Annotated in this window: 106 protein-coding genes (1 of these 106 only partly in view); 36 read left to right on the top strand and 70 right to left on the bottom strand. The window is 71.3% G+C overall.

The window, feature by feature from the left end; genetic code table 11:
* Together J5V16_RS25350 and J5V16_RS03695 are read left to right on the top strand one after the other, a co-directional pair.
* On the top strand, positions 1-403 hold the 3' portion of the coding sequence (locus J5V16_RS25350; RefSeq protein ID WP_208494662.1) for a phosphotransferase family protein. Its footprint begins 275 nt before the window's first position; only the last 403 of its 678 coding nucleotides appear in the window; its start codon lies off the left edge, out of view; its stop codon occupies positions 401-403.
* A 232-nt stretch (positions 404-635) separates the two neighbouring features.
* Positions 636-1,661, top strand: a complete 1,026-nt coding sequence (locus J5V16_RS03695; RefSeq protein ID WP_208494661.1) for a LacI family DNA-binding transcriptional regulator — start codon at positions 636-638, stop codon at positions 1,659-1,661.
* A gap of 7 nt (positions 1,662-1,668) precedes the next feature.
* Here the strand turns inward: J5V16_RS03695 and J5V16_RS03690 are convergent, their stop codons facing one another.
* Complete coding sequence (locus tag J5V16_RS03690) at positions 1,669-2,562, bottom strand: LysR family transcriptional regulator (RefSeq protein ID WP_208494660.1); 894 nt, start codon at positions 2,560-2,562, stop codon at positions 1,669-1,671.
* Between the two features lie 100 nt (positions 2,563-2,662).
* On the opposite strand from J5V16_RS03690, the gene kdgD reads away from it, so the two are divergent.
* The 5 genes from kdgD to J5V16_RS03665 are packed head-to-tail and all read left to right on the top strand — an operon-like array spanning position 2,663 to position 8,101.
* Positions 2,663-3,580 carry a 5-dehydro-4-deoxyglucarate dehydratase gene (gene kdgD, locus J5V16_RS03685; RefSeq protein ID WP_208494659.1) on the top strand — a complete coding sequence of 306 codons (918 nt, stop codon included), beginning with the start codon at positions 2,663-2,665 and terminating at the stop codon, positions 3,578-3,580.
* The gene (locus tag J5V16_RS03680) at positions 3,577-4,938 is read left to right on the top strand and encodes an enolase C-terminal domain-like protein (RefSeq protein WP_208494658.1); all 1,362 of its coding nucleotides are present in this window, start codon (positions 3,577-3,579) and stop codon (positions 4,936-4,938) included. The genes kdgD and J5V16_RS03680 overlap by 4 nt, the downstream gene beginning before the upstream one ends.
* Positions 4,939-4,973: 35 nt before the next feature.
* The gene (locus tag J5V16_RS03675) at positions 4,974-5,975 is read left to right on the top strand and encodes a Bug family tripartite tricarboxylate transporter substrate binding protein (protein WP_208494657.1); all 1,002 of its coding nucleotides are present in this window, start codon (positions 4,974-4,976) and stop codon (positions 5,973-5,975) included.
* Between the two features lie 11 nt (positions 5,976-5,986).
* A complete protein-coding gene (locus J5V16_RS03670; RefSeq protein ID WP_208494656.1) occupies positions 5,987-6,559 on the top strand; it encodes a tripartite tricarboxylate transporter TctB family protein in 573 nt (190 codons plus the stop codon).
* A gap of 24 nt (positions 6,560-6,583) precedes the next feature.
* On the top strand, positions 6,584-8,101 hold the full coding sequence (locus J5V16_RS03665; protein WP_208494655.1) for a tripartite tricarboxylate transporter permease: 1,518 nt from the start codon (positions 6,584-6,586) through the stop codon (positions 8,099-8,101).
* 162 nt (positions 8,102-8,263) lie between these two features.
* Here the strand turns inward: J5V16_RS03665 and J5V16_RS03660 are convergent, their stop codons facing one another.
* The 3 genes from J5V16_RS03660 to J5V16_RS03650 are packed head-to-tail and all read right to left on the bottom strand — an operon-like array spanning position 8,264 to position 11,386.
* Positions 8,264-9,307, bottom strand: a complete 1,044-nt coding sequence (locus J5V16_RS03660) for a type III polyketide synthase (RefSeq protein ID WP_208494654.1) — start codon at positions 9,305-9,307, stop codon at positions 8,264-8,266.
* Entirely contained in the window at positions 9,301-10,500 is a 1,200-nt protein-coding gene (locus J5V16_RS03655) for an acyl-CoA dehydrogenase family protein (protein ID WP_208494653.1), read from the bottom strand. The genes J5V16_RS03660 and J5V16_RS03655 overlap by 7 nt, the downstream gene beginning before the upstream one ends.
* A 46-nt stretch (positions 10,501-10,546) precedes the next feature.
* Complete coding sequence (locus tag J5V16_RS03650; protein WP_208494652.1) at positions 10,547-11,386, bottom strand: UbiA family prenyltransferase; 840 nt, start codon at positions 11,384-11,386, stop codon at positions 10,547-10,549.
* A 25-nt stretch (positions 11,387-11,411) separates the two neighbouring features.
* Here J5V16_RS03650 and J5V16_RS03645 point away from each other — a divergent pair, with 25 nt between their 5' ends.
* From J5V16_RS03645 to J5V16_RS24160, 4 genes are all read left to right on the top strand, one after another.
* Positions 11,412-12,155 carry a methyltransferase domain-containing protein gene (locus tag J5V16_RS03645; protein WP_208494651.1) on the top strand — a complete coding sequence of 248 codons (744 nt, stop codon included), beginning with the start codon at positions 11,412-11,414 and terminating at the stop codon, positions 12,153-12,155.
* Positions 12,156-12,351: 196 nt separating this feature from the next.
* On the top strand, positions 12,352-14,025 hold the full coding sequence (locus J5V16_RS03640) for an extracellular solute-binding protein (RefSeq protein ID WP_208494650.1): 1,674 nt from the start codon (positions 12,352-12,354) through the stop codon (positions 14,023-14,025).
* On the top strand, positions 14,022-15,005 hold the full coding sequence (locus J5V16_RS03635) for an ABC transporter permease (RefSeq protein ID WP_208494649.1): 984 nt from the start codon (positions 14,022-14,024) through the stop codon (positions 15,003-15,005). The genes J5V16_RS03640 and J5V16_RS03635 overlap by 4 nt, the downstream gene beginning before the upstream one ends.
* Entirely contained in the window at positions 15,002-15,889 is an 888-nt protein-coding gene (locus J5V16_RS24160) for a carbohydrate ABC transporter permease (RefSeq protein ID WP_208494648.1), read from the top strand. The genes J5V16_RS03635 and J5V16_RS24160 overlap by 4 nt, the downstream gene beginning before the upstream one ends.
* A 44-nt stretch (positions 15,890-15,933) precedes the next feature.
* On the opposite strand, the gene J5V16_RS03625 is transcribed toward J5V16_RS24160, so the two are convergent.
* On the bottom strand, positions 15,934-16,902 hold the full coding sequence (locus J5V16_RS03625; protein WP_208494647.1) for an RNA polymerase subunit sigma-70: 969 nt from the start codon (positions 16,900-16,902) through the stop codon (positions 15,934-15,936).
* A 158-nt stretch (positions 16,903-17,060) separates the two neighbouring features.
* On the opposite strand from J5V16_RS03625, the gene J5V16_RS03620 reads away from it, so the two are divergent.
* On the top strand, positions 17,061-17,597 hold the full coding sequence (locus J5V16_RS03620; protein ID WP_208494646.1) for a dihydrofolate reductase family protein: 537 nt from the start codon (positions 17,061-17,063) through the stop codon (positions 17,595-17,597).
* Positions 17,598-17,659: 62 nt separating this feature from the next.
* Here the strand turns inward: J5V16_RS03620 and J5V16_RS03615 are convergent, their stop codons facing one another.
* Complete coding sequence (locus J5V16_RS03615; protein WP_208494645.1) at positions 17,660-18,313, bottom strand: GTP cyclohydrolase II; 654 nt, start codon at positions 18,311-18,313, stop codon at positions 17,660-17,662.
* 73 nt (positions 18,314-18,386) lie between these two features.
* Here J5V16_RS03615 and J5V16_RS03610 point away from each other — a divergent pair, with 73 nt between their 5' ends.
* Entirely contained in the window at positions 18,387-18,866 is a 480-nt protein-coding gene (locus J5V16_RS03610) for a MarR family winged helix-turn-helix transcriptional regulator (RefSeq protein ID WP_208494644.1), read from the top strand.
* A gap of 55 nt (positions 18,867-18,921) precedes the next feature.
* Here J5V16_RS03610 and J5V16_RS03605 read toward each other — a convergent pair whose 3' ends face one another.
* Both J5V16_RS03605 and J5V16_RS03600 read right to left on the bottom strand, forming a co-directional pair.
* Positions 18,922-19,977 (bottom strand): glucose 1-dehydrogenase, encoded by a 1,056-nt coding sequence (locus J5V16_RS03605; RefSeq protein WP_208494643.1) that lies wholly within the window; start codon positions 19,975-19,977, stop codon positions 18,922-18,924.
* A gap of 6 nt (positions 19,978-19,983) precedes the next feature.
* A complete protein-coding gene (locus tag J5V16_RS03600) occupies positions 19,984-21,807 on the bottom strand; it encodes a glycoside hydrolase family 15 protein (RefSeq protein ID WP_208494642.1) in 1,824 nt (607 codons plus the stop codon).
* Between the two features lie 182 nt (positions 21,808-21,989).
* Here J5V16_RS03600 and J5V16_RS03595 point away from each other — a divergent pair, with 182 nt between their 5' ends.
* Together J5V16_RS03595 and J5V16_RS03590 are read left to right on the top strand one after the other, a co-directional pair.
* On the top strand, positions 21,990-22,415 hold the full coding sequence (locus J5V16_RS03595; RefSeq protein ID WP_208494641.1) for a winged helix-turn-helix transcriptional regulator: 426 nt from the start codon (positions 21,990-21,992) through the stop codon (positions 22,413-22,415).
* A 41-nt stretch (positions 22,416-22,456) separates the two neighbouring features.
* Positions 22,457-22,786: a thioredoxin family protein gene (locus tag J5V16_RS03590; protein ID WP_208494640.1), complete on the top strand. Its 330-nt coding sequence runs from the start codon at positions 22,457-22,459 to the stop codon at positions 22,784-22,786.
* Positions 22,787-22,789: 3 nt separating this feature from the next.
* On the opposite strand, the gene J5V16_RS03585 is transcribed toward J5V16_RS03590, so the two are convergent.
* Genes J5V16_RS03585 through J5V16_RS03575 form a run of 3 tightly spaced genes read right to left on the bottom strand, consistent with a single transcriptional unit; the run spans position 22,790 to position 25,484 of the window.
* A complete protein-coding gene (locus J5V16_RS03585) occupies positions 22,790-23,716 on the bottom strand; it encodes an alpha/beta hydrolase (RefSeq protein ID WP_208494639.1) in 927 nt (308 codons plus the stop codon).
* Between the two features lie 15 nt (positions 23,717-23,731).
* A complete protein-coding gene (locus tag J5V16_RS03580; protein ID WP_208494638.1) occupies positions 23,732-24,898 on the bottom strand; it encodes a damage-control phosphatase ARMT1 family protein in 1,167 nt (388 codons plus the stop codon).
* The gene (locus J5V16_RS03575; RefSeq protein WP_208494637.1) at positions 24,891-25,484 is read right to left on the bottom strand and encodes a TetR/AcrR family transcriptional regulator; all 594 of its coding nucleotides are present in this window, start codon (positions 25,482-25,484) and stop codon (positions 24,891-24,893) included. Before J5V16_RS03575 ends, J5V16_RS03580 begins: the two co-directional genes overlap by 8 nt.
* 98 nt (positions 25,485-25,582) lie before the next feature.
* Between J5V16_RS03575 and J5V16_RS03570 the strand changes: the two genes are divergently transcribed.
* Positions 25,583-26,737, top strand: a complete 1,155-nt coding sequence (locus tag J5V16_RS03570) for an FAD-dependent oxidoreductase (RefSeq protein WP_243900720.1) — start codon at positions 25,583-25,585, stop codon at positions 26,735-26,737.
* On the opposite strand, the gene J5V16_RS03565 is transcribed toward J5V16_RS03570, so the two are convergent.
* The 6 genes from J5V16_RS03565 to J5V16_RS03540 form a co-directional block, all read right to left on the bottom strand.
* Complete coding sequence (locus J5V16_RS03565) at positions 26,734-27,096, bottom strand: Imm51 family immunity protein (protein WP_208494635.1); 363 nt, start codon at positions 27,094-27,096, stop codon at positions 26,734-26,736. The genes J5V16_RS03570 and J5V16_RS03565 overlap by 4 nt on opposite strands.
* A gap of 215 nt (positions 27,097-27,311) precedes the next feature.
* The gene (locus J5V16_RS03560; protein WP_208494634.1) at positions 27,312-28,382 is read right to left on the bottom strand and encodes a LacI family DNA-binding transcriptional regulator; all 1,071 of its coding nucleotides are present in this window, start codon (positions 28,380-28,382) and stop codon (positions 27,312-27,314) included.
* Between the two features lie 77 nt (positions 28,383-28,459).
* Complete coding sequence (locus J5V16_RS03555; protein ID WP_208494633.1) at positions 28,460-29,248, bottom strand: SDR family NAD(P)-dependent oxidoreductase; 789 nt, start codon at positions 29,246-29,248, stop codon at positions 28,460-28,462.
* A gap of 80 nt (positions 29,249-29,328) precedes the next feature.
* Complete coding sequence (locus J5V16_RS03550; protein WP_208494632.1) at positions 29,329-30,621, bottom strand: ABC transporter substrate-binding protein; 1,293 nt, start codon at positions 30,619-30,621, stop codon at positions 29,329-29,331.
* A gap of 132 nt (positions 30,622-30,753) precedes the next feature.
* On the bottom strand, positions 30,754-32,439 hold the full coding sequence (locus J5V16_RS03545; RefSeq protein WP_208494631.1) for a DUF2264 domain-containing protein: 1,686 nt from the start codon (positions 32,437-32,439) through the stop codon (positions 30,754-30,756).
* 59 nt (positions 32,440-32,498) lie between these two features.
* A complete protein-coding gene (locus J5V16_RS03540) occupies positions 32,499-34,352 on the bottom strand; it encodes a rhamnogalacturonan lyase family protein (protein ID WP_208494630.1) in 1,854 nt (617 codons plus the stop codon).
* 178 nt (positions 34,353-34,530) lie between these two features.
* Here J5V16_RS03540 and J5V16_RS03535 point away from each other — a divergent pair, with 178 nt between their 5' ends.
* Positions 34,531-37,278 carry an exo-rhamnogalacturonan lyase family protein gene (locus J5V16_RS03535; protein ID WP_208494629.1) on the top strand — a complete coding sequence of 916 codons (2,748 nt, stop codon included), beginning with the start codon at positions 34,531-34,533 and terminating at the stop codon, positions 37,276-37,278.
* A gap of 6 nt (positions 37,279-37,284) precedes the next feature.
* On the opposite strand, the gene J5V16_RS03530 is transcribed toward J5V16_RS03535, so the two are convergent.
* The 3 genes from J5V16_RS03530 to J5V16_RS03520 all read right to left on the bottom strand — a co-directional run bounded on the left by J5V16_RS03530 (position 37,285) and on the right by J5V16_RS03520 (position 38,533).
* The gene (locus J5V16_RS03530; RefSeq protein WP_208494628.1) at positions 37,285-37,875 is read right to left on the bottom strand and encodes a DUF2017 domain-containing protein; all 591 of its coding nucleotides are present in this window, start codon (positions 37,873-37,875) and stop codon (positions 37,285-37,287) included.
* Positions 37,875-38,177, bottom strand: a complete 303-nt coding sequence (clpS, locus tag J5V16_RS03525) for an ATP-dependent Clp protease adapter ClpS (protein ID WP_408612373.1) — start codon at positions 38,175-38,177, stop codon at positions 37,875-37,877. Before clpS ends, J5V16_RS03530 begins: the two co-directional genes overlap by 1 nt.
* 134 nt (positions 38,178-38,311) lie before the next feature.
* On the bottom strand, positions 38,312-38,533 hold the full coding sequence (locus J5V16_RS03520; RefSeq protein WP_208494626.1) for a YHS domain-containing protein: 222 nt from the start codon (positions 38,531-38,533) through the stop codon (positions 38,312-38,314).
* A 262-nt stretch (positions 38,534-38,795) separates the two neighbouring features.
* Here J5V16_RS03520 and J5V16_RS03515 point away from each other — a divergent pair, with 262 nt between their 5' ends.
* On the top strand, positions 38,796-40,214 hold the full coding sequence (locus J5V16_RS03515) for an MFS transporter (protein ID WP_208494625.1): 1,419 nt from the start codon (positions 38,796-38,798) through the stop codon (positions 40,212-40,214).
* 50 nt (positions 40,215-40,264) lie between these two features.
* Here J5V16_RS03515 and J5V16_RS03510 read toward each other — a convergent pair whose 3' ends face one another.
* Positions 40,265-41,008, bottom strand: a complete 744-nt coding sequence (locus tag J5V16_RS03510) for an SDR family oxidoreductase (protein WP_208494624.1) — start codon at positions 41,006-41,008, stop codon at positions 40,265-40,267.
* A 136-nt stretch (positions 41,009-41,144) separates the two neighbouring features.
* On the opposite strand from J5V16_RS03510, the gene J5V16_RS03505 reads away from it, so the two are divergent.
* On the top strand, positions 41,145-41,972 hold the full coding sequence (locus J5V16_RS03505; RefSeq protein ID WP_208494623.1) for an MmyB family transcriptional regulator: 828 nt from the start codon (positions 41,145-41,147) through the stop codon (positions 41,970-41,972).
* The gene (gene aac(3) / locus J5V16_RS03500; RefSeq protein ID WP_208494622.1) at positions 41,969-42,769 is read left to right on the top strand and encodes an aminoglycoside 3-N-acetyltransferase; all 801 of its coding nucleotides are present in this window, start codon (positions 41,969-41,971) and stop codon (positions 42,767-42,769) included. The genes J5V16_RS03505 and aac(3) overlap by 4 nt, the downstream gene beginning before the upstream one ends.
* Positions 42,770-43,010: 241 nt before the next feature.
* Here aac(3) and J5V16_RS03495 read toward each other — a convergent pair whose 3' ends face one another.
* The 3 genes from J5V16_RS03495 to J5V16_RS03485 all read right to left on the bottom strand — a co-directional run bounded on the left by J5V16_RS03495 (position 43,011) and on the right by J5V16_RS03485 (position 47,158).
* Positions 43,011-44,150 (bottom strand): GTP-binding protein, encoded by a 1,140-nt coding sequence (locus tag J5V16_RS03495; protein WP_208494621.1) that lies wholly within the window; start codon positions 44,148-44,150, stop codon positions 43,011-43,013.
* A gap of 79 nt (positions 44,151-44,229) precedes the next feature.
* The gene (locus J5V16_RS03490) at positions 44,230-45,264 is read right to left on the bottom strand and encodes a CobW family GTP-binding protein (RefSeq protein WP_208494620.1); all 1,035 of its coding nucleotides are present in this window, start codon (positions 45,262-45,264) and stop codon (positions 44,230-44,232) included.
* A 34-nt stretch (positions 45,265-45,298) separates the two neighbouring features.
* Positions 45,299-47,158, bottom strand: coding sequence for a heavy metal translocating P-type ATPase (locus tag J5V16_RS03485; RefSeq protein WP_208494619.1), 1,860 nt, complete (start codon positions 47,156-47,158; stop codon positions 45,299-45,301).
* A gap of 56 nt (positions 47,159-47,214) precedes the next feature.
* Here J5V16_RS03485 and J5V16_RS03480 point away from each other — a divergent pair, with 56 nt between their 5' ends.
* Complete coding sequence (locus J5V16_RS03480) at positions 47,215-47,556, top strand: ArsR/SmtB family transcription factor (protein WP_208494618.1); 342 nt, start codon at positions 47,215-47,217, stop codon at positions 47,554-47,556.
* A 57-nt stretch (positions 47,557-47,613) separates the two neighbouring features.
* Here the strand turns inward: J5V16_RS03480 and J5V16_RS03475 are convergent, their stop codons facing one another.
* The 8 genes from J5V16_RS03475 to J5V16_RS03440 form a co-directional block, all read right to left on the bottom strand.
* Positions 47,614-48,525 carry an anchored repeat-type ABC transporter permease subunit gene (locus J5V16_RS03475; protein ID WP_307792854.1) on the bottom strand — a complete coding sequence of 304 codons (912 nt, stop codon included), beginning with the start codon at positions 48,523-48,525 and terminating at the stop codon, positions 47,614-47,616.
* A complete protein-coding gene (locus J5V16_RS03470; protein WP_208494617.1) occupies positions 48,522-49,268 on the bottom strand; it encodes an anchored repeat-type ABC transporter ATP-binding subunit in 747 nt (248 codons plus the stop codon). The genes J5V16_RS03475 and J5V16_RS03470 overlap by 4 nt, the downstream gene beginning before the upstream one ends.
* Positions 49,258-50,661, bottom strand: a complete 1,404-nt coding sequence (locus J5V16_RS03465; protein WP_208494616.1) for a TIGR03773 family transporter-associated surface protein — start codon at positions 50,659-50,661, stop codon at positions 49,258-49,260. Before J5V16_RS03465 ends, J5V16_RS03470 begins: the two co-directional genes overlap by 11 nt.
* A complete protein-coding gene (locus tag J5V16_RS03460) occupies positions 50,658-52,160 on the bottom strand; it encodes an anchored repeat ABC transporter, substrate-binding protein (protein ID WP_208494615.1) in 1,503 nt (500 codons plus the stop codon). The genes J5V16_RS03465 and J5V16_RS03460 overlap by 4 nt, the downstream gene beginning before the upstream one ends.
* Positions 52,157-53,218 (bottom strand): WxL protein peptidoglycan domain-containing protein, encoded by a 1,062-nt coding sequence (locus J5V16_RS03455; protein ID WP_208494614.1) that lies wholly within the window; start codon positions 53,216-53,218, stop codon positions 52,157-52,159. The genes J5V16_RS03460 and J5V16_RS03455 overlap by 4 nt, the downstream gene beginning before the upstream one ends.
* Positions 53,219-53,296: 78 nt before the next feature.
* Complete coding sequence (locus J5V16_RS03450) at positions 53,297-53,917, bottom strand: choice-of-anchor M domain-containing protein (RefSeq protein WP_208494613.1); 621 nt, start codon at positions 53,915-53,917, stop codon at positions 53,297-53,299.
* 3 nt (positions 53,918-53,920) lie between these two features.
* Positions 53,921-54,562 carry a choice-of-anchor M domain-containing protein gene (locus tag J5V16_RS03445; RefSeq protein WP_208494612.1) on the bottom strand — a complete coding sequence of 214 codons (642 nt, stop codon included), beginning with the start codon at positions 54,560-54,562 and terminating at the stop codon, positions 53,921-53,923.
* Between the two features lie 20 nt (positions 54,563-54,582).
* Positions 54,583-56,421, bottom strand: a complete 1,839-nt coding sequence (locus tag J5V16_RS03440; protein WP_208494611.1) for a choice-of-anchor M domain-containing protein — start codon at positions 56,419-56,421, stop codon at positions 54,583-54,585.
* A 304-nt stretch (positions 56,422-56,725) separates the two neighbouring features.
* Between J5V16_RS03440 and J5V16_RS03435 the strand changes: the two genes are divergently transcribed.
* Complete coding sequence (locus J5V16_RS03435; RefSeq protein ID WP_208494610.1) at positions 56,726-57,787, top strand: LLM class flavin-dependent oxidoreductase; 1,062 nt, start codon at positions 56,726-56,728, stop codon at positions 57,785-57,787.
* Between the two features lie 701 nt (positions 57,788-58,488).
* Here J5V16_RS03435 and J5V16_RS03430 read toward each other — a convergent pair.
* From J5V16_RS03430 to J5V16_RS03415, 4 genes are all read right to left on the bottom strand, one after another.
* Entirely contained in the window at positions 58,489-59,190 is a 702-nt protein-coding gene (locus J5V16_RS03430) for a hypothetical protein (RefSeq protein WP_208494609.1), read from the bottom strand.
* Positions 59,187-60,047, bottom strand: coding sequence for a carbohydrate ABC transporter permease (locus J5V16_RS03425; RefSeq protein WP_208494608.1), 861 nt, complete (start codon positions 60,045-60,047; stop codon positions 59,187-59,189). Before J5V16_RS03425 ends, J5V16_RS03430 begins: the two co-directional genes overlap by 4 nt.
* The gene (locus J5V16_RS25345) at positions 60,044-61,006 is read right to left on the bottom strand and encodes a carbohydrate ABC transporter permease (RefSeq protein ID WP_208494607.1); all 963 of its coding nucleotides are present in this window, start codon (positions 61,004-61,006) and stop codon (positions 60,044-60,046) included. Before J5V16_RS25345 ends, J5V16_RS03425 begins: the two co-directional genes overlap by 4 nt.
* 65 nt (positions 61,007-61,071) lie before the next feature.
* A complete protein-coding gene (locus J5V16_RS03415) occupies positions 61,072-62,445 on the bottom strand; it encodes an ABC transporter substrate-binding protein (RefSeq protein WP_208494606.1) in 1,374 nt (457 codons plus the stop codon).
* 300 nt (positions 62,446-62,745) lie between these two features.
* Here J5V16_RS03415 and J5V16_RS03410 point away from each other — a divergent pair, with 300 nt between their 5' ends.
* Positions 62,746-63,726: a hydroxyacid dehydrogenase gene (locus J5V16_RS03410; protein ID WP_408612372.1), complete on the top strand. Its 981-nt coding sequence runs from the start codon at positions 62,746-62,748 to the stop codon at positions 63,724-63,726.
* Positions 63,727-63,818: 92 nt separating this feature from the next.
* Positions 63,819-64,841, top strand: coding sequence for a LacI family DNA-binding transcriptional regulator (locus tag J5V16_RS03405; protein ID WP_307792853.1), 1,023 nt, complete (start codon positions 63,819-63,821; stop codon positions 64,839-64,841).
* 35 nt (positions 64,842-64,876) lie between these two features.
* Here J5V16_RS03405 and J5V16_RS03400 read toward each other — a convergent pair whose 3' ends face one another.
* Positions 64,877-65,476: a TetR/AcrR family transcriptional regulator gene (locus J5V16_RS03400; RefSeq protein ID WP_208494603.1), complete on the bottom strand. Its 600-nt coding sequence runs from the start codon at positions 65,474-65,476 to the stop codon at positions 64,877-64,879.
* A 100-nt stretch (positions 65,477-65,576) separates the two neighbouring features.
* Between J5V16_RS03400 and J5V16_RS03395 the strand changes: the two genes are divergently transcribed.
* The gene (locus tag J5V16_RS03395) at positions 65,577-66,557 is read left to right on the top strand and encodes an NADP-dependent oxidoreductase (protein WP_208494602.1); all 981 of its coding nucleotides are present in this window, start codon (positions 65,577-65,579) and stop codon (positions 66,555-66,557) included.
* 93 nt (positions 66,558-66,650) lie between these two features.
* Here the strand turns inward: J5V16_RS03395 and J5V16_RS03390 are convergent, their stop codons facing one another.
* The 6 genes from J5V16_RS03390 to lhgO form a co-directional block, all read right to left on the bottom strand.
* Positions 66,651-67,304 (bottom strand): ADP-ribosyltransferase, encoded by a 654-nt coding sequence (locus tag J5V16_RS03390; protein ID WP_208494601.1) that lies wholly within the window; start codon positions 67,302-67,304, stop codon positions 66,651-66,653.
* Positions 67,297-67,791, bottom strand: coding sequence for a WXG100-like domain-containing protein (locus J5V16_RS03385; protein WP_208494600.1), 495 nt, complete (start codon positions 67,789-67,791; stop codon positions 67,297-67,299). Before J5V16_RS03385 ends, J5V16_RS03390 begins: the two co-directional genes overlap by 8 nt.
* A 60-nt stretch (positions 67,792-67,851) precedes the next feature.
* Positions 67,852-68,190, bottom strand: coding sequence for a WXG100 family type VII secretion target (locus J5V16_RS03380; RefSeq protein WP_208494599.1), 339 nt, complete (start codon positions 68,188-68,190; stop codon positions 67,852-67,854).
* A 2-nt stretch (positions 68,191-68,192) separates the two neighbouring features.
* Complete coding sequence (locus J5V16_RS03375; protein WP_208494598.1) at positions 68,193-68,591, bottom strand: hypothetical protein; 399 nt, start codon at positions 68,589-68,591, stop codon at positions 68,193-68,195.
* Positions 68,592-68,657: 66 nt separating this feature from the next.
* Complete coding sequence (locus J5V16_RS03370) at positions 68,658-69,059, bottom strand: YbaB/EbfC family nucleoid-associated protein (protein ID WP_208494597.1); 402 nt, start codon at positions 69,057-69,059, stop codon at positions 68,658-68,660.
* A gap of 94 nt (positions 69,060-69,153) precedes the next feature.
* Complete coding sequence (lhgO, locus tag J5V16_RS03365; RefSeq protein ID WP_208494596.1) at positions 69,154-70,344, bottom strand: L-2-hydroxyglutarate oxidase; 1,191 nt, start codon at positions 70,342-70,344, stop codon at positions 69,154-69,156.
* 135 nt (positions 70,345-70,479) lie between these two features.
* Here lhgO and J5V16_RS03360 point away from each other — a divergent pair, with 135 nt between their 5' ends.
* Both J5V16_RS03360 and J5V16_RS03355 read left to right on the top strand, forming a co-directional pair.
* Positions 70,480-71,052 (top strand): TetR/AcrR family transcriptional regulator, encoded by a 573-nt coding sequence (locus J5V16_RS03360; RefSeq protein ID WP_208494595.1) that lies wholly within the window; start codon positions 70,480-70,482, stop codon positions 71,050-71,052.
* A gap of 93 nt (positions 71,053-71,145) precedes the next feature.
* Complete coding sequence (locus tag J5V16_RS03355; RefSeq protein WP_208494594.1) at positions 71,146-72,087, top strand: NAD-dependent epimerase/dehydratase family protein; 942 nt, start codon at positions 71,146-71,148, stop codon at positions 72,085-72,087.
* A 37-nt stretch (positions 72,088-72,124) separates the two neighbouring features.
* Here the strand turns inward: J5V16_RS03355 and J5V16_RS03350 are convergent, their stop codons facing one another.
* The 14 genes from J5V16_RS03350 to J5V16_RS03285 form a co-directional block, all read right to left on the bottom strand.
* Positions 72,125-72,898 (bottom strand): sulfite exporter TauE/SafE family protein, encoded by a 774-nt coding sequence (locus J5V16_RS03350; protein WP_307792852.1) that lies wholly within the window; start codon positions 72,896-72,898, stop codon positions 72,125-72,127.
* A complete protein-coding gene (locus tag J5V16_RS03345; protein WP_208494593.1) occupies positions 72,895-74,391 on the bottom strand; it encodes an aldehyde dehydrogenase (NADP(+)) in 1,497 nt (498 codons plus the stop codon). The genes J5V16_RS03350 and J5V16_RS03345 overlap by 4 nt, the downstream gene beginning before the upstream one ends.
* Before the next feature lie 30 nt (positions 74,392-74,421).
* Positions 74,422-75,204, bottom strand: a complete 783-nt coding sequence (locus tag J5V16_RS03340; RefSeq protein ID WP_208494592.1) for an IclR family transcriptional regulator — start codon at positions 75,202-75,204, stop codon at positions 74,422-74,424.
* On the bottom strand, positions 75,201-76,346 hold the full coding sequence (locus tag J5V16_RS03335) for an L-talarate/galactarate dehydratase (protein WP_208495099.1): 1,146 nt from the start codon (positions 76,344-76,346) through the stop codon (positions 75,201-75,203). The genes J5V16_RS03340 and J5V16_RS03335 overlap by 4 nt, the downstream gene beginning before the upstream one ends.
* Positions 76,347-76,657: 311 nt before the next feature.
* Positions 76,658-77,287, bottom strand: a complete 630-nt coding sequence (locus tag J5V16_RS03330; protein WP_208494591.1) for a dihydrofolate reductase family protein — start codon at positions 77,285-77,287, stop codon at positions 76,658-76,660.
* 64 nt (positions 77,288-77,351) lie between these two features.
* Positions 77,352-77,828 carry an SRPBCC family protein gene (locus J5V16_RS03325; RefSeq protein ID WP_208494590.1) on the bottom strand — a complete coding sequence of 159 codons (477 nt, stop codon included), beginning with the start codon at positions 77,826-77,828 and terminating at the stop codon, positions 77,352-77,354.
* A 113-nt stretch (positions 77,829-77,941) separates the two neighbouring features.
* Positions 77,942-79,072, bottom strand: coding sequence for a DUF4185 domain-containing protein (locus tag J5V16_RS03320; RefSeq protein WP_208494589.1), 1,131 nt, complete (start codon positions 79,070-79,072; stop codon positions 77,942-77,944).
* A gap of 37 nt (positions 79,073-79,109) precedes the next feature.
* Positions 79,110-81,236 (bottom strand): glucosidase family protein, encoded by a 2,127-nt coding sequence (locus tag J5V16_RS03315; protein ID WP_208494588.1) that lies wholly within the window; start codon positions 81,234-81,236, stop codon positions 79,110-79,112.
* An 8-nt stretch (positions 81,237-81,244) separates the two neighbouring features.
* Positions 81,245-82,057 carry a carbohydrate ABC transporter permease gene (locus tag J5V16_RS03310; protein WP_208494587.1) on the bottom strand — a complete coding sequence of 271 codons (813 nt, stop codon included), beginning with the start codon at positions 82,055-82,057 and terminating at the stop codon, positions 81,245-81,247.
* Position 82,058: 1 nt separating this feature from the next.
* A complete protein-coding gene (locus J5V16_RS03305) occupies positions 82,059-82,970 on the bottom strand; it encodes a carbohydrate ABC transporter permease (protein ID WP_208494586.1) in 912 nt (303 codons plus the stop codon).
* Between the two features lie 6 nt (positions 82,971-82,976).
* On the bottom strand, positions 82,977-84,242 hold the full coding sequence (locus J5V16_RS03300; protein ID WP_208494585.1) for an ABC transporter substrate-binding protein: 1,266 nt from the start codon (positions 84,240-84,242) through the stop codon (positions 82,977-82,979).
* A gap of 40 nt (positions 84,243-84,282) precedes the next feature.
* On the bottom strand, positions 84,283-86,088 hold the full coding sequence (locus J5V16_RS03295) for a class I mannose-6-phosphate isomerase (protein ID WP_208494584.1): 1,806 nt from the start codon (positions 86,086-86,088) through the stop codon (positions 84,283-84,285).
* A 10-nt stretch (positions 86,089-86,098) separates the two neighbouring features.
* Entirely contained in the window at positions 86,099-86,971 is an 873-nt protein-coding gene (locus tag J5V16_RS03290) for an ROK family protein (protein ID WP_208494583.1), read from the bottom strand.
* Positions 86,972-87,065: 94 nt separating this feature from the next.
* On the bottom strand, positions 87,066-88,082 hold the full coding sequence (locus tag J5V16_RS03285; RefSeq protein WP_208494582.1) for a LacI family DNA-binding transcriptional regulator: 1,017 nt from the start codon (positions 88,080-88,082) through the stop codon (positions 87,066-87,068).
* 97 nt (positions 88,083-88,179) lie between these two features.
* On the opposite strand from J5V16_RS03285, the gene J5V16_RS03280 reads away from it, so the two are divergent.
* Positions 88,180-88,800 (top strand): histidine phosphatase family protein, encoded by a 621-nt coding sequence (locus J5V16_RS03280; RefSeq protein WP_208494581.1) that lies wholly within the window; start codon positions 88,180-88,182, stop codon positions 88,798-88,800.
* A 105-nt stretch (positions 88,801-88,905) separates the two neighbouring features.
* A complete protein-coding gene (locus tag J5V16_RS03275) occupies positions 88,906-89,745 on the top strand; it encodes a S1 family peptidase (protein WP_208494580.1) in 840 nt (279 codons plus the stop codon).
* 173 nt (positions 89,746-89,918) lie between these two features.
* On the opposite strand, the gene J5V16_RS03270 is transcribed toward J5V16_RS03275, so the two are convergent.
* Positions 89,919-90,416, bottom strand: a complete 498-nt coding sequence (locus J5V16_RS03270; protein WP_208494579.1) for a mycothiol transferase — start codon at positions 90,414-90,416, stop codon at positions 89,919-89,921.
* 140 nt (positions 90,417-90,556) lie between these two features.
* Between J5V16_RS03270 and J5V16_RS03265 the strand changes: the two genes are divergently transcribed.
* On the top strand, positions 90,557-91,786 hold the full coding sequence (locus J5V16_RS03265) for an ROK family transcriptional regulator (RefSeq protein ID WP_208494578.1): 1,230 nt from the start codon (positions 90,557-90,559) through the stop codon (positions 91,784-91,786).
* A 7-nt stretch (positions 91,787-91,793) separates the two neighbouring features.
* Here J5V16_RS03265 and J5V16_RS03260 read toward each other — a convergent pair whose 3' ends face one another.
* Positions 91,794-92,402, bottom strand: a complete 609-nt coding sequence (locus J5V16_RS03260) for a dihydrofolate reductase family protein (RefSeq protein WP_208494577.1) — start codon at positions 92,400-92,402, stop codon at positions 91,794-91,796.
* A gap of 45 nt (positions 92,403-92,447) precedes the next feature.
* Positions 92,448-92,942, bottom strand: a complete 495-nt coding sequence (locus tag J5V16_RS03255) for an Lrp/AsnC family transcriptional regulator (RefSeq protein ID WP_208494576.1) — start codon at positions 92,940-92,942, stop codon at positions 92,448-92,450.
* A 98-nt stretch (positions 92,943-93,040) separates the two neighbouring features.
* On the opposite strand from J5V16_RS03255, the gene J5V16_RS03250 reads away from it, so the two are divergent.
* The gene (locus J5V16_RS03250) at positions 93,041-94,276 is read left to right on the top strand and encodes a trans-sulfuration enzyme family protein (protein WP_208494575.1); all 1,236 of its coding nucleotides are present in this window, start codon (positions 93,041-93,043) and stop codon (positions 94,274-94,276) included.
* Here the strand turns inward: J5V16_RS03250 and J5V16_RS03245 are convergent.
* From J5V16_RS03245 to J5V16_RS03220, 6 genes are all read right to left on the bottom strand, one after another.
* Complete coding sequence (locus tag J5V16_RS03245) at positions 94,208-96,715, bottom strand: glycoside hydrolase family 2 protein (RefSeq protein WP_208494574.1); 2,508 nt, start codon at positions 96,713-96,715, stop codon at positions 94,208-94,210. The genes J5V16_RS03250 and J5V16_RS03245 overlap by 69 nt on opposite strands.
* A gap of 72 nt (positions 96,716-96,787) precedes the next feature.
* Positions 96,788-97,702: an ABC transporter ATP-binding protein gene (locus tag J5V16_RS03240; protein WP_208494573.1), complete on the bottom strand. Its 915-nt coding sequence runs from the start codon at positions 97,700-97,702 to the stop codon at positions 96,788-96,790.
* Positions 97,699-98,586, bottom strand: a complete 888-nt coding sequence (locus J5V16_RS03235; RefSeq protein ID WP_208494572.1) for an ABC transporter ATP-binding protein — start codon at positions 98,584-98,586, stop codon at positions 97,699-97,701. The genes J5V16_RS03240 and J5V16_RS03235 overlap by 4 nt, the downstream gene beginning before the upstream one ends.
* Positions 98,583-99,620 carry an ABC transporter permease gene (locus tag J5V16_RS03230; protein ID WP_208494571.1) on the bottom strand — a complete coding sequence of 346 codons (1,038 nt, stop codon included), beginning with the start codon at positions 99,618-99,620 and terminating at the stop codon, positions 98,583-98,585. Before J5V16_RS03230 ends, J5V16_RS03235 begins: the two co-directional genes overlap by 4 nt.
* 13 nt (positions 99,621-99,633) lie before the next feature.
* The gene (locus J5V16_RS03225; protein ID WP_208494570.1) at positions 99,634-100,623 is read right to left on the bottom strand and encodes an ABC transporter permease; all 990 of its coding nucleotides are present in this window, start codon (positions 100,621-100,623) and stop codon (positions 99,634-99,636) included.
* 30 nt (positions 100,624-100,653) lie between these two features.
* Complete coding sequence (locus tag J5V16_RS03220; protein ID WP_208494569.1) at positions 100,654-102,327, bottom strand: ABC transporter substrate-binding protein; 1,674 nt, start codon at positions 102,325-102,327, stop codon at positions 100,654-100,656.
* Positions 102,328-102,479: 152 nt separating this feature from the next.
* Between J5V16_RS03220 and J5V16_RS03215 the strand changes: the two genes are divergently transcribed.
* Together J5V16_RS03215 and J5V16_RS03210 are read left to right on the top strand one after the other, a co-directional pair.
* The gene (locus J5V16_RS03215; protein ID WP_208494568.1) at positions 102,480-103,688 is read left to right on the top strand and encodes an ROK family transcriptional regulator; all 1,209 of its coding nucleotides are present in this window, start codon (positions 102,480-102,482) and stop codon (positions 103,686-103,688) included.
* Positions 103,689-103,794: 106 nt separating this feature from the next.
* Complete coding sequence (locus J5V16_RS03210) at positions 103,795-104,973, top strand: ROK family transcriptional regulator (protein WP_208494567.1); 1,179 nt, start codon at positions 103,795-103,797, stop codon at positions 104,971-104,973.
* A gap of 60 nt (positions 104,974-105,033) precedes the next feature.
* Here J5V16_RS03210 and J5V16_RS03205 read toward each other — a convergent pair whose 3' ends face one another.
* Positions 105,034-105,750, bottom strand: a complete 717-nt coding sequence (locus J5V16_RS03205) for a hypothetical protein (protein WP_208494566.1) — start codon at positions 105,748-105,750, stop codon at positions 105,034-105,036.
* Between the two features lie 97 nt (positions 105,751-105,847).
* Here J5V16_RS03205 and J5V16_RS03200 point away from each other — a divergent pair, with 97 nt between their 5' ends.
* The gene (locus J5V16_RS03200; protein ID WP_208494565.1) at positions 105,848-106,435 is read left to right on the top strand and encodes a TetR/AcrR family transcriptional regulator; all 588 of its coding nucleotides are present in this window, start codon (positions 105,848-105,850) and stop codon (positions 106,433-106,435) included.
* 88 nt (positions 106,436-106,523) lie between these two features.
* Entirely contained in the window at positions 106,524-107,501 is a 978-nt protein-coding gene (locus J5V16_RS03195; RefSeq protein WP_208494564.1) for an NAD-dependent epimerase/dehydratase family protein, read from the top strand.
* Here the strand turns inward: J5V16_RS03195 and J5V16_RS03190 are convergent.
* On the bottom strand, positions 107,498-108,466 hold the full coding sequence (locus tag J5V16_RS03190) for a helix-turn-helix transcriptional regulator (protein ID WP_208494563.1): 969 nt from the start codon (positions 108,464-108,466) through the stop codon (positions 107,498-107,500). The genes J5V16_RS03195 and J5V16_RS03190 overlap by 4 nt on opposite strands.
* Positions 108,467-108,576: 110 nt before the next feature.
* Between J5V16_RS03190 and J5V16_RS03185 the strand changes: the two genes are divergently transcribed.
* Positions 108,577-108,972, top strand: coding sequence for a RidA family protein (locus J5V16_RS03185; protein ID WP_208494562.1), 396 nt, complete (start codon positions 108,577-108,579; stop codon positions 108,970-108,972).
* A 44-nt stretch (positions 108,973-109,016) separates the two neighbouring features.
* On the opposite strand, the gene J5V16_RS03180 is transcribed toward J5V16_RS03185, so the two are convergent.
* Both J5V16_RS03180 and J5V16_RS03175 read right to left on the bottom strand, forming a co-directional pair.
* On the bottom strand, positions 109,017-110,642 hold the full coding sequence (locus J5V16_RS03180; protein WP_208494561.1) for a glycoside hydrolase family 43 protein: 1,626 nt from the start codon (positions 110,640-110,642) through the stop codon (positions 109,017-109,019).
* An 89-nt stretch (positions 110,643-110,731) separates the two neighbouring features.
* Positions 110,732-111,337, bottom strand: coding sequence for an RICIN domain-containing protein (locus J5V16_RS03175; protein ID WP_208494560.1), 606 nt, complete (start codon positions 111,335-111,337; stop codon positions 110,732-110,734).
* Between the last annotated feature and the right edge of the window lie 57 nt (positions 111,338-111,394).

The following is a 111,394-nucleotide window of genomic DNA, read 5'->3' as shown; positions in this document are numbered from 1 at the left end:
CGAGATCGACGCGCCCGAGTTCCTGACGGGTTCGACGCGTGGGATCGCGATGGACGCGGACGGGACCAGGAAGGTGCTCCACCTCGATCTGCACCCGGAGAACGTGATCCTCACCGACGACGGCCCGTTCCTCATCGACTGGACCAACGCGGCCGCAGGCGATCCGGAGTACGACCTGGCCGTCACCTGGGCCATCCTCGTCGGCATCGACGTGCGCGACTTCGGCCCCGAACTCGCGGCGCAACTCGCCTGGCTCGAAGCCTCCCGCACCGATCTCGCCGACGCCTTCCGCGACCGCACCGGCCGCCCCGCCCGCGACATCGCCGCCGCCTACCGCAACGCCGACCCCAACACCGACCAGGCCGAATCCAACCGGCTCCAAGAGGCCCTCACCGACTCCTGACCTGGCCCGACCGCATTCGCGGGCAACGCATGCCGCTGCGGAAAGGAGGGCCGCGCGCCCGAACCGCGTGTTTGCCAACCGATTGCCGAGGTAGCCTGCAGGGCGAAAGCGGCCGCAGCGCCTATGGCGGGGCTCGGCTATGCTCGGTAAAGTGATGCTCGGGAAACCGAGATATTGGCACCAATCGATTGCCGGATGACAACCTCCCGGCAACAAGCGCGAAAGGGGAGGCATGGAGCAGTCCGACGCCGCCACCCGTCCCCGCAACGGCGATCGCAAGGCGCCCCCGACGATCTACGACATCGCGCGGCTGACCGGGGTCAGCCCCTCGACGGTGTCCCGCGCCCTCAACAAGCCCGGCCGGCTCAACGCGCAGACCGAGCGGCGCATCCGCGACGCCGCCTCCGAGCTCGGGTACCGGATCAACCCGATGGCACGCGCGCTCCCGACCGGCAAGACCGGGACGCTCGGCCTGCTCGTCTCCGACATCACCAACCCGGTGTACTTCGACCTCGTGCGCGGCGCCGAGCGGGTGGCGTTCGAGACCGGCATGACGATCGTCCTGGCCGACTCGCAGGAGTCGCCCGAACTCGAGCGCGCCACCGCCGAGCGGCTGCAGACCTCGGTGGACGGCCTGCTGCTCGTGGGCTCGCGCCTCGAAGACCAGCAGATCCAGGAGCTGTACTCTGTCAAGCCCCTGGTGGTCGTGAACCGCCTCGTCGAAGGCATCCCGGCCGTCATCCCCGATGTGCGCCCGGGCATCACGACCGCCCTGGAGCAGCTGCGCGAAGCCGGGCACCGCCGCATCGCCTACCTCGCCGGGCCCGAGGCCTCCTGGCTCAACGGCCAGCGCTGGCAGACGGCGTTCGCGACCGCGGTGGAGTGGGACATGTCCATTGTGGAGATCAAGTCGAACGCGCCGACCCGCGAGGGGGGCGCGGAGGCGTTCGGGCGGGTCAAGGCCGCCGACGTGACCGCGGTGCTCGCCTACAACGACCTCGTCGCGCTGGGCCTGCTGCGGGAGTGCCGGGACCACGGGGTGGACGTGCCGGGCCGGTTGAGCATCGTCGGGTTCGACGACATCTTCGGGGCGGATCTGCCGACCCCGGCGCTCAGCACGATCCGGATGCCGCTGACGTCGCTCGGCGAGAAGGGGATCCGGCGCCTGCTCACCGAGATCGAGGGCGGCCGGTCCGAGGACGAGTCGGCGCTGCCGACCGAGTTCGTCGGCCGCGAGTCCATCGCGAAGGCGGCCTAGGAAAGCCTCAGACGCTGCCCAGGAGGGCTTCCAGGGCGGGGTTGCGGTGGTCGCGGCGCCAGACGCCGTGTAGCTCCACAGTGTCCGGCGGCAAGTCGGCGATCTCGAGGAACACCAGGTTCGAGAGGTTGAACGCGCTGGCCGACGACGGCACGAGCGCGACCCCGAGCCCGGCGTTCACCACCGACAGGACCGTGTGGACCTGGCTGATGTGCTGCACGTACCGCGGCGTCAGGTGCGCCTGCTGAAACGCGGCCACGACGAGCTCGTAGAAGTACCAGGCCTCCGAAGGCGAGTAGGTCACCACGTCGTAGTCGGCGACGTCCTCCATGGTGGGTGTCCGCTGGAGGCGGGTCAGGGGGTGGTCGCGCGGGGCCGCGAGGATGAGCGAATCCCTTGCCACGAGCCGGGAGTCGAGCAGGTCCGAGCGCGGGACCTGGCGCACCAGGCCGACCTCGATCTCCCCCGCGAGCAGCGCGTCGAGCTGCGCGTGCGTCACCATCTCGCTGAGCACGAGGTCCACGCCGGGCAGTTCCGCTGCGGCCACGGCGATCCAGCGGCCCAGGACGGTGAGGGCCGAGACGGCCGTGAAGCCGATCCGGATGGTGCCGGCGGTGCCGGCGGCGACGCGGCGGGCGCGCAGCGGCGCGGTATCGGCCGAGGACAGGAGCCGCCGCGCCTCTTCGAGGAAGATCCGCCCGGCGGGGGTCGGTTCGGCGCCGCGCTGGGTGCGCAGGAACAGGTCGAAGCCGACGGCGCGCTCGAGGCGCTGGATCTGGCGGCTCAGGGGCGGCTGCGTCATGCGCAGTCGCGTTGCGGCCCTGCCGAAATGGCCTTCTTCGGCGACGGCCACGAAGCCGCGCAGCTGGTCGAGTGTGTATCCCACGTCGCCTGTAGCCATGCCCTGAAGGTATCAGCTGATGTCGAATGAGTGTTAGACAGGTATGAGCCGTGGGGGTTACGGTACGCACCGGAATTCACTGAACAGGAGACTGCCGCAAATGTCGCGATACACCCCCGCAGCAATCCAGCGCGCGCTGGGCGAGGGGCTGCTGTCCTTCCCCGTCACCCACTTCAAGGACGACCTGTCCTTCGACGAGGCCGGGTACCGGGACCACTTGGGGCACTTGGCGTCCTTCCCGGCGGCGGGCCTGTTCGCGGCGGGCGGCACGGGTGAGTTCTTCTCGCTGACCCCCGACGAGGTCGGCCGCGTCGTGCGCGTCGCCGTCGAGGAGTCGGCCGGCGCCGTCCCGATCATCGCCCCGGCCGGACAGGGCACGGCCCAGGCGGTCGCGTTCGCGAAGGACGCCGAGGCCGCCGGGGCCGACGCGGTGCTCCTGTTCCCGCCGTATCTCACCGAGGCCGGCCAGGACGGCCTCGTGGCGCATGTGGAAGCCGTGTGCGAGGCGACCTCGCTGGGCGTCATCGTCTACCACCGGGCGAACGCCGAGTACAGCGTCGGCGCCGTCGAACGCCTCGCGGACGAGTGCCCGAACTTCGTGGGCTTCAAGGACGGCGTGGGCGACATCGAGTTCATGACCCGCCTCTACGCCACCCTCGGCGAGCGGCTGCTGTACATCGGCGGCCTCCCCACCGCCGAGACCTTCGCCCTCCCCTACCTGCAGCTGGGCGTCACCACCTACTCCTCGGCGATCTTCAACTTCGTCCCCGAGTTCGCGCTCGCATTCTACGACGCCGTGCGCGCCGGGGACCGCGACGAGGTGTACCGGCGCCTGCGCGAGTTCGTGCTGCCCTACCTCGACATCCGCAACGCGGGCAAGGGCTATGCGGTGTCGATCGTCAAGGCGGGCATGACGGCCGTGGGCCGCACCGCCGGACCCGTGCGCCCGCCGCTGATCGACCTCCGCGACGACGAGCTCGCCGCGCTCAGGGCCCTGATCGAGCAGTCCGCGTCATGACCGGACTCGAACCGGCCGCTGGCGCAGCGGAACAGGCGACCACCCCCACCGTGACCGCGATGCGGGTCGTGCCCGTGGCCGGGCGGGACTCCATGCTGCTCAACCTCTCCGGCGCGCACGCGCCGTACTTCACGCGGAACCTCGTGATCCTCACCGACGAAGCCGGGAACACCGGCGTGGGCGAAGTGCCCGGCGGCGAGGCCATCGCGCAGACGCTCCGGGACGCCGCCGATCTCGTACTGGGGTCGTCGATCGGCGCGTACCGGGCGGTCCTCGAGACGGTGCGACACCGCTTCGCGGACCGGGACGCGGCCGGGCGTGGACGCCAGACCTTCGATCAACGAGTCACCGTCCACGTCCGGACCGCCCTCGAAGCGGCGCTCCTCGACCTGCTCGGCAAGCACCTCGGCGTGCCTGTGGCCGAACTCCTCGGCGACGGCCGGCAGCGCACCAGCGTGCCGGTCCTGGGCTACCTGTTCTACATCGGCGACAGGGGCCGCACCGACCTCGACTACCGCGACGGGTCCACTGAGGATGACGCTTGGCTGCGGCTGCGCGACGAGGAGGCGCTGACGCCCGAAGCCGTGGTGGCCCTGGCGGAGGCGGCCGAGGCGCGGTACGGGTTCCGGGACTTCAAGCTCAAGGGCGGCGTGCTGCCCGCCGCGGAGGAGGCCCAGGCCGTCACCGCGCTGGCCGAGCGGTTCCCCGACGCCCGGATCACCTTGGACCCCAACGGGGCCTGGTCGCTGCGGGAGGCCGTGGAGGTGTGCCGGGGGCTCGACGGGGTGCTGGCGTACGCCGAGGACCCGTGCGGGGCCGAGAACGGGTACTCCGGGCGCGAGGTCTTGGCGGAGTTCAAGCGCGCCACCGGGATGCGCACCGCCACGAACATGATCGCCTGCGACTGGCGGGAGTTCGCGCACGCGGTCCGCTCCGACGCCGTCGACATCCCCCTGGCCGACCCGCACTTCTGGACCATGGCCGGGTCCGTGCGCGTCGCGCAGGCCTGCGAGGCCTTCGGACTCACCTGGGGCTCCCACTCCAACAACCACTTCGACGTGTCGCTGGCGATGTTCACCCACGTCGCCGCCGCCGCGCCCGGCGAGATCACCGCCATCGACACGCACTGGATCTGGCAGGACGGCCAGCGCCTCACCGTCGCCCCGCCGCGCATCGAGAGCGGACGCATCGAAGTGCCCGCCGCGCCCGGTCTCGGCGTGGAAATCGATATGGCGCAAGTAGACGCAGCACACGAGCTGTATTCGCGATATGGCCTGGGCGCGCGCGATGACGCGACCGCTATGCAATACCTTGTCCCCGGATGGAACTTCAACCCGAAACGCCCTTCACTGGGCTGAATTCGTGGCTATTCGATCACTTAGAGGAGCAGACAATGCAACACCCCCTCCCCCGACGCGGACTGCTCGCCGGTCTCGCCGCGGTGCCCTCGCTCGCCGCCCTCGCGGCGTGCCAGGTGCAGGGCGGCGCCGATGAGGCCGGCGCGTCCTTCCCGACCCGCGCGGTCGACTTCTGGGTCCCCTTCGACGCCGGCGGGTCCGGCGACCTGATCTCCCGCGCCGTCGCCAAGGCCGCCGAAAAGCCCCTTGGCGAGTCGCTCCCCGTCACCAACAAGCCCGGTGCCAACGGCGCCGTCGGGCTCAAGGAACTCCTGGCGGGCAAGGCGGACGGCTACACGATATGCCTGGCCGTCAAGTCGCTCTTCGCCATCGGCCCGCTCGTGGTGGACGACCCCGACGCGGTCACCATCGACCAGCTGCGCATCATCACCACACTGACCAACGAGGGCTACGTGCTCGTCGTCCACGGCGACTCGCCCTACCAGACCCTTGACGACCTGCTCGCCGCCGACTCGGTCAACTACGGCACCACGGGCGTGGGCACCGGCTCGCAGCTCTCGGCCGGGCTGCTGTTCGGCCTGGCCGGCGTCGCAGCCAAGGACGTGCCGTTCGACGGCGGCGGCCCCACCGTCACCGCGCTGCTGGGCCAGGACATCGACGCGGCGTCGCTGTCGCTCGCGGAGACCATGCCGCACATCGAGGCCGGCGACATGCGGCCGCTGTGCGTGTTCTCCGAGGAGCGCAGCGTCTACCTCAACGACGTGCCGACCGCGCTCGAGGTGGGGCACAACATCCTCGTCGACCAGCGCCGGTTCATCGTGGTCCCCGCCGACACCCCCGACGACGTCGTGGGCGTGCTGACCCTCGCGTTCGAGGAGGCCCGCGAGGGCGGCGAGTACGGCCAGTTCCTCCAGGACAACTTCATGGAGCGCTGGGAGGTCGACGGCATGGACGCGGAACTGCACCTCGCCGAGGCCACCGAGCAGTTCAAGGCGCAGCTCGACGAGTCCGGGGTCACGCTCGGCACCGGGGAATGAGCGAGGCGGTCATGGCGAAGGTCAAGAAAGCCGAGACGGCCGAAGCTGCGGTGGTGGAGGCCGAAGCGGCCGACGACACCGCCGCTGCGGCGGCACCCGAAGCGGCCCAGGACGACGAGGTCGACGAAGGCCCGCGTGCGGGCGGACGCGTCCAGTCGGTCGTCGCAGGCGCGGTCCCCGTGGTGCTCGGCGCCGTCGCGGCCTGGCTGAGCTTCGGGCTCGATATCGGCAGCCTCACCGAGCCGGGGCCGGGGCTCTGGCCGCTGATCGTGGCCGGGCTCCTCGTCGCCTCCGGCATCGGGATCATCGCCGTGACCGCCAAGACCCGCCGGGACACCGAGGCGTTCACGCGCGGCACGGTCGCGGTGCTCGCCGCCGCGGGCGGCCTGGCGGTGTACGCCTCGCTGTACGAGGTCGTGGGATTCGAGGTCCCGACGGTGCTCCTGCTGTTCGCGTGGCTGCGGTTCCTGAGCCGCGAGTCGTGGCTCATGAGCGCGGTGCTCGCGGTCGCCGTCACCGCGGTCGCCTACGTCCTGTTCATCATCGGGCTCAACGTGCCGCTGCCGCACATCATCGCCTTCTAGTCCGTCCCCACTGGAGTACCGAACGTGGACCTCTCTCCCGTGCTCACCGGGTTCACGGTGGCGTTCGAGTGGCAGAACATCCTGTTCTGCCTGCTCGGCGTCACCGTGGGGATGCTGATCGGCGTGCTGCCGGGCCTCGGCCCGGCCGCGACGATCGCGATCCTGCTGCCCATCACCTACAACCTGGAACCGACGGCGGCCGTCATCATGCTCGCCGGGATCTTCTACGGCGCGCAGTACGGCGGCACCATCACCTCCGTGCTGCTGCGCCTCCCCGGCGAGGCCTCCACAGTGGTCACCGCCTTGGACGGCCACGCGCTCGCCCGGCGCGGCGAGGCCGGCCCCGCACTGGGGATCGCCGCGATCGCCTCTTTCATCGGCGGCACCGCGTCGATCATCCTGCTGACCTTCATCGCCCCGGCCCTCGCCGGCGTCGCGCTGGCGTTCGGCCCGGCCGAGTACACGGTCCTGGCGCTGATCGGGATCTTCCTGGTCGGCACGCTCGGGAACGGGTCGATCATCAAGAGCGTCGCCGCCGCGGCCGCCGGTCTGCTGCTCGCGGTCGTGGGGCTCGACCCGATCATGGGCACGCCGCGGTTCACGTTCGGCACCGACCAGCTCGCCGACGGCATCGATTTCACCATCGTCGCCATGGGGCTCTTCGGGGTCGGCGAGATCCTGTACAACCTCGAGCACCGGGACCGGCCGGACAAGCCGGTGCCGTCGTTCGGGCGGGCGATCCCCGGCCGCCTGCACTGGCTCCAGTCGCGGCTGGCGATCCTGCGCGGCTCGGTGACGGGCTTCGTGCTCGGCATCCTGCCGGGCGGCGGCGCGACCATGGCCTCGCTCGTGGCGTACGCGGTCGAGAAGCGCACCGCGAAGGACCCGTCCCGGTTCGGCAAGGGCGCCGTCGAAGGCGTCGCCGGTCCGGAGTCGGCGAACAACGCGGCGGCGACCTCGTCGTTCATTCCGCTGCTGACGCTGGGCATCCCGGCGAACGCGACCATGGCGGTGCTGTTCGGCGCGCTCATGCTGCAGGGCATCACGCCGGGGCCGGGGCTCATGACCGACCACCCGGACGTGTTCTGGGGCGTCGTGAACTCGATGTACCTGGGCAACATCCTGCTGCTGGTGCTGAGCATCCCGCTCATCGGGCTGTTCGTGCGGATGCTGAAGGTGCGCCCGGGCATCCTGGCGCCGATCACCGTGGTGATCACGATGATCGGCACCTACTCGATCCGCAACAACGCCTTCGACATGCTGCTCGTGATCGGCCTGGGCCTGCTCGGGTACGGGATGCGCAAGCTCGGGTTCGAGCCCGGGCCCTTTGTGCTCGCGTTCGTGCTCGGCTCGCTCCTGGAGGCCTCGTTCCGCCGCTCGATGCGCATCTTCGACGGCGACGTGACCGAGTACGTGCAGCAGCCCGTCTCCGCGACGCTCGTGGCGATCCTGGTCGTGACCGTGGTCGTCGTGCCGCTGCTGCGGCGGGTCCGCACCCGCCAGACGGCGGGCGCGGAGGAAGCGGGCGTCAGGGCCGACTGACCGTGCCCTGCTTAGCAAGCGAAGTCGATGTTGTCGGCGTCGAGCCGCGTCCGGGGGGCCGAAGGTGACCACACCTTCGGCCCCCGCGGTGTATTCGCCGAGGTCCCCTGACCGGGCGATGCGCCGTCTCGTTCCCCTCTGGGCAACAGGGCGCGCCGCGTGTCAGTCGTCCGGTTCGAGGAGGGCTGCGTAGAGGGTGAGGCCGGGGCCGAAGGCGAGGGCCACGACCGGGCCCGCGGGCGGCCCGGCGGCCAGGATCTCTTGCAGGACGAGGAGCACGGTCGCCGAGGAGCAGTTGCCGTGCTCGGCGAGGACCCTGCGGGAGGTCGCCAGGGCGTCGGGGCCGAGTTCGAGGCCTGCTTCGACGGCGTCGAGGATGCGCGGGCCGCCGGGATGGACGGCCCAGGCCGCCACGTCGCCCGGGTCCAGGCCGTGGCGGGCGAGGAGGTCCTTGACGAGCGGGCCGACCTGTTCGGCGAGCGCGTCAGGGACCTCGGCGGACAGGCCCATGCGGAAGCCGAGGTCGGTGATGTCCCAGGTCATCTGGTTGCGGCGGGCGGTGTCCGTGCGCGAGTCGACGTCCACGACCCGCAGGCCTGAAGCGGCCTCGGGCAGTACGACGAGCGCGGCGGCGGCGTCGGCGAAGAGCGCGTGGGAGACCATCTGCTCGGGGTCGATCGAGGCGGGCTGCAGGTGCAGCGAGGTGAGTTCGAGGCAGAGCAGGACGGCGGGCCGGTCGTGGGCGGCGACGTAGTCGGCGACGGTGCCGAGGGCCGGGAGCGCGGCGTGGCAGCCGGTGTGTCCGATGAGGAGCCGGCGGGCGTCGGCGGGGAGCGGGAGCAGGCGCGCGAGCTCGATGTCGAGGCCGGGCGTGCGGTAGCCGGTGCAGGTGGCGACGGCGAGGAGGCCGATCTCGTCGGGATCGGTCCGCGCGGCGCCGAGCGCGTCGCGGACGGCGCTGAGGCCGAGCGGCGGCGCGACCTCGCCGTAGCGGGCCATCCGTTCGGCGGTGGACCAGTCGGCGACGGCCTTGAACTCGGCCGGGTCGGTCGCGGAGTGGCGGGTGCGAACGTCGGAGCCGGTGAAGATGCGCTCGGCGAGGCGGCTGCGGGAGAAGTGCCAGCGGAAGACGTCCTCCCACAGCTGCTCCTGACCGTACAGCGGCGGCAGGGCCGCGCCGATCCCGGCGATGCGGGCGGTCACCATCGGGGCACCTGGGCGTCGTGGTCGGGGTCCTCGCCGAGGGCGGCGACGCCGAGCCAGTCGGCGCAGACGTCCGATGTGGCCGGTTGGAGGGCGCCGCAGCGGGCGTCGCGGTAGAGCCGTTCGAGGGGGTGGCCGCGGCGGGAGGCGGAGGCCCCGGCGGCTTCGAGCAGTGAGGAGGCGACCTGGACGGCGGTGTCGCCCGCGGTGAGCTTGGCCCGCCAGACCCAGCGGTTGGTTTCGGGATCGCCTGGGGCGGCGTCGATCCGCGCGGCGGCTTCGGCGACGACGAGTTCGGCGGCGGCCACGGCGTTGTCGGCGCGGCCGAGGCGGGCGCGGGCGGCGGGGAGGCGGCCGAGGCCGCGGGCGCGCAGGTGCTCGGCGGCGGCGTCGACGGCGGCGCGGGCGACGCCCGCGTAGACGGCGGAGTAGGAGGCGACGAGCCACTGCGGCATGGCCTCGGCGATCATCAGGGTCAGGCCCTCGACGCCGCCGAGGAGGGCGTCGGCACTCACTTCGACGTCGAAGTGGACGTCCTGGCTGCCGGTGGCGCGCATGCCGAGCGAGTCCCAGGTCCCCTCGACGCGGATGCCTTCGCCCGCGGGGACGAGGAAGTAGGAGACCTGCGGGTCCTCGGCGCCGGCCTCGCGGGCGGTGACGAGGTAGGCGTCGACGTGCCCGGCGCCGGAGACGAACGCCTTGCTGCCGGTGATCCGGTAGCCGGCGTCGGTGCGGCGGTAGGCGGTCGAGGTCTGCGAGAGGCGCGAGCCGCTGCCGCGCTCGCTCATCGCGACGCCGTAGAGCGCGCCGCCCGCGGCGGCCGCGAGGGCCTTGTCGCGGGCTTCGAAGGAGCTCTTGGGGGCGCCGAGGAGGCGCACGAGGTCGTCCGGGGTCTGCGCGAGCGCGCCGGTGACCGAGGCGTGCATGTTGAAGATGAGGGCCGTGGAGCCCGCGCCGCTCGCGAGGGCGGAGGCGATGCGGCTGTACTCGGCGAAGGACGCGCCGAAGCCGCCGAGCCGCTCAGGGACCATGAGCCCGAACAGGCCCGCGTCGCGCAGGTCCGCGAAGTCGGCCTTCGGGAAGCGGCCCTCCCGGTCGTGGTCGGCGGCGCGTTCGGCGAAGTTCGGCGCGATATCGCGGGCCAGCGCGAGCGCGCGAGCGCCCGGTCCTGCTTGGGGCTGCTCGGCTCGTGTCATGACCTCAGTGTCCTCGTATCGCCGGAATGGGGCAACCCCCAGTAAATCATGTGAACGAAATTCCAATATGGAGCAACAAGGCGACGTCGAGGACGGCCACGAGCATCACCGCGCGGAACGCCGCGCGTGAGCGGGGGCGGCTGTCGCGACCGATGCCGTCCAGCAGGAACCCGACGACGAGGATGCCCACGGCCAGAGGCACGGTCGCCAGCGCGACGGGCGACGGCGGGCCTTCCGGACCGAATACGAGCAGCACGGAGGTGGCGAGGACCAGTGCGGCCGTGACGAACCGGCTCACGACCGGGCCGAGGCGGTGCGGCAGGCCGTGCACGCCGGTGGCGTCGTCGTCGGCGAGGTCGGGCAGGACGTTGACGAAGTGGGCGGCCGAGCCGAGCGCGGCGGCCGCGGCGAACAGCCACGCGGGCGGGAAGGGGTCGCCGTCCGAGAGGAACGCGGGCAGGAGTCCGAAGGAGAACGCGAAGGGCGCCACCGAGAACGCGGTGGCCTTGACGCCGAGGTCGTAGGCCCACGCCGAGGCGAGGGCGGCGAGGTGCGCGGCGGCGGCAAGCGGGGCCGAGAACAGGGAGAGCACGACCGCGGCGGCCGCAGCGGCGAAGAAAGCGGCGCGCACGGTCGCCGGTTTGATCGCCTTGGCGGCCAAGGGCTTGTCGGTGCGGCCGACGCTGGCGTCGCGGGGCGCGTCGATGAGGTCGTTGAGCCAGCCGACCGAGAGCTGCCCGGCGAGGACGGCGGCGGTGGCGATCACCGCCGACCAGGGCGTGCGGTCCGAGGTGAGCGCGAGCCCGGCCGCGACGGCCGACACCGCGACGGCGGGCAGCGGGTGGGAGGACATCACCAGCGCGCGGCTCGCCGTCAAGTGCTTCACGGCGCCAGTGTGCCACCCTGGCGGCATGAGCGGAAGCCCCGAAACACCGAACGACCCGGCCCTCTACGACCGGCTCGCCGACGAGTGGTGGCGGCCGCGCGGCGTCTTCGCGATGCTGCACTGGCTCGCGGCGGCGCGGGCCGGGCTCATCCTGGCCGCGCCGCGCGACGGTGCGGTCCTGGTCGACCTGGGCTGCGGCGCGGGGCTGCTCGCGCCGCATCTGGAAGGCAAGGGCTACACGCATATCGGCGTGGACCTCTCACTGGAGTCGCTGCGGCAGGCGGCCGACCACGGCGTGCTCGCCGTCCGAGCGGACGTGCACGCGGTGCCGCTGCCGGACGCCTGCGCCGATGTCGTGGTGGCGGGCGAGATCCTGGAGCACGTGCCCGATCTGCCGGGCGCGGTGGCCGAAGCCTGCCGCCTCCTGCGCCCGGGCGGCCTCCTCGTGATCGACACCCTCGCCGCGACCGCCTTGAGCCGCTTCCTGGCCATCACGGTCGCCGAACGCCTGCCGCGCTTCGCGACGCGCGGTGTCCACGACCCGGCCCTCCTCGTCGACCGCGCCCGCCTCGTCGCGGAGTGCGCCAAGCACGGCGTGCCCCTGGAGCTGCGCGGCATCCGGCCGTCCCTGCGGGACTTCACCGCCTGGCTCGCGGGCCGCCGCCCGACGGTCCGCATGCGCCCGATCCGGTCCACCGCGGTCCTCTTCCAGGCCCGCGGCCGCAAATCCGACCCGAGGTCGCAGGGGGCGGACTGGCGCGCTCCATAGGGCACTGTGGACCGTCACCTGTGCCGGGAGCTGGTCCGGAGGCGACTGACGGGGTGGGTGTTGCGCGGGTCTCATCCATGTAGTTATATTTGTTTGGTCATACCATTAAACAACGGCCCCTCCGGCCCGCGCCTGCGGCATCGCGCGGACCAGCAGTACTCCCGGCAGCCTGTATCCCCCAACGAAAGGCATCGCCATGGGCGACACCTCAAGCAACGTCCCCTCCATCCGCCTCCAGCGCCGCGGCCTGTTCCAGGCCGGGGCGGCGGGCGCGGTCGCCGCGTCACTCGCCGGGTGCGCGGCGCTCGACGAAGGGCCCGAGGGCACGGCGGCGGGCTCGGACGAACTCGCCGACCTGCTCCCCACGTACACGCCGTACGAGGGCGGCGTCGAGCCCGATCTGCCGGGCCAGCCCGACGGGACCGTCACGCCCGGCTACCTCTCGCGGCCGGCCGAGCCCGTCCAGGTCGTCACCGAGCCGGTGATGACGACCGGCGAGGACATCACCGCCATCACGCCGCTGTGGAACCCCACGCCGCCCGGCCTGCCCGACAACTCGTACTTCACCTCGGTCAACCAGATCCTGGGCGGCACCGTCGTCTTCACCATCGCCGACGGCAACAACTACCTCGACAAGATCACCACCACGCTCGCCAGCGGCGACGTGCCGGACATGTTCCAGATCCCCGGCTGGGAGATCGTCAACCTCTCCGACTTCGGCGAGGCCGCCAATGAGCTGTTCGCCGACCTGTCTCCCTACCTCGCGGGCGACAAGGCCGCCAAGGACTACCCGCTCCTCGCGTCCTACCCCACCGCCGCGTGGGCCATGGGCGTCTTCGGCGGCAAGCTCCTCGGCATCCCCTGGGAACGCTCGCCGTACACGAACGCGCTGTTCGCCCGCCAGGACATCCTGGACGAACTCGGCGTGGAGCACCCCACGAACCTCGACGAGCTCCTCGCGGTCGCCGAAGAGGTCAACGACCCGTCGAAGAACCGCTGGGCGTTCGCGAGCATCGACCAGACCGTCCAGGAGGCCATGGGCGTGCCCACCCTCTGGAAGGTCGAGGACGGCAAACTCGTCCACAAGTTCGAGACCGAGGCGTTCGCCGCCGCGATCGAGTTCACCCGCACCGTGTTCGACAAGGGCCTCGTCCACCCCGACTACGTGGCCGACCGCCAGACGAACGCGAAGGAGATCATCGGCTCCGGCCAGGCGGTGTTCTTCGAGGACGGCATCGGCGCCTGGGCCGAGATGTTCGGGACCTACCGCAACGTGGAGGGCTTCAACCTCCAGATCGTGGACCCGCTCGCGCGCGAGGCCGGCAGCGAGCCCACCATCTGGCGCGACGACCCCGCCGGGATGTTCTGCTTCATCAAGAAGGACCTCTCCGAAGAGCGCATCAAGGAGTGCCTGCGGGTCGCCAACTGGTGCTCCGCGCCCTACGGCACCGTGGAGTACGACCTCGTCGCGGACGGCGTCGAAGGCGTCCACTTCACCGTCGACGCCGAAGGCGTGCCCCAGCGCACCGAGCTGGGCCACACCGAAGTCGCCCCCACGTACATGTTCCTCTCCGGCAGGTCCAACGCCAACAACCGGTTCCAGTACCCCGGCATGGTCGAGCGCCTGCACGAATGGGAGACCAACGCCGCCCCCGCCCTCGACCCCAGCCCCTTCCAGGGCCTGCGCATCGAGATGCCCTCCGACCTCTCCGCCGAGAACGAGCCGATGAAGGAGGCCCACCACGAGATCTACCGCGGCCAGCGCGAGGTCGCGGCGTGGACCCAGATCGTCGAGGACTGGCGCGCCAAGGTGGGCGACTCCGCCCGCGAGTACTACACCAAGATCGCAGAGGACAACGACCGACTGTGACCGCGTTGACCACCAAGGCGTCCCCGACCGGGCAGGTCGGGGACGCCCCGAAGCGGAAGGCGAAGCCCCGGGCGCACTGGCGGGAGCGGCTGCGTCGCGACTGGCCGCTGCTCCTCATGGCCGCGCCGATGATGATCCTGGTGTGGGGGTTCTGGTGGATCCCCGCCCTGGGCAACGTGATCGCCTTCCAGGACTACAAGCCCTTCACCGGCGGCATCTTCGGATCGCGCCTGGTCGGCTTCACGCACTTCCAGGTGCTGTTCTCCGACTCCGAGTTCGTGCGGGCCGTGGTGAACACGCTGTCGATCACCGCGTTCCAGCTGGTGTTCTACTTCCCGGTGCCGATCGCGCTCGCGCTGCTCATGCATTCGCTCGTGTCCGAGCGGCTGCGGTCGATGCTGCAGAGCGTGGTGTACCTGCCGTACTTCTTCTCCTGGGTGCTCGTCATCGCGATCTTCCAGCAGATGCTCGGCGGGGCCGGACTGCTCTCGCAGGTGCTGCGCGCCAACGGGTTCGAAGGCGTGGACTGGATGACCGATCCGGACACGTTCATCCTGCTGGTGACCTCGCAGGCGATCTGGAAGGAGGCCGGGTTCGGGGCCATCATCTTCCTCGCGGCGCTGGCCGCGATCGACCCGAACCAGTACGAGGCGGCGGCCGTGGACGGGGCCGGGCGCTGGCGCCGGCTCTGGCACATCACGCTGCCGGGCATCCGGCCGGTGATCGTGCTCCTGCTGATCCTGCGGCTGGGCGACGCGCTCAACGTCGGCTTCGAGCAGTTCTTCCTGCAGCGCAGCGCGGTCGGCACGCAGGCCTCGGAAGTGTTCGACACGTTCGTGTACTACAGCGGCATCCGCACCGGCGACTTCGACTACGGAGCCGCGGCGGGGCTGTTCAAGGGCGTGGTCGGGCTCGTGCTGATCCTGGCCGCCAACAGATTCGCCCACATGCTGGGCGAGCGGGGGGTGTATTCGAAGTGAAGGCGACCAGGCCCGCGTGGGAGGAGAAGCCCACCGCAGCCGGTCAGGCCGTCAAGGCCGCGAGCATCGTGGTGATCGCGCTCTTGATCCTGTTCCCGCTCTATACGATCGCGTTGACGAGCCTGTCGAGCGGCGAGACCGTGAACCGCGTGGGCGGGCTCGTGGTGTGGCCGGGCGACGGCATCACGTTCAGCGCGTACGAGCAGATGTTCCGCAACCCGGTCGTGCTGCGGTCCCTGATCGTGTCGCTGGGGATCACCGCGGTCGGCACGGTCATCAGCGTGGTCGTCTCGATCCTCGGCGCGTACTCGCTGTCGCGGCCGGGCTCGTTCGGGCACAAGACGATCCTGTTCTCGGTGCTGCTCATGTTCGTGATCTTCCCGGGTCTCATCCCCGTCTACCTGTGGGTGAGCGCGATCGGGCTGCGCGACAACTACCTCGCGGTGATCCTGCCGATGGCGGTGTCCGCGTTCAACGTCGTGGTGCTGCGGGCGTTCTTCATGAGCATCCCGCAGGAGCTGTTCGACTCGGCCCGCATCGACGGCGCCGGGGAGTTCCGGGTGCTGTGGCAGATCGTGACGCCGCTGTCGAAGGCCGTGATCGCCGTGGTCACGTTGTTCTACGCTGTCGCGTACTGGAACAACTGGTTCAACGCGTTCCTGTACCTCGACGACACGTCGAAGTGGCCGCTCGCGCTGGTGCTGCGCACGTACGTGGTGGAGTCGGCGCCGCTGCCGCAGGCCTCGGGCCTGCAGGACGCACCGCCCACGCTGGCGGTGAAGATGGCGATCGTGATGGTCGCGATCATCCCCGCGCTCGTCATCTACCCGTTCGTGCAGAAGCACTTCAAAAAGGGCGTCATCATCGGCGCCGTCAAGGGCTGAGCGTCGGGGCCGACCGGGACCGCGCGGTTCCGGTCGGCCCGGTCTCAGGCCGGGAGCGACGGCGGCAGCCCGCACCTCGCGATCAGCGCCGCGTCCTTGAACACGGCGACCCGCGCGATCCCGGTCGCGGTGACCGTCAGCAGACCGAGCCCGAGGCCCTGATATGACCCGTCGCCGGCGCGGCGGTAGCACCCGAGCGCGGGCTCCCCGCTCGCCTCGGTCGGCAGCGTCCGCCAGAGGCCGGGCGCCTCGGTGACGCGCCCGAGGTAGGGGACGCAGACGCCCCGGCCTTCGAGCCGGGTGCCGGTGCCCGCGACCTCCAAGACCGCGTCCCGGCGCAGCAGCCGCTCGAACGCGGCGGTGTCGGCGCGCTCGAAGGCCTCCATGTACTGCCGCAGCAGCAGTCGCGCCTGCGGATGGTCCGGTTCGAGGACCTCGGCCGCGTCGGGCCGCACCTCCTCCATGCGGCGGCGGGCGCGCTGGAGCAGGCTCTTGACCGCGCCGACCTTCATCTCCAGGGCCGCCGCGACCTCGGCGGCGGGCCACCCGAGCACGTCGCGGAGGATCAGCACCGCCCGCTGCCGGGGCGAGAGGTACTGCAGGGCCGCGACCAGTGCGAGCCGCAGGTGCTCCCGGTCGACCGCGACCACGGCGGGGTCGCCCTCGGACGCCAGCATCGCGTGCGGCAGCGGCTCGACCCAGCGTTCCGCATGCGGCCCAATGGGATCAGCGGCGGGCGGTCCGAGCCCGGACGGGAGCACGCGGCGGCCGCCTTGCCGGAGCGCACTGAGGCACGCGTTCGTCGCGATCCGGTAGAGCCAGGTCCGCAGCGACGACCGGTGCTCGAACCGGTCGAACGAGCGCCACGCCCGCAGGTACGTCTCCTGCACCAGGTCCTCGGCGTCCTGCGCCGAGCCGGTCATGCGGTAGCAGTGCGCGAGCAGTTCGGCGCGGAACGGCTCGGCCCGGTCGCCGAACTCGCCCGCGGTCACCGGCGCCGCCGTGCTGTCCATTCGTCTCCTCGTCGTCTCCCCCGCCGCGCGGCGGGCCTCCATAGGTAGACGAAGCGGCGCCCCGAAAAGCATCGCGCCCGGGCGATTCCTTTCCCGCTCCCCCGCGGTCAGTACCAGTGCCGCAACGAATGCGGCCGGAACCCAGGGAAAGGCAGCACATGCGCACCGTCATCGAATCAACGCTCATCTCCGCCGACGGCGTCCTCGACGACCCCGGCTCGTGGGCGATGCCCTACTTCGACGAGGAGTTCACCGCCGAGGCCGCGGCGCTCCTGCAAGGCGCCGACGCGATGCTCATGGGCCGCGGCACCTATGAGGACCTGGCGCCGCGCTGGCGCGGGCAGACCGGACCGTTCGCGGACGCCGTCAACGGCATCCGCAAGTACGTGTTCTCGTCCACACTGGAGGATGCGGACTGGAGCGACGCCGTCGTCGTCCGCGGGGACGCGGTCAAGGAGGCGACCCGGCTCAAGGAGGAGGGCGGGGGCGACCTCGTGCTCTTCGGCCACGGCCGCTTGAGCCGCAGCCTGTTCGAGCGCGGCCTGGTCGACGTGCTGCGCCTGGCGGTGCACCCGGTCGTGGTGGGCGAGCCGCTCGGTTCGTTCATCGAGCACCCGAGGACGCCGCTTCGGCTGGTCGAGAGCCACGCCCGCCAGAACGGCGTCGTCGTGCAGACCTACCGGACCGGGGCGTGACCTTCCAGCCGAGGCAGGCGAACGGCCCCGCATCGTCGCGATGCGGGGCCGTTCGGCGTCCGTCAGGCGGCGGCGAGGCCGGCCAGGGCGATCGTGTGGCCCGTGTGCTGGACCTTGGCGCCGAGGTACCGGACGTTGCTGCCGGTCGCGAACACGCCCGTGGGGACGGTCGCGGTGACGTCGGCGCCGAGGCCGCGCAGCTGGCGGGCCTTGTCCGGGTTGTTCGTCAGCAGTTCGAAGGGACCGGTGCCGAGCGCTTCGAGCATCTGGGCGGCGGCGGTGTAGTCGCGGCCGTCCTCGGGCAGGCCCAGGGCGGCGTTGGCCTCGTAGGTGTCGAGGCCGTCGTCCTGCAGGGCGTAGGCGTCGAGCTTGTTGTAGAGGCCGATACCGCGGCCTTCCTGCCGCATGTAGAGCAGGACGCCGCCGCGCTCGCTGATGCGCTCGACGGCCTCGCGCAGCTGGGGGCCGCAGTCACAGCGGGCCGAGCCGAAGACGTCGCCGGTCAGGCATTCGGAGTGGAGCCGCACGAGCGGGGGCGTGCCCGGCGCGGGGTGGCCCAGGACGAGGGCCAAGTGCTCCTGGCCGTCGGCGAGACCTTTGAAGGTGACGGCTTCGGCCGTGGTCTCGTAGCCGTCGGGGAAGCGCAAAGGAATGGTGACGCGGGTGCGGACCGCGGCAGTCGCGTGAACGGTGTCCATGTCGTCTCCGATGTTCATTTGGTTCAAATTTGAACCGCTCGCACTAAGGTACAGTTGAGTTCAAATTTGAACAAGGAGATAGGCTGGAGGCATGGGTCACACGAATTGGCTGAACGACGAGGAGATGGACGCGTGGATCGCGTTCGTCTCATCGGCCGCGCTCGTCGACCGCGAGCTCGATCAGCAGCTCAAGGAGGACATGGGCCTCTCCCACCTCCAGTACCAGATCCTGATGACCCTGAACCGGGCCGAATCGGGCGCGATGCGCATGACCGAGCTCGCGGAGCGGCTCATCAACTCCAAGAGCGGCCTGACCTACCAGATCGGCCAGATGGAGAAGGCCGGTCTCGTCACGCGCCGCCAGTGCGAGTGGAGCAAGAGCGGGGTCCTCGCCGAGATCACCCCGGAGGGCCGGACGACGCTCGAGCGCGCCGCACCCGGGCACGTCGAGGCCGTGCGCGAACTCGTCATCGACGTGCTCACGCCCGAGCAGCGCCGGGCCATCGCCGACGGCCTGGGCCGGGTGCGCGACCGCATCGCCGACACGAAGCAAGGCGGCACCTGCTGGTAGGCGGGGTGCACGCGGCGCGGCGGCCGGGTCCGAGGACCCGGCCGCCGCTTTCCCCTTACCCCCCAGTGAGGTCGATGACGACTTTCACGTCGTTGGGTTCGCCCTTGAACGCCGCCTCGTATTCGCTCAAGGGGACGCGGCGCGTGATGAGGCGGCGGAGCCAGTCGCGGTCGGCCGCGGACAGGAGCCGGGCCGCCTCCGCGTAGTGGGCCAGGTTGGCGTTCACCGTCCCGAAGACCACGTCGTTCTCCAGGACGATCCGGCGGTTGACGCCGCCCGCGTCGACCGCGACCTCCCGCCCGGCCGGCGAGACGCCCGTGAGGCAGGTGATGCCGAAGGCGCCGGTCGCGCCGATCGCGTCGAAGACGAGCGCGGATGCGCCCGTGGCCTCGATGACGATGTCCGGCTCGGCCGCGGCGACGGCCGAGGCCATGTCCTCGTGGTGGTAGACCGCGCCGAGCGCGGCGGCGAGCTTGGGCTTCGGCCCGCCCTCGTTGTGGTCGTAAACGTGCACGTCGAGCCCGCGGGCCGCGCCCACCTGCGCGGCCAGCAGCCCGATCGGGCCCGCACCGGTGATCAGGACCGACTTCGGTTCGAACCAGGCCCGGCCGCCGATCCGATCGATCTGGTCCCAGGCCTTGGCGATGACGCTCATCGGTTCCAGGAGCACCCCCACGTCTGACAGCTCCGGGTCGAGCTTGACCGCGTACTCGGCCTCGACGGTCCAGCGCTCGCCGCCGTACCCGTCGAGCTGCTTGATGCCGCGCTCGAGGTAGTCGCCGTTACGGCACGAGTCGAACTGGCCGCGCGCGCACGCCCCGCACGGCACCGGGTCCGGGCGGCGCACCACGCCGACCACCAGATCGCCCGGCGCGAACCCGCTGCCCTCGGGGGCCTCCACGACCCGGCCGAGCGACTCGTGGCCGATGACCATCCGGTCCGCGCCCTCGGGCGCCCAGCCGTACTCGCCGCCCGCGAGTTCCTTATCGGTGCCGCACACGCCGAGCGCGAGGGCCTCGACGAGGAGCTCGCCCTCGCCGGGGCTCGGGTCGTCGATCTCGGCGAGCTCCAGCGTGCCCGCTTTGCCGGGCTCGAAAGTCAAGGCGCGCATGGCGGTTCACTCCCTCTCATCGGTCTCCCTCGCGGGCCGCACGGCGTGCGGCTCCTCGGCCGGGTGGGCGCCGCTGAGATGCCGCGCCGCGTTCACCAGGCCCACATGGCTGTACGCCTGCGGGGTGTTGCCGAGGTGCCGCCCGGTGACCGGGTCCAGCTCCTCGCTCAGGAGTCCGAGGTCGTTGCGCACGCCGAGCAGCCGCTCGAAAAGCTCGCGGGCCTCGCGCCCGCGACCGATGCCCTGCAGGGCGTCCACGAGCCAAAACGTGCACGCCACGAACACGCCCTCATCGCCGGGCAGGCCGTCCACGCCGCCGTCGGCCGTCACGTCGTACCGCAGCAGGAACCCGTCGCGCGTCAGCTCCTCCTGTACGGCCTCGACCGTGCCTACCACGCGCGGGTCGTCCCACGGCAGGAAGCCCACCTGCGGGAGGAGCAGCAGCGCCGCGTCGAGCCCCTTCGAGCCGTAGAACTGCGTGAAGGTGCCGCGGTCGGCGTCGAAGCCGCGCTCGCACACCTCGGCGTGGACGCGGTCGCGCAGCTCCCGCCAGCGCTCGACCGGGCCGCTGAGCCCGAACCGCTCGACGGCCTGCACGGCGCGGTCGAAGGCGGCCCACGCCATGACCTTCGAGTGGACGAAGTGGCGGCGCGCGCCGCGGATCTCCCAGAGCCCGTCGTCAGGATCGGCCCAATGCCGTTCGAGGAAGCGCAAGAGCGCCAGTTGGAGGTCCCAGGCGCTCTCGTCGGGTTCGATTTCGGCGGCGCGGGCGAGGTGCAGGGCGTCGAGGGTCTCGCCCCAGACGTCGAGCTGGAACTGCCCGCTGGCGGCGTTGCCGACGCGGACCGGCGCCGAGCCCTCGTAGCCGGGAAGCCAGTGGAGGTCGTGCTCGGGCAGCCAGTGCCGGCCGTCGAGCCCGTACATGATCTGGAGTTCGGCGGGGTCGCCGGCGGCGGCGCGCAGCAGCCACTGGCGCCAGGCGGCGGCCTCGTCCATGAAGCCGGTGCCGAGGAGGGACTGGAGGACGAAGGCGGCGTCGCGGAGCCAGCAGAAGCGGTAGTCCCAGTTGCGGACGCCGCCGAGGTCTTCGGGCAGGGAGGTGGTCGCGGCGGCGGCGATGCCGCCGGTGGGCTCGTAGGCGAGGGCCTTGAGGGTGATGAGGGAGCGGCGCACGGCGTCGTCCCATTCGCCTTCGTAGCGGAGGCCGCCGATCCAGTCGTTCCAGAAGGCCTCGGTGTGGGCCAGGGCCCGCTGCGGGTCGGGCGGCCGGGGGCGGTCGAGGTGAGAGAGCTCGTGGATGAGGGTGAAGGCGACGCGTTCGCCTGCGGCGACGGTGAAGTCGGCGCTGGCGGCGCCGTCCTGGAGGGTGAGGGGGACGTCGGCGTCGAGCCAGGCGGCGTCGGGTCCGGCGATCGCGGCGAGGTCGGTGCCGCGGCGGCGGAGCCAGGGTTCGACGCGGCCGTAGCCGAAGCGCAGCCGCATCACCGTGCGCATGGGGACGCTGCCGGTGAGGCCTTCGACGACGCGGACGAGGTCGGCGGCGCCGTCGCGCGGGGGCATGGCGTCGCTGACGCGGACGCTCCCGTCGGGAGTGTCCCATTCGGTCTCGAGGATGAGCGTGTCCCCGCGGTAGCGGCGGCGGGTGCAGCGTTCGCCGGTGGCGGGACCCAGCCGCCAGCTGCCGTGCTCCTCGTCGCCGAGGAGGGCGGCGAAGCAGGCGGGAGAGTCGAAGCGGGGCAGGCACAGCCAGTCGATCGAGCCGTGCGCGTCCACGAGCGCCGCGGTGCGCAGGTCGCCGATCATTCCGTAGTCCTCGATGCGCGAGGCCAAAGCTCCGCTCCCCTCGGTCGGCTGCCGTTCCGCGCGGTTTACCCGTCCTCGCCGCGTGTATGCCCGCGGTAGACGGAGATCACGGCCGCCGTGAACCACACTGTCACGGATCGGGGCCCCGGCGGATCGGAACGGCGCGTTGGAGGTTGCCGAGGCTGAGTTCACGGTCTAGACTCTGCACCGTGGAGCATTGCATCGCAGACGTCCTGGAAGTCGTCGGGGACCGGTGGGCGCTGCTCATCGTGCGCGAGACGGCCCTGGGCCTGCGCCGGTTCGACCAGCTGCAGGCGTCCACAGGGGCGCCCCGGCAGGTCCTGACCGACCGGCTGCACCGGCTCACTGCGGCCGGGCTCCTCGAGACGCGCCCCTACCGCGTCCCCGGGCAGCGCACGCGGAATGAGTACGTGCTCACCGACGCCGGGATCGACCTGCTCCCCGTCCTGTCGGCCCTGTCCGACTGGGGCGAACGGCATCTCGCCGAGGGCACCCTGCCCGAGATCGTGTACCGGCACAGCAGCTGCGGCGGCCGCGTCACCGCGACCCTGCAGTGCGAATGCGGCGAGCAGATCGACCCGCACGGGCGGCTCATCGCCGAGGTCCGGCGCTGACCGCCCGCCCGCGCACCACCACGCTGAAAGAAGGAAACCGCATGTCGCTCAATGAGACCACCGACGCCGCCTTCGCCGACGACGTCCTCGCGAGCCCGCTCCCGGTGCTCGTGGAGTTCACCGCCGACTGGTGCCCGCCGTGCAAGACCATCGCGCCGGTGCTCGAGCAGATCGCCGCGGACGAGAGCGAGCGGCTCAAAGTGGTCGCGCTCGACGTCGACGCCAACCCGGAGACGACCCGGAAGTACCAGGTCATGGGCATGCCGACGCTCGCGCTGTTCGTCGGGGGCGAGATCGTCACCCAGGTCATGGGGGCGCGGCCGCGCGCGGCGATCCTCCGCGAGCTCGAGCCGCACCTCCAGCCGGCGTAAGGTTCAGGCGCGCAGTCCTTCGGCGAAGAAGTCGAGGGACCGCGCGACCTCGGCGACCTCGGGAGAGTGGTTGAGGTGCCCGTGCGTCATGCCGAGGGAGAGGTAGGACTCCACCGGCACGCCGACCTCGCTCAGCTGGCGCTCGAGCAGGTCCGCGGAGGCGCGCAGGTCGTCGTACTCGGAGGCGACGATGAGCGTCCGGGGCAGCCCGTCGAGCCGGGCCGCTCCGGGGAGGGCGTCGGCGGGGACATCGCTGATGCGGCCCACGTAGTTGCGGACCATGCCTTCGATGTTCTCGGTCTCGAAGCGGAACGGCACGGCCGCCATCTCGGCGCTCATCGCCGGGCTCAGCGAGGGGTTCGGGTAGTGCGCGAACGGGTAGGCGAGCAGCAGCGCGTCGGCCGCGCGGCCGCCGGTGTCCCTGGTGCGCAACGCGGTCGAGAGGGCCAGGGCCGCGCCGGCGCTGGCGCCGCCGAGGCCGAGCGGGCCGCTGTCGGGGTACTGGCCGCACCACCATTCCCAGGCGGCGTGCACGTCGTCGATCGGCACCGGGTACTTCACGGTGTCGTTCGCGAGCCGGTAGTCCACTGAGGCCACCGCTGCGCCGCCGCGGCGGGCGAGCTCGACGGCCACCACGTGGGCCTCGTGCATGTCCAGGTCGCCCCAGCCGAAGCCGCCGCCGTGGCACCACAGGACCGCGCCGCCGATCTCGCCTTCGGGGCGGTAGAGGCGCAGCGGGATCGGGCCGTGCGGGCCGTCGATCGCGGTGTCCTCCACGGTGATGCCGGTGGTGTCCCAGTCGAGGGCGTCACCGATGTACTCGCGCATGAACGCCTGCGAGAGCGCCTCCTTCTCCTCGTCGGTGGCGCCGGGCGCGGCGGCCTCTTCCAGGCCTCGGAACATCTTGGTGAAGTACTCGTCGACCGGCACGGTCGCCTCCTCGAATCAGTGCAGGACCTGAATCATCGCGTGCGTGCCGCTGATCCGCCAGTCCGGGGAAGCGGTGTCCAGCACCGTGAGACGGGCTCGCGGAACGCCGACCGCGAGGTCGGATTTGGCGGTGCGGAGGGCGGCGACCTCGCCCGGGAAGTAGCCGACGACCTCTCCGAAGGGCGCGGTCGGGTCCCATTCGCGGTCGCCCACGAGGCGGCGGTAGTTCAAGTCGCCCTTGACGATCACGAGTTTCGCGGCGGCGTAGTCGGCCGCGAGCGCGGGCGGCAGGTGCCGGTAGGTGGACGGCAGGGCGTAGAAGCCGTGGGTGCGCACTCGCAGGGTCTCGTCGCGGACCGCGTCGCGGAGGCGCTGGCCGAGGGCCTGGACGGGCTTGTTCGCATTGGCGGCCAAGGCGTCGAGTGTGGCGAGGAGGTCCTGGCCGGTGGCGTCGGAGACGAAGTACGGGTGCGGCTTGAGGTGCAGCTCCACCGCGGTCGTCTCGAGGATCGCGTCGACGAGGGCGAGGTCGGCGGTGAGTTCGCGGCCGGCGTTGTCGGCCACCACGATCACGGGCCGCTCCCCCGGGCCGTCGACGAGGTCCCAGATCGCGTCGCTGTCATCCACGACCACGTCGCTCTGGCCCGCGATGTCGTTGTCGGTGCGGAAGCCGAGGTCGGCCTGGTTGCCCCACAGGCTCGCGTAGAGCAGCGCCTGGCGGCGCTCGTCGGGGTCCTTTTCGGCCAGTTCGGCGTAGGCGTCGAGGTCCGCCTGGATCTCCTCCCCCGCGAGCTGGGCGTGCTTCTGCGGCGCGAAGAGGTCGATGCCGCACCAGGGGCTCTCGGCGTCGAAGTACTCGACGGCCTCGAGGAGGCGGCGGTAGAAGTACGACTCGGCCCACAGGTACGGCAGCGCGCTCCAGGGCGTGCCGGCGCGGGCGGCGATCTCGGCCTCCCAGAACGGCAGGTTCGGGCCGGGCGGGACCACGGCGGGGACCGCGCCGTGCAGCGTCTCGTCCAGGAGCGCTTCGAGCCGTTCGCGGATACGCGGCGGGTAGGGGAAGTCGGCGAGGAGGTTCGCGATGAGGACCGGGTGGCGCTCGTGGAAGACCGAGCGGCTGAATGAGCCGGGCCGGTCGATGCCGATGCGCGGGGGCAGGTCCGGGCGCTGGTCGTCAGCCATTGCCGCTCCGTTCGTTCGCGGTCGAGCCGACCAGCGCGGTGATCGCGGGCCGGAGGCGGTCGTCGAGGTCCGCGGCGGTGAGGACCAGGTGGTGCAGGGCGCCCACGACGGCGAGCGCGACCGCGGCGGGGTCGGTCGTCTCGGGGAGGCGGCCGAGGCGGCGCTCGGCCGCGAGGTACGCGGCGGCGGCCTGCTCGATGGCGTCGAGGGCGGTGTCGTCGCCGAGCACGTCGTGGACGCGGGCGGCGAGTTCGGGCCGGAGCACGAGGAGGCGGGCGAGCGCGGCGAGGGTGTCGCGGGGGACGGCGAGGACCGCGTCGCCGAGGTTGGCGGCGATGTCGCCGGTGCCGGCGCGTTCGGGGAGCCGCTTGGCGGCGGCGATGACGGTGAAGGAGCGATCCACGGCGTAGGCGGCGAGGAAGTCGTCGAGGTCGCTGAAGTGGGCGTAGAGGAGTCCGGCGGCGACCCCGGCCTCGGTGGTGACGGCGCGGCCGCTGAGTCTGGCCGGGCCGTCGCGGAGGATCACGCGCTCGGCGGCGGTGAACAACTGCTGGCGCAGCTCGGGGATGGCGACTCCTCTTGGCACGGGAGCCAGTGTATCGGGCCGGGCGGGGGTGCGTGCCGCGAGTTTGAGCATGCGTTCATACTTGGATGAACACATGTTCAAACCTTTCGGAGGCGACAATGGGCAAGCGCAGGGCGATCGTGGTCGGAGCGGGCATCGCCGGACTGGCGGCGGCGCTGGTGCTGCACCGGGCGGGCTGGCACGCCGCGGTCGTGGAACGGGCTCCCGCGCGGCGCAGCAGCGGGTACATGCTCAACCTGATCGGCGGCGGCCACGACGCCGTCGAACGGCTGGGCCTGCTCCCCGAACTGTCGAAGCGGGACCTCGGGGCGTTCACGTCAGTCCTGGTCCGGGCCGACGGCACGGCGAAGTTCACGGTGCCGCAGGCGATCGTGGAGGCCGCGCAGGGCGCTCGGGCGATGTCGGTGTTCCGGGGCGACCTGGAGACGGTGCTCTTCGAAGCCGTGGAGGACACCGCCGACTTCCGCTTCGGCACCACGGTCACCGCCGTCGACCAGACCCGCGACGGCGTCACCGCGGTGCTCGGCGACGGCTCGACCATGAACGCGGACTTGCTCATCGGCGCCGACGGCCTGCATTCGGGCGTGCGCCGCCTCGTCTTCGGCGACGAGTCGCGGTTCCGGGTCGACCTGGACCACATGGTCGGCGCGTTCCCACTCCGCCGGGTCCCCGACGGCCTCGCCGACGGCAGCGGCACCACGTTCATCGGCCCCGGCCGCACGGCGGCCGTCATCAACCTCGGACCCGACCGGTCATCGGCGTTCTTCGCCTACCGCGGCCCCGACACGGACCTCGAGCGCGGCGCGGCCACGGCACTCGAGGCGGCCTTCGGCGACCTCGGCGGCGGCGTCCCCGACGCGCTCGCGCAACTCCGCGGGGCCCCGGACAGCGCCTACTTCGACTCGGTGAGCCAGATCCGCATGGACGCCTGGAGCACCGGCCGGGTCGTCCTCCTCGGCGACGCCGCCTGGTGCGTGACGCTCTTCGCCGGATACGGTGCGGGCCTGGCGCTCGCGGGCGCGCACGCGCTCGGCGAAGCCCTCGACGCGGACGACCTCCCGGCGGCGCTGGCCGCCTGGGAGGCGCGCCTGCGCCCGGAGGTCGCGAAGCGCCAAGCGCTGGCGCGGCGCGGCATCGCCCAGTTCGCGCCGCCGACGAAGTTCCACGTCTGGATGAGCGACATGGCGATGCGGTCGATCACCCTCCCCGGCGTCCGCCGGCTGGTGCAGCGCTCGATCAGCAAGTCCCGCTAGTCGAAGAGGTCGTGCTCGGCGGCGACCTCCAGCGCCTCGACCAGCAACACCGGGCGCTGCAGCAGCGACTCCAACGTCGACGCGACCTCGCCGAGCGCGGCCCGGTCGGTCCCGTACGCACAGAACATGCCCGCCTCGCAGTCGAACCTGAAGCGCTCCAGCAGCTCAGGACGCTCGAGCAGCGAGGCGTGCACGGCCGACTGCCAGTCATACCCCGACCCTTCGAGACCGTGCGCCGCGAAGACCTCGGCCAGATGCTGGTCGGCCGGGCCGCCGGGACTGTAGATCACCGACTCGCTGGTCTCGCCCTCCACGAACGTCACGTTGGGAAAGCGCGCGAATTCCGGTCGTTCAGCCATGACCGAGAGCGTAACGGCAGCCACCGACACCGCCCTGCGGCGGCGCTGAACGAGGCCCCGGGGCGCGCTGGGCTGATCGACCGCTTGCGCCGGTCGCGGCCCGCGCCGGTCGCGTGGCTGTAGGGGGTGCCCCCTATCCCTCCCGCTTACCGCCTCCGACCAACCGAAAAGGACCACTGTCCCACAAGGGTCCGACAGGCCTTTGGCCTCGCAGGTCAGGTCGCCACCAGCGGGCGGACCGAGCCTCGCAGGACCAGGTGGGTGCCGAGGACCGTGTGCGGGGGCGGGCCGCCTTGGCGGGCGTGTTCGAGGGCGAGGCGGACGGCGGTGCGGCCGAGTTCCTCGTGCGGCTGGTAGACCGTGGTGAGGTCGATGTCGGCGGCCGGGGGGAGGTCGTCGAAACCGACGAGGGAGATGTCCTCGGGCACGCGAAGGCCGTGTTCGAGGAGGGCCTGCCGCGCGCCCGCCGCGATCTGGTCGTTGCCGGAGAAGACCGCCGTGTAGTCGTGCGGCCCGGAGGCCAAGCGCTCCTTCATCATCCGGTAGCCCTCGAACCGCTCGTAGGTGCCGTCGACCTCGAGGCCCGGGTCGTGCTCGGCGCCGTACGCGGCGAGGGCCTTGCGGTAGCCCTCGATCCGGGCGTCGGCCGTCGTGTAGCCGGGGCGGCGGCCGAGGTAGAGGATGCGCTTGTGGCCGTTGGACAGCAGGTGGCTCGTGGCCGCGAACGCGCCGCCGGTGTTGTCGTACTCGACGACCACGGCGGGCACGTCGGGGCCGAGCGGCGGGCGGCCGCAGAGCACCAGGCGGGAGCCGATGGCGGCCAGCGCGTGGGCGTAGCGGCTCATGCGGGCCCGGTATTCGGCGTCGGCGTTCACGTTGCCGACGAGGATCACGGCCTCGGGGTGCTGCTCGCGCATGAACTGGACCATGGCGAGTTCGCGTTCGGCGTCGCCGCCGCTGGTGCCGATCTGGCAGAGGCGGCTGTCCTCGGCGGCCTGGGTCTGGACCCCTTGGGCCACATGGGCGTAGTGCGGGGAGATGACCGAGTTGACGATGATGGCGATGCTCTTGCGGGTGGTCCCCTGGAGGGCGCGGGCGTGGTGGTTGGCGACGTAGTCGAGTTCTTCGACGGCGCGCATGACCTTGCTGCGGGTCGCGGGGGCGGCGGGGTAGGTGCCCGAGAGGATGCGCGAGACGGTGGCGACCGAGACGCCGGCGCGTTCCGCCACCTCGCGGATGGTGGTGTGGCGCGTCCCGTCGCCTGCGGCGTTCGCTTTGCGCGCCAAATGAAGTCACCCCGGTTAAACTGTTGCGGGAACGGTTACTGAAACCATGATTCCCGTTCGGTGAGGGCGTGTCAAGTTCAGGGGCGCGGGGCCGCTTCGCGCACCGCCATCGGCCGCTCGGCTCCGCGGGCGTGGATGCGGAGGATGAGGCGCATCGGGAGCAGGCGGCTGAGGACCGCGATCGTCTTGTTCTGCCAGCCGGGGATGCTGATCGCCTTGCGTTTGCGCCAGTCCCGCAGGGCGGCGGCGACGAGCGTGTCGGCGTCGAGCCAGAGGAAGTCCGGGACGGCCGTCATGTTCATGGCGGCGGTGTCGTGGAACTCGGTGCGGGTGAAGCCGGGGCACAGGACCATGACGTCGACGCCGCGGGGCCGCGCCTTGACGGCCGCGGACTGGGTGAAGTTGATGACCCAGGCCTTGCTCGCCGAATAGGTCGAGCTGGGGAAGAAGCCGAGGACCGAGCCGGTGTTGATGACGCCGCCGCGGCCGCGTTCGATCATGGCGGGGAGCGCGTCGACGGTGAGGCGCAGCACAGCCTCGACGTGCAGCCGCGTCATGGCGATCTCGGCTTCGATCGGGGTGTCGAGGAATTCGGTGGGGTGGCCGAAGCCGGCGTTGTTGACGAGGAGGTCGAGGCCGCCGCGGCAGTGGTCGGCGACCGCTTCGATGCCGGCCTCGGTGGTCAGGTCGGCGGTGACCGTGGCCGTCTCAGTGTCGAGTGACGCGGCGAGGGCCTGCAGCCCTTCGCTGTTGCGGTCGACGAGGACGAGCCGCCAGCCTTCGCGGGCGAGCGCCCTGGCGAAGGCGGCGCCGATTCCGGCTGCGGCGCCGGTGATGAGCGCGGTACGTGGGGGTGGGCCTTGCATGGGGCGAGTGTAGGGGGTGGGGAGCGGTCCTCCAGGGGGTGCCTGAGCATCCCCTAGGGCCGCTCCCCTGCCGGGGGCGTCTACTGCTCGCTTTGGAACAGGGTGTCGGCCTCGGTGAAGAAGAGGTCGGCGGCATCGGCGGGGGTCATCTCGCCGTACTGGACCTGGCCGTATATCTCGGTGAACTTGGCTTCGATGGCGCCGGCGGCGGCCGGGGGCACGACCGGGGCCTCGATGAGGTACTGCTCGACGGTGGCCTCGTAGTCGAGCACGACCTGCGAGGCCTCGTCGATCTCGACGCTGGCGAGGCCGGTCTTCGTGGAGGGGATGCCGCGGTTGGTGCCGAGGATCGCGGCGGCCTCGGGGTCGGTGAGCAGGAACTCGATGAGTTTCGCGCTCTCCTTCGGAGCCTCGGAGTTCGCGGCGATGACGAACTGCACGGAGGGCCGCAGATGCAGGGCGAGGTTCGCGGGGTCCGCGGAGGGCGGCGGGGCGAGCGCGAGGGAGCCGCCGCCTTCGGCGACGGCCGCCCAGTAGCCGCTCATCGCGGTGTCCCAACGCAGTTCGGTGGCCATGACGCCGCCGGCGACGCCGGGCGCGGTGGCTTCGGCGGCGACCTCCGGGGAGGGCATCGCGCCGGAGGCCACGAGATCGAGGGTCGAGGACCACCACTCGACGAGCTGGTCCTTGGTGAAGGCAAGGCTCGCGGCGTCGTCGGCGTAGAAGGCCCCGCCCTGCTGGCGCAGCCACAACTCCATGAGCAGGTACGAGCCGGCCCAGTCGCTGCCGCCCCACCGGTCTTCGCCGAGCGCGGTCGTGATCTGGGCGATGAGGGCGCCGTACTCCCCCCACGAGTAGCCCGCCTCCGGGACGGCGATGCCGTGCTCCTCGAACCAGTCGGGGCGGTAGATGAGACCGAACATGTTGCTGCCGACCGGGACGGCGACGAGCTTGCCATCGAGCTTGGCGGTGTCGAGCACGCCGTCGCGGAAGTCGTCGGTGGCGACGACGCCGTCGAGGGGCAGCAGCATCCCGGTGGCGCCGAACTGGCGCAGGCGCGGGTAGTCCATCTGGAAGACGTCGGGGAGGTCGCGGGAGGCCATGCGTCCGGTCAGCCCCTCCCAGTAGGCGGGGTAGTCGGCGAAGTTGGTGCGGACCTTGATGCCCTCGTTCTTCTCCATGAAGAGGTCGACGGCCTGCTTGGTGACCTCGGCGCGGGCGTCGTCGCCCCACCATTCGAACCCGATCTCGATCGGGTCGTCGGCGGTCCCGGCCGGGCCGTCGTCGCCGCACGCGGCCGCCGCGCCGAGCGCCGCGGCGGCGGTCGCGCCCGCGAGGAGGCTCCGGCGGCGGAGGGGATTGTGGATCGACATTGATGCACTCCTTCTGGTGATGAGGGGTGGGGGGCCAGGGGCGGGGCATTCAGATAGTTAAATCGTTTTAACTTTTGCTGTGTCACCTTAGATCGCGCTTTCCAAGGCTGTCAAGGCGCTTCGGTCACGTTTTCAGTCCCTTCCCGCGAAGAACCGGGCGCGCAGCACGTGCCGCCCGGGTTCGAGCACGCCGGTGAGCACGGGCAGCACCGTTGCTGGCCAATACAGGTGGGTGCCGGGCATGGGCGCGATGAGCCGGACGTCCCGGTCGTCGCCGATGAGTTCGCTGCGGATGTCGTGGGACACCACGGCGATGCGGTCGGTGGCGACCGCGGCCTCGTGGCCGTCGCGCGGGACGCACCAGCCGCCTTCGCCGGTGTGGAGGGGCCGCGCGGAGTCGATCACGTGGGTGCGGGTGTGCCAGCCGTCAAGCGAGGCTTTCAATGTGGAGGTGATGTGGACGTCCTCCCAGGGCCGCCAGGTGACGGTGACCGTCCCGTCGGCGCCGATGACGCCGTCGTCGGAGTCCTCGCGGCCCCGCCAGTGGCGGCCGTCCTCGGAGAGGACCAAGGCCCCGTCGGGGGCGGCGGCTTCGAGGCCGGGGCCGTCCACCGCGAGCGAGAACCCGGTCAGGGTCGAGTAGGCGAGCCGGCCGTAGGTGTCCTTGCCGCCGCGCATCATCGCCCGCCAGGCCTGCCCGTTGAGGCGCGTGACGTGGCCGCCCCGGTCCCGCACATGGACGGCCCGCGCGGGCGGGTGCGGCTCGACCACCGGGCCGGGCGTCGCGGGCGCGGCGGTCCAGAACGGGTGGTCGGGGCCGGCGAGGAGTCCGGTGAAGACCTTCATGGCCCACCACGGGGAGCCGGCCGTGAGGTACTGCTCGACCAGGGCGTGGTTCGGGTAGCCGTAGCCGACGCTCAGCCGCCCGTCCGGCTCGAGGATCGGCTTGTCCCACCACCATTCGAGGTGGCGACGGCTGAATCCCGCGGCCTCGGCCCACGGCACGGCCTCCACATCGGCGGCCGCCAGCGCGCCCCAGAGCGAGCCTTGGGCGAACCGGTAGCCGAGGCTGCGTCCATAGGGGACGCCTGGGCCGTCGGCGCCGAACCAGGAGCGGAAGCGCCGGGCGAAGGCCGCCGCGGGCGGGACGAAGCGGTCGTCGCCGGAGAGGCGGTAGTGGAGGAGGCCGTAGGTGTGGAAGGCGAACGGGTTGTAGTAGTCGACCCGGTTGCCGGGTCCGTCCTCGTAGGCGCCGTCGCCGAGGTGGAACTCCCCCAGGCGTTCGAGGTGCGCGTCGGCGATCGCGGTGTCGCGCTCGACGCCGATCGCGTCGAGGCCGTGCCCGGCGAGGACGGGGAAGAAGCGCCAGTTGCTGTCGATGACCTCGGTCTTGTAGGCCCGGGAGAGCCAGGCCGCGACCCGGTCGCGTTCCTTGGGGCCGAGTGGGTCCCAGAGTCGTTCGGGGGCGAGGGTGAGGGCGAGGCCGAGGGCGGCGGATTCGACGCACCGCTGGTCGCGGGGGCCGGGGTCGCCGATGTACCAGTCGCCGCCCGGGTCGAGAGCGAGCGCGATCGTGCGGGCGAGGTCGTCCCAGACCGCTTGCGGCACGGCGTCTTTCGCGGGGGCGAGGCCCCAGAGCGGGCGGGTGAGCAGTTCGAACCAGTTCTCTTCGTGGGAGTGGTTCGACATGGTCACCGGCATCTCGTCCGGCCCTCGGGCGGCGAGGGCGACGGCGGGGCGGCCGAGGGCCACTGCCGCTTGCCGCCAGCCGTCGTGGGTCGGTTCGAGCGGCCCGAAGGCCCGCAGTGGGGTGGTCACAGAGTGCCCTCGCTATCGGTGGTGGAGGGCGGGGCCGCCGAAGCGGCCCCGCCGGGCGGTCAGTAGGTGATGGCCGGCGCGGGCGGGGTGGCCATGCCCGAGCCGAGGAAGTAGTCGGTGTGGTGGGACTGCATGTACCCGTGGAGGGTCATGGCGTTGCGGTAGGCGGGGTTGTGCGCCAGCGTGTAGAGCCTGGTGGACGTGGGCCTGTCGGTGGTGAAGACGATGAGCTGGTTGTAGGAGGAGTTGGTGTAGACGGCCTCTTCGCGCCAGTCGCCGAACAGATCACCCACGAGCGTGGGCCCGCCCTGCGCGGCTTTGACCGCGCCGTAGTCGGTGACGGTCTCCAGGCGCGGGAGGCTGTTGGTGGGCGTGGGGTTGAGCGGGTTCCATTTCTCGATCTTGCCGTCGTTGAGCAGTTCCATGGTCAGGTCGCCGTCCCACCACAGGCCGAGCTGCGGCCAGGGCCGCAGGGACGTGTTCGGTTCGGTGAGCCGGTTCTGGGAGGCGTTGTAGAGGCCGTCGAAGGACCACACCTCCATGCCGGGGAAGCGGGCGTCGACGTCGCCGGCCATGCCGCGGCCGACGTCGGCGGTCCCGCTGCGGGTGTGCTTCCAGATCATCCGGCCGGTGGAGGCGTCGTAGTAGTACTCGCGCAAGCCGCTGGGGTTGTTCTGCTGCACGCCGTAGCCTTCGAGGCCGGGGCGGCTCGGGTCCATGTCGGCGATGTGGAAGCGGTCGCCGTGGATGACGCCCTGGCTCGCGAGGGAGTAGCGGAGGGTGCCGTCGCCGTTGAGGACGAAGCCGATCTCGGCCACTTCGTCCTTGCCGTCGCCGTTGACGTCAATGATGCGGGTGTTGTGGCCGTCAGGGGCGTTCTGGTTGCCGCGCAGCCACTTCCATTTCATGGTGACCTCGGTGCCGTCGAAGTTCCAGGCGGACATCATGAGGTTGAACCCGCCGTTGCCGACGCGGTTCTTCATGAACGCCACGAGGCTGGGCGTGACGCCGTCGAGGTAGCCCACGCCGAACCGGGCCGCCAGCGGTCCGTCCGCGAGGTAGTCGGTGGGCACCTGGGCCGAGTCGCGCAGCGCGCCGGTGCGGCCGTCGAGCATCGCGATGAACTGGTGGTCGTCGTTGGAGGCGGTGAAGCGGCGGCCGTCGCCGAAGGTGACGCCGTCGGCGATGCGCACCGCGACCTCGGCGCGCCCGTCGCCGTCGAAGTCCTGGACGGTGACGCCGTCGTTGTGGCCGACGTCGATCGTGGCGGAGCCGGGTTCGATGTTGTCCTGGTTGGTGCTGTTGGGTCCCATGTCGACCCGCCACAGGAACTGGCCCTTCCCGGTGTAGGCCTCGATCGCCTGGGGCGAGGTCTGGCGGTCGATCACGTAGTCGTACTCGCCGTCGCCGTCGAGGTCGCCCGTCCAGACGAACTTCACCGGGCCGCCGCTGCGCAGCGGGATGCGGACGACGGGCTCGTCAGCGTGGTTCGCGGTGAGGGTGAAGGCGGTGCTGGGCTGCTGCTCGGCGCCGCCGATGACGGGGACGACCCGGTAGGCGTTGGCCTGCGCGAGGTTCGCGGCGGCATCGGTGTAGTTGGTGCCGCCGGTGAGGACCGAGCCGTTGAGCTTGGTCCATGAACCGCCTGCGGCGGAGCGGTAGACGTTGAACCCGATGCCGGCCGGGTCGAGGCCGAGGAGGCGCCAGCTGACGAGGACGCTGCCGCCGTTGCGGACGGCGACGACGCCGCGGCCGAGGTCCTCCATGGGCCGGAGGGCCTGCTGCGCACCGATGTCCTGCGCGGCGGCGGGCTCCTCGGCGTGGGTGGTCGTGGTGCTCAGGGCGAAGCCGGCGGTCGCGGCCAGGAGGCCGACCACCGCCCCCGCGACCCGAACTCGCGTAAACGTTTCCATGACTGCTCCAAGTATGCCGGTTGGATCGGAAGCGCTGCGGTCCGGTCGACGTGCCGTGATCAGACGGGACTGGGCACTCCCTGGGACGCTTGACTATACATTGACGCATGGCTATATTGAACCCCTTGAGTTAAAACGGTTTAATCCCTTGCGGCACACCCATCCCCTTGGAGGAACCTTGACCGCCCCTGCCACGGCAGCCCAACCCCGCGGCGTCAGCCGACGCGGCGTCCTCGCCACCACCGCTGGAGTGGCGGCCGCCGCCGCCCTCTTCGAGGCCGCACCCGCCCACGCGCAGACGGGCACCGCCGACGACGCGGGCCCCGACTCGGTCGGACTGCGCTGGCTCGAAGGGAAACCGGCCGAATCGCCCGGCTCGACCTGGGGCGTGCCCTGGGGCAAGGGCCGCTTCCCCGGCGACCAGCGGTTCCAGCTCACCGCCGACGACGGCGCGACAGTGCCCGTCCAGTCCTGGCCGCTCGCCTACTGGCCGGACGGCTCGCTGAAGTGGACCGCGCACGCCGTCGGCCCGGCCGCGACCGCCGAGACGTTCACGCTCAGCGCCGGCGAGCCCGCCGCTCCCGCGTTCGCCGTGTCAGTCTCGGACTCCAAGCACCACATCGACGTCAACACCGGCGTGATCACCGCGCGGATCGCGAAGAGCGGCAAGGACCTCATCAAGCACGTCAAGCGCGGCGACCGGACCCTCGTCAAGGGCGGTCACCTCGTCAACATCACCCAGACCGAGGCCCCCGACACCGAGACCGGCTCGGTCACCCGCGACCGCTACACCTCGGAGGTCGACGAGGTCACCGTCGAGCAGGAGGGCCCGGTGCGCGCGGTCGTCAAAGTGACCGGCACGCACCGGAAGTCGCGCGGCCGCACCTGGCTGCCGTTCACGGTGCGCCTGTACTTCTACGCGGGCGGCGAGTCCTTCCGCATGGTCCACACGTTCGTGTTCGACTCCGACGGCGAGGACGCGTTCATCGCCGGGCTCGGCGTGCGCTTCAAGGTCGCGCTCACCGACGCGCTCTACGACCGGCACGTGCGGTTCGTCGGCGAAGGCCACGGGCAGCTCGCCGAGGCCGTCAAGGGCATCACCGGCCTGCGCCGCGATCCCGGTGCGGCCGTGCGGGAAGCGCAGGTCGCCGGGCGGGCGCTGCCGGACCCGGCGACATGGGACCAACGCGTCACCACCCGCCTGCACTGGATCCCGAACTGGGGCGACTACTCGCTCTCCCAGCTCACCAGCGAGGGGTTCGCGGTCAAGAAGCGCACCAAGGCCGGCCACGGCTGGGTCCCGGTGGACCAGGGCCGCCGCGCGTCCGGGTTCGGCTACGTGGGCGGGCCGTCGGGCGGGTTCGGCTTCGGCATGAAGGACTTCTGGCAGCGCCACCCCACCGGGCTCGACATCCGCGGCGCCGACACCGACGAGGCCACGGTCACCGTCTGGATGTGGTCGCCCGAGGCGCAGCCGATGGACACGCGGTTCTACCACGACGGCATGGGCCAGGACACCTATCCCGAGCAGCTCGACGCCCTCGAGATCACGTACGAGGACTACGAACCGGGGTTCGGCACCCCGTACGGCGTCGCCCGCACCACCGAGCTGCAGTTCTGGGTCACCGAGGCCACGCCCGCGCATGGGCGCCTGGGCGCGATGGCCGATGTGGTGCGCGCGCAGCCGCAGGTCATCGCCCCCACCGAGCACATGAGCGCGGCCGGGGCGTTCGGCGGACTGTTCGGGCCGGTCGACCGGTCGCACCCGGTGAAGGCCGACGTCGAGGACACCCTGGACTTCCTGTTCGAGCACTACCGCACCGAGCAGGACCAGCGGCACTGGTACGGGTTCTGGGACTACGGCGACTTCATGCACTCCAAGGACGTCGACCGCAAGACCTGGCGCTACGACGTCGGCGGGTACGCCTGGGACAACTCCGAGATCTCCCCCGACCAGTGGATCTGGATGGCGTACCTGCACACCAACAAGCCCGAGGTGTTCCGCTTCGCCGAGGCCATGACCCGCAAGACCAGCGAGGTCAACTGCTACCACATCGGCGAGTGGGCCGGGCTCGGCACGCGGCACGGCGTGCAGCACTGGGGCGACTCGTCCAAACAGGTGCGCGTCTCGAACGCCAACTACCGCCGGTACTTCTACTACCTGACCGCCGACGAGCGCACCGGCGACATGCTCCACATGCTCGCGAGCAGCGAGGAGACCGCGCTCGTCCTCGACACCGGCCGCAAGATCCGGGCCGCCGACGACCCGTGGGCGCCCGACCGGAACGCCATCGACATCGGCTTCGGCACCAGCTGGGCCGCCCTCGCCGCCGCGTGGCTCACCGAATGGGAGCGGCGCGGCCCGGACTGGGAGTTCTGCCGCCAGAAGGTGCTCGGCACGATGGAGACGATCGCGGCGCAGCCCAACGGCTTCGCGCAAGGATCGGGGCTGTACGACATGGACACCGGCCGGTACGCGATCGCCGAGACGGCGGTGACCGAGCGCAGCAACCTCAGCAACTCCTTCGGGCGCATCGAGATCTGCGCGGAGCTCATCCAGCAGATCGACATGCCGGCGTTCGAGGCGGACTGGCTCAAGTACTCGCGGTTCTACACCGCCTCCCGCCAGGAGCAGGAGGCCGAATACGGCGGCCGGTTCGGCGACCTGTTCCTGTACTCGTACACGAGGGCCAACGCGTTCGTGTACCAGCGGACCGGGGACGAGTCGCAGGCCCGCCTCGCCTGGGACCGGTTCCGGGGCGCGAAGGACGCGCCGGACTACTCGCCGCGCGAGACCCAGGCCGTCGAGACCACCCTCAACCCGATCGCGTGGTGGCCCAACGGCGGCACCAACGACATCGCCCAATGGGGACTCGCGGCCATCCAGATCCTCCACATGGTCGGCGACTTCGCCCCCGACGCATAGGAGGCGTCACAGGGAGCGCATCAACGCCTCGACCAGCGTGTCCTGCAGTGTCGTCAACCAGCCGTAGGTGAGCACGAGCGGCTGGCGCGGGTCGTCGTCGGGCAGTTCCAGCAGCGCGTCGAAGTCCTCGTCGGCCTCGATGCCGAGCCGGGACGCGATCACGAGCCGCAGGTCGTTCAGCGCCCCGAGCCACTGGCGGCACTCGTCCGGCTTGAGCCGCAAGGTCTTCCGTCTGCGGCCCTCCGGGGCGAGCGCCTCGAGCGAGCGGATCACGGCCTGCGCGTCGTCGCGTTTGCGCGCGCGCAGGTCGTTCTCCGTGTACCGGCGAAACTCCGCGGAAGCCGCGGCGGCGTCGCCGTCGGGGCCGAGGTCGGTGTAGGCGTCGGGGAAGAGCCGGGCCAGCGCCGGGTCCTCGGGGAGCTCGGTCGGGCCCTCGCTGAAGGCCGAGGCGATGAGGTCCTCGGCGGTGCCGGTGGCGCCGTCGCGGGCGTCGATGAGCTCGAGCATCTGCTCGGCGTAGGCGCGCAGGAGCCCGGCCTCGAACACGTCGAAGGAGGCGGCCGCCCCGCCGTCCTCGGCCTTGAAGTAGCGGCCCATCAGCGGTCCTGCCTGAGGGTGGCCCAGAGGCCGTAGCCGTGCATGGCCTGCACGTCGCGTTCCATCTCCTCGCGGGTGCCGCTGGAGACGACCGCGCGGCCCTTGTTGTGGACGTCGAGCATGAGCCGGTTGGCCTTCGCTTCGTCGAAGCCGAAGTAGGACTGGAAGACGTAGGCGACGTAGCTCATGAGGTTGACCGGGTCGTTGTGGACGAGGGTGATCCAGGGGACGTCGGGGTCGGCGACCTCTGACGTGGTCGCGGCGCGCTCGGTCTCGACCGCTGCGGCGCAGCGGACGGGCATTGGCATTCGGGCTGGCACATGCCCATGCTGCCATGCCGCCGGGCGAGGCGGCCCGGATAGGTCGGGCTCTCCGCGCTCGGCGGAACGACCCGCCGCAGTGCGGTCGGGCCGTTTCGCGCAGGTGGGACGGGAGGTCAGACGGCGAGGGCGTACTTGGCGGGGTCGGCGTCGAAGGCGGGGCCGCAGCCGGCGCAGCAGAACCAGTAGCGCTGGCCCTCGTAGTCGCGGAAGAGGCCCTTGGCTTCGGCGACGGCCTTGACGACGGGCGTGCCGGCCATGACCGGGCAGGCGGCCGTCTCCTCGGCGGTCGCGGCGGCGGTGTCGGTGCTGCAGGTGTGGGCGTCGTTGTGGCACATGGCGGGTCACTCGCTTTCACGGGTTCGGATACCCAGGAGGGGTATCACACTGCCCTGAATTTATACCCCCGCGGGGTATAATCGTCAAGCGGAAGACCAGTGGTCGAGGTCACTTGTCGAGACCTGTTTGAATACCCCCTGGGGGTATGCTAGAAATAGCGGGCGGCTCTTGGGCCGCCCGCCGCTCCGACGCCGGAGCGGTTCGCCCCCAAGGGGTGCAGTGCCACCGCACTATACCCCCCTCCGGTATTTAGGAGCAGTCATGCCACGTACCTCGACCCCACCGGCCTCACGGCGCTGGACCGCCCTCGCGCTCATCGCCCTGGCCCAGTTCATGGTCATCATGGACACCTCGATCATCGGCGTCGCCCTCCCGAAGATGCAGGCCGAACTCGGCTTCACGCAAGAGCACCTGTCCTGGGTCTTCAACGCCTACGTCGTCGTCTTCGGCGGCCTCCTGCTCCTCGGCGGTCGCCTCTCCGACCTCCTCGGCGCACGCAGGGTCTTCAGCCTCGGCTGGATCGTCCTCGGCGCGGGCTCGCTCCTGGCCGGCGCGGCCGGGAACGTCGCGACCGAACTGGCCGGGCGCGCCGTCCAGGGCGTCGGCGCGGCGCTCATCGCGCCATCGGCGCTGACCCTGCTCATGATGCTGTTCGGCGCCAACCCGAAAGAGCTCATGAAGGCCTTCGCCGTCTACGGCGCGGCGGCCCCAGCGGGCGGCACCGCCGGCGTCTTCCTCGGCGGCGTCATCACCGAGTACGCCTCGTGGCCCTGGGTCTTCTACATCAACGTGCCGATCGCGGTCCTCGCCGTGGCCGCCGCCCCGGCGCTCCTGCCCGGCGGCGCAGGCGCCCGCGGCTCCATCGACGTACTCGGCGCCGTCCTCGCCACGCTCGGCCTCGGCGGCGCGGTCTTCGCGATCGTCCGGGCGCCCGAGACGGGCTGGGCCTCGGCCCAGACCTGGGGCGTCCTCGCCGGCGCGGTCGTCCTGCTCGCCCTCTTCCTGGTGGTGCAGGCCAAGCGCCGCGAACCGCTCATGCCCCTGGCGATCTTCCGCGCCCCGAACCTCGGCGCGGCCAACCTCGCCCAGGCCCTGCTCGGCGCGGCGTGGATCCCCATGTGGTTCTTCCTCAACCTGTACTTGCAGCAGGTGCTCGGCTACTCGGCCTTCCCCTCGGGGGCGGCGCTGCTGCCGATGACCGCGCTCATCATGCTCGGCATGGTCGTCATCGCCCCGCGCCTGACCGTGAAGTTCGGACCCAAGGCCATGATCACCACCGGCCTGGTCCTGCTCGCGGCGGGCCTCGGATGGCTCGCGCTCGTCCGTCCTGAGGGGACGTTCGCGGTCGACGTGCTCCCGGCCTCGCTCGTCGCGGCGCTCGGCATGTCCCTCGCGTTCATCCCGTCGCTGCAGATGGCCATCTCCAGCGCCGCCCCCGAACAGGGCGGCCTGGCCTCGGGGATCGTCAACACGAGCTACCAGATCGGGTCCGCGCTCGGCCTCGCCGTGGTCACCGCCATCGCGGTGCCCTTCGGCGCCAACGAGCTCGGCGACCCGGAGGCGCTCACTGACGGCTTCGCTGCGGCGTTCACCGCGGCCGCGGCCATCGCGCTGGCGGGCGTCATGCTCGCCCTCGCCACGGTCCGCAAGGCGAAGCGCGACCTCGTGGAAGCCGCCTGAGCGCGACACCGGGCAGGGGGAGGCGGCGACGCCTCCCCCTGCTCCGTCGTTCAGACCATGCCGCCGTTGGCGCGCACGACCTGCCCGTTGACCCAGTGGCCCTCCGGCGAGGCGAGGAACGCGGCGACCTCGGCGATGTCGTGCGGCTCCCCCAGCCGCTCGAGCGGGGCCGCCTTCGCGAGCCGGTCGATCAGCTCCTCGCTCTTCCCCTCGAAGAAGAGTTCGGTGGCGGTCGGGCCGGGCGCGATGATGTTGACGTTGACGTCGCGGCCGCGCATCTCCCGGGCCAGGGTCTTGCCCAGCGCCTCGACCGCGCCCTTGCTGGCGGCGTACGCCCCGTACGTCAGGTGGTAGGTCCCGACCACCGAGGTCGAGAACAGCGCGATCGAGCCGCCCGGGCGGACCCGGCGCGCGGCCTCGCGGGCCACGACGAACGCGCCCCGGATGTTCGTGCGGTGCAACGCGTCCACCTCATCGAGGTCCATTTCGGCCACTGGCGCCAGGTACAGGCGCCCGGCCAGGTTCAAGACCACGTCGACCCCGCCGAAGCGGGTCTCGGTCTCGTCGAACAGCCCCGCCACCGCGGTCTCGTCGGCCACGTCGGCCCGGTACGCGAAGGCCTCGGCCCCGGCGGCCGCCGCCTCCTTCACCGCCGCGGCGGCCTCCTCGGCGTTCCCGGCGTAGCCCACCGCGATCGCGTACCCCTGCTCGGCCAGCCGCCGCACGATCGCCCGGCCGATGCCGCGCGAACCGCCGGTGACGACGGCGACGCGGGTCCCCTTGTCGATGCTCATTGCCAGCTCCCTTATTCGGTGTCGTCCCCATCCTCGCCCCGAATCCGCAGGTCAGCGACGGTGACATTGACCCCGGGGTCGCCGCCCCCTCCTTAAGCTCACACGCGGGAGCGGCCGCGGCGTGGATGATTGAGCGGTGGACGCCTCTGAACTCGCCGCCTTCCTCCACTCCCGCCGCGACCGGCTGCGGCCCGCCGACGTGGGCCTCACCGCCGGACCGCGCCGCCGCGTGCCCGGCCTGCGCCGCGAAGAGGTCGCGTTCCTCGCGAACGCCTCGATCGACTACTACATCGAGCTCGAACGCGGCCGCGGCGTCCAGCCCTCGGCGCAGATGCTCCTGGCGCTCGCCCGGGCGCTGCGACTCACCGGGGACGAACGCGACCACCTCTTCCACCTCGCCGGGCACCCCGCTCCGCCCCGCGAACCCCCGCGCGCCACCGACCCGTCTCTGCTGACCCTGCTCGAACGCCTCGACGGCACGCCCGCGCGGATCATGACCGACCTGCACCAGCCCCTCGCGCAGAACCGCCTCGCCGCCGAGCTCCTCGGCGAACTCGACCCCGTCGGCGAGCCCGGCTACACCGCGAGCATCGTCTACCGCTGGTTCACCGATCCTTCCGCCCGCACCGTCTACCCGGCCGAAGACCATGAGCGCCATGCCCAGTCGTTCGTGGCGGACCTCCGCGCGGTGGCGGCCAAGCGCGCCCTCGCGCGCGGCGACGCCGAGGCGGAGAAGATGGTCGCCGACCTGCTCGACCGCAGCGAGGAGTTCACGCGCCTGTGGCAGGCCCGGGACGTCGAGGTGCGCCGCTTCGACCGCAAGCGCTTCGTGCACCCCGCGATCGGCGTCATCGAGCTCGAATGCCACCACCTGTTCACCGAGGACGGGGGCCAGCGCCTCCTCTGGCTCGCACCCGTCGCGGGCACCGACGCCGCGCGGCGACTGGCTACGCTCGCAACATGACTGCAGTGCTGACGCGAGAGAGCCTGGCCGCCGACCTGCGCCGGATCGGCGTGGCCGAGGGCGACGCGGTGATGGTCCACGCGGCCTTCGGCAAGGTCGGACCGGTCCTCGGCGGCCCGGACGCGCTGATCGACGCCCTGCTCGACGCGACCGGTCCTGAAGGGACGATCTTGAGCTACCAGGACTGGGAGCTCGGCGTCGACGTGTGGGACGACGACGGCCGGGTCCTCCCCGAGCTGCGCGACCATGTGCCGCCCTACGATCCGGCGACGGCCCGGCCCGCCCGCGACCACGGCGTCCTCGCGGCCGCTATCGGCACCCGCCCGGGCGTGCGCCGCAGCGGGAACCCGGGCGCGGCGGTCGCCGCGCTCGGCGCCCGCGCCGAGGCGTTCACCGCGAACCACGCGCTCGACTACGGCTACGGCGAGGGCTCCCCGTTCGCGCGCCTCGCCGCGGCCGGCGGCCGGGTACTCATGGTCGGCGCGCCGCTCGACACCATGACGCTCCTCCACCACGCCGAGCACCTCGCCGACCTGCCCGGCAAGCGCCGCATCGCGATCGAGTACCCGCTGGCATCCCCGCAGGGCACGGTCTGGCGGACCGTCGAGGAGTTCGACACGGGCGATCCGGTCGTCCCCGGCCCGCCCGAGGACTACTTCCGCCTCATCGTGGAAGACCACCTGGCGACCGGCGCGGGCACGCGCGGCCGGGTCGGCGACGCGGACAGCGTCCTCGTGGACGCGGCGGCCATGGTGGCGTTCGCCGTGACCTGGCTCGAATCCCGCTACGGGCGCTGACCCCTGGCGCGGCGTCGGTTCACGTTGCCACGGGGGTTCGGCGATCGCACCGCGCTCGCCTACTCGGCGGCGCTCAACAGCGCCGTCCTCACGGTCGCCGCCTCCGCAGCCGATGTCCGCGGCTCGGCGGTCGCCCGGCGAGACGAGTTCGGCGGCGAGCCGCCGGTACCGTTCGGCGTCCTTGTGGGCGCTGTCGAGCAGCCATGCGGTGTGCTCGGCGTAGTCGAGGGCGATCCGTTGCTCAACGTGCGATCCCAACGTGGTCGTGGTCGTGGTCGAGCCCGTGGGCATCCCAGGGTTCGAAGGGGTCGGTGTCGGCAGTTTCGCCTTCCCTGGCAAGGCATCCGCGCAGGGCCGACTCGATCGCCGCGTGGTCGAGGGCGACGCCGATGAAGACGAGTTCCTGGCCCTGGGCGGCGTCGCGGGAGGCGAAGGGGTCGAAGCGGGCGACCGCGCCGGCCTGGGACCACAACGCGGTCACCTGGGGGCGGGTCGCGAGCCAGAAGAAGCCCTTGGAGCGCAGCACGGTCCCGTAGCGGCCGGAGTCGAGTTCCTGGACGAAGCGCCACAGCCGTTCGGGGTGGAAGGGGGCGGCGTCGCGGAAGACCACGCTCGAGATGCCGTACTCCTCGGTCTCGGGAACGTGCTCGCCGTTGATCTCCTTGACCCAGCCAGGCGCCTCCTGGGCGCGGTCGAGGTCGAAGCGGCCGGTGCCGAGGACGCTCGCGGTGTCGACGCGGCCGCGGATCGCCCTGATGAGGCGCGCGTCGGGGTTGAGGCGGCGCAGGACCGCCTCGACGCGGTCGGCCTCGTCCGGGGTGACGAGGTCGGTCTTGTTGAGCACCAGCACATCGGCGAACTCGATCTGGTCGACGAGGAGGTCCGATACGGTGCGGTCGTCGTCCTCGTAGGCGTCGAGCCCGCGCGAGAGGAGGTCGTCGCCGCGCTGGAGTTCGATGAGCACGTTCGCGGCGTCGACCACCGTGGTCATGGTGTCGAGTTCGGTCAGGTCCGACAGGAGGCCCTGCTCGAGTTCGCCGAACGCGAAGGTCGCGGCGACGGGCATCGGCTCGGAGATGCCGCTGGATTCGATGAGGAGGTAGTCGAAGCGGCCGTCGCGGGAGAGCCGGGCGGCCTCTTCGAGGAGGTCGTCGCGGAGGGTGCAGCAGATGCAGCCGTTGCTCAGCTCGACCAGGCGCTCTTCGGTGCGAGAGAGGCTGCCGCCGTCGCGCACGAGGTCGGCGTCGATGTTGACCTCGCTCATGTCGTTGACGATGACCGCGACGCGCAGCCCTTCCCGATTGCTCAGCACGTGATTGAGCAGTGTGGTCTTGCCCGCACCGAGGAACCCGGAGAGCACGGTGACCGGCAGCTTCTTCATCGACAACCTTTCGTTAATGGAAATGGTTGTCAGTTTAATCGAGGTGCGGCCGGCGCCCGCCTCCGGTGGGGCCGAGCCGTCACCGGCTCAGTTCGCGCAGGCGCAGGAGTCGGCGCAGCCCCTCGGCATTGCGGCCCTCCGCCGGCGCGAGGGCGGCTTCGAGGCGCGGCCGCACCTTGTCCGCGTCGAGGCCCGTCCCGATCGCGACCAATTCGCCGCCGATCGCGGCCCCGGCGCGGTCGGCGATGTGGACCTGGTCGCCGACCACGTTCACCGTGAAGCGCCGCGGGCCGCGGTCGGTGTCGACGCAGACCGTGCCCTTGATCCGGTACGCGCCCTCCGGCGGGTCCGCGCACAGGTCGACCAGACGGCCCGCGTCCGCGGCGGCGAGGGTCCGCACGGTCACGGCGTCCGCGTGCCGATGCCCCTCGTGGTGGTGCGCCCGCCTGGCAAGGGCCGCAAGGGGAAGCTCGTCCTGCGGGTCGTCCGCGGAGGCGACGTCGTACACGAGTTCGGGGTCCACGCGGCCGCGCGAGGTGCGCACGATGTGGATGCCGGGGTTGACCTCGCGGATGCGCGCCTCGATCGCGGCCGCGGCGGCTTCGGCCCGGTCGGCGGGGAGCCGGTCGATCTTGTTGATCACCGCCAGAGTCGCGACGGCGAACCGCGCGGGCGGCGGCCCGTCGTCGTCCACAGTGGTGAAATGCTCGACCGCGTCGACCACGTCGATCACACCGCCCGGCCGCACCCGCGCGACCTTGCTGGACCGGATCATCCAGGCCAGCGCGCCCGGTTCCGCGATGCCGCTGGCCTCGACGATGACCGCGTCGAGACGGCGGCGCGGGTCGGTCAGCCGCTCCAGGGCGAGGTCGAGGCCGCCCGCGTCCTCCAGGCAGCAAAGGCAGCCGCCGGCGATCGAGACCGGCTCGTCGATCTGCCCGGTCACCAGGGCGGCGTCGACGTTCACCGCTCCGAAGTCGTTGACGATCACGCCGACCCGCGCGCCCGGGCGGCTCAGCAGATGGTTGAGCAGCGTCGTCTTCCCAGCGCCGAGGTGACCTGACAGGACGATGACCGGCACCCGGCGGTTGTCGTTCGAGGCGAGGCTGTTCACCCGCAGAGGGTAACCGGGCTCGGTCGGCGGGCCGCTACAGCGCTCGCTCGTTCCAGTGGCGGCGGCTCAGCAGGCGGAGTCCGTTGAGGCCCACGATCACCGTGGAGAGCTCGTGGCCCGCCACGCCGAGGACGAGCGGCAGTTCGCCGAAGAGGTCCCAGGCGGCGAGTACCGCGATGACCGCGGCCGCGAACGCCAGGTTCACGCGGGCGACGCGCCTGGCCTTGCGCGCCAGGTCGATCGCGGCGGGGAGCGCGGTGAGGCGCCGGCCGACGAGCACGATGTCCGCCGATTGCAGGGCCAGGTCCGAGGCGGTGCCGCCCATGGCCGCGCCGACGTGGGAGGCGGCCAGCGCGGGCGCGTCGTTCACACCGTCGCCGATGTAGAGGGTCCGGGTCCCGGCGAGGCGGTCGGCCTTGTCCCCCGGCAGGAGGGTGGCCTCGGCGTCGCGGATGTCGACCGCGGCGGCGACGCGGCGGGCGGCGGCCGGATGGTCGCCGGTGAGGAGGCTCGGATCGGTGCCGAGCCGCGCGCGCAGGGCCTCGACCGCTTGGGCGGCATCGGGTCTCACGGCGTCGGAGAGTCCGATCACGCCGACGGGGCGCTTGTCGGCGATGACGACCGCGACGGTGAGGCCGGCAGTCTCGAACTCCCCCACGGTCGCTCGGGCCCGGGCGTCGTCCTCGGCGTCGTTCAGCAGGATCGGGTGGCCGACGAGGACTTCGATGTCGTCGACCACGGCCCGCACGCCGCGACCGGGCATGGCCTGGAACTCGGTCGCGTCGGTGTGGTCGGCGAGACCGGCCAGGACGCGGCCGATCGGGTGCTCGGAGCGGGCTTCGGCGGCGGCCGCGAGGCGACGCAGCCGCGCCGCGTCGCCGTCGAAGGCGATGAGGCGCTCGACCTCGGGGCAGCCGGTGGTGAGCGTGCCGGTCTTGTCGAACGCGGCCCGGTCGACCTCGGCGAGGCGTTCCATCATCAGGGCGCTCTTGACGAGCACGCCCTGTCTTCCGGCGAGCGCGACGGCGGCGAGGAGCGGCGGCATGGTCGCGAGGACGATCGCGCAGGGGCTGGCGACGATCATGAAGGTCATGGCGCGCAGCAGGCTCGGCTCGAAGGCCGCTCCGGCGAGGAGCGGGACGCCGATGAGCGCGAGGGTCGCTGCGACCACGGCGAGCGAGTAGGGCTGCTCGACGCGTTCGATGGTGAGCTGGGTCCGGGACTTCGCCTCGGACGCCTCTTCGACCTGGCGGGCGATGCGGGCGAGCACGGTGTCGGCGCTGGCGCGGTCGACGCGCACTTCGAGGGCGCCGGTGCCGTTGACGGTCCCGGCGAGCACCTGCGCGCCGACGGCCTTGCGGCCGGGCAGGGCCTCGCCGGTGAGGGTCGACTCATCCACTTCGGATTCACCGGAGACGACGGTGCCGTCGGCGGGGACGCGTTCGCCGGGGCGGATCAGCACGAGGTCGCCGGGGGCGAGGGCGGCGGCGTCCACGGGCTCCTCGCGGCCGTTCGCGAGGCGCACGGCCTGGTCGGGGGCGTGTTCGAGGAGGCTGCGGACCGAGTCGGCGGTGCGCTCGGTGAGGACCGACTCGAGGGCGCCGGAGGTCGCGAAGATGACGATGAGCAGGGCCCCGTCGAACCATTGGCCGATCGCGGCGGCGGCGACGGCCGCGATGACCATGAGGAGGTCGACCTCGAAGCGCGGCTTGCGGAGCGCGGACAGGCCCTCCCAGGCGGGCCCCCATCCGCCCGCCGCGTAGCAGGCGAGGTAGGCGGGCAGCCAGGCCCACATCGGGGCGGCGGCCAGCTGCGCGATGCCGCCGGCGGCGAAGCAGGCGAGGGCGGCGGCGGCCCAGCGGACGTCGGACAGCCGGAACATGCTCGACAACATGCGCATCATCTTATATTCGCAATTACGCAGATAACAAGACGGGGTAAGCTGAGCCCATGCACGAGGGGATCGAGGACTTCACGATGCCGGACGACGAGCAGGCGCGCGTCGCCGCCGACGCCCTGCGCATGCTCGCCGACCCGACCCGCCTGAAGCTCATGTGGGCGCTGCTGCAAGGCGAGGAGAACGTCGCCTGCCTCGCCGACCTCACCGGCGCGCGGCCCACCGCCGTGAGCCAGCACCTCGCCAAGCTCCGCCTCGCCGGCCTCGTCACCACCCGCCGCGAGGGCACCTTCGTCTACTACTCGGCGGCCGACCACCACATCAAACCGCTCCTCGAGCAGGTCCTCTCCCACGCCGCCCACGCCACGGGCACTCCGGCCCCCGCCGAGCACTGACCGCCGCAACGAGAGCGATCCTCGGATAAACCGCGTTCGAACACCGGTGTCGTACCCCTATGGGACGCTGTCCTTTTTCACTGGTAGTGGTGAAGGTGGGACTGGGCGGGTACCCGGGGCCACCCGTACGCCCGCCCGCAGGCGCCTCCAGAGGAGGCCGTGCTTCGGGGCCGCGAGCCAGGCCAGGAGGAACATCGCGGTGAGCATCAGGACGACCATGCCGCCGGCCGCGAGGTTGTAGTGGTACGAGAGGTACAGGCCCGCAACCGATCCGAAGGCCGCGAGCGCGCAGGCCGCGGCGGTCATCGTGGCGAGGCGCTCGGTGCCCATGCGCGCCGTCGCCGCCGGGGTGACCAGGAGGGCCAGGACGAGGACGTTGCCGACCGCCTGGAGCGCCACCACGATCGCGGCCGTGACCATCGCGTACAGGACCATGTCGAGAAGGAGCACCGGCAGGCCCGAGGCCTTCGCGGTCTCGCGGTCGAGGCTCACCGCGATGAGCTGGCGGCGCAGCAGGAACGTGAGCGCGACCAGGACCGCGCCCACCGAGGCGACGGCGCGCACGTCGTCGTCCCCGAGCGCCAGGATCTGTCCGAAGAGGAATGAGGTGAGGTCGCCGGTGTAGGCGTCCTGGGTCGAGACGATCACGATCCCCAGCCCGAACGACCCCGCCCAGAACACGCCGATCACCGTGTCCTCGTTGAGACGCCGCGTCTGGCTGATCAGCGCGATCGCCACCGCCGTCACGATCCCCGCGACCGCGCCGGTCAGCGCCAGGTTCGCATGGATCACGAACCCGACCGCGACCCCGGGGAACACCGCGTGCGCCACCGCGTCGCCGATGAACGCCATGCCGCGCAGCACCACGAAGGTCCCGACCACGACGCAGACGACCGCCGCGATGAGCGCCACGATGAACGCGCGCTGCATGAACTCGAGCTGCCAGGGCTCGGTCAGCCACTCGATCACTCGGCCTCCCTCGCGGTCCCGGTGAGCAGGAGTTCGGACTCGGCGACCCCGAACGCCCGCAGCCACAACGACGGATCGTCCAGTTCAGACGGCGGGCCGTCGGCGACCACCGTGCGGTTGAGCAGGCACAGGCGCGTGCACACCGCCCGGGCCTGGGCGAGGTCGTGGGTGGTCATCAGGATCGCAGTGCCCTCCTCGGCGAGCTGGGTGAGCAGCCCGACCAGCAGCTCCTGGGTCGGGACGTCGACGCCCGTGAACGGCTCGTCGAGCAGCAGCAGCCCGGGCTCGCGGGCCAGCGCGCGGGCGACGAGGACCCGCTGGCGCTGGCCGCCCGAGAGCGCCCCGATCGGGCGAGCGGCGAGGTCGGTGAGGCCCACGCGCTCGACGGCGGCCGCGGCGGCCTCGCGGTCGGCGCGGCGGGGTCCGGTCCATTGAGTCGCGGTGCGGGCGTTGAGGACCGCTGCGGCGACGGTGATCGGGAAGTCCCACGCGAACTCGTGCTTCTGGGGCACGTAGCCGAGGCGGCTCCGGGCCGCGCGGGGCGGCCTGCCGCCGATGTGGACGGTGCCGGTGTCGGGGGCGAGGAGGCCTAGCACGGCGCGCAGCAGCGTGGTCTTGCCCGCGCCGTTGGGGCCGATGAGTCCGACCGTGTCGCCGGGGCCGACGGCGAGGTCCACGTCGTGCAGGACCTGGTTGCCGCCCAGGGTGACCGCGAGTGCCGATACTTCGAGGTCAGCCCGCATCGGCTGCTCCCTTGCGGCGCTTGCGGGTCGCGATCATGATGACCGCGCCGACGATCACGGCGACGGCCGCGGCGCCGAGGCCCCAGAGGAGCCGGCCGGTGCCGGTCGTGGGCAGGAACCCGTTGTCGTCCTCGTCCCCGCCGCCCGGATCGGTGTCGCCCGAGCCGCCGCCCGAGCAGGCTTCGTCGGGGTCGACGGCGGCGCCGACCGCGAGTTGGATGTCCTTGGTGGCGGTCACGGTCTCGCCGTCGCCGGTGGTGGCGGTGAATTCGACGGTGAGGCGGTAGACGCCGGGCTCGGAGAAGGTCCAGTTGCCGTGCGCGTGGGTGTTGCGCGGGATGGAGACGGTCTGCGGCAGGGCTTCGGAGGAGTCGAAGAGGACCTCGGCGCCGCCGAAGGTGCCGGTGAGGAAGATCGTGAACTCGCCGGGTCCGTCCACTTTGGCGAGATTCCATTCGATCGCGCCGGGGACGCCTTCGATGACGCTGGGGTCCTGGGTGTTCCAGCCGGGCCAGACGATGCCGGAGGCCTGGACCTGCGGCAGCATGTAGATCTCCTGGCCGGTCTCGCCCAGGAAGTCGAAGTCGCCCTCGGGGATGGGGAACAGCGCGGTGTCGGGGACCTGCAGCACGACGTCGTCGAGTTCGCGCCAGACGGATTCGGCGGCGCGGTCGTCGCGCAGCTGCGCGGTCCAGGCGCCGTCGACGAAGCGGGGGCCGATGTCGATGTGGCCGTCGGCGATGATCTCGCAGGAGGTGCCGGCCTGCGCGCCGCCGCTGTTCGGCTGCTCGTCGGTCGCGATCGCCTGCGCCTCTTCGGTAGTGATCTCCTCGGCGGTAAGGCTGTAGGTGGTGCGGGCAGCGGTGGTGGCTTGGCCGCGGCCGGTCGCGGCGACCGTGCCCTTCGCCTGGTCTTCGGTGGCAACGAGTTCGAGCGTGTATTCACCGGGTTCGTCCACTGCGAGGACCACCGGCGTGGTCGTACCCGCGGTCAGCGTGAACGGCGCGCCGACGGCGGTCGAGGCGAGCGGCGCGGCGGTGCCCGCGCCTTCGAAGGTGTACAGCCAGGCGTCACCGGGGCCTTCGGTCTTCGCCAGGGAGACTCGGACATCGGCGTCGACTGCTGCGGCGTCGAGGGTCGGGAAGGTCTGGCCGTCGACGGTCCCGGCGATCCAGACGAGGTCGCCGGGCGCGCCGAGGAAGGCGAAGTCCCCGCGTTCGGGCACGAGCGACGGCACGGTCTCCAGTTCGGACGGCGCGTCGATCTTCAGGCGCGCACCGGAGGTCGCGAACTCGGCGAGGCCTTCGGCCTCCTCCGCGTTCGCGGGGGCGGCGTGCAGCCCGGCGGCCAGCGCGGCGGCGCCGGCGAGGGCCGCCATCCGGTGGGGTCTCATTGGTCTCCTCCCAGGCAGCGGCTCAGCTCGGAGGCGTTCTGCCGCATCATGTCGATGTAGGTGGGTGCGTCTTGGGGCAGGGCGTCGCCGTGCAGGGTGCAGACCTGGACGCCTTGGTCTTCGGCGACCTGGCGGAGCACGGAGGCGCGGGCGTGCAGGTTGGGTTCGACGAAGACGGCCCGCACTTGGAGGTCGGCGATGGTCTCGGTGAGGGCTTCGACCTGTTTGGCGCTGGGTTCGGCGGCGGGGTTGGGGACGACGAATCCGGCGATCTGCATGCCGTAGGCGTCGGCGAGGTAGCCGAAGGCGTCGTGGGTGGTGATGAGCTGGCGGTCGGCTTCGGGGATGGTGGCGATGGCGGCGGCGACTTCGGCGTCGAGGTCGTCGAGTTCGGCGAGGTAGGCGTCGCGGTTGGCCTCGTACGTGTCGCGGCCGTCGGGGTCGAGTTCGATGAGGGCGGCGGCGATGACCTGGACGTAGGCCTTGGCGTTGGCGACGTCCTGCCACAGGTGGGGGTCGATCTCGCCGTGGACGTGCTTGCCGAGGACGGCTTGCGGCAGTTGGTAGACCTCCTCCCCCGCCGGGCCGAGGAACGCGAACGGCTCGCCTTCGGGAACGGCCTCGATGGCTTTGGTGGGCACGTCGATCACGACGGTGTCGGGGGCGAGCTCGCCGCGGTCGTCGTCGCGGACGGTGAAGCCGCCGGTAGCGAGGTCGACGGTGAGGTCGGCGTGGCCGCCGTCGAGGACGGTGGCGCCGGGTCGGACTTCGCGGGGGTTGACGCCGACGGCGTAGGTGAAGGTGGCGGTGCCGGCGTCGGTGGTGGCGCCGTTGTCGGTGAGGGTGGCGGCGGCGGTGAGGGTGTAGACGCCGGGTTCGGTGAAGGCCCAGTTGACGTGGGTGTGGGCGTTGGGCGGGAGGGTGATGACGTCGTTCTCGGCGAGGCCGTCGGCGGTGTCCCAGTAGATCTCGGGTTGTCCGAAGGCGTCGGTGAGGAACATGGCGGCCTGGCCGGGGCCGGTGAACTCGGTGAGGCGGACGCCGATCTCGGCGGAGCGGGTCTCGGTCTCGCCGCGGACGCCGAAGCCGAGCCAGACGGTGTCGAGGCTGATGTTCTCGACGAGGGGCATGAGCTTGGCGCCGTAGGGTTCGGCGTTCTCGGCGAGGGAGAGGTTGGGGACGCCGTCGGGGACGTTGGCGTCGAAGAGCTTGATGAGGGGGTGGTCTTCGAGGAGGAGGTGGTTCGTGAAGGCGAGTTCGGCGCGGGCGACTTTGGCGGCGTCGTTGGGGCTGGGTTCGTAGGAGTGGGGGTCGCCGCCCGGGGGAACGACCGTGTCGACGGTGACGCGGTCGCCGCCGACGATGTCGGTCCAGTTCTTGATGAGTTCGGTGGTGACGACGACGTCGATGCCGTCGCCGGTCCCGCCTGTACCGGTGCAGCCGGTGAGGAGGAGGGCGGCGGCGGTCGCGCCGGTGAGGATGGTGGGGGTGCGCCTCATGCTGCGGCGGGCTCCTTGTCGTCGGCGGGTTCCGGTTCGGGGGCGGGCTGGATGGCTTTGCGCCGCTTGCGTTTGCGGCTCTTGGCCCAGATCCAGGCGGCGAGGGTGAGGAGGGCGAGGACCGCGGCCTGCGTCCACGGCGGGGCCCACAGGGTGGTCTCGTCGGAGCGGGACGGCAGGGGCGCTGCGGCGTCGGCTTCGTTGGCGGCTTCGGGCCTGACGGTGAGTTCGAGGTGCTCGTAGAGGAGCGGCCAGACGCCGTCGAGGCGGGCTTCGCCCTCGTAGCGGTCGCCGGGGAGGATCTGCGGGAGTTCGGCGACGGTGACCTCGCGTTCGAGGAGGCCCCAGGGGCCGGAGACGCGGGCTACGAGCGTCCCTTGGAGACGGACGTTGCCGGTGTTCGCGACGGCGTACTCGAAGCTCACGTCGCCGGGTGCGGCGGGGTTCCAGGTGTAGTGGAAGGCCTCTTCGTCGGATTCGGGGACGAGGGCGGGGTCGAGTTCGCCGGTGACACGGAGGTGGATGCGGGCGCCGACGCGGCGTTCGACCTGGATCTCGTTGCCGGAGGCGTCGGTGGCGGTCTCGGTGACGGCCGCGACGATGCCGCCCACGTGGTCGCCGGGAGTGGCGTCGGCGGGGACGGTGAGGGCGAAGGGCACGTCGAGGCGGGTCTGCGGGGCGATGGTGACCCGGGATTCGTTGAAGCCGACCCAGGACCCGGCGTCCACGGGGTCCTCAGTGGAGGGCAGGAGGTCGAACGCGCCGGTCTCGGTGGTGTAGGCGTCGGAGGCGTACAGGTCGACGGTGATCGGGGCGGTGCCGAAGTTGGAGACGCCGACGAAGTCGATGAGGGTCTCGCCGGGGTCGAGCTCGTAGTCGAAGGCGGCGCGGCCGTCCGGTCCGTCCTGGCTGGAGGGGTTGACGCCCCAGGTGACGGCGGCGGGCTCCACCTCGGCCTCTTGGGCGGCGGCGGAGGCCCCGGCGAGCAGCGCGGCGGCCGTGAGGGCGACGGCCAGCGCGGCGGCGCTCGCGGCGGTGAGGGCGGGATTGGGTTTCACTGGGGGACTTTCGGATCGGGGGCGCGGGGCGGCCGAGTGCTGCGGCCGCCCCGCTTTCCTGTGGGAGGGAACCTGGTCCTAGCCGACGTCGAAGGTGTAGGTGACGGGGTCGGAGGTCACCGCGCCGTTGGTGGTGTGGGTGGCGCTGAGCTGGAAGGTGAGCGTGTACGTGCCGGGCTGGGTGAAGACCCAGGTCGGGTGATGGTGGGTCTCGGTGACGGCGATCGCGCCGTCGTCGCAGGCCGGGTCGGTGTGGAGTCGCGTGGTGTTGGTGGAGGCGTCGTAGACGGCGACCTGGCCGCCGCTCGGGGCGGTGTAGGAGACGAGGTCGGCCGTGACCGAGCCGCCGAAGGAGGCGAGGGTGAGCGCTTCGGTGTTCCAGCCCGCCCAGAGCTTTCCGGCGGTTTCGAGGCGCGGCAGGACCCAGTTGGTGCCGAGGTCGGTGCGGCAGTTGGTGGCGCTGGCGGTGGTCACCTGGTGGGCGCTGTGGACGTCGAAGAGGACGTCGGCGGGTTCGAGGACGGTGCCGTTCGCCAACTCCACGTGCAGGTCGAGCTTGTTGGCGTTGTCGTCGTAGGCGAGCGCGAGGACGTCCACGTGGCCGGAGCCGACGGTGGTGGCGGCCTGCGCGGTGCCGGCGAACAGGAGGGCGGCCGCGGCGCCGAGGGCGGCGCCGGCCTTGATCATCGTGGATCGCATGGGTCAGGCCTCCACCCAGAACCAGTAGTCGACCTCGCCGGTCGAGACGGTCTCGCCGGTCGCGGCGAGGACGCCTTCAGCCTCGACGGTGAGCTTGTAGAGCCCGGCTTCGCCGAAGGCCCAGTTGAGGTGGCCGTGGCCGCCGGCGGTCACCTGCCACGAGCCGGGGCCTTCGTCGGAGTCGAATTCGACCGCGGGCGTGCCGAAGTCGTCGACGGTGTAGAGGTCGACGTCGCCCCAGGCGTCGTGGACGGTGAGGGTGAGGGTGTCGTTCGCGAAGTCGCCGGGGGCGATCTCCTCGGCGCCGTAGCCGGCGAAGAGGAGGCCCGCGACCTCGGTGTCGGGGAGGATCCAGACGTCGTCGCCGGGGGCGCCGAGGAAGTCGTACCCGGCCGGGATCGTGGTCTTGGCTTCATTGTTCGCCTTGAGGACCACCTCGCCGGGGGCGTATTCGGCGGCGTGCTCTTCGTCGTGGACGTGGAGGTCGAGCGCGCCGTCCTCGTAGGCGAGGCCGAAGACGTCGACGTGGCCTTCGGAGAGGACGGTGTAGCGGCCGGAGCCTTGGGCGGTCGCCGGGGCGGCGGTCGCTGCCAGGACCGCGGCTGCGGCGGCCGCGACGGCGGCGTACTTGGTGACGGTTCGCAAGGGGGTTCCTTTCGGGTGGGTTAGATGGCGGTGAAGGTGACGAGCGCGGTGTAGGTGCCGGACTCGACGTCGGTGGGCAGATCGAGGTGCAGGTCGGCGCCGAGCACGCAGGTGCCGTTGCCGGACCCGGCCGCGGCGGCGGCGAGGATCTGCGAGGTGGCGAGGCCGGGGCCGCCGTCGAGCGCGCCGGCGACGGCGGGTCCGGGGGCGACCTGCTGGCTCGCGCCGGTGGAGACGACGCCGGGGCGCCAGCCGAGGTGGGTGCTGCTGAATCCGCCTGCGCCGCTGGTGAACTGCGAGACCTGGGCGGCGGCGTTCCAGCCGGGGTCGGCCGAGCGGGTGTCGGTCACGGTGACCGGGCGGAGCTCGCCCTCGGTGGTCCAGCGGGTGGCGGTGGGGTCGAGCGCCATGGCCGGGAGGACCACGTCGCGGTCGGCGGGGTCGACGCTGATGACGAGCCCGCCCGCGTCGGTGTCAACGGTGGCGGTGATGGTCTGGGTGCTCTCGAGGTCGGGGTTCCCCGGGTCGCCGGGGTCGGGATCCTCGCCGGGCCAGGGGCCGACGACGAAGACGAACTTCTCGGGTGCGGAGCTGACGGGGGTGCCGTCGGCCAGCACGCCCTCGGCCTGCCAGGTCAGGGTGTACACGCCGGGGGCGCTGAAGAGCCAGTCGGCGTGGGCGTGGGTCTTGGACCTGGTGGCGATGGTGTCGGGGAGGCCGTCGGCGGTGTCGGCGTAGAGGACCGTTGGTTCGATGCCGTCGCCGGGGATGAACATGAGCAGGTCGCCGGGGCCGCTGAAGTCGGTGAACTCGAGGTCGAGGGCGTCGTCGCGGAATGTGCCGGCGGGGATGTCGGAGTTCCAGCCGGGGAAGAGGACGCCCTGCTGCTGGCTGCTGGGCAGCCACCAGAGCTTGTCGCCCGCGTCATAGCGGTCCTCGACCTGCCAGTAGTCGACGAGCTCCTGGCTCAAGGTGAGTTCAGAGGCGGGGCCAGCGTGGAAGGCCACGTCGTCGGGGTCGCGGTGGACGGTGTCGGGGCTGTGGAGCTTGGTGCCGTCCTTGACGTCGAGGGCGAGCGCGCCGTCGGCGAAGGTGGTGGCGAGGACGTCCACATGGCCTTCGTCGAGGACGAGGCGGCCGTCGAGGTCGGACGTGCCCGGATCCGGGTCCGGGTCCGGGTCGGGGTCTTCGCCGGGGAGGTCGCCGACGACCCAGTGGTAGTCGACGTGTCCGGTGGACACCTCGGTGCCGTCGGCGAGGGTGCCGGTGAACTCCCAGGTGAGGGTGTACTCGCCGGTGGCGGTGAAGGCCCATGTGGAGTGGACGTGGGAGTTGGTGTTGACGCTGATCGCGTCGGGCAGGCCGTCCCGGGTGTTGAAGAAGACGTTCGGGGTGCCGAAGTTGCCGAGCCCCCACAGCGCCACCTCGCCCGGTCCCTCGGCGCCGACGAGGCGCATGGACACCTTGTCGTCCTTGAAGGTCCCGGTGTCCAGCTCCTCGGTGCTCCAGCCGGGCCACAGCAGGGTGTGGTCCTGCGTGAACGGCAGCAGCCAGATCGGGTCGCCGGGCGCGCCGATGAAGTCGAGCACGCCGCCTTCGGGGATCGCCATCTCGGCGTGCGGCAGGACCTGGAAGACCACGTCGGCGGGGTCGTGGAACTTGACCGCGTCGCCGGTGTCGTCCTTGACGCGCAGGCCGAGCTTCCCGTGCTCGTAGGTGACCCGCATGGCGTCGGTGTGGCCGACCGAGAGCACCGCGGGTTCGGCCGCGGGCTGGGCCGGAGCCGGGGCCGCCAGTGCGGTGAGGAGGAGCGCGGCGGCGAGCGCTCCGGCTCGCGGCAGCGCTGAGGTCAGGGTCATCCGGGGTCCTTCAGGGGTTCAGGGGCGGGGTCGAGATTTATGGTAACGGTAATCATTGTCATTATGGAAGTCCTCAAGGGGCACGGGTTCCGGTGACGTTGAATACCAACAGGATGCGCATATGAGGATGCGCGCATCGACGGCCGCGGCGGACACTGCGGAGAGAACAGAGAGCCCGGAAAAGCCGGAGGACCCCGGGCCGGGCTGCGAGTTCCGACCCGGGGCGCGCTCGTCGTGGACGAACGCCATATGAAACTATACTATGTCGATAGGATATATATGATCATTGGATTCGGAGACCTCCGTGAGCAGCGAACACCTCTGGTACATCCCCAACCAGACCCGCCCCGGGCACCGCGGCGACGACGTCGTCGAAGGCCACAACAGCCTCGAGACCCTGACCGCCCAGGCCGAAGCACTCGAGGCCCACGGCTGGGACGGCGCGCTGCTCGGCACCAGCTGGGGTCGGCCGGACACGTTCACCGTCGCCACGGCGCTGGCGGCGCGGACCACGTCGTTCAAACCGCTCATCGCCATCCGGCCCGGGTACTGGCGCCCGGCGAACTTCGCCTCGGCCGCCGCGACGCTCGACCACCTCAGCGGCGGCCGGGTCCTGGTCAACATCGTCTCGGGCCACGACGGGCAGGCCGCCTACGGCGATACCGAAGGGGCGCAAGCGGACCGGTACGCGCGCACGAAGGAGTTCCTGCAGATCGTGCGGCGGTTGTGGACCGAAGACCAGGTGACGTACCAGGGCGAGTACTTCCAGGTCACCGATTCGAGCCTCGAGCTGAAGCCGGTGGCGACGGGCGAGCGACGGCATCCGCGTCTCTACTTCGGCGGGGCTTCCGAAGCGGCCGAGCGCGTCGCGGCGGCCGAGGCCGACGTGCAGCTGTTCTGGGGCGAGCCGCTCGACGGCGTCGCCGAGCGCATCGACCGGCTCAAGCAGCTCAGTGCGACCCTGGGCCGCGAGCACGCGCCGCTCGAGTTCGGCCTGCGGGTCACGACCCTGGTGCGGGACACCGCCGAGCAGGCCTGGGCCGACGCCGAAGCGAAGGTCGCGCAGATGAGGGAGGCAGGGAAGCGCGCGCCGGACCACGACTGGAGCCGCGCCACCGGCCAGCAGCGGCTCCTCGCCCTCGCCGAACGCGGCGACGTGCTCGACGACAACCTCTACACCGCCCCCGGCAGGGTCGGCGGCGGCGGCGCGGGCACGACCTGGCTCGTCGGCACGGCCGAGGACGTCGCAAAGTCCCTGCGCAAGTACGAGGCGCTCGGCATCAGCCACTTCGTCCTCTCCGACACCCCGTACCTCCCCGAGATCAAGCGCCAGGGCGACCAGCTCCTGCCGCTTCTGCGCGGCTAGCCGGCCGCCCAGAGTTCCGCTCCCGCCCCGACGGTCGCTCCCTCCCGCTCCGACGTTTCGCCCCCGCGCCGGAGAGAGCGCGGGTCCTCAAAAGCATCAGCGACGGCAACGGCGGGATCGGTTCGAAGTGCGCTCCCGAACCGCGGTGGTACTGGTGTCGCGCTTTTGTGTCGGACCCTTCAGGCATCGTTGCATCGGGGGCCTCGGCGGGCGACACACCCGACCGCGGGGGACGAAGACGCCCGGATCCCTTGCAGCCCAACACGACCGGCGCGAAACGTGAACACTTTCGACCCTTGTGGGTGTTGCCGGTGGACGCGGCCGGGCGGACCATTGACATACGCACAGGGATATGGGATTCGCACAGGAGTCGAGCAGGTGCAAGCAGACTGAGCCAAGCCTCTGGCCGGCTCGACTGACCTCGCGATCCCGACCCCACTACGACACTGACAGGAGTGGGCTCGCCCCCCAGTGCTATCGGGTTCCGCAGCTGTTCCGGCCTCGGCTGGACCGGGTGGAAGACGGCCCCGTCGGGATCACCCTGACCGGGCGGCACGTGCTCTGAACGAGGCACAACGTACACGCAGGCGCAACGCCCACCATAGCCGGAACCTCGTGCACACCAGACCAGACCATCAGGCGGCAGCGCCCTCGCGGCGAAGCCTGCCCGCACGAGAATGGAGGAGCGAACACCCTCGTGGTCAGCCGATGAGCGCTGCGGCCTTGCGGTCGAAGCCCGTCACGCGGTTGGCGGTGAGGAGCGTCCAAACCGCCAGAGCCGGGAGGAACAGGGAGAGGTTGGCGCCGAAGACCGGCAGCTGCGTCGCGACCAGAGCGGCCGCGAGGACGGCGAGCCAGGCGAGCGGGGCCAGCGGGCGAGCCGCCGCGGCGTGCAGCGCGAGCGTGAGGACTTCCAGGGGACGACCCGAAGCGCCTTGCAGTGCGACGCAGCAGACCGCGACGACCGCCGCCGCCACGAGTACTCCCCCGGCCGTGACCGCCAGGAACGCGCCGTCACCGTCGCCGTACAGGGCTGCGTTGTAAGCCAGCAGCAGCTCCATCGCGGCCGCGCCCGCCCACAGCCAGCGCAGACGGGCGGTACCGGTGGCGAAGTCCGACCAGAACCGCTTGAACAGGCGGCCCTGGTAGCCGTGTTCGGCGATGAAGCCGCGCATCCCGGCGAGGACCGCGTACGCGCCCGGTCCGATCGGGAGTGCGGCGAGGACGCCGAGCCAGATGGCCGCGTGGGAGATCCGGCCGGAGGCCTGGTCGACCACGATCGCGGGCAGCGCGGTGAGGAGGAACAGCGCGGAGATCGCGAAGCACTGGAAGACCGCGAGCAGGACTCGTGCGAGCCTCCCGTCGTAGGCGAAGAGGCCGCGGGCGGCGCCGATGGTGCTCATCCCTTCACCGCCCCGATCGACATGCCCTTGATGAAGTAGCGCTGGAACGCGGCGAAGAGGATCACCGAGGGGACGGTGGCGACGATGGCGCCGGTGTAGATGAGCTCCCACTGGGAGGCCATGAGGCCGGACATGCGGCTGAGGGCGACGTTGATCGTGCCGGCCGAGGAGGCGTCGAGGAACACCAGCGGGATGAAGAAGTCGTTCCACAGGCCCAGCGCCTGGATGATGACGAACGCCGAAGTCACCGGGAGGAGCATCGGGAAGACGATGGACCAGAAGGTGCGCAGGCGGCCCGCGCCGTCCATGTTCGCGGCCTCTTCGATCTCGCGCGGCACGCCTTTGATGAAGCTGCAGTACAGCAGCACGCCGAAGGCGGCGGACCCGCCGAAGTGGACGAGCATGACGCTGGTGAGGGTGCTGTAGAGCCCGACCTCGTTCATGGAGGTCACGAGCGGGATCATCCGCACCTGGAACGGGATCATGAGCCCGGCGATGAAGAGGAGGTAGATCCACCGGCCGGTGCGGCCGCCGACCCGCTCGATCCCGTATGCGGCCATGGGGACCAGGGCCATGAGGATGACGAGCGTCCCGGCGGTGATGATCGCGGTGTTGAGCAGCGCCTCGCCGTACTCGGTGGTCTGGAAGAGGGTGAGGTAGTTGCTGAAGTCGAGCGAGGTCGGCAGCCCCATCGGGTCCTTGGTGATGTCCGCGTAGCTGCGGAAGGAGTTGAGGAGGGCGTACAGCACCGGGAAGGACACGGCGATCACCAGGATCGCGAGCACGGCCATCACGATCAGCTCGCCGGCGGTGAGGCGGCGCCGCTCCTTGGCGCGCTTGGGCTTCGGGTCGGTCATGCCTGGATCTCCCTGCTGCGCATGTAGCGGTTGGCGATCACCGTGGTGGCCATGACCACGATGAACAGGACGACGGCGGCGGCGCTGCCGTAGCCCGCGCGGTACTCGCCGAAGCCGACCTTGTAGATGAAGAAGGCCATGGTCTCCGAGATGAACCCGGGCCCGCCCATGGTGAGGACCATGATCTGGTCGAAGATCGTCCACCCGGCGATCATCATGAGGGTCATGTTCACGGTGACGGCCCCGGCGAGCATCGGCCAGGTGACGTAGCGGAACACCTGGGCGCGCGAGGCGCCGTCGATGCGGGCGGCCTCGACGAGCTCCTGCGGCACCGACTGCAGGTTCGCCAGGTAGATCAGGGTCGTGTTCCCGCCCAGGGTGAAGCAGATGATGAACAGCAGCACGCCGATGACGATGTCGTGGTCGCCGAGCCAGTCGCGGGTCTGCGCGTCGAGGCCGAGGCCCTTGAGGGTGGCGTTGACGGCGCCGAAGTTGAAATTGAGCACGTACTTCCAGATGGTCGCGGCGATGAAGCCGCTGACCAGGGCCGGGAGGTACACGATGGTGCGGAAGAACCCCTGCGCGTGGTCGAGCTTGTCGAGCATCATCGCGACGGCGAGGGCGATCACGTTGACGATCACGGCAGAGCCGAGGCCGAGGATCAGGGTGTTCTTGACGGCGTTCCAGAACCGCTCGCCGGTGAGGATGTCCTCGTAGTTGCGCAGGCCCACGTACTCGAAGGTGGGGCTGATGCCGTCCCAGTCGGTGAAGCTCAGCTGGATCGACTGCAGCGAGGGCACGATCATCATGAGCGCGTACAGGATCGCGGCGGGCGCGATGAACAGGAGCATCGCGATGCGCTGCCGGTCGAAGCGGGGGCGGCGGCGCCCCGGCGCGGGCCGCGCGGCGGGCGGGGGCTCGGCCGGGAGTGCCTTGACGAGCACTTGCTGGTCGGTCACGGGTCGTCCTCTCTGACGGTTCGGGCGGCGCCCCGGGGCAGGCGCCGCCGAATGGGTCGGTGGCCTTAGCCCTCGGCCATGTTCTTCTCGAACTCGCCCTGGGACTTCTCGATGAGCTCGTCGATGGTGATCTGGTCGTCCATCATCTCGATCCGGCTCTGGCGGAAGAAGGTCTGGAACGTCGAGTGGTTGGGGTTGGTCGGCGAATTCTCGTACCAGGAGAGCTTCGGGTTCTCCAGGAGCGCGAAGTAGTCAGCCGCGCCGGGGATGCTCGAGTTGCGCTCGACCTCCGCGCCCGCCTTGATGTTCGGGGAGACGACACCGGTCTGCTCCATGAGGTTGCAGGCCTCGACCGAGTAGTAGTACTCGAGGAACTCCACGGCCGCGTCGTACTGCTCGCCGTCCTCCTGCGCCTGCTTGGAGATGGCGATGCCCGCGGCGGTGTCGCCGTTGACGGAGTTCTTCAGCACGTGGAGGGTGCCGTCGTCGGCGGGGATGATGAAGAGCCCGGCGTTGAAGTCGGGGTCGACCTTGGCGATGTCGTTGAGCCGCCCCAGGCCCGCCGAGGAGGTCGCCATGATCGCCTGGCCGTTGACGAGGAGCGTCGAGGTCTGGGCGTCCTGCGTGGACTGCCAGCCTTCGAGGGCGTACTCGTCGGTGATGGTCTTCAGCCGCTCCATGGGGTCGCGCAGGTCGGCGATGGTCGCCTCCCCGGCCTCGACGGCGTTCCAGTAGCCGCCGCCCTCGCTGAACTCCGCGAAGGTGGGGGCGGCGAGGGGCTTCCAGATCTGGTCCGAGGGCCAGACCTCGGCGGCGGCCATCGCGAGCGGCGCGTCGCCGTTGGCCTTGATCGCGTCCAGGAGCGCGATGAACTCGGCGTAGGTGGTGGGCACGGCGAGGCCGTTGGCCTCGAAGTAGTCCTTGTCGTAGACGATGTTGAACCCGATCTCGCCGTTCAGCGCGGTGCTCGGGACGATGTAGACGGAGCCGTCCTCGGCGGGCGCGTACACCTCGTCGCTGAGCAGGGAGGTCACGCTCTCGGGGATCGGTGCGATCTTCCCGGCCTCCATGTAGGTGAGGGTGTCGCGCATGTCGACCAGGGCCGGCCAGTTTCCGGTCGCGTCCACGGTCTTCAGAGCCGTCGCGTAGTCCGCGGCGGACGGCAGCGGCTCGGGCTCGACGACCACGGTGCTGCTCTGGGCGTTGAACGCCTCGGTGACCGCGGTGACGACGGCGTTCCAGGTGGCGTCGCCGGTGGCGTACAGGAACCGGATCAGGGTCTTGCCGCCCTCGCCGCCGCCTCCGGCCGAGGGTCCGCACGCGGCGAGCGCGGGCGCCGCGACGGCGGCGGTCGCACCGGCCTTGACGACCGCGCGACGCGAGAGGTTGACGCCGGGCTGCGCCTCGCGGGCCGCGGCCCGCTCCGTCCCAGTGCTCATGGGTACTCCTTCAGGGGTTGCGCTCCGAGTGGCGCGCTCTTCGACACCGGGATAGAAACCGGATTCTGTGAGACTAGGTGAGGCCCCTCACGAACGCAAGCCGAGTTTGCCGAATCGTTACATGCAGAGGTCGGAACAGCTCCTTCAGGCGATGAAACTGCAGGTAGTTCATTGTTTGCGTGAGACGGTGAAGCGGCTGAGGATCGGACTCGACAAACCCATCCGGGTCCCTTACAGTAGAAATCGATTTCTATATGAACCGTTCGGAGGACCCTTCTCGTGGCCCAACTCCCCAAGGCGATGTTCGCGATGAACCCCGTGTTCCTGCCGCAGCTCTTCCCCGAGCCGCTGCTGCGCCGCCTCACCGCCGTGCTCGACATCGACCCCGACGCGGTGACCGAGCGCTTCGACGGCGCGGACGACGCACTCGCCGAGGTCGAGGTGATCGTCTCCGGCTGGGGCGCACCGGTCCTCGACGCCGAAGCCCTGGAACGCGCGCCGAAGTTGCGGGCCGTGCTGCACGCCGCGGGGTCCGTCAAGGGCCACCTCGGCGAGGCCGTCTGGGAGCGCGGCATCGAGGTCGCCTCCGCGGCGGGCGCGAACGCGCTGCCGGTCGCCGAGTACACGCTCGCCGCGATCCTCATGGCGGGCAAGGGGATCTTCGACCTCCGCGAGCGCTTCCGCGACGAGAGGACGTTCGAACTCGGCCACATCCACCCCGAGGTCGGCAACTTCGGCCTCCACGTGGGCCTCATCGGCGCCTCCGCCATCGGGCGGCGGGTCGCCGAACTGCTGCGGCCCTTCGACATCGAGGTGCTGCTCGCCGACCCGTACGTGAGCGCCGAGGACGCCGCCGCGCTCGGCGCGCGCCTGGTCGACCTCGACCGGCTGGTCACCGAGGCACACGTCGTCAGTGTCCACGCCCCCGACCTGCCCGAGACCCGCCACCTCATCGACGCCGCCCGCCTCGCCGCGATGAAGGACGGCACCGTCCTGGTCAACACCTCGCGCGGACGCCTGGTCGACACCGACGCGCTCGTGGCCGAACTGCGCACCGGCCGCCTCTCGGCCGTCCTCGACGTCACCCACCCCGAGCCGCCGCCGGCCGACTCGCCGCTGTTCGACCTGCCCAACGTCTTCATGACCCCGCACGTCGCGGGCTCGCACGGCAACGAGCTCGCCCGCATGGGACAGTGCATCGTGGAGGAGGCCGAGCGACTCGCGGCCGGACTCCCCCTGGCCCACCGGGTCGACCCCGAACTGCTCGGGAGGCGGGCGTGAGCGCCGCCGGGTGATCTAGCCTTGTGAAACGTCAGGACACGAAAGGGGCACGGCTGGTGCGCGAGACCTCAGGCGGCGGTAGGCGTCCCACCGTGAAGGATGTCGCGGCCGCCGCGGGCGTGTCCGCCCCCACCGTCTCCCGCGTCCTCGCCGGCAACTACCCGGTCGCCCCGGCCACGCGGGCGAAGGTGCTGCGCGCCATGAAGGACCTCGACTACGTCGTCAACGCGCACGCCCGCGGCCTCGCGGGCGCGACGACCAAGACCATCGCCTTCATCGTGGACGACGTGACCGGCCCCTTCTTCGCCTACATCGCGCGCGGCGTGGAGCAGCAGGCCGCCTCCGAAGGGCGGCTGTGCCTGCTGTGCACCACCCACGGCGACCCCGAGCGCGAGTTCGCCGTCGTGGAGCTCATGCGCGAGCAGCGCGCCGAGGCCGTGATCCTCGTGGGCGGAGCCCTGGACAACGAGGTGTACAAGGAGCGCATGGCGTACTTCGCGAAGGCGCTCGACAAGTCCGGCTCGCACCTGGTCCTGTGCGGCCGGCCCTCGCTCGGCGAGGACGTCCCGGCGCTGGTCGTCCAGTACGACAACGTGGGCGGCTCGTACGCCATGACCGCGCACCTGCTCTCGGCCGGGCACCGCCGGATCTGCTACCTCGGGCGCGCCCTCGGCCTCTCCACTTCGGACGAGCGGGTCGAGGGGTTCCGGCGGGCCCACGCCGACCACGGCGTCGAGCTCGACGAGACGCTCATCCTGCCCGGCCCCTTCCAGATCGACAGCGGCTACGCGCTCACCAAGCGGCTCCTGGCCGAGCGGAGCGACGTGACCGCGATCTTCGCGGGCACCGACATGGTCGCCATCGGCGTCCTGAAGGCCTTGCGGGAGAAGGGCATCCGCGTCCCCGAGGACATGTCCGTGGTCGGCTTCGACGACATCCCGATCGCCGCCGAGCTCACCCCGGCGCTCACCACCGTGCATGTCCCGCACGAGCAGCTCGGCCGCGAGGCCGTGCGACTCGCCCTGCGGCGCAGCGAAGGCGCGACCACCGACAGCGTCCTCCTCGGCACCCACATCGTCGTGCGCGACTCGGTCGCCCCGCCGAAACGACGCTGACCGGTCGGCAGCGCACCTGCACGCAGTTCGCTCGGTCAGCCGAGTTCCGGGGCCGCTTCGGGGAGCGGGCTCGCGCCTTCGGGGCGCAGGCCGTCGAGGATGAGCGCGAGGTAGCGGCGCCACAGGTCGGGCGAGGCGTCGGGGACGTAGCCCGCGATGTAGTTCGGGGCGCACATCAGCAGGAAGACGTCGGCTCCGGTGACATCGGCGCGCACCGCCCCGTGCTCGCGTGCGCGCTCGACGAGCCGTTCGATCGCGGTCATCATGCGACCGCGGGCACGGTCCACATCGGGCATCGCCTCGCTCGCGGCGGCTAGGAACGACAGGTCGCGCTCCTGGCGCTGCATGGCGGCGGCGGTGAGGAATTCGCGCAGGGCCGCTCCGGCGTCGTCGGCCTCGCGGAGCGCTTCGCCGAGATCGCTTAGGGCCGCCATGCGGTCGATGAGGATGGCCGCGATGAGCTCGTCCTTGGTCGCGAAATGCCGGAAGACCGTGCCTTTGCCGACCCCTGCCCTGCGGGCGATGTCCGCGACCGAGGCGTCGAGCCCGCGTGCGGCGAACTCGTCGGCCGCGGCGGCCAGGAGCAGCCTGCGGTTGCGGGCGGCGTCGGCGCGGAGCGGGCGGGTGTCGGTCATGCCCCCAGCCTAGCAAGTTGACCGTGCGGTCCGGTTAGTGCTAGCGTTCCCGAACGAAGCGGACCGTAAGGTCCGTTTATCGGATCGCTTTGGAGGACAGATGAAAGCAGTCGTCGCGCTCGACTACGGCCCGCCCGAGGACTACACCGTCGCCGAGATGCCGGCCCCCAGGCCCGGTCCCGGGCAGATCCAGGTGCGCATCGCCGCCGCCTCGGTCAACCCCGCCGACGTGAAGGTGCCCAGCGGCGAGTTCCGCGAGCAGTTCCCGCTCGAGTTCCCCCATGTTCCCGGCAACGACTTCGCCGGCACCGTCAGCGAAGTCGGGGCCGGGGTCGAGCGGTTCAAGGTCGGCGACGAGGTCTTCGGGCAGGCCGTGCCGCGCGCGCTCCGCGCGATGGCCGGCGCCGAGCGGCCCTCGCTCACCACCGGCGCGCTGGCCGAGTACGCGGTCTTCGAGGCCGACACCCCGTTCATCGCCCTCCGGCCGGACGGGCTCGGCGTCGAGGAGGCGGCGGCGCTGCCGACCGTTGGCCTGACCGTGCGCGCCGTCCTGGCCAGCGCGGACATCGGGCCCGGCGCTTCGGTGCTCGTGATCGGGGCCTCCGGCGGCGTGGGCACGGCGCTGCTGACGTCGCTGGCGGCGTCCGCGAGAGTGACCGCGACGGGCCGGCCGGAGGACGCGGAGCGGCTGCGGGACCTCGGTGCGGCGCAGGTGATCGGCTACGAGGACGAGTACCCGTCCGGCGTGGACGCCGTCTTCAATCTGGTGCTGCCTGGCGACGGGCTTGTCGAGGCGGCCGCCGCGCTGCGGCCGGGCGGGCGGCTGGTGACGATCACCTTCCCTGTGACGCAGCCGGAATGGCTTGGCCGCGACAATGTAGACCTGCGGTTCGTGCTCGACATGGACGGGCGGCTGGGCGGGATGCGGGAGGTCGCCGAGGCGGCCGTAAGCGGCGAACTGGCGGCCGTGATCGGTCGCCGGTACACGCTCGACGAGGGGGCGCGGGCGGTGGCCGACTTCGCGCGGCGGCACACGTTCGGGAAGCTCGTGGTGCGGGTCGAGCCCGGGTTCGGGAATTGAGGAAGCCTCCGGTCGCATCGGTGGTGCTGCAACCGATCGGGCCGGAGGCTTCCGTTCATGGCGTGGCGGGTGCGGGCCGGGGCGCGGCCGGCCTCACCCCAGCTGCGTCATGTCGATGTAGGTGGTGTCGCCGTCCTGGCGCCTGTCCGTGATCTTGAAGAGCGCGCCGCGGTCGAAGAGGACTTCCTTCTGGTGTCCGAAGTTCGAGTCGCGGCCGACGTCGCGTCCGGTGATCCCATCGACCTTGAAGATGGCGCCGGGGCGCTTCTCGCCGGAGAAGCCGCCGGTGGCGATGGTCTTGAACTGGTTCGCGATCCGCTCGCTCGTGGACGTGCTCATGAACGCGGGATCGGAGTACAGGTCGCCCGTCTTGTACTTGTCGAGCCATGGTCCTCCGGGCAGTCCGCGCCAGGTCACCCGTTCATCGGGCACGGGGCGCTTTTTCAGCGCGTCCGAGACTTCCTGCGCCTGCTTGTCGAGCCGGGCCCTGTCCTCCGGGCTGTAGCTCGACTTGTCCGTCGCCCGCAGGTACCGGTTCAGTTCGTCGCTGTTGTCGGTGTAGCGGCGGATCGGGTCGTCGGCGCCGTCCTGGTCGCCTCGACCGCCGCTGTCGCCGCCCCGGTCGCGGGTCTTGGGCGTCGGCGGCGAGAATCCGCCGTCGTCGAGGGCCCTGGTGAGGATCCTCGCTCCGGTGCCGGAGCCTTCGCCGTCGCTGCCGCTGCCGTCTCCGCCTCTGCTCCTAGCCATTCATGATCCTGTTGGTGGCCATGCCCATCAGCTGGTCGATGATGAGTCCGGTGATCTGCTTGAAGATGGGGATCTGCGCCAGCGAGGCGCCGAACGTGAGCGGCGCGGTCGCCAGCGCCCATGCGATCTGCGCTGCCAGGAGCGCCAGTTGCACGATGATCTGGATCTTGAGGGCCATGACGATCCCGGCCATGACCGTCAGGCCGATGTTGAGCTGGTTGGCCGGGTCCGCGGCCTTGGACAGGGCGGCGGGGGACGACTCCTCGGCTTCCCATTCCTTCTGGAAGGCGTCGATGTGGGCGCCGGTGTTGCCCTCCAGGAGGGTCCGTGCCGCGGCCTGGAGTCCTTCCACCCTCTCGGCGACCTTGTCCGCCATGCCGGTCCACTCTCCGGCCAGGTTGAACATGGACTCCTCATCGGACTCGGGCCACTCGTAGCCGAGTATGCCCAGCAGGCCGATGAGCTCTCCGGGCAGTTGCATACCCATGGGATGCGTTCTCCTTGCAGGGGAATTGGTTGCGGGGGTGCAGCGGGTGGGGAGCGGGCGTCAGCCGGTCGGTCGGGACTCGAGTTCGCCTTGGAGCCTGGTGAAGGACTGGGTGATCTCCTCTTCGGCCGCTTGGTGGTCGTCCGCCATGCCGCGCAGTGCTTCGGAGAGGCCGCTCAGATCCTCGACGATGCGGGTGAAGCAGTCGGTGACCGCACCCATGCACACTTCGTGCGCGATGCCGCCCGCGGTGCCGATGATGTCGCCGCCGAAGGCGTCCGCGTACTGCCCGACCGCCGCGGTGAACTCGTCGAGCAGCGTCTGCACGTCGTCCTTGGCCGCGTCGAGCTCGTCCGCGGACTGGCGGATCGTCGCCGGGTCGACATCGAAGCCCGCCATGGTCATCGGCCTCCGTGGAGCTTGGCCATGAGGTCGCCGATGGCGGCGTCCATGTCCTTGAACTGCTGGAGCGAGGCGTCCTGCATCCGGGCCACCTGTTCGTTCATCGCCGCCTGGTCCGGGACGGGACCGGTGAGGGCGGACATCGCGGTCCGCTGGTCGAGCGCGTCGTTGATCGCCAGCATGAGCTGCTCGACGAGGGCTTCCGGGCCGTCCCGGAGGGCGCTGAGGGTCATCCTGATCCGCTCGAACCGGCCGTCGGCCCCGAGCGTCACCTTGATGCGCCCCTCGGCCGCCTCGGTCAGGATCGGCTCCGCTTGCCCTCCAGGCAGAGCGGGCCCCTGCGCCATGGTCTCGCGGGCCTGCGAGAGCTGCTGCGCGATCTGGTCTTCTCCGAACATGCCGACCTCCGCGCCGCACTATACCTGAAGAAAGCTAACTGAAAGTTTCCCGCTCCGTTGCCGGGATCACTTGTGCCCGTTGAGCTTTGCCATGACCTGGGTGATCGACTCGCTCATGGCCTGGAGCTGCCGGACCCCGGCGTCCTGAACCGCGGCCAGTGATTCGCCGATGGACCCCAGGTCGGGGACGCGCTCGTCCGCGGTCACCATCGTCGCCCGCTGGTCGAGGGCGTCGTTGAGCGCCGCCAGGACGTGCTCGGCGATGTAGTCCGTGCCTTCCTTCACCGCCTTGGGATCCACATTGATCGCCGAGACGCGGCCGTCGGCCCCGAGCGTCACGCTGATGCGTCCTTTCGCGGCCTCCGCCGTCACCGGCACCGCCTGGTCGGCCTCGGGCGAGGCGGTCGCCTTCGCCAGGGCCGCCCGCGCCTCGGCCAGCTCTTGTGCGAACCCGCCTTCTCCGGTCATCAATCCTCCTGCGCCGCTGCGAATACGAGACCGGATGATCGTATCGCGTGACGGGTGGGACCACCGGCGCGCGAAGCCGGGCAGGCGGGACGGCCTAGTCGAGGGCGTTCACAACGTGCTCGGCGATGGCCATCGAGGAGGTGGCGGCCGGGGAGGGGGCGTTGCGGACGGCGGTGACGGGGCCGAGGCGGTGGATGCGGAAGTCGTCGACGAGGGCGCCGTCGCGGTCGAGGGCCTGGGCGCGGACGCCGGCGCCGTCGCGTTCGACGTCGTCGATGGTGATGTCCGGGAAGTACCGCTGGGAGGCTTTCATGTAGGCGCGCTTGGAAAGCGAGCCGTAGACCTCGTGGGCGCCCATGCGCCAGTGGCGGGCGGCCATGCGCCACGCGCCGGGCCAGGCGGCGAGCCGGGCGAGGTGGGACGGGCTGAGGTCGCGCCAGCGGTAGCCCTCGGCGGCGAGGGCGAGGACGGCGTTGGGGCCGATCTCCACCGTGCCGTCCGTGCGGCGGGTGAAGTGGACGCCGAGGAAGGGGTAGCCGGGTTCGGGGACGGGGTAGACGAGGCCGCGCAGCTGCGCGGCCTTGTCGTTCACGACGCGGAGGTACTCGCCGCGGAAGGGGACGATGCGGGGGCCGGGCTCGTCGCCGGCGAGCGCGGCGACTCGGTCGGCTTGGAGTCCGGCGCAGAGGATGAGGCGGTCGACGGTGACGTGCTCGTCGCCGGAGTGGACGCGGACGCGGTCGCCGTCGGGCGCGATGCGGTCGACCGGGAAGCCAAGGCGCACTTCGCCTCCGGCGGCGGTCACTTCGGCGGCGAAGGCGCGGGCGACGGCGGCGTAGTCGGTGATGGCGCTGCCCGGGGAGTGGAGGGCGCCGAGTCCGGTGGCGTGGGGCTCGATCTCGCGCAGCGCTTCGGGGCCGACGCGGCGCAGGCCGGGGACGCCGTTGGCGGCGGCCCGCTCGTAGAGGGCGTCCAGGCGCGGGACCTCTTCGTCGCGGACGGCGACGACGAGCTTCCCGCACTCCACATAGGGCAGGTCGTGCGCGGTGCAGTACTCCTTGAGGAGGGCGACGCCGCGGGTGCACAGACGGGCCTTGAGACTGCCGGGCGCGTAGTAGATCCCGGCGTGGACGACGCCGGAGTTGTGACCGGTCTGGTGGGCCGCGACCCGGTCCTCCTTGTCGAAGACCACGACGCGGACGCCGGGGCGGCGGCGGGTGAGCTCGCGGGCGGTCGCGAGGCCCACGATCCCGGCCCCGACGACGCCGATCACCTCGTCACCCATGTGCACACGCCGCCTTCGGTTTCGGACCGGTTCGACCGGGGATGTCCCCCGAGTCGAGCCGACCATACCTGCCGCAATCGCTTGCACGCACCCCTGGGGTCGCGACGCGAAAAGAGTGAGTGTACAGTCATTCACATGAAGGAACGAGTGCTTTCCACGGCCGAGGAACGGCGTGGTGCGGTGGTGTCGAGCGCGATCGCGAGCTTCGCGCGCGGCGGGTTCCACACCGTCACGATCGCGGAGGTGGCCAAGCACGCCGGCATCTCCCCCGCGTACGTGTCGAAGCTGTTCTCCTCCAAGACGCAGCTGTTCGTAGCGGCGCTCGAGGAGTGCTACCGGCGCATCGTGGACGCGCTGGAGCGCGGCGCCGAGGCGAGCGAGGACGGCTCGCCCGATGCGGTGCTCGACGCCATGGGCGCGGCGTACGCCACGCTCATCGCCGACCGCGACCTGCTCGCGATCCAGGTGCACGCGCAGTCCGCCACGGCGGACCCGGTGATCGCCCGGACCGTGCGCCAGGGCATCGCGGCGCTGACCGAGTACGTCGCCGCCCGCTCACGGGCCGACGGCCCTGCCGTGCAGCGCTTCATGGCCTACGGGCAGCTGTGCCACCTGCTCACCGCGATCGACGCGTTCGACTCGGACGCCGAGTGGGCCGAGACGCTCACCGAGGGCATACGCCACATGCCGGCCCGCCGGCCTTCCTGACCGAACCGCGCCCCGACGGCCGAGTCCTGACGGGCGAATTTTTCAGCCCCATTAGTGAGTGACTAGCCACTCAACAATCTGAGGAGATCCATCATGAACGCCGCTCCCCTGCACGTCGTCCTCGGCGCCGGACCCGCCGGGACCGCCATCGCCGCCGAACTCGCGCAGCGCGACCTCCCGGTCCGCCACGTCTCCCGCAACGAGATCCCCTTGACCGACAAGCGGATCGAGCGGGTCACGGCGGACTTGTCCACTCCGGAGGCCGCCATCGCGGCCGCGGACGGCGCCTCGGTCGTCTACCACGCGGTCAACGTGCCGTATCACCTCCAGACCGAGGTCCTGCCGGGCATCACGACCTCGATCCTCATCGCGGCCGCGCACCAGGGCGCACGCCTGGTCGTGCTCGACACGCTCTACCCGTACGGCGAGGCGGACGGCGAGGCCATCACCGAGCAGACGCCCTGGGCTGCGACCAGCCGCAAGGGCCGGCTCCGCGCCGAACTCGACCGGCAGTACCTTGCGGCGCACCGCAACGGCGAAGTCAGCGTGGTACTCGGCCGGGCCGCCGACTTCTTCGGACCCGGCGTGCTCAGCTCCACCCTCGGCGGGGCGTTCTTCCCCGGCGCCCTCACCGGCGGGAAGGTCCTCGGCCTCGGCGACCTCGCTCTGCCGCACAGCTACACGTACATCGGCGACGTCGCACGCGGCCTCATCGCCCTCGGCACCGACCCGCGGGGCGACGGCCGCGTCTGGCACCTCCCGACCAACCCCGCGCTGTCGACGCTCGAAGTGCACCGGCACGTGGAAGCGCTCATCGGACGCGAACTCGACGTGGACGTCCTGACCGAACTCGTCGCGTACGGGCCCTTCGACGAGCAGTTCATCGGCGAATACCGCGAGATGTTCTACCAGCACCAGATCCCGCAGAACATGGTCTCGGCCGATTTCGAGGCCACTTTCGGGCTGCGGCCCACGCCGTGGCGCGAGGCGCTCCAGGCGACCCTCGACTGGTACCGCGCCGCGTTCAGCGCATGAGCGGACGCGGGCCGGGGCGACCCCGGCCCGCCTCCGTTCAAGCGGTTGCGGCGGAGAGGATCAGGAGCGCCGAGCCGACGCCCGAGAGCACGAGCGTGGCGAGCTCGAACTGGCGCTGGTTGATGCGGTGGACGACGGCACGGCCGATCAGCGCGCCGACCGCGATCGCCGGGATGAGGATGACCGCGGTGAGGAGCGTGTGCCAGGAGATGAGGCCGAGCCCGACGCTGAAGGGGACCTTGAAGAGGTTGACGGCGAAGAAGAACCAGGCCATCGTGCCCAGGAAGCGGAGCTTCGGGAAGCCCGAGAGCATGAGGTACAGGACCATCACCGGCCCGGCCGCGTTCGCCGTCATCGTCGTCGCGCCCGCGGCGACGCCGGCCCCGGCGGCGGCGCTCCGCTGGGCGAGGCCGCTCGGCGGCTGCGGCGCCTCCACCTTGGGGCGCAGGCGGTTCCAGAGCTGGAGGGCGAGCATGGCGAGGAGGATGACGCCGATGAGGAGCTTCATGAGCGTGTCGTCGACGAACCAGAGCACGACCGCTCCGCCCACGGTGCCGACGACGACCCAGGGGGCGAGCCGGCCGAGGACGCGCCATTCGACGTGCCGCGAGTAGAAGCGGATCGCGAAGAGGTCGGCGATGATGAGCACCGGCAGGAGCGCGCCGGTGGACTCCTTCGCGGGGAGCACGGTCGCGAACAGCAGGATCGGCAGCGAGCCCGTCCCCGCGATGCCGGTCTTCGAGAAGCCGACGAGCGCCGCCGCGAGGGCCAGCATGGCCCAGGCGGCGGCGTCGGTGGGCAGGGCGGTCACAGGCGGAGTCGGCCGTCGACGCGCTGCGGGACGGCGGCGTCATCACGCACCTCGGGCGGCAGCACCGACACCGGCGCGTTCTGCCACGTCATCGGGCGCAGGAAGCGGCGGATCGCGGTGGCGCCCACCGAGGTGTGGAGCGTGTTCGTCGAAGGCCACGGGCCGCCGTGGTGCTGGGCCCACGAGACGAGCACGCCCGTGGGGAACTGGTCGAACACGAGCCGCCCGGCCAGCGGCTGCACGAGCGCGGCGAGCGGCGCGAGGTCCGGGTCGTCCGCCGCGGTGTGGAGGGTCGCGGTGAGCGAGGCCGGAAGCACGGCGAACGCGTCCCGCAGCTCAGCCTCGCCGCTGTAGCGGACGGCGACCGCGGTGGGGCCGAAGCACTCCTCCGCGACGGCGGTCGTGAAGTCCGCGGCGTCCACTTCGAGCAGACGCGGGCTGCCGAAGGAACCCTCCTGCGGCGATTCGGCACCGGTCGCGAGGGCCTTGACGCCGGGCGCGGCGGTGTAGGCGGCGGTGATGTCGCGGTAGGAGTCGGCGATGCGGGCGTTCAGAAGCGGGAACGCCGCGGTCTCGGCGATGAGGGACGCGGCCTCGCCCAGGAGCGCGTCGCCCTCGGCCCCGGCGGGGACGAACACGATGCCGGGCTTGGTGCACAGCTGCCCGCCCGAGCCGGTCACGGAGGCGACGAGGCCGCTCGCGATCGCCTCGGGCCGCTCGGCGGCGGCCGCGGCGGTGACGATGAGCGGGTTGACGCTCGAGAGCTCGCCGTAGAACGGGATCGGCTCGGGGCGGCCGTTGATGATGTCGAGCAGGGCCTTGCCGCCGGTGAGCGAGCCGGTGAAGCCGACGGCCTTCACCGCCGGGTCGGCGACGAGGGCCGCGCCCGCCTCGGTGCCGAAGACGATGCCCACGGTCCCTTGCGGCGCATCGACGTCCGCGCAGGCCTCGACCAGCGCCTCGTAGGCGAGCTGCGAGAGGCCCACATGGGAGTCGTGCGCCTTGACGATGACGGGATTCCCGGCGGCGAGGGCCGAGACGGTGTCGCCGCCGGGCACGGAGAACGCGAGCGGGAAGTTCGAGGCGCCGAAGACGGCGACGGGGCCGAGCGGGACGAGCAAGCGGCGCAGGTCCGGGCCGGGCCCCATCGGCGTGTCGGCGGCGTGGTCGATCGTCGCCTCGAGGTAGCCGCCCTCCTCCACTACCTGGGCGAAGAACTCGGCCTGGTAGACGGTGCGGGTGAGCTCGCCGTTGAGACGGGCCTCGGGAAGGCCGGTCTCCCGCCGGCCGAGGGCGACGACGGCGTCGCGGCGCGATTCGAGGCGGGCGGCGATCGCGCGCAGGAGCCGGGCGCGGAACTCGCGGCCGCGGCGGTCGAGCTCGGGGGCCGCGGCCGCCGCGGCGGCGGTGAGCCGCTGGACGTCCGCGAGCGGGGTCGGTTCGGCCGCGGCGACGGTGTCGCCGGTGCGCGGGTCGGTGCTGGTGATCGTCATGTCAGGTTCCTTGCTGTGCAACGGTAGTGGTCAGGCCGCATGCGGAGTCGCCCAGTCGCTGTGGCCGAGGCGGCGGGAGATGGCGGCGGCGGTCTCGGCGACGAGGGGGCCGAAGGGCTCGCGGGCGGCGTCCATGCGGTGGGTCGGCCCGGCGATGCTGATCGCGGCGGTGACGGTGCCGCTCTGGTCGAACACGGGCGCGCCGAAGCAGGTGCTGCCCGCGTCGAACTCGCCGTGCTCCTCGCTCCAGCCGCGTCGGCGTGCCTCCCCGATGGCGTCGCGGAGGCGGTCGCGGTCGGTCTCGGTCGCCTTCGTGTACGCCTCCATCGAGAGATGCGCGACGGTCTCCTCGCAGCGGTCGGGCGCGAGCCCGGCGAGGAAGGCCTTGCCCACGGAGGTGGCGTGCAGGGGCCGGCGCGCCCCCAGTTCGGAGCGGACGTGCACGGCCTGGTGGCCGATCTCGCGGAAGACGAACACGATCTCGTCGCCGCTGAGCACGCCGAGGCTGACGGTCTCGCCGGTGCGCTCGGCGAGGTCGCGCAGCATCGGCGGGGCGACGGTGAGCACGTCCATGTTCCGGCCCGCCGCCATCGCCATCCGCGCGGCGGCCGGCCCGAGGCGCCAGTGGCCGTCCGCCTGCGTCAGGTACTCGGCGGTCTCCAGGCGCTCGACGAGCCGGTATACGGCGCTGCGGCTCACGCCGACCGCTTCGACGAGTTCCGTGGTGGTCGCCTTGCCGCGCATGGTGAGCACCTCGAGGATCTCGAGGGCCCGGTCCAGCGCGCCCTTGGGCGGCTCGGCGCGCGGCGTCACGCCCCCGACCCGAACCGCTCGGTGGCCTCGGTCCACTCCCGTGCCTGCTCGCTGAGGCTGAAGCCCAGGCCGGGCCGGGCCGGGACGACCATGCGGCCGCCGGCGATCTCGAGCCGTTCGTTGAACAGCGGCTCCAGCCACTCGAAGTGCTCCACCCACGGGTCGTGCTCGTAGGCGGCGGCGAGGTGCAGGTGGATCTCCATGGCGAAGTGCGGGGCCATGCGGACGCGGGCGTGCTCGCCCAGCGACATGATCTTGAGGAACGGCGTGATGCCGCCGACGCGGGGCGCGTCCGGCTGGATGAAGTCGATGCTGCGGTGGGCGATGAGGTCGGCGTGCTCGGCGACGCTCGTCAGCATCTCGCCCGTGGCGATCGGGGTGGCGAGCTCGCGGGCGAGGTCGGCGTGGCCGACCGCGTCGTACGCGTCCAGCGGCTCCTCGATCCACGTCAGCTCGAACGCTTCGAGCTTGCGGCCCATGCGGATCGCGGTGCTGCGGTCCCACTGCTGGTTCGCGTCGACCATGAGCGGGAAGTCGTCGCCCAGGTGCTCGCGGACGGCCGCCACGCGCCGCAGGTCGATCCGGGTGTCCGGCTGGCCGACCTTGATCTTGATGCCGCCGATGCCGCCCGCGACGGCCGCGCCGGTGTTCTCCAGGACCTCCTCGATCGACGAGGAGAGGAACCCGCCCGAGGTGTTGTAGCAGGACACCGAGTCGCGGTGGGCGCCCAGGAGTTTGGCGAGCGGGAGCCCGGCGCGCTTGGCCTTGAGGTCCCACAGCGCGATGTCGAACGCCGCGATCGCCTGCGTGGACAGGCCGCTGCGGCCCACGGACGCGCCCGCCCACACCAGCTTCGTCCAGATCCGCTGGATGTCGTTGGGGTCCTCGCCGATCAGGTCGGGGGCGATCTCGCGGGCGTGCGCGTACTGGCCCTTGCCGCCGGCGCGCTTGGAGTAGCTGTAGCCGACCCCTTCGAGCCCCGCCTCGGTGCGGATCTCCGCGAACAGGAACGCGATCTCGGTCATCGGCTTCTGGCGGCCGGTCAGGACCTTCGCGTCGCTGATCGCGGCCTTCAGCGGCAGGATCGCGTGCGAGATCCGCACGGACGCGATGCGGTCGAGGCTCGCCTCGCCGCGCTGCAGGGCGCTGAAGTGGCGTTCGTTGACGGCGCTCGTCTCGGTGGCGCTCGTCCGGTCGAGGAAGGTGGATTCAGTGGACAAGGTCGACTCGCTCTCCTACGCTGGAAAGTCCCATTCATTGGGAATTCATATCGATGAATGGGACGTGACGAGCTTAGGCCAGGCCGGTTTGCGACGCAAGGGGGCCCGCGCCCGCGCGCGCTTATAGCCCTTCGATCGGATGAACGCATCCCTAAGGGCCGCAGGCGAAAGTGTCGGATCACCGATCATTCACGCGCTGGGCGCGGCCGCGGGCCGCGCCCAGCGCCTCGAGGTCAGGTGATGCGGTCGACCTCGTCCTCCATGTCGCCCACGGCCGGCTCGCCCGCGGTCTCGTACTCGAGCTTGAGCGTGCCGTTGGCGAAGATCCGGGACTCGGTCAGGCGCAGTGCCGTGGGCACCGCGCCGTCCGCGAAGACGCGCTTGCCCTCGGCGAGCACGAGCGGGTAGATCCACAGGTTGAGCCGGTCGACCAGCCCCTCCCGCAGAAGCGACTGCACGAGGTCGAGGCTGCCGATGACGTGGACGTGGTCGTGGCGGGCCTTGAGTCCGGCCACGGCCTCGGCCAGGCCGCCTTCGAGGAGGCTCGCGCCCTCCCAGCTCAGCGGGGATTCGAGGGTGCGGGAGGCGACGTACTTGGGGACGCGGTTGATGAGCTCGGTGAAGTCGAACTCGGCGGGGGCCGTGGGCCAGTAGCCCGCGAAGATCTCGTAGGTGCGGCGGCCGAGCAGCAGGGCGTCCATGCCCTTGGCCTGCTCGAAGATGAAGTGCTCCTCGTCGCGGTCGATGAGCGGCGCCTGCCAGCCGCCGTACTTGAAGCCGCCCTCGGGGTCCTCCTCGGGCGCTCCGGGCGCCTGCGCGACGCCGTCGACGGACATGAACTCGGTGACGATGAGCTTGCCCATGGTCTGCTCCTCTGCTTCGTGTTCCTCTCAATGGGACGACGCCGCGGGCGGGGAATCATCGGCGTCAGCCCGGCAGCGGCTCGCCGGTCTCGAGGAGGGTCTTGAGACTCGAGACCAGTTCCGGCCAGCCCTCGACCACCATCCCGCGCACCCTGCTGCCGGGCTCGAAGCCGTCGTGCGTGACCTTGAGCCGGACCGTGCCCGCGCCGGGCTCGAGGTCGAACGCGACCTGCGAGCGCGGTTCGGCCGCGATGGCGGCGAGCGCGTCCTCCCCCACGCGGGCGCGTTCGGCCCACTCGGGGGTGAACGTGTGCCAGGTGTAGGCGAGGCGGCGGGGCGGGTCGGCCTCGAGCACGCGCTGGCCGGGGTCGGCGATGCTGCCGCCCCGTTCGGCCCAGGTCATCGGCGAGCCGGGGGCCCAGTCGGTGTCGAAGGACAGGCCCCAGTACCGCTCGGTGAACTGGGGTTCGGTGAGTGCCCGCCACAGCTCCCTCGGCGTGGTCTTGATCCGTGCCAGGTAGACGAACGCGTCGCCGCCCATGCCCGTCTCCTCCCGTCGGCGTCCCGGTCCAGCCTAGGCGCGATCGCGGCGTGAGGGGGCGCATCCGGGCCGGAGACCACCGGTCTCCGGCCCGAGGGTGTTGCGGTGCAGGTCTAGCGGCGGCCGCGGCCGAGCTGGGCATGGACGTCGACGTAGCGGGGCCGGTAGAGGCCGGCGTCCGCGTAGAGGTCGTCGGGGTCGAAGCTGTTGACGTTGTAGGAGATGACGAGGGTGTCGCCGTCGCCGAGGTTCGGGTGGGCCTTGGCGTTGTAGGTGAAGACGTTCCCGCCGGTCTCGGGGGTGGCGTACAGCTCGGTCTTGCCGGTGTAGGGGCCGGTGAGCTCGCTGCTCCGGTACATGACGATCTTGGCGCTGAGCGGTTCGGTGGCGTCGCCGGTCACGAGGGTGAACTTGCCTTGGAAGCGGGAGACGCTGAACTCGTTGGAGACGCCTTCGAGGATGCGGCTGGAGACGGCGGGGTCGGTACCCCAGGTGCCGGCGTCGAAGTACTCCCAGCCCGCGGTGGTGAGCGAGCCGGTGGGGACGCGGGCGAGGTGGGCGTACTTCTGGGCCTGGTTGTCCTCGACGCCGAAGATGTAGGTGTAGCCGTCTTCGGTGTCCTCGTAGATCGCCGAGCCCCAGTTGATCAGGGAGTTCTCGCCGACGGGAGAGTCGGGCAGGTCGGTGACCGAGACGAGGCGCATGTCGGCGGGGTCGAGGGTGGCGACGGCGTTGCCGGTGAACTTGAAGTCGAAGACGCCGCTCCCGGTCTTGATGAACTCGAGGAGCATGACGCGGAGCATGCCGTTCTCGACGGTCGCGTCCCCGAACCAGTACCAGCGCTGCGTCTCGTCGGCGCCGGCGACTTTGACGAGGGATTCGGGGGCGGCCTCGGTGCCGCCGGTGTAGGTGGTGAGCGCCCCGTCGTCGTCGACGATGATCGAGTTGTGGAGGAACGGCGAGTCGGCGGGCCGGCCGCCGTTCTCGTCGACCTCGCCCATGAACGTGTCGGAGTAGATCCACGCGGTGGAGCCGTCGGGGAGGTCGACGCTGTACGCGGAGTCGGCGCCGGTCCAGCGCCCGGCGGTGTCGGCGTAGGTGCCGAAGCGTTCGGTGAGCTCGGTGTTGATCTCGGCGGTGATGCTTGCGGCGCAAGGGGCCGGGGCCGCGTTCGCGGCGGTCAGCGGTATGACGGCGGCCGCGAGGCCGGCGGCTGCCGCGAGAGTGAGCGGGCGGTGGGTCATGGTCTGCTCCTTTGCAGGGTCGGTCGGAGGGGATCGCTCAGGTGACGCGCTGGTCGATGACGCGGCCGTCGGCGTGGACGTCCACGAGCCGGTCGCCGATGCGCAGGCCGCGCAGGACCGCATGGGGATCGAGGGCGGCGATGCAGCCTTTCGACGTGTCGAGTCCGTCCGAGCCGGGCTTCGGGTCGACGCCGAAGAACGACTCGATCACCAGGGCCGCATAGGCTCCGGCCGAGGAGCAGGCCCAGTCGATGATGTAGGGCGGCTGCGGCGGGGCCTTGCGCGCGCCGCCGTTCACCGCGGGCATGGCCTCCTCGGTGAAGTGCGCCTGACCGGGCGGGCCCTGGTTCGCGGATCGGGCCAGGCCCGGGAGCCAGTCGAGGGCGACTTCGGGTGCGCCGAGCGCGACGAGGGAGCGGGCCGCGTCCGCGGGCCAGGCCGGGTACGCGCCGTTCCACTGGTGGTCGGGGCGGGGACTGAAGCTCGCGTCGGGGTCCCAAGGGGACAGTGAGCGGAGCCAGGCCTCCGTCTGGAGCTCGCGCCGGAAGAACGCGACCATTTCGGAGCGGGTGCCCTCGTCGAGGTCGGCGGCGACGCTCGTGCCCACCACGCTGAAGTCGTACACGTGGCGCACCGGGACGCGGGTGCCGTCCGGCTGGCGCGCCGCGAAGTGCCCGGTGCCCGGCAGGTAGAGGCCGGCGACGGCTTTGACGAGCGCGTCAGCCTCGGCGGCGAGCGCGGCGGCGCCGTCCGTGTCGCCTTGGGCCGCAAGGATTTCCGCCACGGTGCGGAGGTTCCACACGTTCGCCGCGTTCAGGCTCGCGACCTCGTGGGTGTAGGAGCTGACGCATTCGAGGAGGTTGTCGATCTCGCCGTAGTCGGCGAGCGGCCCCGTGCCGCGCAGCGACTGCCAGGCCAGCGCCCATTCGCGCAGGTGCTCGCGGACGGGCCGCCCGCCCGGGGTCTCGTCGAGCAGGGCGGTGTCGCGGGTGTAGCGGAGGTAGTCGTGCACGAGGCGGGTCATGGCGTGGTCGTTGACCGAGTACCAGCGGCCGACGGGGCCGCCGGTGAGCGAGGAGGTGCCGAAGTGGGTGTGGATGTCCGAGTCGATCCAGTGCCGCAGCTGGCGTTTCATGACGGCGGGGTCGAGGAGGGCGTGCGCGGTGGAGCTGAGGCTGTAGTCCCAGATGAAGGTGGTGGTGGCCCAGTAGTTGGGCATGAGGGTGTCGTAGCTGCGGCCGAGGACGTTGCCTTCGAAGTCGCGGCGGAACCAGATGACGCCGAGCGCGCCCCACCAGTAGAGGCGTTGCAGCGCTTCAGAACTGGTCTCGAGGACGGGCAGGTGGCCGGAGAATTCTCCGTTGCCGGGGCGGAACGCGGCGTCGAGCTGGCGGTTCCAGAAGGCTTCGGCCGCGGCGATGACGGCGGGGAGGTCGGCGGCGACGCGGTCGAAGGCCGCGTTCGCGGCGTCCGCGGTGGTGCCGATGGCGTGGACGTAGCCGAAGCGGGCGGTCTGGCCGGGGGCGAGTTCGAGATGGACGGTGACCTCGCCGCCGCGTTCGATGCCGCCGATGCCGGTCTCGTGCTCGCCGGCCATCGGGGCGATCCCGGAGAGGCGCACGTCGGCGGGGGTGTCGACGCCTTGGACGCTCCAGGCGGTGCCGGCGCTGTTGGTGAAGGTGAGGCGGCGCTCGCCTGCGGTGGCGCGGTTGCGTTCCTCGGGAGCGACCGCGTCGAGCCAGGCGTCCTCCGGCCGGGCGGCCCCGGCGGCGAGGCTGAGCGTGATCGGCACGGTCCTGTCCCGGTCGCCGGTGTTCGTGGCGCTGATGTCGATGGCGATCGCGGTCTCGCCTGGGGCGCAGACGGTGACGGTGGTGAGCTCGAGGCCGGGGAGGGTGACGCTGCGGCGGACCCGGTCGGGGCGCCATTCGTGGGTGATCGGGGCGCCGTAGGACTCGACGAGGCGGCCGTCGACGAAGCACGCGGCGGTGCGGGTGAGGCCCTGCGAGACCGGCGGGAAGGTGACGGCGCTGACGGCGGTGAGGTCGTGGTCGACGCGGGCGGTGCCGAGGAAGTTGGTGAGGCCGCTCGGCGCGACCATGTCGTCGTAGTGGTGCGTGGCGGGGTCGGCCGCCAGGTCGTCCACGGTAGGTATGCGACGCATGGAGACTCCTAGTACTGCCCGAGGGCGAGGCCGCGGGCGAAGAACTTCTGCGTGAACAGGAACAGGACCACTGTGGGCAGTGAGACGAGCAGGCCGCCGGCGAGGACGGTGGACATCTGCGCGCCGCCGTAGGTGCTCTGCATCCCGGCGAGGCTGGTCACGATGGGCCGCACCGTGTCGGACTGGCTGAGGACCAGGCCGAGCAGGAAGTCGTTCCAGATGAACGTGGCCTGCAGGATGAAGACCGCGACGAGCGCGCTCGAGGCCATCGGCAGGTAGACGCGGGCGAAGATGCGCCAGGCGGTCGCGCCGTCGAGCACGGCCGCCTCGAAGACGCTGTGCGCGATCCCAGTGAAGAAGTTGCGCATCACGAACGCCGAGAACGGGATCGAGATGGCGGTGTAGACGACGACCATGCCGAGCCGGGAGTCGAACAGGCCCACGCGCGAGTAGGCGTCGAACAGCGGCAGCAGGATCATCTGGAGCGGGAAAACGGTCCCGCCGAAGATCGCGACGAACCAGGCGAAGCCGTGCCGCAGCCGGAGCGCGACGATCGCGAACCCGGCCGCCGCCCCTACGACCACGGCGATCGCGGGCGAGACGACCGCGTAGAGCAGGGTGCTCGCGGCGCTCTCGGCGAGCCCGGAGAGGCGCACCGCCTCGGCGATGTTCGCGAACAGCGAGAAGTCGGTCGGGAGCCAGGACTCCTTGGAGGTGAACGTCTCCGGCGCCTTCGCGGCGTTGACGAGCAGCAGGTACACCGGCAGGAGCCAGAGCACGCCGAGGACGGCCAGGACCGTCGTGCGAATGATGCGAGACATTTCAGACCCCGTGCTTGCTGGAGAGCTGCTGGCGCAGGTAGAGGACCGAGGCCGCGAGCGTGACCGCGGTGAGGAAGACGGCGATGGCCGAGCCCAGGCCGTACTCGCTGTTCACGAACGTCTCCTTGTACATCGTGAGGGCGAGGGTCTCGGAGGCCCGGCCGGGACCGCCCTTCGTCATGCCCTGCACGATGTCGAAGGTCTTCAGGCTCGCGACGATCGAGAGGCCGACGACGACCGCGGTGAGCGGGCGCAGCATGGGCCACAGGATGCTCCTGAAGAGACGGAGCCCGTTCGCGCCGTCGACGCGGGCGGCCTCCAAGGGCTCCTTGGGGATCGACTGGAGGCCGATCGTGAACAGCAGGGCGTTCACGCCGACGCCCTGCCACGCGGTCGCGAGGATCATCACGACCGTGTTGAGCGGGGCGTCGACGAGCCAGCGCGGCGTGTCGCCGGCGCCGAAGGCGGCGAGCGCCTGGTCGAGGGCGCCGTCGCCGGAGAGGATGAACGACCAGATCACGCCGACCCCGATGCCGGAGAGGGCGTACGGGATGAGGAACGGCAGGCGCAGCCAGGTGCCGCCCTTGAGGTTCCAGGTGAGCAGGGCGACGCCGAGTCCGATCCCCACGGGTACGAGGAGGGTGCCCGCGACCCACAGCAGGGTGTTGAGCACGGAGCCGAGGAAGTCGGGGTCGTCGAGCATCTCGACGTAGTTCGCGAAGCCGACCCATTCGGGGTCGCCGAGGCCGTTGTACTCGGTGAGGCTGAGGAACGCGGTCCACAGCAGCGGCAGGTAGAGCAGCACGGCCACGAGGATCACGCCGGGTGCGACGAACCCGGTCGCGGACCGTTGGAACGGGTCCCTCGGGCGGCGGTTCCCAGGGCGCCGCGGGGCGGTCTGGTCGGACGTCATGCGGCGCTACCCCTGGTCTGCCCAGTAGTCGTCGGCCTCGGCCTGGATGGCCTCGAGGAACGGGAGCGGGTCGCCGGGGTCGGCGATGAACGCGCCGAACTGCTCGAGGGCGACGGTGAGGATCGGCGTGGGCGTGGCCTCGTAGTAGCGGTCGTAGGCCTCGTAGCCGTCCCCGGCGACGGTGGTGCCGAGCTCTTCGAGCATCGGGTCGTTGACGTGGGCCTGCGGGTTGAAGGCGACGTCGCCGCGGGCGGCGCTCCACGCGGTCTGCGCGTCGGGCGACATCCACCACTTGGCGTACTCGAGGCCGAGGGTCTTCTGGCTGGAGTTCTCGGCGACGCAGAGCGGCCCGGACTCGACCGCGACGGGGGTCCTCTCGAGGTCGGGGTTCACGGCGGGGATGACGAACATGTCGTAGTCCTGGCCTGAGACCATGCCGGCGCCGTCGAGGGAGCCGTTGAAGAACGACCCGAAGTTGATCATCGCGAAGTCGCCCTGCTTGAGGCCGACCGCGGGGTCGACGGTGCTGCCGGCGTCGCTGAACCAGCCGGCGTCCTGCTGGTCGCGCCAGGTCTCCATGATCTCGACGATGCGCGGATCGGTGTACTTCACTTCGCCGGTGGCGAGTCCGTTGTAGAGCTCGGGGTCGGTGCCGGCGACGAGCTGCTGGAACCACGGGAAGGTGAAGAGGGTGCTGGTCTGGTAGTACGGGGTGATGCCCGCGCCCGCGAGCTTCGCGGCGGCGGCGTCGAGCTCGGCCCAGGTGGTGGGCTCGGCGATGCCCTGCTCGTCGAAGATGGTCTTGTTGTAGTACATGACCCAGTAGGCGATGTTCATCGGGACGCAGTATTGCTTGCCGTCGAAGGTGTAGGCGGCCTTGAGGTCTTCGCCGATCCAGCCCTGGTCGACGGCCTCGGTCCAGATGTCGGTGGTCTCGGCGACGAGGCCTTCCTCGACGAGCTCGGCGAGCGAGGGGCCGGTCTGCCAGGTGAACAGGCCGGGGCTCTTGTCGGTGCGGAAGGACTGCTTGATGAACGCGTCGTACTGGGCCGCGTCGGAGTAGCCGGTGGTGTTGAGGCTGATGTCGACATCGGACTCGCTCTGGGCGTTCAGCTCGTCGAAGTCGGGCTCCCAGGCGGCCTTGTTGGTGTAGAAGTCGAGCGTGCCGGTGGTGGCGCCGTCGTCTTCACCGCCGCCGCCGCACGAGGCGAGCAGCAGGGAGGCGGCCGCCGCGGCGGCGGCGAGGGCGATGGGGGTCTTCCGGGATCTCATGGCGAACTCCTTTGTTCCAGGGGCGGGGTCGGCGGGCGGTTCAGGCCTCTTGTGTGCCGCGGACGGAGGCTTTGACGGTCCCGAAGCGTTCGCTGCGGGAGCGGGCCGTGCGGCGGACGACGTAGGGGCCGACGGCGGCCGGGACGATGAACGTCTCGGCGTAGTGCACGGTGTAGGGCGCGAAAGCGCCGGTGGGGCTGATGATCTCGACTTCGTCGCCTTCGACGAGGTTGAGGACGTTGACGGTGCCCTGGGTGTCGTGGGCGGCCTGCTCGGAGAACCAGTGGCGGCGCACCTCGATGAACTCGAGCTCGTGGAGGCCGGTGCGCTCTTCCACCACATCGCCGTCGCGGGAGACGACTTCGACGCGGTTGACGAGGTTGGCCTCGGTCCAGGCCGTGTCGCGCTTCCAGACGAGGTTGCGTTCGCCGTGGTCGATGTGGACGGGCCGGGGCACGCCGTCGAGGCCGAGGCGGCCCCAGTCCCAGAGCTTGAAGGTGAAGATGAACGGGGTCGCGGAGATCTCGAGGACCATCGAGTTCGCGCCCGAGCTGTGGATGGTCCCCGCGGGGATGAGGAAGTGGTCGTGCTTCTTGGCGGGGAACGCGTTCACGTAGTCCTCGGCCGGGAAGGGGCGGTCTCCCGCGGCCGCGGTGCGCAGGTCGGCGAGCATGGCCTCTTGGTCGACGCCGTCCTTGGTGCCCAGGTAGACGACCGCGTCGTCCCCGGCGTCGAGCAGGTAGTACGACTCGTCCTGCGTGTAGTGCATCCCGAAGGTCCGCTGGATGTAGTCGGTGAGCGGGTGCACCTGGAGGGAGAGGTGGCCGCCCTCCATGGTGTCGAGGAAGTCGAACCGGATCGGGAACTCGGCGCCGAACCGGGCGTAGGTGCGCTCGCCGAGGAGCGCTTCGGGTTGGGAGAGCACGAGGTCGAGCGAGGGGATCTCGACGATGGCGCCGCCGGCGTCCTCGAGCAGGAGCGAGTTCTCCTCGGGCACGCAGTCGAAGCACCACGCGTAGTTGGGCTTCGACGGGTCGAGGTCGAGCTTGCGCTTCATCCACTGGCCGCCCCACACGCCGGGGTCGAAGAACGGGACGACCCGCAGCGGCGCGTGCGCGGCGTTCGCGAGCCCGGTCCGGAAGGCCTCGCCGGTGATCATGCCGGCGGCCCGGCCGTCGGGTTCGGCCGCCCCGATCGCGTTGGCGTCCAGGACGAAGTCGAGCCGGTCGAACAGGGTGGTCTTGTGCCGGTCGGCGACGCGCCACTCGACGAAGAACCCGCGCTTGTACTTGCGCAGCCGGTCCTCGTCGGGGTTCTCGGCCCGCCAGTTGGGGGCCCCGGCCCTTTGACGCAGCTGGAGTTCCCAGCGGGCCATGTCGGCGAGGACGAGCGCGTAGGGAGCGGCGAGGCGGCGGGCGACGAGGTCGGCGCCCCAGCCGATGAGCACGGTGGGCTCGGCGGCGCCGTCGACTTCGACGGCGAGCTTGTCGAGGCGCTCGGGGTCGTAGAAGGCGTCCACAGTGGCATGGGAGAGGACGCCGAAGACGCGGTCGTCGGTGAGGTTGTCGGCGAAGCGCGCGTTGATCTGCGCGAGCGGGATGGCGGCGTCCGCTTCGACGTCGACGATCCGCCAGCGCGGCAGGGCGTCGGCGATCGCCTCGGTGAGGAGCGGGAGGTCGGCCCCCGGGTAGGCGTCGACGACGAGGAGCGGGGCGCGGTCGGCGGCTTTGGCGGCGGCCGTGTCGGCGGCGGCGGTCCAGGCGGCCGCGCCGGTGAGGACGCGGGCGCCGGCGGGCAGCGGGACGGTCGGCTGCTTCTCGTACTGTCCGATGGGGGCGGTGGACACTCATGCTCCTTCAGGTTCGGGGTGCGGCGGCGAGGACGGCGAGGCCGCGCAGCACCGAGAGGTCGGGGCGTTCGGGGACGACGAAGGCGGGCCGGTGCGAGCTGGTCCAGAGGTGCTGGCGGACATAGGCTTCGATCGGCTCGGCGACGGCGGCTCCGGCGCGCATGATGCCGCCGGAGAGGATCACGACCGAGGGGTCGTAGGCGTGGCAGAGGGACACGGCGGTGGCGCCCCAGGCGCGGACGGCACGCTCGCGCAGGGCGAGCGCGGCGTCGTCGTCCGCTTCGAAGAGCGCCTTGACGTCGGTGACGGCGTCGCCGCGCACTGCGAGGTCGCGGCGCAGCGCCCAGGCCCCGGCGATCGATTCGGCGCAGCCGATGTTGCCGCAATTGCACTGGGCTCCGGCGAAATCGACGGTGAGATGGCCGCCGAGGACGCCCGCGTGGTCGTGGGCGCCTCTGAGGAGGGTGCCGTCGATGATCGCGGCGGTGCCGATGCCGGTGCCGAGGACCATGAGGACGGCATCGCGCGCTCCGGCGGCGGAGCCGTTCGCGGTCTCGCCGACGAGTGCGGCGCGGGCGTCGTTCTCGATCACGGCGGGGAGTCCGAAGGAGGCGCGGGCCCAGGCGACGAGGTCGAGGCCGTCGAGCCGCGGGTGCTTGTCGTGGGCTTTGACCATGCGGCCGGCGCCGCGGTCGACGATGCCGGGGACGGCGATGCCGACGGCGGCGGGGGCGAGGCCGGCGGCGAGTCCGCTCGCGGCCGCGGCGGCCGCTTCGAGGTCGCCGGGTCCCACGGGGACGGTGGCGGTGCGCAGGGGTTCGCCCTGGTCGAGGACGCCGAGTTTGATCTCGGAGCCGCCGAAGTCGATGCAGAGCTCCATCGCCCGCCTCCTTCCCGTCTCGCGACTTTCGGTTGGTAACGTTACCAATCATTGCCGCCGTTTGGCAAGCATGCAGCTCAGCGGTGCTGCGACCTCAGGGATGGGCGATGGTGACGGGCAGTTCGACCGTTGTCGCCCCGGCTTCGGCGGTGCCCTCGAGCCGCGCGAACAGCAGGGTCGCGGCCTCGCGGCCGAGCAGGCGCGCGTCGTGGTCGATCACGGTGACGGGCACCGGCATGAGCTCGGAGAGCTCGAAGTCGTCGAAGCTCACGACGGCCGGGCGCGGCCCGGGGAGGCCGTCGCGGATGCGCCGCCCGATCTCGCGCAGCGCGCCGATCGTGTTGCGGTTGTTGGCGCTGAAGATCGCCGTCGGCGGCTCGGGGTGGTCGAGCATCGCCCGCGCCGCGCGGCTCGCCGCGTCCACGTCCTGCTGGTCCCGGGCGATGATCGACGGGTCGATCGGCGCCCCGCGCTCGGTCATCGCCTGCTCGTAGCCGCGGAACCGGCGCTCGCCGGTGAACACGGAGCTGCGGTTGCCGAGAAAGCCGATGCGGGTGTGCCCGGCGTCCAGGAGCGAGACCGTGCCCCGGTAGGCGCCGCCCACGTCGTCGAGGAGCACAGTGTCCACGTCGAGCCCGGGCACGCGGCGGGAGGCGAGCACGAGCGGCACGTCGCCCAGCCGCTCCTGCTGCAGATGCGCGGCGTCGCCGCTGGTCGGCACCAGGATGAGCCCGTCCACTTGGCGGCCGATGAAGTCGCTCACGAGCTGGCGCTCGCGCCCGGGGTCCTCACCGGTATTGCCGAGGATGATCCGCCGCCCGTGCTCGGCGGCGACCTCCTCGACGCCGAGGGCGAAGTTCCCGTAGTACGGGTTGGCGAGGTTGGTGATGGCGACGCCGATGAGGCCGCTGGGCTGGCCGGGCCGCAGGCTCCGCGCGTTCTCGTTGCGGTAGTACCCGAGTTCGGCCACGGCCGCCATCACGCGCCGCTGGAGGTCAGGCCGCACGTTGACCCCGCCCGCGAGCGTGCGCGACACGGTCATCGGGCTGACCCCCGCGAGCGTGGCGACCTCTTTGATCGTCGGCTGGCGCGCGCCCCGCGATGTCGACATGCCCGCCCTCCTCTGCGTCGGCGCCAATCCTATGCGAACCCGCGCCGCAGCGGCGGTCTAGAGTCGCCCGGTCCCCTATCGAAAAGGCAGGTCCCTCATGCGCACCCTCTACGTCGTCACCCATCCGCAGGCGACGCACCACGTCGACGGCATCGTCGGCGGCTGGCACGACTCGGACCTCACCCCGGCCGGAGTCGAAGCGGCCGGACGCATCAGCGAGGCGCTGCGCACCGCGATCCCCGACGACGCCACAGTGGAGCTCTACTCCTCGGACCTCAAGCGCACCAGCCAGACCGCCGACGCGATCGGCAAGCGGTTCGACCTCGAACCGGTCCTCGACGCACGCCTGCGCGAAAGCTCCTGGGGCGAGGCCGAAGGCCACCCGCAGGCGCGCTGGGACGAGCTGCTCACGCCGCCGCCGGTGAACGGCGACCGGATGGCTCACCTCGTCATTCCCGGCGCCGAATCGAGGGCCGAACTCGCGCAACGGATCTATGCGGCCGTCGACGACATCGTGAGCCGCCCGTGCGAGCACCAGATCATCGTGACCCACGGCCACGCGTTCTCATTCGCGGTCGCCGCCTGGATCAAGATGCCGCTCGAAGCGCTCGGGTACGCGCTCTTCAAAGCGCCGTCAGGCAGCATCACCGTCCTCCACGAGGACGACCTCTACCGCGGGCGGCTGGTGCTGCGGCTCGGCGACGCGCGGCATCTGTGAAGCACCACAAGCGCTTCGGGAGGGGTCCCGGAACGATGCGGATATTTTCGGGCACGGGTGGGCCGATCGGGCCCAACCCTCACCTTCACCCCGAAAGGATTCACAGTGGACAGGAAGCGGAAGCACCTCCTCCGCCTCGGCGCCGGCGTCGCCGCCGGCCTCGGCGCCGTGGCCCTCACCTGGACCGGCCTCGCCGCGAACGCGGAGGAGCCGGCGGCCGGAGGCGACTTCGAAACCAAGATCGTCGGCGGCGAGCCCGCCGCCGAGGGCCAGTACCCCTGGCTCGTGGGCCTCGGCTACGCGGGCGACGGCACCCCGTTCGAACGCCAGCGCTGCGGCGGCTCGGTCCTCACCGAGACCGTCATCCTCACCGCCGCGCACTGCCTCGAGATCTTCGACTCTCCCGACGAGATGGTGGTCTTCTCCGGTTCGGTGGACCTCGAATCCGATGACCTCGTCGAGACGGCCGTGGCCGACTTCCACATCGCCCACGACTACAACGAGCCGGTCGACCTCGCCAACGACTGGGGTCTCATCCTCCTCGACGAGCCCATCGACGCCGAGCCGATCGACGTGGGCACCGAGCCCGAGGAGTTCGACGTCCTCGAGACCGCGGGCTGGGGCAACCTCGGCGACGACACCTATCCCGCGGTCGCGCAACGCGTCGAGGTCCCGTTCGTCAGCGATGACGACTGCGAGGCGGCCTACGGCGACGCGTTCGACGCGCAGACCATGCTCTGCGCGGGCGACCTCGAGAACGGTGGGATCGATGCGTGCGACGGCGACTCCGGCGGGCCGATCATGGCCGAGGAGGACGGCGAGCTGATCCTCGTCGGCATCGTCAGCTGGGGCGACGGCTGCGGCGTAGCGGGCAGCCCGGGCGTCTACGCCGAGGTCGCCGACTTCAACAGCGCCATCGACGACGTCCTCGACGACTGGTCCTGACACCGAATGACAGGCCGCGGCCGCACCATCGGGTGCGGCCGCGGTCGTCGTCTCGTCAGTCCTCCGGGGCTCCGCGGGTCTTCGCGAGCCGCGTCCGGATGATGCGGATCCAGCCGACGGTCGCCACCGCGGCGATCCTGTGCGTCTCCTTGGCCCAGCGACATCGGGACGGGTCAGTCGACGACGAGCCACTGACGGCCGTCGCGCAGTTCACGGACGATGTCGAGCTGGCCCGCGTGGCCGGCGGTGTCGGTGATGACGTGCAGCATGACCTCGCGGAACGCCCCGATCCGCCAGGGGCCGTAGCGGTCGGGCCACCAGGCCGGGCCGGCGTCGAGGGGCCGCGCGGCCACCGCCGCGTCGCCGAGCGCCGCCTCCCGCCGGTACAGGTCGAAGACCTCGGCGGGCGAGAGTTCCGGCGGGGCGGTCCACGCGCCGCCGTCGACGGCGAACGAGTCGATGGCGTCCCGCTCGCCGCCCATGACGGCGCGGAGCCAGAACCGCTCCACGTCGATCGCGAGATGGTGGACGAGGTCGAGGCAGCTCCAGCCGGAGGGCACGGCCGGTTCGCGCAGCGCCTGCTCGTCGAGGCCCCCGAGGATGCCGAGGACGTGCGCGCGCTGCATCTCCTGGCGCCTGACCAGGGCCGCGCGTTCGGGTTCGGGGTTCACGATGGCTCCGTTCCGTGTGCCGCGAGCCGTTCGCCCGCTAGGGATCAGACGAGACCCGGGGACGGGAATCATCGGTTTTCTCGGAGGCGGCGCGCCGGGACCCTTTGTTAGGGTTCAAGGCCGAACTTTCGGGAGGGTTCATGGCCGTCGCACGGCTCACTTCACGCGACATCCGCAGCGAATCGCGGCTCGTGGTCATGCGGGCGCTGCTCGCGGCGGGCGAATCCACCCGCGGCGACCTGGCCGAGGCCACCGGCCTGAGCCTCGGCACCGTCTCCACGATCGTCCAGGACCTGCTCAAGTACGGCATCCTCGCCGAGACGGGCCCGCTGCCCGTGACCGTCGGGCGCCCGACCACCGGGCTGCGGCTCGACCCCGACCGCGGCCGGGTCGTCGGCTTCTACCTCGAGGACCGGTACCTGGAGGCGACCGTGTTCGACGCGGCGCTCGGCGAACTCGCCACCGTCGAAGTCACCTCGGCGGCCTCCGTGGCGGACGCCGACGACGTCATCGCCTGGATCGACGGGGCGTTCGACACCGTCCTCGAACGCGCCCGAGCGAAGCGCGAGGACGTCATCGGCGTCGGCATCCTCCTGCCCGGCGGCATGCAGCGGCCGGTGAAGGCCGCGACCGCGCCCGACGCGATCTGGCTCCACCTCGACCGCCTGCGCGACCGGCTCGGCCTGCCGGTCGTGGTCGACAACCCGCTCAAGGCCATCGCCACCGCGGAGCTGTGGCTCGGCGCCGGGCGGCGCGTCGCGAACGCGGTCGCCGTCAGCCTCGGGTACGGGGTCGGCGCGGGCATCATCCAGGACGGCGCGGTCGTCCGCGGGGCCACGAACGCGGCGGGCGAATGGGGCCACAGCCTCCTCGTCTTCGAAGGGCGCCAATGCCAGTGCGGCCGCAAGGGCTGCGTCGAGGCCTATGTCGGCGTTCCCGGGATCAGGCGGACCCTAGCCGAGATCGCCCCGGACCACCCGCTCGCCGCCGACCGCTCGCTCGCCGACGGACCCGAGGGGTTCGACCTCGTCGAGGCCCTCGCCGACGCCGTCAAGGCCGGGGACCCGGCCGCGACCGCCGCGATCGAGCGCAGCGCCCACTACCTCGGCGCCGCGCTCGCCGACCTCGTGGCCATCCTCAACCCCGAGGTCATCGCCCTGACCGGTTGGGCCGCATGGCCGGCGTGGCGCGAGCGGGTCGCTCCGATCGTGCGCCGCCGCGTCCGCGAGGACTCCCCCGGCGACGCGGCGGCCGACCTCGAGATCGAGGTCTCCCCCACGTGCGGCATGGAGGGCATCGCCGCGATCGCGCTCGAGCGGTTCATGCGCGACATCGGCCTGGTCACCACCCGGGTGCTCCCCGCCCTCTGATCCGCCCTCAGCGCAGGACGCGGTAGACCACGTGCGTCACGCCGGTCGCGGCGCGGACGCTCACCTGCTCCAGGTTCAGCTGCCCCACGCCCTCGAAGAGGCGCGTGCCGGCGCCCATGGTGAACGGTGTGATGTGGAGCCGCAGCTCGTCGATGAGCCCGGCGGCGAGGAACTGGTTCACCGTGGTCGCGCCGCCCATGACCGCGATCTCGCCGTCCCCGGCGGCCTCGCGCGCCTGAGCGAGCGCCGATTCGATGCCGTCGGTGACGAACGTGTAGGTCGTGCCGCCCTCCATCGGCTGGGGCTCGCGCGCGTGGTGGGTGAGCACGAAGACCGGTGCATGGTAGGGCGGGTTGGGGCCCCACCAGCCGTTCCACTCCCGGTCCCATTCGCCGCGGACCGGGCCGAACATGTTGCGGCCCATGATGAACGCCTTGGCGGCGGTCATCTGGGCGATCTCCTCGGGGTTCTCCTCGGGGGTCTCGAACATCCAGGCGTGCATGCGCTCGCCGGTGCCGCCGCTCCCGTCGTCGCCGAACGGGCGCTCCTCGGTCTGGTCGAGCCCCGCCGAATAGCCGTCGAGCGAGATCGAGATCCCGCAGACCACCTTGCCCATGCCGCCTCCTCGTTGATGGCTGAACGTTCAGCATCGCATCCGGGCTCAGCCGGGCAGCACGCCGCGCCCGTCGCGCACCTCGAAGACCAGCTGGGTCTCGGTCTGCCGCACCACCGCGTGGGCGGTGACGTGCTCCAGGATGAGGTCGCGCAGCGCCTCCGGTCCGGCCACCGCCACATGGAGGAGGAAGTCGTCGTCGCCGCCCACATGGAACACGGTCATCACCCCGGGCAGCTCCACGAGCCGGTCGTAGAGGTGGTGCACATGCTCGCGGCTGTGGCTTCCCAAGCGCACCTTGATGATCGCGTGCAGCGGGCGGCCGAGCGCGGCCGGGTCGAGGTGCGCGGCGATCCCGGTGAGGACGCCCGATTCGCGCAGAGCGCGGAGCCGGTAGGCGCACGTGGACTCGGCGACGCCCGCGCGCGCGGCGAGCGCGGCGTTCGTCATGCGCCCGTCCTCGACGAGCGCGGCGAGGATCGCCAGGTCGGTGCCGTCGAGCCCCGACGGGGGTTGCGTTTTCTTCGGCCACTCGCCCGCCATACTCGCTCCCATCGCGGATAGTTCACGGATTCCCGCGATTGATGCGGGTTTCCACGGACAGTATTGCAGGTTGTTGTGGTTCCACCTAGATTCTGGGCATGATCTCGCCTCACCTGCAGTTCGACACCGTCGCCGTTCACGCGGGCCGGGAAGACCTGGCCGAGCTGGGCGTCCACGCGCTCCCCCTCGACCTGTCCTCGACCAACCCCCTCCCCGGCATCGAGGTCGGCGGGCTCTCGTACGAGTCGATGGCCGACGGCGGCATGCCGACCGCCGAAGGCGGCGCGGTGTACGCGCGCCTCTGGAACCCGACCGTGGCGCGGTTCGAGTCGGCGCTGGCGCGGCTGGAGCACGCGGAGGCGGCGGTGGCGTTCTCGTCGGGGATGGCCGCGATGACCGCCGCGATCCTGGCGGCCGGGACGGGGCGGCACATCGTGGCGGTGCGGCCGCTGTACGGCGGGACCGACCACCTCCTGTCCTCGGGCCTGTTGGGGACCGAGACCGAGTTCTGCGCGGCCGACGAGGTGGCGGCCGCGATCCGGCCGGACACGGCGATGGTCGTGCTGGAGACCCCGGCGAACCCGACGCTGGAGCTGGTCGACATTCGCGCGGTAGTGGAAGCGGCGCGAGGCGTTCCGGTGCTCGTGGACAACACGTTCGCGACGCCGGTGCTGCAGAACCCGATCGACTTCGGTGCCGCGATGGTGCTGCACAGCGCCACGAAGTACCTGGGCGGGCACGGCGATGTGGTCGCCGGGGTGATCGCGTGCAGTGAGGAGACGGCGGCAGCGCTGCGGCGGGTGCGGGCGGTGACGGGCGGGCTGCTGCACCCGCTCGGCGCCTATCTGCTCCACAGGGGACTGACGACGCTGCCGGTGCGGGTGCGGGCGCAGCAGGCGGGGGCGCAGCAGGTCGCGGCCTGGCTCGAGCGCCACCCGAGCGTGGCCCGTGTCCACTACCCCGGGTCCGACGGCGACCCGAAGGGGCTGCTCGGGCGGCAGATGCGCGGCACCGGCGCGATGGTCGCGGTCGACCTGCGCGGCGGGTACGGGCAGGCCGCGCAGATGACTTCGGCGGTGCGGCTGTTCACGCACGCCGTGTCGCTGGGCGGCGTGGACTCGCTGATCCAGCACCCGGCCGCGCTCACGCACCGGCCCGTCGCGGCCGAGGCCAAGCCCGCGGCGAGCCTGGTGCGGCTCTCGATCGGCCTCGAGGCGCCGGAGGACCTGATCGCCGATCTGGATCAGGCCCTCACGACGCCGGCGTCACTCTCCCAGCAGGTCGTTGGCGCAGCGGAGGGCCGCCGCGAACGCCTCCGGCTCGCCGCCGGGTGAGGCGACCGCGATCCGGGCCGACTCGCCCGCGCGGAGCGTGATCATGCCCTGTTCGGCGCGGGCGGCCGGGTCGACCTTGTCCGCGTGGCAGAACAGGTCGCGCACCAGCGACGTCGCGGTCACGTGCAGGACGCAGCCGCCTTCGGCCGCTTCGGCCGCCACGGTGAACGGGCTCGGGTCGAGCGCCTGGTCGACCACCTCGGCCCCGTAGCGGAACGCGGGCGCGAACCCGTCGCCCTCGGCCCGGATGAACTCCGCCTTCGGGTCGCCGAACGCCGCGACCTCGGCCGGGAGGGCGATCGTCGCGCCGTCCCGCGCGGCGACACTCGCCTCGACCACGGCCTTCGTGAGCACCGTGCCGTCGAAGGACTCGCGGGTCACGGTGAACGCACCGGAGTACGCCTCCCCGGTGTCGTTGACGAGGACCAGCGCGAGCTGGTCGAACTCGGGCATGAGCCCTTCCCAGGCCTCCGCGCGGCTCGCCTCCGACGGGCGCGGCTGGAGCGTGGCCAGGCGCGGCGCGTACACGTCCCGCAGGGCGTGCCACAGCGGCTTGCGATGGCCCTCGAAGTCGACCGCGGCCCAGGAGACCACGGGCCAGTTGTCGTTGAGCTGCCACAGGATCGTGCCGGTGTTGTGCGGCGTGAGCGACCGGTAGTGCTCGACGCCGAAGCGGATCGCCTGGGCCTGGTTCAGCTGCGTGGTCCAGTGCCAGTCCTCGATGGACGACGGGTCGGGCAGGTGGCCCTGCCAGCCGCGCTGCAGCTTCTCGTTGCCGCGGTTGGCCTTCTGGTGCACCAGCATCTGCTCGCCGAACGGGTCGAGCGGCTCGTCGTGCACCACCGAGACCAGCGTCGACCACGCGGGCGGGGCCTGGAAGCCGAACTCGGACACGAAGCGCGCCAGGTAGTCGGCGTACACCGTGTAGTCGACGCGGTTCCACACGTCCCACACGTGCATGGTCCCGTACCGCTCGTCGTTGGGGTGGCGGTAGTCGCCGAAGGAGTACGGACTCGCGGGCGAGTACGGGCGGGTCGGGTCGAGCTCGGCGAGGATCGCCGGCAGGATCTCCGTGTAGTACCGGTCGCCCCAGCCGCGCCCGTCGAGGCGGTGCGCCCAACTCCAGTCGACCGAGCCCCAGGTGTTCTCGTTGTTGCCGTTCCAGATCACGAGCGACGGATGCGGACTGAGCCGGGCCACGTTCTCGCGGGCCTCGGCCTCGATCTCCGAGCGCAGCGGGTCGGCCTCGCGGTAAGCGGCGCAAGCGAACAGGAAGTCCTGCCACATGAGCAGGCCGTGCTCATCGGCGAGGTCGTACAAGTCATCGGACTCATAGATCCCGCCACCCCACACGCGCAGCAGGTTGACGTTCGCCTCGAGGGCGTCCGCGACGCGACGCGCGTACCGGTCGCGGTCGATCTCGGTGAGGAAGGCGTGGTCGGGGATCCAGTTCGCGCCGCGCACGAGGACGAGCTCCCCGTTGACCTTCAGGAGGAACGGCGCCCCGGCCTCGTCGGGTTCGGTGTCGAGTTCGACGGTGCGGAAGCCGACCCTGCCATCCCAAGTAGAGTCTCCGGCGGTCACCTTGACGCCGTAGAGCGGCTGGGCGCCGTGGCCGACCGGCCACCACAGTTCGGCATCCGGAACCGTGACGCCGATCGCGGCCGAGTCGCTCCCGGGTTCGACCACGGCCGTCGCGGTCCAGGTCCCGCCTGCGGGTCCGGTGACCTCGACGCGGACCTCCACCGGCTCGGCGGTGTCGCGCTCGATGTCCACGTGCGCCGTGAGGACGCCGTCCGTGCCGTGCACGTCCACGAGCGGCCGCACCGACGCGACGCGCACCCCCGACCAGGATTCCAGGCCGATGGGCTTCCAGATGCCCGCGCCCGCCACGTCGACGCCCCAGTCCCAGCCGAAGGAGCAGGCCATCTTCCGCAGCTGGTTGTAGTCATGGTGGTTGGTGCGCGGCAGCGCGCCGTAGCGCTCGGCGCGGGCCACCGCCTCGGACACCGGGGCCGCGAACGTCACCGTGAGCGTGTTCTCGCCTTCCCGCAAGGCATCGCGCACGTCCCAGCGGTAGCTCCGGTGCATGTTCTCGGTGCGGGCGATCTCGATCCCGTTGAGCTCCAGGACCGCGACCGTGTCGAGGCCCGCCGCCACCAGGTCATGGCGCGCCGAGCCGTCGTCACTCCAGTCGAACACGGTCGTGAACCGCCAGGCCGTGTCGCCGATCCACTGCTGCGCGGCCTCGTTGCCGCCGTCGAACGGGTCGGCGATGAGCCCCGCGCGATGCAGGTCCAGGTGGGCCTCGCCGGGGACGGCGGCCGGGATGCCGGCGCCGAGCGTATTCGCCAGTTCAGCGGGGGCGTCGGCGGCGAGATCGGCGGCGGTCAGCGTCCATCCCTCGTGCAGGGCGCGGAAGGTCGGCGGGTGGGTCACGGTTGGCTCCTCATTGGTCTGATGGACAGGCGTGCGTGAGGGATGGCGGATCGGGAAGGGCGAGTTCAGGGTTCAGTCGGCGGGCACGGCGGCCTCCGCCTCGGCGGCGGGTACCCCGGCCTCGCGCCACTCGCCCGCGAAGTGGTCGTAGCAGGTGCCGTTGTCGATCGGCTCGCGGTCGACCGGCGCCTCCGAAGTCACCCGGCCCGGCCGCTCCGGGTCGGGCGCGGCCAGCGCGAGGAGTTTCGTATAGGCGTGGTGCGGGTCGAGGATCACGGCGTCTGACGGCCCGCGTTCGACGACGCGGCCACGGTAGAGGACCACGATCTCGTCGGAGAAGTGGCGGGCGGTGGCGAGGTCGTGGGTGATGTAGAGGACGGCGAGCCGGTCTTCGCGCTGGAGGCGGCCGAGGAGGTTGAGCACGCCCAGGCGGATCGAGACGTCCAGCATGGACACCGGTTCGTCGGCGATGAGCACCTGCGCGCCGGGGGCGAGCGCCCTCGCGATGGCGACGCGCTGGCGCTGGCCGCCGGAGAGCTCGTGGGGCCGCCGGGACGCGATGTGCTCGGCGGGGCCGAGGTTGACGCGTTCGAGCATGTCGAGGACGCGCGCGTGGGTCTCGTCCCGGGTTCTGGTGCGGCCGTGGATCTTCAGGGGCCGAGCGATGTGGTGCTCGATGGAGTGGAAGGGGTTGAGGGAGGCGAAGGGGTCTTGGAAGACCATCTGGACTTCGCGGCGGTAGTGGGCGCCGGCGACGGGGGTGCCGTCGTCGAGGCGGACGTCGACGGTGCCGGAGGTGGGCCGTTCCATTCGGGTGAGGATCTTCGCGATGGTGGACTTGCCGGAGCCGGACTCGCCGACGAGCGCGACGGTGCGGCCGGGGGCGAGTTCGAGGCTCACGTGGTCGACGGCGCGCAGGCGGGTGTGTTTGAGTCCTGATCGGAGCGTGTAGTCCTTGACGAGGTCGGTGACCTTGACGCTGGTCATGCTCGCTCCTCTTCCAGTGCGGGGGCGGTCTCGGCGGTCTCGTCGACGCCGGTGCGGATGAACGCGCCGCGCGCTCCCGAGAGGCTCGGGAAGGAGCCGAGGAGTTTGCGGGTGTAGGGGTGCTGCGCGTCGCGGTAGAGGCGGTCGGCGGTCTCGAGTTCGACGATCTCGCCGTCGAGCATGACGGCGATGCGGTCGCTGATCTCCAGGAGCAGCGGCAGGTCGTGGGTGATGAAGATGACGGCGAAGTCGAGTTCGTCCCTCAGGCGCACGATCTCGCGGAGGATGTCGCGCTGGACGACGACGTCGAGGGCGGTGGTGGGCTCGTCCATGATCATGATCTGGGGTTCGAGGAGCATGGCCATGGCGATCATGACGCGCTGGCGCATGCCGCCGGAGAGCTCGTGGGGGTAGGAGCCGAGACGGCGGGGGTCGACGCCGACGCGGGTGAGGACGTCTTCGGAGCGTTCGCGGATCTCCTTGCGGGACATGCGGGGCCGGTGCGCGAGGAGGGTGTCCTTGAGTTGCGCGCGGACGGTGGTGACGGGGTTGAGGGCGTTCATGGCGCCTTGGAAGACCATGGAGAGGCGTTCCCAGCGGAAGGCGCGCAGTCGGGTGTCGTCGAGGGCGAGGATGTCGGTGTCGCCGTCGTCGCCGTGGAAGGTGATGCGGCCGGTGGCGATGCGGGCCGGGGGCCGGTGGAGGCGGTTGACGGCGTAGGCGAGGGTGGTCTTGCCGCAGCCGGACTCGCCGGCGAGACCGAGGATCTCTCCTTTGTGGAGGACGAGGTCGGCGTGCTTGACGGCGGTCACCGGCGCCTCGGTCTCGTAGACGACGGTGAGGTCTTCGACGGTGAGCACCGCCTGGCGCTGGTCGGCGGTCATCGCGCGGTCTCCTTGGTCTGCTGGGAGGGCACTTGCGGGGCGGCCTGGGCGAGTTCGCGTTCGAGGCGGGCCGCGCGGCGGGCCCGCTTGCGGTGGAGCCGGAGGTTCTTGAGCTTTGGGTTGATGATCTCGTCGATGGAGAAGTTGACGAGGGAGAGCCCCATGCCGAAGAGGGCGATGATGAGTCCGGGCGGGACGAACCACCACCAGGCGCCGAGTGAGAGCGCGAACCCGTTCTGGGCGTAGAAGAGCATCGTGCCGAGGGTCGAGGAGTTGGAGGCGCCGAGGCCGATGAAGGAAAGGCCCGCTTCGCCGAGGATCGCGGCGATGACGGCGAACACGAACTGGGAGGCGATGACCGGGAGCAGGTTCGGCAGGATCTCCACGACGATCACCCGCCAGGGGCGTTCGCCGGAGACCTGGGAGGCGGCCACGTAGTCGCGGTTGCGCACCGAGAGGGTCTGGGCGCGCAGGACGCGGGCGGAGCCGGCCCAGCTGGTGACGGCCAGGACGATGGCGATCGTCCACAGTCCGCGGCTCTCGGCCGGGACGAACCCGGAGATCACGATGACCAGCGGGAGGCCGGGGATCACCAGGAACACGTTGGTGAACAAGGAGAACGCCTCGTCGACGACGCGGCCGCGGTAGGCGCCGTAGATGCCGAAGAACGCCGAGAGCGCGGTGGCGAGGAGGCCGACGATGACGCCGATCTGGAGCGAGCCGCGGGTGGCGTAGGCGAGCTGGGCGAGGACGTCCTGGCCGGTCTGGGTGGTGCCGAGCCAGAAGTCGGCGGAGGGCGGGGTGAGGCCCATGTCGCGGATGGTCCGCGGGTCGCCGACGAAGAGCGGGCCGATGAGGCCGAACAGGGTGATGGCGGCGATGAGGCCGAGTCCGACCGCGAGCCAGGGGGTCATGGTGGGCAGGAGCATGCGCCAGCCCGCGCGCGGCTTGCGGCCCGCCTCGGCGGAGGTCTCGGCGAGCAGTTCGGCGCTGTCGGCGACCGAGGGCTCGCTGGAGGGTTTCAGGTTCGTCATGGGGCGTCTCCCGTCAGGACCGGGCGCGGGTGCGCGGGTCGATCAGGCCGTACAGCAGGTCGACCACGAGGTTGGCGCCGAGGACGGCGAGGGTGATGAAGAGGAAGAGCCCCTGCATGAGCGCGTAGTCGTTGTTGGACACCGCGCCGAGGAGGCGGCCGCCGATCCCGGGGTAGGAGAAGACCTGCTCGGTGATCACCGAGCCCGAGACGACGAAGCCGAGCGAGATCGCGAAGCCCGCCACCGAGGGCAGCACCGCGTTGCGGGAGGCGTAGGAGCGCAGGATCTTCCGCGGGGAGAGCCCCTTCGCCTCGGCGGTGAGGATGTAGTCCTCGGAGAGGGTGGAGACCATCATGTTGCGCATGCCCAGGAGCCAGCCGCCGATGGAGGCGAGCACGATGGTGAGCGCGGGCAGGAACCCGTACTGGATGGCCGAGGCGATGAACTCGGGGTTCCAGCCGGGGGTGAGCACCACGTCGTAGCCGCCCTGCAGCGGGAACCAGCCGAGGACGCGGGCGAGCAGGTAGGTGAGCAGCAGCGCCAGCCAGAAGTACGGGACGGCGGCGAGCAGTGTCGTCGCGGGGATGAGGGAGTCGAGCCAGGTGCCCGGCTTCCAGCCGACGAACGCGCCGAGCGCGACGCCGAGGACGGCGGCGATGACCGTCGCCAGCCCCACGAGGACCACCGTCCACGGCAGGGACTGGCCGATCACCTCGCTCACGGGCGCCGGGTAGTAGCTCACCGAGACGCCCAGGTCCCCTTGGAAGAGGTTGCCCAGGTAGTCGAGGTACTGCCGCCACAGCGGCTGGGAGTCGTCGCCCCCGAGGAGGAGCGCATACGCCTTCCTGGTCTCGGGCGTGATCTGGCCGCCGCGCTGCTGGAGCTTGGCCAGCAGGATGTCGACCGGGTTGCCCGGGAGCATCCGCGGGATCGCGAAGTTCAGCGTCAGCGCGGCCCACAGGGCGACGGCGTAGAAGCCGATTTTGCGCAGGAAGTAGCTCATGCGGTTCTCCTTCGGGGGCGACGGGCCCCGCTACCCCTTCGGCTCGAGCTGCTTGAAGATCTCGGCGGCGTCCATCGCCGACCAGACCGCCGGGAAGGCGTAGAGGTCGTCGTCGGAGGGCCAGCCGGTGAACTTCGCGGTGTTCCAGACGCTCGTCGTGCCGCCGGTCAGGATCGGGATGTACGGCATGTCGCGCACGATCTCGGCCTGGATGGCGTCGAAGTACGGCTGACGGGCGGCCGGGTCGTCGAGCGGCAGCTGCACCAGCGCCGCCATCGCCTCGTCCACGACCGGGTTGGAGTAGCGCGAGTAGTTGTTGCCCGCGGCTTCGCCGACCTTCGCGCCCGAGGTGGACTCGAAGAAGTAGCCGTACAGGTAGTACGGGTCGGCGATCGGGCCCTGCCACAGCGAGTCGATGGCGAGCTGGAAGTTGCCCTTGCCCTTCTTGTCCGTCCACTCGTTCCAGGACGACTGCGCGGACTTGATCTCGATGCCGGCCGCGGCGGCCTGCGAGGTGATGGTGTCGACGGCGGTGATGTAGTCCGTCCAGCCGGTCACGACCTCGATGGTGAGCGAGAGCCGCTCGCCGTCCTTGGCGTAGACGCCGTCGTCGCCCATGGTCCAGCCGGCGGCCTCGAGGAGTTCGGCGGCCTCGGCGGTGTCGGGCTCCATCGGCACGGTCTTCTCCGCGACCGAGGCCGAGACGAACGAGTCCTGGCTCGGGGTCAGCGCGAACGTCGGCGACATGTCGCTGGCGGTGTCCATGAACGCGAGGCTGTTGATCTGCGACCGGTCCATCGCGTAGTACAGCGCCTGGCGCACGGCCGGGTCGGTCTGCGGCCCTTCGCAACCCATCTCGGCGCTCGAGCAGGTGGCGAGGACCATCTGGTTCTGCGCCTGGGTGTAGGCGTCGTAGTTCGGGAAGTTCTTGTTCGTGTTCTGGATGTCCGGGATCGGGCCGGTCTGCCAGTCGATGGTGCCCGCGGCGACCGCGTCGGCGCCGGCCTGGTTGCCCGAGAGCGCGAGGAAGCGGATCTGCTTCACGGCGGGCTCGCCGCCCCAGTAGTCGGGGTTGGCCTTGTAGGTGAAGGCCTGCGGCTTGAAGTCCTCGAGGAGCCACGCGCCGGTGCCGACGGGCTGCTCCATGACGTCCTCGGCCGGGTTGACGTCCTTCCACAGGTGCTCGGGGACGATCGGCGTGTTCAGGAGGTCCGGCCCGCGCACGAACGAGGGCTCGGCGAAGGTGAGGGTGACGTGGGTGTCGTCGACGGCCGCGACGGTGCCGTCGAAGCCGCCGGTGTTGATGGCGGGGTTGTTCTTGATCATGTCGAAGGTGAAGACCACGTCGTCGGCGGTGAACGCCTCGCCGTCACTCCACTTGACGCCCTCGCGGAGGGTCACCGAGAGCACGGTGCCGTCCTCGCTCCAGGAGGATTCGGTGCCCAGCAGCGGCACCGGGTCGGAGACCTCGGCCTTGTTGTGGAAGAACAGCGGCTCGTAGATCGTGCCGAGCGCGCCGATCCGGGAGGGCGAGAAGGGGTTGAAGTTGATCTGGTAGTCGCCGGCCTGGCCGGTGTAGGCGACCAGCGTCGTGGTGTCGCCGCCGGCGGAGCCGCCCGAGGAGCAGCCGGTGGCGAGCAGGCCGAGCGCGGCGGCGCCCGCGAGCAGCGCCGCGGCACCCCGCTTCCGGAAATCGAGAGACATCATTGTCCTTTCAGGACCGCGGGCGGAGTTCCCGCGGGACGGGAGGGGTGGCGTCCGCTCCGGGCGCCGAGTTTATTATTAATGCGTTAAATTAAACGTGTCAAGAAGAAGTTTCGCCCAGCTGAACGGTTCAGTCCGAGGAGGAGCACCGCATGGCCGACACCGCCGCCGGCCGGGTCACGACGGCCGGACGCCTGCTCGACCTGCTGCGCACGCAGGGCACGCTGAGCCGCGTCGAGCTCGCCGAGCGCACCGGGCTGACCCCCGCGACCATCACCAACACCGTGCGCCGCCTCATCGACGCCGGGCTCGTCCACGAGATCGGCCGCGGCCACCAGCGCGGCCGCGGCCAGCCCCGGCGGCTGCTCGAACTCGACCCCGCCGCGTGGTACGCCGTCGGCATCCAAGTCGACCGCACCACCGCCACGATCGTCGTGCTCGACTTCGCCGGGAGCCGCGTCGCGGCCGCGAGCCTGCGCGGCTCGGGCGGCGAACCGCCCGAGACGACCATCGCCGCACTCGCCGAGGAGGTGGAAGCGCTCTTGCGGCGCAACAGGATCGCGGATGAGCGCGTGCTCGGGGCCGGGCTCGTCACCCACGGCCCGCAGGACCGCGACCGCGGCGTGCTCCTCACCGTCCAGCCCGATCCGGCCTGGCTCGAGTTCCCGCTCACCGCGACCCTCGCCGACCGGCTCGGCATCCCGGTCCTGCTGGAGAACGACGCCACCGCGGCGGCTTTCGGCGAGCAGTGGGCCGGGGCCGTCCCGACCGACACGTTCGGCCTCGTCTACATGGGATCGGGCATCGGCGGCGGGGTCGTCGTCGACGGCGAGAACTACCGGGGCCGGGCCTCCAACGCCGTCGAGATCGGCCATGTCGCGCTCGGCGAGGCGCCGTGCTTCTGCGGCAACCGCGGCTGCGCGCAGGCCGAGGCCGGGCCGCGCGCGGTCGTGGAGCAGGCGCTCGCCGACGCCGGCCTCGCCGACCGGCTCGGCATCGGCGGCGACCCGGCCGACACGCTCGCGGACTTCGAACGGCTCGCCCGCGCCTGGCGCTCCGGCGACCGGGCGGCCACGGCCCTGCTGGAGCGGTCGGCGCAGTGGATCGGCCGCGCCGCCGTCACGCTCGTGAACCTCTTCGACCTCGACACGGTCGTGCTCGCCGGGCCCGCGTTCGCCACCGCCGGGCCGCTGTACCGGACGCGCGTCGCCGCCGAGCTCGAGCGGCGGGCGCTCTCGCGGACGCTGAGTCCCCCGGTCGTGCACCTCGCCGCGAACATCGAGACGGCCGCGGCCATCGGCGGGGCGCTCCACGTGCTGCGGACGATGCCGGTGGGCGCGCGCAGGTCGGCGGAAACGTGATCGGAACGAGTCCGCGGGGCAAGTATGGTGGTGCGGATCGGTCGCCGGGGGGCGGCCGCGCCAGGCACAGGAGGTCGCCTTGAGGGCGTTCGGCTCGGACACGCGGATGTCCACGCTCGCCGTGGTGCTCGACCTCGTCAGGGAGCGCACCACCGTCAGCCGCGTGGAGCTCGCCGAGGCCACCGGCCTGACGCAGGCGACCATGACGCACGCCGTGCGCCGCCTCATCGCGCTCGGCATGGTCCACGAGGTCGGCACCGCCCGCTCGGCGCGCGGCACGCCCCGGCGCCTCCTCGAGCTGCAGCCCGACGCGCGGCACATGGTGGGCGTCCAGTTCGACCGGTACACGGCCCTCGGCGTCGTCGTCGACCTCGCCGGGAGAGTCGTGGCGCAGACGGCCATGCCCGGGTCCGGGGACCGCGAGCCGAAGGCGGTGCTCCTCGACTACGCGGCGAGGATCGAAGCGCTGCTAGCGGATTCGGGCGTGCCGCGCGAGGGCGTGCTCGGGATCGGGCTGGCCACGCACGGGCCGCAGGACCGCGACGCGGGCGTCCTGCTCACCGAGTACCCGGCGCCGGCGTGGCGCGGGTATCCGCTCGCGGCCGAGCTGGCGGCCGCCACGGGCCTGCCGGTGCGGATCGAGAACGACGCCACCGCCGCCGGGCTCGGCGTGCAGGCCCAGGACAGCGCCGCGTCGAGCTTCGCGGTCGTGTTCATGTCAGGCGGCATCGGCTCGGGGGTGATCCTCGACGGGTTCCCGTACCGGGGCGTGACCTCGAACGGGGTCGAGCTCGGGCACATCTCCGTGGACGCCCTCGGCACGGTCTGCGGCTGCGGCAACCGCGGCTGCCTCGAACTCGTGGGCGGCCCGAACGCGGTGGTGCGCGACGCGAAGGAGCACCCGGGCCTGTCCGCCAGGCTCGACCTCGAGGGCGACCAGCTCGGCGCGTTCATGCGCATCGGCCGGGCCGCGCTCGCGGGCGACCCGGACGCCGCCGCGCTCATCGACGTCTCGGCGCAGATGCTCGCGGTCGGCACCGTCTCGCTGGTGAACATGTTCGACGTCGGCCGCGTCGTGCTCGCCGGGCGGGCCTTCGCCGACCTCGGCCCGCGCTACCGGGACGCGATCCAGGAGGTGCTCGACCGGTCCGTGTTCATGCGGGACGTCCACACCGTCCAGGTCGACCTCGCCGGGGACGTCTCGCAGGCCCCGGCCATCGGCGGCGCCGCGATGGTGCTGCGGAACTTCCTCGAGTCCTCCGGCCTGCGCGAACGCGAAGGCTAGCAACGCGAAAGCCGCGGGGAGACGCTCCTCCCCGCGGCTTCCTCCTACCCCCTGGCAGGTCTAGGGCTTCGCGACCGCGTAGGGCGCGTCGGGCTGCGGCCCGGTGCCCTCATAGGCCGCGATCCACGAGTCGTGGAGCCACATCTGGGTGCCGCGCCGGCCTTGCCCCGAGTCCCAGGCGATGTCGCGCTCGAAGGTCAGGACGCGCCCGTCCGGGCCGATGATGACCCAGGCGTAGAGGCCGCCGTCGTGGTGGAACTTGACCTTCATGCCCGAGACGGTGAGCTCGGTGCCGTCGGCGGCCGTGATCGCCTCGTCGTGCCGCTGCACGAAGTTCACCGAGAGCCCTTCGAGGTAGCCCGGGTCGAGCTCGCGCAGGAAGTTCCGCGCGTGCCGCTCAGCCTCGGCCTCGTCGAGGAGCGCCGCGCCGGCGTCCTCCTCGGTGAGGCGCGTGTACCCGAGGATCGTGCCCTCGGCGTCGACGACGACGGTGGCGTGCGGGCCGCCCAGGCGCATCTCGTCGGGCTGGTGGCGTATGACGGTGACCGCGCGCTCGTCGTGGTGCTCGGTGCGCACGTCGACGATCGCCCAGTCCTTCGGGATCTCCAGGCCGGTGCCCTGCAGCGCATCGGTCTCCAGGTGCATCGCGGTCTGCATGTCGGGCTCCGGAAGGTCGGGTTCGGGATCGGTGTCGTTGGCGGCGTACACGGCCGCTGCGGTGCCGACGGTGACGAGCACGGCGCCCACCGCGACGGCGGTGGCGATTCGACGGGCCATCGGACGGCTCCTTTCAGAATCCAACGGAAACGTTGGAGTTGAGTATAAGCACATCGACCGTAGACTTTCAACGCAACCGTTGGATATGCTTCCCGGCATGGCCTGGAACACCGCTGAGACCAAGCGCAAGCTCAAGGACGCCGCCGTCGCGGAGTTCGCCGCGCACGGCCTCGACGGCACCACGATGGAGAAGATCGCGCGCCGCGCCGGGCTCAACAAGGAGCGGCTCTACTCGTACTTCGGGGACAAGCCGCAGCTGTTCGCCACCGTCCTCGCCGACGAGCTGAACAAGGTCGCCGCGGCCGTGCCGCTCACCGAGATCGAAGGGCCGCAAGCGGTCGGCGACTACGCCGCGGACGTGTACGACTACCATTCCGCGCACCCCGAGCTGACCCGGCTGCTGCTGTGGGAGGGGCTGATGGACCTGCCCGAGGTCCCCGACGAAGCCGCCCGCACCGACTACTACCGGGCCAAGGTCGCCGTCTTCGAACGCGCCCAGCGCGAAGGCCGGATCAGCGGCCGCATCCCGGCCGCCGACCTCGCGTTCCTCGTCCTGGCCCTCGCCGGCTGGTGGTACGCCGTGCCGCAGATGGCAAGGATGATGCACGCCGACAAGGCCTCCGGCGCCGCCTCGAACCGGACCGCGCTCAAAGAGGCCGCCGCCCGGCTCGCAGCGCCCGAGTGACCCCTCGCCGCAGGTCGCCGCTCCCCTGGCACCGGCCCCGGCCCGCCGGTACACTTCGGCGCGTCTCGACCTGATGGGAGCACCAACCATGAAGATCGTCGTCATCGGCGGCTCCGGCCACATCGGCACCTTCCTCGTGCCGCGCCTCGTGCGCGCCGGGCACGAGGTCGTCAACATCAGCCGGGGCACGAGCACCGCGTACGTCGAAGCGCCCGAATGGGAGCAGGTGCGCCAGGTCGCGGCCGACCGCGAACGCCAGGACGCCGAGGGGACCTTCGGCGCCACCGTGCTCGCGCTCGAACCCGACGTCGTGGTCGACCTCGTCTGCTTCACCCTCGAATCCGCGACCGCGCTCGTCGAGGCCCTGCGCGGCCACGTCGCGCACCTGCTGCACTGCGGCTCCATCTGGCGGTACGGCAAGAGCCGCAAGCTCCCCATCGCCGAAGACGGCGAAGGGGCCGAACCGCCGCTCGACGAGTACGGGGTCCAGAAGGACCGCATCGCGCGGATGCTCAAGGAGGAGACCGCATCCGGCGGGCTCGTCACCACCACCGTCCACCCCGGCCACATCGTCGGCCCCGGCTGGCACCCGATCGGCCCGCTCGGCAATCTCGACCCCGAGGTCTGGACGACCATCGCCGCCGGCAAGCCGCTCCGCGTGCCCGGCAGCGGCGCCGAGACGATGCACCACGTCCACGCCGACGACCTCGCCCAGGCCTTCGAACTGGCGATCGCCGACCGCGACGCCGCCGCGGGCGAGGACTTCAACATCGTCGCCCCCACCGCCCTCAGCGTGCGCGGCTTCGCCGCCATCGCCGCCTCCTGGTTCGGCCAGACCGCGACCCTCGAAACCGTGACCTGGGACGAGTTCCGCGCCGGCACCACCGAGCAGCACGCCGAGGTCGCCTGGAACCACCTCGACCGCAGCCAGTGCTTCACTATCGCGAAGGCCAAGGCCCGCTTGGGATACGCCCCCGCGTACGAGCCCGAGGCGGCCGTCCTCGAATCGCTGCGCTGGCTCCTCGACAACGGGCGGATCGAGACGCCGAACCCGCTGATCGCTTAGGCGTACCGGGCCGCGAACGCCTTCGCGCGGGCGTGCAGCGCGCGCCGCAGCGATCGCGGCGCAAGGGCCTCCGCGCCCGGGCCGAGCCGCCACAGCGCCCACTCGGCGTGCTCGGCGTCCTGGTAGACGACCTCCAGCACCAGCCGCCCGTCGGCGTCGGGCTCCTCGGAGTCGGCGCGGACGGCCACCACCGGGGCCAGGAGCGCCTCGCGCTGCGCGGGATCGATCCGCACCCGCACGGTGAGATGGTCCTCGGCCAGGAACCTCGCGCAGCGCTCGCGCCAGATCCGGTCGAGGTCCACGCGCTCGGGCCGCTCGGCCGGCTCCGCGAGCGCCTCGGCCGCGAGGCACCGCGACAACCGGTAGGTGCGGTCCGCGCCGTCCCTCGTCGCCAGCAGGTATCCCTTGTCCCGCACGGTGACCAGCCCGAGCGGGTCCACGGTGCGCCAGCGCGGTTCGCCGTCCCTCGCGGCGTAGTGGAGGCGGAGCCGTCGCCCGTCGAGCACCGCGCGCCTGACCTCGAGCATGACCGCCTCGGGGATCGCCTCCGCGGCGTGCCGCCGCGAGAGCAGGTCCGTCTCCGGTTCGACCAGGAACCGGCTCGCCGCGTCCCCGACCGCCGCCTGGTGCCGCTCGGGCAGGGCGTCGACCACCTTCCGCATCGCCGAGGCCAGCGCCGAGCCGAGTCCGAACGCCTGCTCGCCGCGGCCCGACCCGGCCGTCAAGAGGGCAAGGGCCTCTTCGTGGTTGAGGCCGGTCAGCTCGGTGCGGAAGCCGGGCAGGAGGGCGAAGCCGCCGTGGCGGCCGCGTTCGGCGTACACCGGGACGCCCGCAGCGGAGAGCGCTTCGATGTCGCGCAGCACGGTGCGGGTGGAGACCTCGAGCTCGGCGGCGAGGGCGTCGGCGGTCATGCGCCCGCGCTGGCGCAGCAGGAGGACGAGGGAGACCAGGCGGTCGGCGCGCATGCCGGAATTCTAGTGGGAATACCTGACACAGGATGTCGTGATTCCTTGGGAGGCTCGGTTCCGCGGCGGCAAGGTGCCGCCGCACTTCATGGAATGGAGCCGATGTGGCGATGGAACGAACCGCGGTCAACCCGGTGGAGTGGTCGCTCGAGCTGGGGTTCAACCAGGGCGAGCTGGTGACCGGGGCGTCCCGGACCCTGTACTGCTCGGGGCAGACCGCGATGGACGCCGACGGCAAGCCGCAGCACGAGGGCGACATGGGCGCGCAGCTGGCGCTCGCGCTCGACAACCTCGAGGGCGTGCTCGGCGCGGCGGGCATGTCGCTCGCGAACCTGGTGCGGCTCAACGTCTACACGACGGACGTCGACGGGCTGTTCCCGCATTACGGCGTGCTGGCCGCGCGCCTCGGCGCGGCCGGGGCCGCGCCCGCGTCGACGATGCTCGGCGTTACGCGCCTGGCCCTCCCGGGCCAGATGGTCGAGCTCGAGGGCACCGCGGTGGCGTAGCCGGCCGGGCCCCGCGGCGGTCAGACCGCCGCGGGGCCCGCCGGTCAGGGCGTGGCGACTTCGAAGCGCCGCACGGTGATCGCGCCGCCGAGCGCCTGGGTGGCGTGGTTGAAGACGGCGAAGCGGTAGCCCATGAAGAAGGTCCAGTTGCTGTTGAGGGTGAACGCGGGGCCGAGCGGGACGAAGTTCGAGCCGTCCTCGCTGTAGGAGAAGACCGCCTGGCGGCCGGAGCCTGGCCGGATGTCGGCCTTGACGCGCAGCCAGACGCGGGTGCCGCACAGGTCGGCGCGGGCGCGTTCGGTGCCGGTGCCGGTGGTGTTCCAGGAGCCGTCCATGGTGAGGCCGTCGGTCATGGACAGGCGGGTGACGCCGTTCTCGCGGCGCAGGCCGATCCAGGCGGAGGCGTCGCGGAGCATGGCGAGGCCGGCGCGGTCGCCGTTGGCCATCGCGGACGGGTCGATCTCCACGGTGGCCGTCGAGGTGGGACCGGGGATGCGGTGGGTGATGGTGTTGCGGGCGTTGTAGAGGTCGTTGGTGACCGTGGCGGTCTGGAGGCGCAGGCCGTTCCCGGTGGTCCACTTCGTGTTGTCGGGGTTGTGGTTCCACTCCCATTTGGCGGCGAGGGTCGCCGAGGTGAAGGTGTCGGCGCCGGTCATCGGGGGCACCGGGTGCGGGGTGAGGTTCGGGAACGGGTAGGTCTGGCCCCAGGCGCCGTTGACGGTGGTGACCTGCGGCAAGCCGTCCGAGGTCCAGGTGATCGGGGCGAGGGCGGGCATGCGGCCGCCGGGGTAGGCGTCGACGAAGGCCATGTAGTACCAGGCGCCGCCGGGGGTCGAGACGAGGCCGCCCTGGTGCGGGACGCCGCCGCCGGCGATGGGGCCGCGCATGTCGAGCAGGACCTGCCGGAGTGTGTAAGGGCCCCAAGGGGACGAGGCTTTGAGGATGTACTGGCCGTTCGCGGGGCGGGTGAGGAAGATGTAGTAGTTGCCGTTGATCTTGTAGAAGCGGGCGCCTTCGAGGGTGCCGATGTTCGACGGCGTCGAGAAGACCTGCTGGTTGCGGACCTCGGTCTTCCCGTCGGCGGAGAGCTGGGCGACCGAGATCTGGGTGTTGCCGTACGCCACGTACATGGTGTTGTCGGTGTCGATGAGCATGCCGGCGTCGTAGTACGCGCGGGAGAGCTGCGCGTGCTGCGTCCAGGGCCCGGCCGGGTTCGTGGCGGTGTACATGTAGGACCGGGCGAAGTCGATCTGGCCGAGCCAGTAGTAGCGGGACTCGCTGGGGCGGTATGCGAGCGTCGAGGCCCAGATGCCGCGCACGTAGCCGCGGCCGCCGCTGAGGTCGTACTTGGCGCCGAAGTCGAGCCGGGGCACGGAGTGGCCGATGAACTCCCAGTTGACGAGGTCCCGCGAGTGGAGCACGGGGGCCCCGGGCGAGTAGTGCATGGTCGAGGCGGTCATGTAGAAGTCCGCGCCGACGCGGATGACCTCGACGTCGGCGAAGTCCTGCCACACCACGGGGTTCGTGAAGGAGGTCTGCTGCGCCTCGGCCTGGCCGAGGGCGTAGGGGGCGTACACGGCGGCTGCGGCTCCGGCGGCTAGTCCCGCGCCCGCGATGAGCAGGCGGCGGCGGTCGGACGAGTGGCGGAGTGCGTGTTCGATCCAGTTCACGGTGGTGCTCCGGGTTTTCCTCGAGGTCGGGGAGGGGCGGTCGGTTCGGTATCGCTCGATGGCACCGACCGCCCCATGGGGGATCGGGCTCAGGCCCCGCCGATGTCGGCGAGGACGGTGTCGGCGCCGCAGGTGACGCCGACGGGGGTGAGCGTCCACTGCTGGTTGGCCGCGCCGGTGGGGGCGTACTGCACGATCGGCGCGCCCGCGCTAGTGGACCAGTTGTGGACGTCGAGGGCTTTGCCGGAGTGGCGGTTGACGATCGAGTAGTACCCGGCCGCATCCCTGGTGACCTTCCACTGCTGGTTGGCGCCGCCCGTGCCGGTGTACTGGGCGACCGTCGCGCCGTCGGCGGTGCTGGCGTTCCACACGTCGAGCACCAGCCCGGAGCCCCGGACCTGGATCTTGTGGTAGCCGGTGCCGAGGTCGATGAAGCGGAACTGCTGGTTGGTGCCCTCCCAGTTCGTGTACTGGGTGAGGATCGCGCCGGTCGCCGTGGAGGCGCCCTGGATGTCGAGGACGAGGCCGGAGTGGCGGGACTGGACGGTGTACCAGTCGCTGGCGGTCGGCTGGGCCTCGGCGCGGTCGGCGGCGAGGCCGATCAGTGCGGCCGTGGCGAGCACGACCGCGGCCGCCACCGCTCCGAGGGCACGGGCCCACCGGGAGAGGAGGGCGATGTCAGGTGCCGGTTGCATCGGGACTCCTTGATCCGAAATTTTCGATTGAGGTATCGAAATTTCCGATTACAAGTT

It is taken from the genome of Glycomyces niveus, assembly GCF_017592475.1.
Lineage (GTDB): Bacteria > Actinomycetota > Actinomycetes > Mycobacteriales > Micromonosporaceae > Glycomyces > Glycomyces niveus.
Note: the sequence above shows the minus strand (reverse complement) of the source record. Positions and strands in the feature narration are given on the sequence as shown.

Bases quoted from the DNA above. Each gene is read 5' to 3' on its own strand.
- J5V16_RS03695 (WP_208494661.1), top strand. From the start codon at position 636: ATGGAGCAGTCCGACGCCGCCACCCGTCCCCGCAACGGCGATCGCAAG.
- J5V16_RS03690 (WP_208494660.1), bottom strand. From the start codon at position 2,562: ATGGCTACAGGCGACGTGGGATACACACTCGACCAGCTGCGCGGCTTC.
- kdgD (WP_208494659.1), top strand. From the start codon at position 2,663: ATGTCGCGATACACCCCCGCAGCAATCCAGCGCGCGCTGGGCGAGGGG.
- J5V16_RS03680 (WP_208494658.1), top strand. From the start codon at position 3,577: ATGACCGGACTCGAACCGGCCGCTGGCGCAGCGGAACAGGCGACCACC.
- J5V16_RS03675 (WP_208494657.1), top strand. From the start codon at position 4,974: ATGCAACACCCCCTCCCCCGACGCGGACTGCTCGCCGGTCTCGCCGCG.
- J5V16_RS03670 (WP_208494656.1), top strand. From the start codon at position 5,987: ATGGCGAAGGTCAAGAAAGCCGAGACGGCCGAAGCTGCGGTGGTGGAG.
- J5V16_RS03660 (WP_208494654.1), bottom strand. From the start codon at position 9,307: ATGGTGACCGCCCGCATCGCCGGGATCGGCGCGGCCCTGCCGCCGCTG.
- J5V16_RS03655 (WP_208494653.1), bottom strand. From the start codon at position 10,500: ATGACACGAGCCGAGCAGCCCCAAGCAGGACCGGGCGCTCGCGCGCTC.
- J5V16_RS03645 (WP_208494651.1), top strand. From the start codon at position 11,412: ATGAGCGGAAGCCCCGAAACACCGAACGACCCGGCCCTCTACGACCGG.
- J5V16_RS03640 (WP_208494650.1), top strand. From the start codon at position 12,352: ATGGGCGACACCTCAAGCAACGTCCCCTCCATCCGCCTCCAGCGCCGC.
- J5V16_RS03625 (WP_208494647.1), bottom strand. From the start codon at position 16,902: ATGGACAGCACGGCGGCGCCGGTGACCGCGGGCGAGTTCGGCGACCGG.
- J5V16_RS03620 (WP_208494646.1), top strand. From the start codon at position 17,061: ATGCGCACCGTCATCGAATCAACGCTCATCTCCGCCGACGGCGTCCTC.
- J5V16_RS03615 (WP_208494645.1), bottom strand. From the start codon at position 18,313: ATGAACATCGGAGACGACATGGACACCGTTCACGCGACTGCCGCGGTC.
- J5V16_RS03610 (WP_208494644.1), top strand. From the start codon at position 18,387: ATGGGTCACACGAATTGGCTGAACGACGAGGAGATGGACGCGTGGATC.
- J5V16_RS03605 (WP_208494643.1), bottom strand. From the start codon at position 19,977: ATGCGCGCCTTGACTTTCGAGCCCGGCAAAGCGGGCACGCTGGAGCTC.
- J5V16_RS03590 (WP_208494640.1), top strand. From the start codon at position 22,457: ATGTCGCTCAATGAGACCACCGACGCCGCCTTCGCCGACGACGTCCTC.
- J5V16_RS03580 (WP_208494638.1), bottom strand. From the start codon at position 24,898: ATGGCTGACGACCAGCGCCCGGACCTGCCCCCGCGCATCGGCATCGAC.
- J5V16_RS03570 (WP_243900720.1), top strand. From the start codon at position 25,583: ATGGGCAAGCGCAGGGCGATCGTGGTCGGAGCGGGCATCGCCGGACTG.
- J5V16_RS03565 (WP_208494635.1), bottom strand. From the start codon at position 27,096: ATGGCTGAACGACCGGAATTCGCGCGCTTTCCCAACGTGACGTTCGTG.
- J5V16_RS03555 (WP_208494633.1), bottom strand. From the start codon at position 29,248: ATGCAAGGCCCACCCCCACGTACCGCGCTCATCACCGGCGCCGCAGCC.
- J5V16_RS03550 (WP_208494632.1), bottom strand. From the start codon at position 30,621: ATGTCGATCCACAATCCCCTCCGCCGCCGGAGCCTCCTCGCGGGCGCG.
- J5V16_RS03540 (WP_208494630.1), bottom strand. From the start codon at position 34,352: ATGGAAACGTTTACGCGAGTTCGGGTCGCGGGGGCGGTGGTCGGCCTC.
- J5V16_RS03530 (WP_208494628.1), bottom strand. From the start codon at position 37,875: ATGGGCCGCTACTTCAAGGCCGAGGACGGCGGGGCGGCCGCCTCCTTC.
- clpS (WP_408612373.1), bottom strand. From the start codon at position 38,177: ATGCCCGTCCGCTGCGCCGCAGCGGTCGAGACCGAGCGCGCCGCGACC.
- J5V16_RS03520 (WP_208494626.1), bottom strand. From the start codon at position 38,533: ATGTGCCACAACGACGCCCACACCTGCAGCACCGACACCGCCGCCGCG.
- J5V16_RS03515 (WP_208494625.1), top strand. From the start codon at position 38,796: ATGCCACGTACCTCGACCCCACCGGCCTCACGGCGCTGGACCGCCCTC.
- J5V16_RS03510 (WP_208494624.1), bottom strand. From the start codon at position 41,008: ATGAGCATCGACAAGGGGACCCGCGTCGCCGTCGTCACCGGCGGTTCG.
- J5V16_RS03495 (WP_208494621.1), bottom strand. From the start codon at position 44,150: ATGAAGAAGCTGCCGGTCACCGTGCTCTCCGGGTTCCTCGGTGCGGGC.
- J5V16_RS03485 (WP_208494619.1), bottom strand. From the start codon at position 47,158: ATGTTGTCGAGCATGTTCCGGCTGTCCGACGTCCGCTGGGCCGCCGCC.
- J5V16_RS03480 (WP_208494618.1), top strand. From the start codon at position 47,215: ATGCACGAGGGGATCGAGGACTTCACGATGCCGGACGACGAGCAGGCG.
- J5V16_RS03470 (WP_208494617.1), bottom strand. From the start codon at position 49,268: ATGCGGGCTGACCTCGAAGTATCGGCACTCGCGGTCACCCTGGGCGGC.
- J5V16_RS03465 (WP_208494616.1), bottom strand. From the start codon at position 50,661: ATGAGACCCCACCGGATGGCGGCCCTCGCCGGCGCCGCCGCGCTGGCC.
- J5V16_RS03460 (WP_208494615.1), bottom strand. From the start codon at position 52,160: ATGAGGCGCACCCCCACCATCCTCACCGGCGCGACCGCCGCCGCCCTC.
- J5V16_RS03450 (WP_208494613.1), bottom strand. From the start codon at position 53,917: ATGCGATCCACGATGATCAAGGCCGGCGCCGCCCTCGGCGCCGCGGCC.
- J5V16_RS03440 (WP_208494611.1), bottom strand. From the start codon at position 56,421: ATGACCCTGACCTCAGCGCTGCCGCGAGCCGGAGCGCTCGCCGCCGCG.
- J5V16_RS03430 (WP_208494609.1), bottom strand. From the start codon at position 59,190: ATGAGCACCATCGGCGCCGCCCGCGGCCTCTTCGCCTACGACGGGAGG.
- J5V16_RS03425 (WP_208494608.1), bottom strand. From the start codon at position 60,047: ATGACCGACCCGAAGCCCAAGCGCGCCAAGGAGCGGCGCCGCCTCACC.
- J5V16_RS03415 (WP_208494606.1), bottom strand. From the start codon at position 62,445: ATGAGCACTGGGACGGAGCGGGCCGCGGCCCGCGAGGCGCAGCCCGGC.
- J5V16_RS03410 (WP_408612372.1), top strand. From the start codon at position 62,746: ATGTTCGCGATGAACCCCGTGTTCCTGCCGCAGCTCTTCCCCGAGCCG.
- J5V16_RS03400 (WP_208494603.1), bottom strand. From the start codon at position 65,476: ATGACCGACACCCGCCCGCTCCGCGCCGACGCCGCCCGCAACCGCAGG.
- J5V16_RS03395 (WP_208494602.1), top strand. From the start codon at position 65,577: ATGAAAGCAGTCGTCGCGCTCGACTACGGCCCGCCCGAGGACTACACC.
- J5V16_RS03390 (WP_208494601.1), bottom strand. From the start codon at position 67,304: ATGGCTAGGAGCAGAGGCGGAGACGGCAGCGGCAGCGACGGCGAAGGC.
- J5V16_RS03385 (WP_208494600.1), bottom strand. From the start codon at position 67,791: ATGGGTATGCAACTGCCCGGAGAGCTCATCGGCCTGCTGGGCATACTC.
- J5V16_RS03380 (WP_208494599.1), bottom strand. From the start codon at position 68,190: ATGGCGGGCTTCGATGTCGACCCGGCGACGATCCGCCAGTCCGCGGAC.
- J5V16_RS03375 (WP_208494598.1), bottom strand. From the start codon at position 68,591: ATGTTCGGAGAAGACCAGATCGCGCAGCAGCTCTCGCAGGCCCGCGAG.
- J5V16_RS03370 (WP_208494597.1), bottom strand. From the start codon at position 69,059: ATGACCGGAGAAGGCGGGTTCGCACAAGAGCTGGCCGAGGCGCGGGCG.
- lhgO (WP_208494596.1), bottom strand. From the start codon at position 70,344: ATGGGTGACGAGGTGATCGGCGTCGTCGGGGCCGGGATCGTGGGCCTC.
- J5V16_RS03360 (WP_208494595.1), top strand. From the start codon at position 70,480: ATGAAGGAACGAGTGCTTTCCACGGCCGAGGAACGGCGTGGTGCGGTG.
- J5V16_RS03355 (WP_208494594.1), top strand. From the start codon at position 71,146: ATGAACGCCGCTCCCCTGCACGTCGTCCTCGGCGCCGGACCCGCCGGG.
- J5V16_RS03345 (WP_208494593.1), bottom strand. From the start codon at position 74,391: ATGACGATCACCAGCACCGACCCGCGCACCGGCGACACCGTCGCCGCG.
- J5V16_RS03330 (WP_208494591.1), bottom strand. From the start codon at position 77,287: ATGGGCAAGCTCATCGTCACCGAGTTCATGTCCGTCGACGGCGTCGCG.
- J5V16_RS03325 (WP_208494590.1), bottom strand. From the start codon at position 77,828: ATGGGCGGCGACGCGTTCGTCTACCTGGCACGGATCAAGACCACGCCG.
- J5V16_RS03320 (WP_208494589.1), bottom strand. From the start codon at position 79,072: ATGACCCACCGCCCGCTCACTCTCGCGGCAGCCGCCGGCCTCGCGGCC.
- J5V16_RS03315 (WP_208494588.1), bottom strand. From the start codon at position 81,236: ATGCGTCGCATACCTACCGTGGACGACCTGGCGGCCGACCCCGCCACG.
- J5V16_RS03310 (WP_208494587.1), bottom strand. From the start codon at position 82,057: ATGTCTCGCATCATTCGCACGACGGTCCTGGCCGTCCTCGGCGTGCTC.
- J5V16_RS03305 (WP_208494586.1), bottom strand. From the start codon at position 82,970: ATGACGTCCGACCAGACCGCCCCGCGGCGCCCTGGGAACCGCCGCCCG.
- J5V16_RS03300 (WP_208494585.1), bottom strand. From the start codon at position 84,242: ATGAGATCCCGGAAGACCCCCATCGCCCTCGCCGCCGCCGCGGCGGCC.
- J5V16_RS03290 (WP_208494583.1), bottom strand. From the start codon at position 86,971: ATGGAGCTCTGCATCGACTTCGGCGGCTCCGAGATCAAACTCGGCGTC.
- J5V16_RS03285 (WP_208494582.1), bottom strand. From the start codon at position 88,082: ATGTCGACATCGCGGGGCGCGCGCCAGCCGACGATCAAAGAGGTCGCC.
- J5V16_RS03280 (WP_208494581.1), top strand. From the start codon at position 88,180: ATGCGCACCCTCTACGTCGTCACCCATCCGCAGGCGACGCACCACGTC.
- J5V16_RS03265 (WP_208494578.1), top strand. From the start codon at position 90,557: ATGGCCGTCGCACGGCTCACTTCACGCGACATCCGCAGCGAATCGCGG.
- J5V16_RS03260 (WP_208494577.1), bottom strand. From the start codon at position 92,402: ATGGGCAAGGTGGTCTGCGGGATCTCGATCTCGCTCGACGGCTATTCG.
- J5V16_RS03255 (WP_208494576.1), bottom strand. From the start codon at position 92,942: ATGGCGGGCGAGTGGCCGAAGAAAACGCAACCCCCGTCGGGGCTCGAC.
- J5V16_RS03250 (WP_208494575.1), top strand. From the start codon at position 93,041: ATGATCTCGCCTCACCTGCAGTTCGACACCGTCGCCGTTCACGCGGGC.
- J5V16_RS03240 (WP_208494573.1), bottom strand. From the start codon at position 97,702: ATGACCAGCGTCAAGGTCACCGACCTCGTCAAGGACTACACGCTCCGA.
- J5V16_RS03235 (WP_208494572.1), bottom strand. From the start codon at position 98,586: ATGACCGCCGACCAGCGCCAGGCGGTGCTCACCGTCGAAGACCTCACC.
- J5V16_RS03230 (WP_208494571.1), bottom strand. From the start codon at position 99,620: ATGACGAACCTGAAACCCTCCAGCGAGCCCTCGGTCGCCGACAGCGCC.
- J5V16_RS03225 (WP_208494570.1), bottom strand. From the start codon at position 100,623: ATGAGCTACTTCCTGCGCAAAATCGGCTTCTACGCCGTCGCCCTGTGG.
- J5V16_RS03220 (WP_208494569.1), bottom strand. From the start codon at position 102,327: ATGTCTCTCGATTTCCGGAAGCGGGGTGCCGCGGCGCTGCTCGCGGGC.
- J5V16_RS03215 (WP_208494568.1), top strand. From the start codon at position 102,480: ATGGCCGACACCGCCGCCGGCCGGGTCACGACGGCCGGACGCCTGCTC.
- J5V16_RS03210 (WP_208494567.1), top strand. From the start codon at position 103,795: ATGTCCACGCTCGCCGTGGTGCTCGACCTCGTCAGGGAGCGCACCACC.
- J5V16_RS03205 (WP_208494566.1), bottom strand. From the start codon at position 105,750: ATGGCCCGTCGAATCGCCACCGCCGTCGCGGTGGGCGCCGTGCTCGTC.
- J5V16_RS03200 (WP_208494565.1), top strand. From the start codon at position 105,848: ATGGCCTGGAACACCGCTGAGACCAAGCGCAAGCTCAAGGACGCCGCC.
- J5V16_RS03195 (WP_208494564.1), top strand. From the start codon at position 106,524: ATGAAGATCGTCGTCATCGGCGGCTCCGGCCACATCGGCACCTTCCTC.
- J5V16_RS03190 (WP_208494563.1), bottom strand. From the start codon at position 108,466: ATGCGCGCCGACCGCCTGGTCTCCCTCGTCCTCCTGCTGCGCCAGCGC.
- J5V16_RS03185 (WP_208494562.1), top strand. From the start codon at position 108,577: ATGGAACGAACCGCGGTCAACCCGGTGGAGTGGTCGCTCGAGCTGGGG.
- J5V16_RS03175 (WP_208494560.1), bottom strand. From the start codon at position 111,337: ATGCAACCGGCACCTGACATCGCCCTCCTCTCCCGGTGGGCCCGTGCC.